Here is a 112,396-nt window from a genome sequence, read left to right on the forward strand (position 1 = left end):
GGTCCAGCCGGTCAGGGCGAGGGCGGCGGCGACGCTGGTCACGGTGACGTGGATGCGCACGGTGGCCGGGCTGAAGGCGATCGTGAGCAGCGGCAGGAGGGCGCCGACGACGAACGAGACCATCGACGCGCCGGCGGCCTGCCAGGGGTTGGTGAGGTCGGTGGGGTCGATGCCGAGCTCGGCGTCCGCATGGGCGGCGAGCGCGTCGTGGGCGGTCAGCTCGCGCGCCACGTCCTCGGCGAGGTCGCGGCTCATCCCCTTGCCCTCGTAGAGCCGGGTCAGCTCCTCGAGCTCGCCGACCGGGTCCTCGCGCAGCTCCTGCCGCTCCAGCTTGATGAGCGCCCGCTCGGAGTCACGCTGCGTGCTCACGGAGACGTACTCGCCGGCGGCCATCGACATCGCGCCCGCGGCGAGCGCGGCGATGCCGGAGAGGACGATCGAGCCCTTGTCGCTCGTCGCGCTCGCGAACCCGACGACGACGCCCGCCGTCGAGACGATGCCGTCGTTGGCGCCGAGGACTCCCGCGCGGAGCCAGTTGAGGCGGGCCCCAACGCTCTCGTCGTGTGGTTCGTCGTGCCCGTGCGCGTCACGGCGGAGGTCGACCGGCGTCGGGTCGTCGGCGAGGGCGTGCACGAGGTCGGCTGCCTCGTCGTCGGAGGCGCGGATGTCGGCCATGGGTGCTCCGATCCAGCGGGGACGTCGGCTCGCTCCGATCGTGGCACCTGCCGCGGACCGTGTCATCGAAGGCAAGGCTCACCTGAGGGCCGTCGGAACCGAAACGCGACGACATGCGAGCGCAATGCCGCCCGATGCGCGAGGATCGGAACATGCCGGACATTCGGGGCGACGGCGGGCGGGGCGAGAGTGACCTCTTCCGCTGGATGGCTGCTGCCTCACCGGACGGCCTCTGGGTGTTCGACGGGGAGGGGCGCACGACCTTCGCCAACCCCCGGATGGCCGAGATGCTGGGCCGCGACCCGGCCGACATGGTCGGGTTCTCGGTGTTCGACGCGTTCGACGTCGTCGGCAAGGAGCAGGTCCGCCAGCACCTCGAGGAGCTTGCGACGAAGGGCGAGCCGGGCGACGACATCGAGTGCAGCCTGCTGGATGCCGAGGGCCACCGCTTCTGGGCGCTGGTGTCGCACACCCCGCTCGTCGACGAGTCCGGGGTGCGCCGCGGCTGGTTGCACCGGGTCACTGAGCCCAGCGCCGAGCGCCAGCTGCTCGACCAGCTGGCCGAGGCGCAGGCGATCGCCAAGATCGGCAGCTGGGAGTGGGACGTCGACCATGACCGCGTCTCGTGGTCCGACGAGCTGTACCGCATCTACGGGATCGACCGCAGCGGGCTGGAGCCGACCTTCCAGGGCTTCATCTCCGGTATCCACCCCGACGACCGGGCGTACGTCGCCGAGACGGTCGGGGCGGCGCTCGCGTCCGGGGACTCGTTCGAGTTCGACGCACGCGTCCCGCGCCCCAACGGTGAGATCGTCTGGATCCGCGGACGCGGGCTCGTCACGCGCGACCCCGACGGTCGGGCGATCCGCATGGGCGGCACGGCCCACGACATCACCGAGAAGAAGGACGCCGAGCAGGCCCTCGGGCTCGTCACCGCCATGGCCACGGCGGCGAACGAGGCGGCGACCCTCAGCGAGGCGCTGCCCGCAGTCCTCGTCGAGGTCGCCCGTCACACCACCTGGCGCCCCGTGCTGGCGACCGTGGTCGATGCGACCGGCGCCCTCGGTGAGCCGATCGTGCCCCAGGTCGGCACCGAGGCGAGTGTCGTCCCGGTCGAGGAGGGCCTGGTCTTCGCGTCGCAGGCCGTCGAGTCGCGCGAGGTCGTGGCGGCGCTCTCGGACGCCGGCTCGACCGTCGTGGCGGTCCCGGTCCTCAACGAAGGGCGGGTCGCATGCGCCGTGGTCCTCGACATGCGCAGCGACGCACCCCCCGTGGCCTCCGACGCCGTCACCATCAAGCAGGTCACCGCGCTCTTCGCGCGCGTCGCCGACCGCGAGTGGACGGCCGAGCGCCTCGCGCAGGCCCGTGACGCGGCGATGGAGGCGTCGCGCGCGAAGTCGGAGTTCCTCGCGACGATGAGCCACGAGATCCGCACGCCGCTCAACGGCGTCATCGGCCTCGCCGAGCTGCTCCGTCGCACCGAGCTGACGCCGCACCAGCGTCGCCTCTCCGACGGCATCGACCAGGCGGGCCGCGTGCTGCTCGAGCTCGTCAACGACATCCTCGACCTTTCCAAGATCGAGGCCGGCCGTCTCGACCTCGAGTCGGTCGACTTCGACCCCGCCGCGGTGCTCGAGCGCGGTGTCGCGCTGCTCGCCGAGCGGGCCAGGGCCAAGGCGCTCGACCTCACCGTCACCCACGGGCCCGACGTGCCGTACATGGTCTCGGGCGACCCGGTGCGGTTCGGGCAGGTCGTGGCCAACCTGACGAGCAACGCGGTGAAGTTCACCGACTCGGGCAGCGTGGGCGTGCACTTGGCGCTCGACCACGTCACCGACGACGGACCGGTGCTGCGGGTCGAGGTCACCGACACCGGCGCGGGCATCGCGCCCGAGGTGCGCTCGCGACTCTTCGAGTCCTTCTCGCAGGGCGACTCGTCGACCACCCGCGAGTACGGCGGCACCGGGCTCGGTCTCGCCATCAGCAGGCAGATCGTCGAGGCGTTCGGGGGTCGGATCGGCGTGGAGAGCGAGCCCGCGAAGGGCAGCACCTTCTGGTTCACGGCGGGGTTCGCGCCGGCCTCGGGGCGCAGCATCGGGCGGTCGGCATCGCAGGTGGCGGCGGTCTCGGGCCTGCGCGCCCTCGTCGTCGGCGCCAACATCACGCACCGAGCGCGCGTGGAGGAGCAGCTGGCCGCGTGGGGCATGTCGGTCACGTCCGCGGCGTCGGGCATCGAGGGACTCGCCCAGCTCGACCGTGCCGACCGAGCAGGGGTGCCTCTCGACGTGGTCGTGCTCGACGACCCGGGCTCGGGCGGCGGTGGCCTCCAGCTGACGCGGATGATCCGCGCGGACGAGCGCTTCGCGGAGGTGCGCATCGTGCTCGTGTGCGCGCACGTGCCACCTCCCGATGCCGCGACGCTCGCGGAGGCCGGCGTCGACGCCAGCCTCAGTGCTCCGGTCATGCCGTCCGCGCTGTTCGACGCCATGGCGGAGGTCGCAGGTGGACACCTGCTCGACGGGGACCCGTCGGCCGCGCGGCCGGACGCGGCGCGAGCCGGCTCGGGCGGCAACCTGGGCACGGTGCTCGTCGTCGAGGACAACGAGGTCAACCAGCTCGTGGCCCAGGGCATCCTCGAGGGCCTCGGCTACTCCGTGACCGTCGCAGCGAACGGTGTCGAAGGCGTTGCCGCGCACCTGGCCGGCGCCGGCGACCTCGTCGCCGTGCTCATGGACTGCCAGATGCCGCAGATGGACGGCTACGAGGCGACGCGCACGATCCGGGCGCAGGAGGAGCCGGGACGCCGGATCCCCGTCATCGCGATGACGGCCTCGGCCATCGCCGGCGAGCGTGAGCGCTGCCTGCAGGCCGGCATGGACGACTTCCTGACCAAGCCGATCGACGTCGCGCTCCTGGCCTCGACCCTGCAGCGGTGGACGGGCTCCGGGGCGGCACCGACGTCTCGCGTCGCGGCCGGGAGTGCTGCGGAGGCCGCCGTCCGGGGCGACGACGACGTGCTGGACGACGGGCGGCTCGAGGAGCTGCGCGACCTCGAACCGGGTGACCCGTCGATGCTGCTCCGTTTCATCGACCGGTTCGGCGACGGGGCGCGCCGGCGCCTCGCCGACCTGCTCGACGCACACAGGCAGGGCGATGCCGAGTCGCAGGGGCGGATCGCCCACGGGCTCAAGGGATCCGCCTCCAACCTCGGAGCTTCGGTGCTCGCCGGTGTGTGCAAGCAGATCGAGGACCTCGGGTCGGACGGGCAGCTGGCGGACGACGAGCTCGTCGCCCGCGTCGCGGATGAGGTCGAACGCGCCGTCAAGGCCCTCGAGGAGTACGCCGCCCGGCTCCGCGGCGACTCTCGCTGACCTCGGCCCCCGGCGGGTTCAGCCAGGTGTCGCGCTCAGGTCGTCTTCGTGGTGCCGGTCGACGAGCCGGTGTCGCTCTGCCCCGAGCCGCCGTCGTCTCCGGACCGCGGTGATGTGCCGCCGCCGGAGAACGGGTCGATGCCCTGGTTCAGCTGTTGGAGCAGGTCCTGCGGGTCCAGCTGGCTGAGCTGGTTCGGGTCGATGCCACCCAAGCCGCCGCCCGGCACACCGTTCTGGAGGTTGGGCAGCTGACCGCCGTTCTGACCCTGCTGGTTCGGCAGCTGCTGGCCGTTCTGGTTCTGTTGGCGGCCGGGGAACTGGAACATGCGGCCGTTCCCGCGGACGCCCGTGTCGCTGCCGGTCGACCCGGCGGGCATCGCGGCGGCGGCACCGATGGCGCCGGCCGACGCGAGCACGATCGTCAGGCCCGCGGTCACGGCTGTCTTCTTGGCGCTCCAGCGCATGCCGTCGCCCGTCGCGTTCTGCTCGCGCGCGGGCAGGCCGGTCGGTGAGACCGGCACGGCCGGCCCGGCGATCGGTGCCACAGCGGCCGACGACTCAGCCGTGGGCGTCGGACCTGGCGTCGCGGCATACGCGTAGGGCGTGGCCGGAGGGGTCACCGGAGGCTCGGACGTCGCCGCGGAGGTCGGCAACGTCTGCGTCTCGTCTGGGACGGCGGGCCTGGCCGGCGCGCCGGGGTCGAACTGCGGGAGGCCCGACCGCGGCTGCTCTGCGGGGCCCGGGTGCGTGGACTCGTTGCTCATGACAGCAACGGTCGAGTCGCTCCCTGTGTGAGCGCTGTGGCGGACCCGTCGGACTGCTGGGACTTGCGGACAGACGGTCCACAGGAATCGCACAGGGATGTGCTGGTCATCGCACAGGGCCGCAGGCTTCACTGGATGACATGAGCGAGAAGACCACGTCCGCCGCGGCCCGCCTCCAGCGACTCGACGGCTCCCCGGTGCGGGTGCTGGTCGTCGACGACGAGGCCAACCTCACCGAGCTGCTCGGCATGGCCCTGCGCTACGAGGGCTGGGAGGTGCGGTCGGCCGGCACCGGCATGGAGGCCGTCCGCGCGGCTCGCGAGTTCGACCCCGACGCGGTCGTCCTCGACATGATGCTCCCCGACTTCGACGGCCTCGAGGTGCTGCGGCGGATGCGCGCCGACAACGCCAACGTGCCCGTCCTCTTCCTCACGGCCAAGGACGCCGTCGAGGACCGCGTCTCGGGCCTGACCGCCGGCGGCGACGACTACGTCACGAAGCCCTTCTCGCTCGAGGAGGTCGTCGCCCGGGTGCGCGCCCTCATGCGCCGCACGACGATCGCCGTCTCGTCCTCGGACTCGGTCCTGGTCGTCGGCGACCTCACCCTCGACGAGGACAGCCACGAGGTGATGCGTGGCGGTGTCGAGATCCACCTCACCGCAACGGAGTTCGAGCTCCTGCGCTACCTCATGCGCAACCCGAAGCGCGTGCTGTCGAAGGCGCAGATCCTCGACCGTGTCTGGAACTACGACTTCGGCGGCCAGGCCAACGTCGTCGAGCTCTACATCTCCTACCTGCGCAAGAAGATCGACGCGGGCCGCGAGCCGATGATCCACACCATGCGAGGAGCCGGCTATGTCCTCAAGCCGGCCGCCTGAGACGACGGGCGTCGACCGGCCGGGCCCCGACGACCTGCCCGACGCCGAGGGGGCGCCCGCGCCCGATCTCGTGCCGGAGCCGGTGGGTCTCGGCGACGAGAGCGGCTCGAGAGTCCCTGCCGCCGCCGGCGACCCGGACACCCAGGACGTCACCTCGCCGCGGCCCACCGTGCGACAGCGTCTCTCCGACGCGCAGGACCGCGTCCAGCCGTGGTCGGCCTGGACGCTGCGAGCCAAGCTCGTCGCGTCGATGCTCGCGCTCTTCACGGTGCTCAGCATGATGACTGCGGTCTTCACCGTCACCGCCCTGAACCAGGCCCTGATCGGTCAGGTCGACAAGCAGCTCACCGACACCCTCAACAGGGGAGGCGGCGCCCGTCCAGGTCCTGACGGTCCGGGAGGCGGACCCGGCGCGGATCGAATCGAGATCTTCCTGACCAGCGACGGCGAAGCCGGCTACGTGTACTCCGCTGGAGAGCGGGCGGTGCTCACGGCCGAGGACGTCAGCCTGGCGAAGGCCGCCGGCATCGGGTCGACGCCTCGTACCCTCGACTTCGGTGGCGACATCGGGCGCTATCGCGTGGTCGCCGGCGTCAAGACCATCACCAACCTCGCGACCGGCGACCGGGTCCCGGGAACGTACATCGCGGGCATCTCGACGGCGTCGACGGACGTCATCGTCGCCCGGATGGTCCTCATCGCCGTGGCCACGGTCGGCGCCGGCATCGTCCTCGTCGCCGTCCTCGGCACCTGGCTCGTGCGCCGCAACCTCGAGCCGCTGCGACGGGTGGCCGCCACCGCCACCAAGGTGTCGCAGATGCCGCTGCACTCGGGCAAGGTCGCGCTCGCCGAGCGCGTCGACAGCGCTGACACGGACAGGCGCACCGAGGTGGGCCAGGTGGGCGCTGCGTTCAACGAGATGCTCGACCACGTCGACCAGGCCCTCAACGCCCGCCACCAGAGCGAGCAGCGGGTGCGCCAGTTCGTCGCCGACGCGTCGCACGAGCTGCGGACCCCGCTGGCCTCCATCAAGGGGTATGCGGAGCTGTCGCGTCGCGAGCCCAACGCCGTGCCCCCGACGGTGACCCATGCGATGGGCCGCATCGAGTCCGAGGCGAACCGGATGAGCTCGCTCGTCGAGGACCTCCTGCTCCTCGCGCGCCTCGACGCCGGCCGACCGCTCGACGCCGCACCGGTCGACATGTCGATGCTCGTCATCAACGCCGTCAGCGACGCACACGCGGCCTCGCCCGGGCACCGATGGGACCTCGACCTGCCGCCCGAGCCGGTCGAGGTGACGGGCGATGCGGCGCGCCTGCACCAGGTCGTCGCCAACCTGCTCGCGAACGCCCGCACCCACACGCCCGACGGCACGCGCGTGACGACGTCGGTGCAGCCGGAGGGCGAATGGGTCCGGGTGGCCGTGCACGACGACGGGCCCGGCGTCCCGGACACCCTGCAGCCCAACGTCTTCGAGCGGTTCGCCCGAGGCGACGACGCCCGCAACCGGGCCGGTGGCAGCACGGGCCTTGGCCTGTCGATCGTCGCCGCCGTGAGCAAGGCCCACGGGGGGCGCGTCGAGCTCGACAGCAAGCCCGGCGACACGACGTTCTCGCTGCTGCTGCCGGCTGCCACGTAGACCCACCAGCACCCGCCGCCTTTCCCACAGCGCGCCAACTCAGCCCCCGCTGAGTTGGCGCGCACTCATCACCGTGCCAAAGTCCGGTCATAGGGAGTGCACAGACCCGAGCCCGACCGTTGGGGCATGGACACGATGACCCTCACCACCACGGGCACGGCGGGCAGTACCGCACCGGCGCCCTCGGGGCCGGCCGACCCGCGCCCCCAGTCCCTCTCGACGCCCGCCACCCGCACGGGTCGTCCCGGTCGGCTCCAGCGCCTGTGGCGCGGCGCCGACGCGGACCCGTCCTGGGCGCGTCCGGCCATGTTCGGCCTGCTCCTCGCGACCCTCGTCCTCTACACGTGGAACCTCACGGCGAGCGGCTACGCGAACTCGTTCTACTCCGCCGCGGTCCAGGCCGGCAGCGACAGCTGGAAGGCGTTCTTCTTCGGCAGCTCCGACGCCGCGAGCTCGATCACCGTCGACAAGCCACCGGCATCCCTGTGGGTCATGGCCCTGTCGGTGCGGGTGCTGGGGCTCAGCTCGTTCGCGATCCTCCTGCCGCAGGCGCTCATGGGCGTCGCGACCGTCGGCGTCGTCTTCACGACCGTCAAGCGCCACTTCGGCGCGGCGGCCGGCCTCATCGGCGGCGCCGTCGTCGCGCTGACCCCGGTCGCGGCGCTGATGTTCACCTTCAACAACCCGGATGCCCTGCTGACGCTCCTCATGGCGCTCGGCGCGTGGGCCACGATGAAGGCCATCGAGCAGGCGTCGCCCAAGTGGATGATGATCGTCGGCGTCTTCATCGGCCTGGGCTTCCTCACGAAGACCCTGCAGGTGCTGCTCGTCGTGCCGTTCTTCGGCCTGGCGTACCTCGTGGCGGCGCCGACGACCCTGCGCAGGCGCATGGTCCACTCGGTCCTCGCCGTCGGTGCCATGGTGCTGTCGGCCGGCTGGTGGGTCGCGATCGTCGAGCTCATCCCGGCCTCCGCCCGCCCGTACATCGGTGGCAGCCAGACGAACTCGTTCCTCGAGCTCACGTTCGGCTACAACGGCCTCGGCCGTCTCAACGGCGACGAGACCGGCTCGGTCGGTGGCGGCGGTGCCGGCGGTGGCGGCGGTGGGGGCGGCAACTGGGGCGCGACCGGTCTCTTCCGGATGTTCTCCACGAGCGTCGGCGACCAGGTCTCGTGGCTCATCCCGACCGCCCTGATCCTGCTCGCCGCGGGCCTGTGGATGCGGGGCCGCCGCCCACGCACCGACCTGCGTCGTGCGGCCTACCTCGTCTGGGGCGGCTGGCTCGTCGTCACGATGCTCGTCTTCTCGTTCATGGCCGGCATCTTCCACGAGTACTACACGGTGGCCCTCGCGCCGGCGATCGGGGCGCTCGTCGGCATGGGTGCCGTCGAGGCCTGGGAGCGGCGCTCGGGAGCCGTCGGCACGGTCGTCCTGGCCGCCGCGACGGCTGCCGCGGCGACCTGGAGCTTCATCCTCCTCTCGCGCACGACGGCCTACGGTGACTGGCTGCGCGTCTCGGTGCTCGCGGTGGGCATGGCCGCGGCCCTGCTGATCCTCGCGACCCGCTGGTTGCACGCGCGGGCCGTCCCACTCGTCGTCGCGGGCGCGCTCGTCGCCGGCCTCGCCGGCCCCGGTGCGTATGCCGTGTCGACCACCGCGCAGGGCCACACGGGCTCGATCGTGACGGCCGGCCCCGCGGGCACGAGCCGCGGTCCCGGCGGGATGCGCGGCGGGATGCCGACCCAGCTGCAGGCGCCGAACGGCACGACCCAGCAGGGCGCACCGCAGATCGGCGGCGGTGGCGGCATGGGTGGCCTGCTCGACGCCTCGACTCCGAGCACCGCCGTCGTCGCGGCCCTGTCGGCGAACGCCGACCAGTACACGTGGGTCGCCGCAGCCGTCGGGTCCCAGACCGCGGCCGGTCTCCAGCTCGGCACGCAGCTGCCGATCATGGCGATCGGCGGGTTCAACGGATCCGACCCGAGCCCGACGCTCGCGCAGTTCCAGCAGTACGTCGCCAACGGGCAGATCCACTACTTCGCCAGTGGCGGAAGGGGATTCGGCAACCAGAACGGCGGCAGCAGCGCATCGTCCGAGATCAGCTCGTGGGTGCAGCAGAACTTCTCCCAGGTGTCGATCGACGGCTCGACGTTCTACGACCTGACCCAGCCGCTGCAGGGATGACGACCATGACCACCCGACGAATCCGTTTGTCCCAGCAGGTCATCCGCTTCGCGGGCGTCGGGGTCCTGTCGACCGCCCTGCACCTCGGCCTCTTCGCGGCCCTGGTGCGGGGCGGGATGGGTTCCCAGGTCGCCAACGGCGTCGCGCTCGTCATCGCCACGGTCTTCAACACCGGCCTCAACCGGGCATGGACGTTCGGGGTGACGGGCCGGCGGGGGCTTGCCGCCCACCACGGCCAGGCCCTCGTCATCTTCGCCATCACGTATGCCGCCACGACCCTCGCGCTGGGACTGCTCGGTGTGCTCGCCCCCGGGGCAGGCACTCTCGTGCAGACGACCGTGGTCGCGGTGGCCAACGCGCTCTCCACGGCCTTGCGGTTCGTCACGATGCAGCGCTGGATCTTCCGTCCTGCGCAGCCTGACGAGGCGCTCACCGAGCCGGCGGGCCGTCACGACACGGCATACGTGGGAGGGAGCTGACGTGGTCAGTCGCGGTCACCGTCGGCCGCGCACGCCTTCCACCACGGCTCCTGGTGGGAGGTCACGACCTCGTCGACGTCGTTGCCGCTCAGGTCTATCCGCGTGCCGACCTTCGGCGCGACCAGGCGCACGCCGCGCTCGGCCGCGGCGCGGCGCGCCCACCGGATCGGTTCGCTCCACCAGTGGGTGGCGAGGTTGAAGGTCGCCCAGTGGATCGGCAGCAGGACCGAGTCGGTCTCTCCCTTGTTGACGTCGAGGTGGGCCTCGATGGCCTGCTCGGGGTTGAGGTGGATGTCGGGCCAGTGGACGCTGTACGCGCCGATCGGGATGATCGTCAGGTCGAAGGGGCCGAGGTCGGCGCCGATGTCGGCGTAGCGGTGCGTGGGCCCGGAGTCACCGCCGAAGAAGACGGCGTGGTGCGGACCGCGCAGCGCCCAGGCGGCCCACAGCGTCTGGTTGCGCACGAAGCCTCGACCGGAGAAGTGCCGGGCCTCGCAGCAGGTGATCCGGATGCCCGCGACCTCGGTCTCCTCGCGCCAGTCGAGCGTCGTGACGCGAGCCGCCGGCACCCCCCAGGCGCGCAGGTGCTCGTCGACGCCGAGCGGCACGACGTAGTGCGGCCGGTGGCTGCGCTCGAGCTGCTTGATCGACGGCTCGTCGAGGTGGTCGTAGTGGTCGTGGCTGATGACCACGGCGTCCAGGCGCGGGATCTCGGCGATGCCGCCCGGGACCGGGTGCATCCGCTTGGGACCCACGAGCATCGAGGGTGACACGCGGTCGCCGAACACCGGGTCGAGCAGGAACCGGCGCCCGTCGAGCTCGACGACGCTCGTCGCGTGGCCGTACCACGTGACGGCGAGTTCGGCGGGCTCCGCCGGGTGCCGGGGCGTCACGAGCGGCACGGCGCCGCCGGGCTTCCCGCGGCCGCGCTCACGCACCATCGTGGCCAGCACGCTGCCAGGCCCCTCGGCCTCGGCCGTGACGACCACGTGCGTCGGCTCGTGCGAGCGGAACTCACCGTCGCGGTAGTTCGGCGACGCAGCGACCCGGCGGCGCACCGCCCCGGTCGTCGCACCCATCCGTCGGAGGATCGGTAGCTGCACGGCATTTCTCCTGCTCTGCTCGTCACGGGCCGGCCCAGCGGTTGCAGGGCTGCCGTCATTCTCGTCCAGCGTCGCGCGGCCCGCCCGAGTTCCCGGGGTGCGTCGAGGTGACGGTCCTGTGAACGTCAGTCGCGGTCTTCCGGGGCCGCGCACGCCTCCCACCACAGGTGGGCGTGCGCGGCCGCGACCGTGGCGGCGTCACCGGCGGCGGCGTCGAGCCGCTCACCGACCCGAGGGAACGCGACGGGGACCTGCGCCTCGGCCGCGGCGCGGCGCAGGCGGCGTACGGGCTCGGCCCACCAGTGCATCGAGAGGTTGAACGTGGCCCAGTGGACGGGGACGAGCAGCGACTCCCGGGCCGCGGTCTGCACGGTCCGCGTGGTCGACGTCGGCTCACCCTCCTCGTACGTGCCACCGGGGGTGTCGATGCGCTGGTCGCCGGCGATGAACCCGTCGGCGACGCCCGCCTGGTCGGCGGTGGCGCCCTCGGCGTCGGTGCCGACGCGGTTGACGTCACGGTGCGCGGCGAGTGCCTGTTCGGGGTCCATGTGGATGTCGGGCCAGAAGGGGTCGTAGGCGCCGACCGGCATGAGCGTCAGGTCGAACGGGCCGAGGTCGGCGCCGATGGCGGCGAAGCGCTTGGACGTGCCGGAGTCGCCCGCGTAGTACGCGCTGTGCCGTGGACCGCGTAGCGCCCAGCCGGCCCAGAGCGTCTGGCTGTCGACGAGGCCGCGACCGGAGTTGTGACGGGCCTCTGTGCAGGTCAGGCGGATGCCGGCGACCTCGGTCTCGCCGCGCCAGTCGAGGGCGGTGATGCGGTCCTCGGGCACGCCCCAGGCGAGCAGGTGGGCGTTGACGCCGAGCGGCACGACGTAGTGCGGACGGTGCGTCTCCTCCAGCCGGACGACCGACGGCTGGTCGAGGTGGTCGTAGTGGTCGTGGCTGACGAGGACGGCGTCGATGCTCGGCAGCTGCGCGATCGATCCTGGAACCGGGTGCATCCGCCTCGGACCGGCGTGGCGGATCGGTGAGACGCGCTCGCTGAACACGGGGTCGATGAGGAAGCGTGCGCCGTCGATCTCGAGCACGCTCGTCGCGTGGCCGTACCACGTGACGGCCAGCTCGCCCGGCTGCTGGGGCGGGTCGGCGGGCACGACCGGCACGGTGCCGACGGGCTGCCCGCGGCCGCTGACCCGGATCGCGGCGATGAGCGCGCTGGTCTGGGCACGCACCCGCGGACGCAGGGACGGCTCCTCTCCCTCGAAGCGACGGTGCGTGAAGTTCGGCGAGTCCTTGACGAGGGGCAGGATCGCCGCGGGCGAGGCGCCCATCCGGTTCATCACCCGCACGAACTGGCGGGCGCGGGTGCGCGAGGACACCCGCTCGATGACGCGTGACAGCGCGCGGACGGACGGGCGGTCGGAGGTTCCCAGGCTGCGCATCGGGGACCCTTTCGCGAGGGTGAGGGGTTGTCGGGAAACGTACCCAGCGACGCGGCGCCGCCGTCATGGTGTTGACGTGACACCACAGTGGTGTCATAGTGATGCACATGGACATCACGGAGTACGTCGACGCACTGCGTCGCGATCTCGCCCAGGCGGCCAGGGCGATGGGTCCCGAGACCGAGCAGGCCGCCGAGAGGATCGGCTTCGCGCTCGACTCCTCGGCCCGTCTCGCGCTCATGGATGCGCTGTCGCAGGCTGCAGCCGAGATCACCAACGAGCTCGAGGGCACCTCGGTCGAGGTCCGCCTGCAGGGCCGCGAGCCCGTCTTCGTCGTCGTGGGGGGCGGCCCCTCGGCCGTCGCCGACGACACACAGGCCATCGACGCGGCTGACACCAATGCGGTGTCATCCGACGACGAGGGTCCCGAGACGGCACGCATCACGCTCCGCCTGCCCGAGGCCCTCAAGGCCCGCGCGGAGGAGCTCGCCACCGGCCGCGGCCAGTCGCTCAACACGTGGATCGTCAACGCCGTCCGCGCGGCCACGGCGTCAGGCGTCACCGTCAACATCGGGGCGCAGCTCGGGCCGCAGTTCGGCCCCGGGGCCCCGGGTCGCAACCGCTCCTCCAACAAGCGTGTGCAGGGCTGGGTCCGCTGACGCGGCGACCCGGCGCAGGCATCCAGACCAACCACGACAGCAAGGTGATCGACATGGACAACCAGTACGAGCGCAACTTCGAGACGACAGGCCCGGTCAACCTCAAGGTCGAGCTGCTCGCGGGTGACGTCAAGCTCACCGCGACCGACACGACCGCCACGTCCGTGCGGCTCGTCCCGCGGGGACGGGGCGGTGAAGAGCTCGCCGAGCGCTTCACGGTCGAGGCACGAGGCAACGACGTCGTCGTCATCGCACCCAAGAAGGAGAGCCTCTTCGGCTTCAGCAAGGGCTCGGTCGACGTCGAGGTGGACCTGCCCGTGGGCAGCACCGTCGACGTCAGGACCGGATCCGGTGACGTCACGGCCTCCGGGCTGCTCGGCGACGTCCGGGCCGCCACCGGGTCGGGTGACCTCACCTTCCACGAGGTCGGCGAGGCTGACCTCAAGTCGGGCTCGGGTGACATCACCCTCCAGTCGACGACCGGCGACGCCGACATCAAGACGGGGTCGGGTGACGTCACCGTCGGCACGGCCGGGGGCCGGCTCGACCTCGTGTCGGGCAGCGGCGACATCAACCTGCGTCGGTCGGACGCGCCGGTCAAGGCCAAGACGGGGTCCGGCGACCTGCGCATCGGCGCCTCCACCGGCGACCTCGACCTCATGACGGGCACCGGCGACGTCACGCTCGCGGGCGTGCACGGCGGCGAGGTGCGGGCCAAGACCGGCACCGGAGACGTCAGCATCGGCGTCGCCAACGGCGTCGCGGCCTACCTCGACCTCAACACCGTCACCGGCGATGTCGGTATCGCCCTCGAGGAGGCGTCCGGCCCCGGCGACTCCGAGGCCCGGGCCAAGCTGGTGGTCCACTCCGGCAGCGGCGACATCCGGGTCAAGCGGGCGCAGGTGAGCCTCTCATGAGCACCGGGACCCTGAGCTTCACACCGCAGGAGGCACTGGCGCGCGAGCTGATCCTCGAGCGCTCGGCCGCCCGGCACCACGCGCCCAGGCAGGCGCCTCGCACCCGCCGGCACGTCCGCGCAGCCCTCCTGCTGCGCAGCCTCGCCGAGCGCCTCGACCCCTCGGCTGGGACGGCGGGCCGCCCCAGCCGACGGGCCCCGGTGCCCCACGCCCGAAGCCCGCGGCCGTGGTCGGCGGCGCCTCGTCGCACGCCGCACCGGCACACCTGACCGCTCCCGCACCGGAGCCCGCCGTCCTCCCTCGGTGGGCTCTGGTGCGTCGCGGGGAGTATGCCGTCCGGCGCGCGCCGGCGTGCGACGATCGGGTGATGTACGTCCCCCGACCGAACGCCATGGCCGAGCCCGAGGTCCGTGACTTCCTCGACGCACATCCGGCCGCCCACCTCGTCACCGTCGGTGCGGACGGGCGGCCCGACGCGACCCTGCTCCCGATCCTCGTCGACGGCGACCGGATCCTCGGGCACCTCGCACGGGCGAACGAGCAGTGGATGCGCATCGCAGCCGGATCGCCGGGTCTCGTCGTCGTCAGTGCGGCCGACGCGTACGTCTCTCCCGGCTGGTACGCCACGAAGGCGGAGCACGGCCGCGTCGTCCCCACGTGGAACTACTCCGAGGTGCACGTGCGGGGCGCCGTCACCGTGCACGACGACCCCGACTGGGTGCTCGACGTCGTCACGCGCCTCACCGAGCGGCACGAGTCGCGGCGCGACCGGCCGTGGGCGGTCACCGACGCCCCAGCGAAGTTCGTCCGCGGCCAGCTGCGTGCCATCGTCGGCATCGAGGTCGTCGTCACCTCGGTCGAGGGCAAGGCCAAGCTGAGCCAGAACCGCTCGGACGCCGACCGCGAAGGCACGATCGAGGGCCTGCGCGCCGAGGCGGAACCGGCGGCACATGCCGTCGCCGACGCCATGGAGCGCGCGCTGCACGGATGACCATCGGGTCGGGCGCGCCTGTGCGACAACGACGCTCGACATGTGTTCCACGCATGCTTCACGCATGACGCGGTCACAGACCCTCCACAGCCCCGGCCTCGACGCTCGAGACATGGACACGACACCTGACCCCCGCCTCGCCCCCTCTACCGTCCGCTCCACCCTCCGGCGCGGGCTCGGCGCCGCCGGTGCGGCGGTCGCCGTCGCCTTCGTCGGCACCACGGCCCTCGGCGCCGGGCAGGCACACGCGGCGGGTGTCGCGGGCGGCCTCACCCCTGCCCCCGCGCCGGCGCCGGCGCAGCACCCGCACCGCCACCACGCAGCCCACCCCGCGAACCTGCCGCCGGCGACGACGACGGCGTACCGCTACTCGTTCCGCGACGGGCTGCTCGTCGAGCTCTGACTCAGCGGGCGGGGTCGAGCCAGGCGTGCACGAGCGACACGACCGACGCGCCCTCCCCGCTGGCGGCAGCCACCCGCTTCATCGACCCCGCCCGGATGTCGCCGGCGGCGTAGACGCCCGGGACGGTCGTCTCGAGGCTCTCGGGCGGCAGGTCGCCCCGCCACCGGTCCTGGGGCACGTCGCGGCCCGTCAACACGAAGCCCCGCTCGTCGCGGGCCACGGCGTCGGGCAGCCAGTCGCAGTAGGGAGCGGCGCCGATGAGCAGGAACAGGCCTCGGCACTCGCGCCGGGTCTCCGTGCCGTCGCGGGTGTCGCGCACCGTGACCCAGCCGAGCCGGCCGTCGTCGCCGGGGCCGCCCTCGATGACCTCTGAGCAGCCCTGGACGGAGATCCTCGGGTTGTACTCGATCTCGCCGATCAGGTAGCTCGACATGGTCTCGGCGAGCTGCTCGCGCCGCACGAGGATGGTCACCGACCGGGCGAAGCGGGCGAGGTGGATGGCGGCCTGCCCGGCGGAGTTGCCGCCACCGACGACGATGACGTCGTAGCCCTCCATCTCTCGGGCGGCCGTCATGGCACTGCCGTAGTGCACGCCGAGCCCCACGAGCTTCTCGATTCCCGGGGCGTCGAGGCGGCGGTACTTGACCCCTGCCGAGACGACGACCGAGCGGGCGCGCACGTCGCCGCCGTCGGTGCACAGCAGGTGTGGGGTCGGCACACCGTCGTCGTCGACGGACCCGGGCTCGAAGGACGTGACCGGCCAGCCCGTGAAGAAGCGGGTGCCGAAGCGGATCGCCTGGTTGCGCGCCCGCTGAGCGAGCCGCATACCGGAGATGCCACGTGGGAAGCCGAGGTAGTTCCGGATCATCGACGACGTGCCGGCCTGGCCTCCGATCGCCTCGGACTCGAGGACGACGGTGCTCAGCCCCTCCGACGAGGCGTAGACCGCGGCCGCGAGCCCGGCGGGCCCGGCGCCGACTATCGCGACGTCGACCACCGTGTCGACGTCGATGTCGGCCGGCTGGCCGTAGATGCGCATCGCGACGTCGCGCACACTGTGGGCCACGCCGACCCGCTTGCCGAGGTCCATGACGAGGGGGTAGTCCGGCTCGCCCCCCTCGGCCGCGTGCAGCTCGATGACGTGTCGGCCCTTGTCGCTGTCGGGTGCGTAGACGCGGTTGGGCATCCCCATGCGGTCGAGGTAGTCGCGGATGCCGAGGGTCAGTGCGTCCTCGACGGGAGAGACGATGGCGACCGCGACGACCTCCGGCTCGGCGACGGTGGAGCCCCAGTCCGAGAGCAGCTCACAGATCGCGGTGTGGAACTCCTCGTCGCGGGCGCCGCGCGGCATCAGCAGGTATGCGTCGTACTTGCCCTTGGCCATGCCACCGCGCAGCCGTTCGGCGTCCTCCCGGAACATCGAGACGTGGGCCGCGATGACGCGGCGCGCCGTCGGCACGGTCCCGCGCCACCAGTGGAATGCCTCGAGCACCTCGGCGTCGGGCAGGCGTGACTCGGTGACGAACATGGCGACCTGACCGCCCTCGGCGATGACGCGCTTCGCGGCCACCTTGGCCTCGTGGGCGGACGTGGCTGTCTGCACGTCGTAGTCGCGGGTGTAGCGGCCGAACTCGTCGGCCAGCTCGGAGCATCGGGTCTCGGACACGAGGATGATCGCCGGCATCACCCGACCGATCCTAGGAGTACGCGGAGGGCGGCGCGTCGGGGTCGTGGTCAGGAACTCTCGAGAGCGGTCGCGGGGCGTTCGCGGAGGGTGAGCCAGAGGCGGTGCGCCGTGATGGCCGCGAGAGCCCAGGCGAGGCCGATGAGCCAGCCGGCGAGCACGTCGGTGAGCCAGTGGTGCCCCAGGAAGACGCGGGAGAGTCCCATCGTGACGACGAAGACGACGCCTGCGGCGATCGCGAGGGTGCGCTGCCAGGCGGCCGTCGACTCGATCAGGACCAGGTAGACGATCACCGTCGTCAGGACGGTCGCGTTGAGGGTGTGGCCGCTCGGGAACGACGGCGAGACCTCGAGCGGCGGCACGGCGAGGGTCGCCGGCGGCCGGGCCCGGTCGACGAAGTCCTTGCCGACGATCGTCATGGCGATGGAGCCGGCGGCCGCGACGACGGTCACGACGACCGGCGTCCAGCGGCGGCGGCGCCACGTGATGACCGCGACCGCGACCCCTGCCAGGATCGGCATGCCGACCGGCCCGCCCACGTCGGTGAAGCTCGTCACGGCCGAGTCGAGCCCTGGCGACCGGAGCGAGACCGCCGCGTCGAGGACCGGCTGGTCCACAGCTGTCACGCCGCTCCGCCCGACCACGCCCTCGTAGACGCTCTCGACGCCCTCGACGAGGGCGACCATGACGACCAGGGCGATGAGGGCGAAGACCACGAAGGCCACATGCGCCGACGACCAGGACGCGACGCGTTCGGCAAGGGGACGGCCGGCCCGGGCCAGGGCGGCGAAGACGCTGAGCAGCCAGCGGCCCAGACGGGTGTGCCACGCGGTGAGGTCGCGTGCGCCGATGGTGTCGTCGGGCGTCTGCGGTCGTCCGGTCTCTGGCATGGCACATCCTTACCCGAGCGGGCGGGCACCTCTTCCTCCGCATGCCTTGACCCAGTCGAACAGGTGTTCGAATGAAGTGGCAGGCGAGCACTGACGAGCAGGCGGACGACGATGACCAGGCCGGCCAGCTCGAACCACGTCACGGGCGCCTCCAGTGCTTCGGATGCCGTTGTCGACGTCGCCGATCTCGCTGACCTCCACCGCGGAGGCTCGGGCGACCCGGGCTCACGGACTCCGCACCTGACGAGCAGGCACCGCCTTCATCGCGGCCTGCACACGCACGGCCACTGGTGGGTCTCCCGCGGCGAGGAGGACACCCGCCGCCCTTCGGAGCGGTCGTGCCGACCCGCCCGGTCGGCCCGACCCGCCCGGTCGGCCCGGTCAGCCTGCGGCCTGCTTCACGAGAGCGGCGATCCGCTTCTCGACGGCCGGCGTCAGCTTCGTCAGGGCGAAGGCCGTCGGCCACATCTCGCCGTCGTCGAGGTTCGCCGGGTCGTTGAAGCCGAGGGTCGCGTACCTCGCCTTGAACTTCGCCGCATCCTGGAAGAAGCAGACGACCTTGCCGTCCTTGGCGTACGCCGGCATGCCGTACCAGAGCCGCGGTGCGAGCTCGGGCGTGCTGTCGGTGATGACCGCGTGCACCTTCTCGGCCATGCTGCGATCGGGCTCGGCCATCTCGGCGATCTTGCCGAGCACGGCCTGCACGTCCTCGGCCGCCTTGTCGGCGCCCTTGCGGCTCTTGGCGGCCTTGACCTCCCGGGCGCGCTCCTTGATGGCGGCGCGCTCCTCGGCTGTGAACGACCCCGCGTCGCCAGTCCTGGCTGTTGCGCGCTTGGCGGTGGGCTTCGTGGTCGCAGTCATCTCTGTCTCCCTGTTGATGGGTCCGCTGTACGAGTCCCATTCTGTAGAGCACCCACATCGCGCCGCTTCTCGAAAACTGATCGATGTTCGTGGCGCGTCGCGCGCGGTCGGTCAGCCGCCGAAGTCCTGGGTCCAGTAGTAGCCGTACGGTCCACCGATGGCCGAGCCGACACCGATGACGGTGTAGCGGCAGTTGAGAATGTTGGCGCGGTGGCCCGGGCTCTTCATCCAGGCCGTCATGACCGCCGACGCGGTCGGGTAGCCGGCGGCGATGTTCTCTCCGATGCGTGAACCGGTGTAGCCCTGGGCGCGGATCCGCTGTGCGAACGTGATGCCGTCGGGAGTCGTGTGCGAGAAGTAGCGGCGCCGGGCCATGTCGATCGAGTGCGCCTGAGCAGCACGCACGAGACGCAGGTCGACCTTGAGCGCGCGGCAGCCGGCCTTCGCGCGCTGGGCGTTGACGAGCTGGATCACCTGCTGCTGCCCTGTCAGGGTGGCGGCGTCGGCACTCTCGCGGGCCGCCGCGACGGGGCTCACGACCAGCAGGGCTGCTGCGCCCGCGACGAGAGCGGTGCGGCGTCGTCGTCGGTCGGGCGTGACGGTCAGGTCCATGGCTGCCTCCGAGCTTCTCGCGTATGGGGTGCCCTCACGGTACGTACGGCAGTGCCCTCATGGGGACGTAACGGACAAAACGCCCTCGGGTGCTTCGTTGTCGGTGACCGTGGCTAGCGTGGGTGCATGACCTTCGACGTCAGGCCGGCGACGCTCGCACGGTTCGACGACGTCGCGACGATGCTCGGTCCGAAGAACCCGACGTCGAACGTCTGCTGGTGCCTCAGCCACCGCGTCGACGCCAGGACCAACAAGGAGCTCGTGGGCCCGGAGCGCGCCGAGTACGTCCGCCGCCTCACCCGCCGGAAGGTCGCCCCCGGAGTGCTTGCCTACGACGGCGACGAGGTCGTCGGCTGGGCGGCCGTCGCGCCGAGGTCGGAGCTGCCGTTCGAACGCTCCACGAAGATTCCCCACGTCGACGACCTGCCGGTGTGGTCGATCTGGTGCATCCGCGTGCGCCCGGGCCACCGGGGGCGGGGCATCGCGCAGCCACTGCTCGAGGGCGCCGTCGAGTACGCCCGCACGAAGGGCGCGCCGGCTGTCGAGGGCTACCCCGTCGACAACCGCGGCGCGAAGGTCGACCTCACGATGGCCTACGTCGGCACCCGGACGCTCTTCGAGCGCGCAGGCTTCCACAAGGTCTCCGACACCGACTCCGTGTCGGGCGGCTTCGCCCGCGTCATCATGCGTCGCGAGCTGTCCTAGGGTCGCGGCATGACGGTCGTTGGCGCTGACGGGCTGGCCCGCCCCACCTGGGCCTCGGTCGACCCGCTCCTCATGGAGTACTACGACACCGAGTGGGGCATGCCGATCCGCGACGAGCGCGGACTGTACGAGCGGATCTGCCTCGAGGGCTTCCAGTCCGGCCTGTCCTGGGCGACGGTCCTGCGCAAGCGGCCGAACTTCCGGGCAGCGTTCGCCGACTTCGACCCCGACGTCGTCGCGACCTACACCGACGCCGACGTCGAACGGCTCCTCGGCGATGCCGGCATCATCCGCCACCGGGGCAAGATCACCGCGACGATCACCAACGCGAGGGCGACCATCGCCTTGCGTGAGGAAGGCGGCCTCGTGGACTTCGTCTGGGGCTTCCAGCCGGCCGACACGCCCCGTCCGCACGACCACTCCCAGGTGCCGACTGTGTCAGACGAGAGCAGGGCGTTGTCAAAGGCCTTGCGCAAGAAGGGCTTTGCCTTCGTCGGGCCGACGACCATGTATGCGTTGATGGAGGCTGTCGGGATCGTCGACACGCACCTCATGGGCAGCCACCGCCGTGGCAGCTCCAGGGTGTGGCCTGCCTGAGCTCAACCGAGGATCGCCCTGGCCGCGTTGTGGCCGGGGATGCCACTGACGCCGCCGCCGCGACGCGCTCCGGCCCCGCCGAGCAGCACGTTGTCGTATGCCGTCTCGACACCCCACGTGCCCACCTCGGAGTCACGCTCCGCCCACGGCCACTGCAGTGACCGGTGGAAGATGTTGCCGCCCGGCAGGCCGACGGACCGCTCGAGGTCGACGGGGCTCTTGACCTCGATGCAGGGGTTGCCCTCCGCGTCACGGGCGAGCACCGACTCGATCGGCTCGTCGAGCACGGAGTCGAGGGAGCGCAACGTCGCCTCGAGGGACTCCTTCGTCGCCGCATCGTTGTCGTCGCGGAAGAGACGCGCGGGCAGGTGCAGGCCGAAGAGCGTCAGGGTCTGCGCATCGGTGGTGGCCAGCTCCGGCCCCAGGATCGAGCGGTCCGACAGCGTGTGGCAGTAGATCTCGCACGGCGGGACGTCAGGGATGTGCCCGGCCCGGGCGGCGGCATACGCCTGCTCGAGCTGCACGTAGCCCTCGTTGACGTGGAAGGTCCCGGCGAACGCGGCGGCCGGGTCGACCGTGGTGTCGCGCAGGAGGGGCAGCCGGGTCAGCAGCATGTTGACCTTGAGCTGCGCACCCTCGACCTGGGGCTCCGTCTCGACGGGGTCGCCACCGGCCGCCGCGAGCAGGCGGTTGAGGACGGTCGGGGCGCACCCGGCGACGATCGACCGACCGATGGCGGTGCCGCTGCCGGCAGTGCCGCCGGCCCAGGCGACCTCGCCGGTCGACGGGTCCACCGACGTCACCTCGGCCCCGGTCTTGATCGTTGTGCCGGCCGAAACGGCTGCCGCCGCAAGGGAGTCCGTCAGCGCGCCCATGCCACCGACCGGCACGTCCCAGTCTCCCGTGCCGCCGCCGATGAGGTGGTAGAGGAAGCAGACGTTCGCCCGCAGGTCCTGGCCGCGGAGTGAGGCGAAGGTGCCGATCAGGGCGTCGGTGGCGATGATGCCGCGCAGCGTGTCGTCGTCGGTCACCGCTTCGATGAGCTCGCCCACGGGGCGGGTGGTGAGGGCGTCGAAGAGCGCGTCGTCGCCGGCCAGGGCGCGCATGTCCTCGAGCGACCGGAGCGGCTCGAGCACCGTCGGGAAGACGCGCTCGGCGACGCCGGCCATCCGCGCGTAGAAGTCGGTCCACCCCGCGTACGCCTCGTCACCCCCGGTCAGCGCGCGAAAGGCGGCCCGCGTCGCAGGCTCGTCGGCGCGGTCGACGAGGAGTCCGCGGCCCGGGTCGGCCGGCACCGGCGTGTACGACGAGTAGCGCCGCCGGATGAGCCGGACGTCGAGGTCGAGGTCGGTGATGACCTGTCGCGGCAGCAGCGACACGAGGTACGAGTAGCGCGACAGGCGTGCCTCGACCCCGGCGAAGGCGCGCGCAGACACGGCAGCACCGCCCACCTGGTCCGAACGCTCGAGGAGCAGGACGCTCCTTCCAGCACGGGCCAGGTAGGCGGCGGCCGTCAGGCCGTTGTGACCGGCCCCGATGATGACGTCGTCGTAGCGCACCCGGTCAGACTAGGTGCCGCGCCCGGGCAATGCCCTTCAGCGATACGCGGCGTCCTGCCTCGCCGAGTACGCGCGGTCGGCCGCGTCGATGCTGGCGCGGCTGCTGAGGTCGACCCCGGCGCGCGCTGCGGCGGCTCGTGCCTCGGGTGTCGTCAGGTCGGGAGCGACGAAGCGCTCGGGCGTGATCGTGCGGTCGGCGGCGGCATACCGCTGGGCGTCGCGGGCCAGCCGACCGGCCGAGGCCACGGCCTTCGCCTCGGCCCTCTTCGCCGACAGCGTCACCGCGACCCCGAAGGCCGGCTTCGTCACGACGGCGTAGCCGTCCCGGTGCCCGGCGACGTTGGGGTGGTAGCTCTCGCTGATCGGGCTGGACAGCCCGTTGATCCACTCCGGGCTGTCGCACACCGCGTGTCCGACGAACCTCGACGTCGGGTTGACGAAGGTGAAGCCCGCGCCCGCGGCGGCCGTCGCCGTGCGCGAGTTGAGCAGGTCGGCGGTCGCGTTGAGGCGGGACTCCTCGGTGGGGGAGAACCAGGTGAACGTGTTGCAGTCCTCGCCGTTGAAGATGCGGGGGTAGCCGACGACGATGACGCGGGCGTTCGGCGCCTTGGCGCGGATCGACGAGTAGAGCGTCGACAGCCGGCCGGGAAGCGTGTAGTTGATGATGCTCTGCGCCTCGTCGACGGCACCGTTGCAGTTGCTCATCCAGCCGGGCTGCGCGCACTCGGTCAGCACGTCGGCGAAGCCGGCGTCGTTGCCGCCGACCGAGATCGTCACGTATGCCGTGGTGCTCGACAGTGCCGACAGCTGGGTGTTCGTGACGTCGGCGACCCTGGCGCCGGAGCACGCGCGGAACGTCAGCGCCAGCCCGAGGGCCGAGGCGTCGAGGGACGGGTACGCGTAGACCGAGCGCTGGCAGGACGTGCCGTCGCTGATGTACGTGCGGGTGCCGGTGCCCGACGAGTACGAGTCGCCGAGGGCGACGTAGCTCGTGTCGGCCGCGACGGCGGGTGCGCCGAGCGCCAGGGCGGCACCGAGGCCGACGAGGGTGGTGAGGCCGGCCCCGAGGGCTCGCCTGCTGATGGACCTGACGGAACTGCTCTTCACGACACACTCCTTTGTGGGTGGAAGGCTGATGCCGAGCACTGCAGCGCGCCGGGGCGAGCTGCACCGGGGCGAGTGGCCCTCTCGTGGTGTGCCGTGGGTCACACGTCCCGTACTGGACAGTAGGCTCACCCGCCGGGCTCCGCGAGCCGAACCCTCCGCGCCGGATGCTGGTCCCGCCAGGGCGCGGGAGCCGCTACTAGGCTGAGGACGGCCGGCCGGAGGGCCGCAACGAGAGGAGGACACGATGGGGTTCCCCGAGAACGTGCTCGCCCGCGGTGAACGCGTCGAGCGCGACCTGCACCCGCACTGGCTGACCGTCGTCGTGCCGACGGTCCTGGGCCTGGTGCTGGCGGCGGCCTGCGTGCTCGCGGCGGTCTTCACGCCCGACGACGAGACGGGCAACCGCATCCAGTGGGTGGCGATCATCGTCCTTCTCGTCATCGCCGTCCCGGCCGTGGTCGTGCCCTACCTGCGCTGGCGCACGACGCACTACGTCATCACGTCGCACCGCGTCATGGTCCGGCGCGGCATCCTGACGAAGAACGGCAAGGACATCACTCTCTCGAAGATCACCGACGTGAGCTTCGAGCAGACCCTGCTCGACCGCATCATCCGTTCTGGGTCGCTCCACATCGAGTCGGCCGGCGACAGCCCCGACGAGAACCTCTCCTACATCCCGCGCAGCAACGAGGTCCAGCAGCTCATCAACCGCCTCGTCGACGAGGACGACCTGCGTCGTCGCCGCCACGGCAGCGGCACCGACGGCGCTGCGGAGGCGTCCTACGACCCGGGGCAGGAGTACGGCGACGACGACCTCGGCGAAGAGACGAGGGCCATCCCGCGCACTCGTCGCGACCCGCGCGACCGCCCCCCGCTCGCCGAGGAACGCCGACGCCGACCGCGCGAGATCCCGGACGAGCAGGCCTGACGCCCATGGCGTGAGACGACCGTGTGGTCGCCGTCACGTCGACTCTCCCACTGGATGCTAGGACGTCCTACAGTCGGAGCATGACCTCGACGACGAGTGCCTCGACGACGTCCACCGATGCCTACCGCGCCGCCCGCGACCGGCTGCTCGAGCTGCGCGGCGACCACGCCCGCGCCGTCGAGGAGTTCAGCTTCCCCGACGTCGGTGACCGCTGGAACTGGGGCGTCGACTGGTTCGACGCCGTCGCCCGCGGCAACGAGCGGACCTGCCTGACGATCGTCGAGCAGGACGAGTCGTCCCGGTCCTGGTCGTTCGACGAGATGGCCCGCCGGTCCGACCAGGTCGCCGCGCGTCTCGCGACCCTCGGTATCGGCCGAGGTGACTCGGTCGTGCTCATGCTCGGCAACCAGGTCGAGCTGTGGGAGTCGATGCTCGCCGTCATCAAGCTCGGCGCCGTCGTCATGCCGACGACCACCGCGGTCGGCCCGGGCGACCTCGTCGACCGCATGGAGCGGGGCGGTGCGCGCGCCGTCATCACGAACGCCGCCGAGGTGCACAAGTTCGACGACGTGCCGGGCGACTACCTCCGGGTCGCGGTCGGCGTCGCGGCCGGTGGGGCCGACCCCGCCGGGACCCCCACGGACGGCTGGGAGGACCACGCGACGGCATACGAGCTCACGGTGGGGCCGACCGAGCACCCCGGCACCCGGCCTGACGACCGGATGTTGCTCTACTTCACCTCGGGCACGACGAGCCGGCCCAAGCTCGTCGAGCACACCCAGCGGTCGTACCCGGTCGGGCACCTCTCGACGATGTACTGGATCGGCCTGCAGCCCGGCGACGTCCACCTCAACATCAGCAGCCCGGGCTGGGCCAAGCACGCGTGGTCCTCGTTCTTCGCGCCGTGGGCGGCCGAGGCGACGGCCTTCGTCTACAACTACAGCCGCTTCGACCCCGCCGCCCTGCTCCGGGTCCTCCGCGAGCACAGCGTCACCTCGCTCTGCGCGCCGCCGACGGTGTGGCGGATGCTCATCAAGAGCGACCTCAGCGGTGGGCCGGGCACGCTGCGCGAGGTGATCGGCGCGGGCGAGCCGCTCAACCCCGAGGTCATCGCGCAGGTCGAGAAGGCGTGGGGCCTGACGATCCGAGACGGCTACGGCCAGACCGAGATGACCGCCGCCGTCGGCAACACCCCCGACTCGGTCGTCAAGCCCGGCTCGATGGGCCGGCCGCTGCCCGGCTGCCCGGTCGTCGTCGTCGACCCGGTCACCAACACCCTCGTCACGGAGCCCGACGCGCAGGGCAACCGCGAGGGCGAGATCTGCCTCGACCTCTCGCAGCACCCCGTCCCGCTGATGACCGGCTACCAGGGCGACGAGCAGCGCAACGCCGACGCGATGGCCGGCGGTTTCTACCACACGGGCGACGTCGCGTCGGTCGACGCAGAGGGCTACATCTCCTTCGTCGGCCGCACCGACGACGTCTTCAAGGCCAGCGACTACAAGATCAGCCCCTTCGAGGTCGAGTCGGTCCTCATCGAGCATCCCGCCGTCGCCGAGGCCGCCGTCGTGCCCTCGCCCGACCCGGTGCGCCTCGCGGTGCCCAAGGCGTACATCGCGCTCGCACCCGGGCACGAGCCCGGCGAGGACGTGGCCCGGTCGATCCTCGCCCACGCCCGCGAGAAGCTCGCGCCGTGGCAACGCGTGCGGCGCATCGAGTTCTACGAGCTGCCCAAGACGATCTCGGGCAAGATCCGCAGGGTCGAGCTGCGCGGCCGCGAGAACGACCTCGACGCGTCCGGCGCCGCCCAGCCCGAGCTCGAGTGGCGCGACGAGCAGTTCCCAGACCTCAAGGGCTGATCGTCGAGCCAGTCGGGTTCGTCGAGCCCGGTGTGGCCTCGGGCGCGACGGGGAGCGCGCGCACCCTCGTCTCGTCGATGCGGCTGCAGATGCGCTTCTCCGGGTCGGGCTGCGTCTCGCCCGGCTGCTGCACGCCCGGCTTCGCCGGCCGGTAGGGGTCGATGCGCGCACCGCTGATGACCTGCACGTTGTCGTATGCCGGGCGTCCCTCGAGCAGGTTGCGGAAGCTGTACCGCGTCAGCGAGGTCAGCTCGCACGACGTGCCGAACTGGGCGATGTCGAAGGAGTACGGCTGGCCGTCGAGCTCCTGGCCGGCGCCCTCCGAGTAGTGCGCGACGACGCCACCGCCGGTGAAGGTGCCGACCTGGATCCGGTTGCCCTCCAGGGCCGGTGTGTGGATGTGCCCGTTGACGAGGATGCGTCCACGCTCGACGGCCTCGGCGGCATACGGCTCGTGCGTGACGACCAGGTCGGGCTCGGGCTCGTCGGCCGCCGCGGCGTTGTAGCGGTCGACCGCGGGCTTCTCCTTCGCGGTGGGGTCGGCGTTGTCGTCGCCGAAGTAGCGCGGGTCGTTGAAGCCGGTGATGCGCAGGCCGTGGAAGCTCAGCTCGCGCAGGGTCCCGGCGGCGTCCTCCAGGAGCACGACGTTGGGGATGCGGTCCATCCGCGCCAGCAGGGCACGGTCGGTGGGCGACGACTGGTCGTGGTTGCCGCTCGTGAAGATGTAGGGCACGCCGAGCTGCTGGATCGAGCGGTAGATGCCCGCAGCGTCGCCCTCCTGCACGCGGCCGAAGTTGACGAGGTCACCGCTGTCGATGACGGCATCGATGCCCTCCTCCTCGATGATCGTGCGCATCAGGGCGTACTGGTTCGCGCCGTGGATGTCGGAGACGAGAAGGAATCGGGCGGACACCGGCTCGTCGACAGTGCCCGCGACGTACTTCTGCTGCAGTGCCTGCGTCACGGCGAGCAGGTTGCGGAAGTACGGCGTCACCTGCGTGGCGCGCGCCTCGACGTCGGCGAGCAGGCCGGCGTTGCGCTGCACGACTCCGAGCACACCGCTCGTGCGGTACTCCGCGAACCGGCTCGGTTGGTAGGTCAGGGCGATGCCACCGAAGGTCGCGACCGTCGCGACGACCATGGCCGACGCGACGAAGAGCACGTGGTGCCGGCGGGTGTTGCGTTGCCGGATGTAGTGCGATGCGAGGGCCAGGAGGACGGCGATGGCGACCGCGCCGAGCGCGAACCGGATGCCGACACCGGTGGCCGCCTGCCCGATGGCCGCCGAGATCTCGTCGTTCGAGGGCTGCAGCGCCTTGATGTCGACGTTCGGTCGCGTGAAGAGGTTGGTGATCTCCTCGCGCACCGCGACCTGGACGTCGAGGCCGGGCGCCACGAGAGGAGAGGCGAACTGGACGTCGACGTCGCCCACGATCGTCGGCGCATGCAGCACGGGGGAGTGGCGCGGTATCGGGTCGAGGCGCAGGACGGCGCGGTACTGCGACGTCTCGGCGACTGCGGGCGCGAGGTTCGTCGCGGCGACGCCGCCCAGGTAGCAGGCCGCCAGGACGGCGATCCACTTGAGCACGTGGGACCCTCGGCGCAGCCAGGGGCCGTCGCCGGTCAGCAGGTGGCCCAGCCGTCGCATCACTTCACCCTAGCCAAACCCGGACATGTCACCTGCTCTGCACCACGCGTTCACGTCACCGTGCTGCCATAGGAGCTCGGACCGCGAGGCAGCGAGGAGGAGTCGTGGGGTCCTTTCGCCGTAAGGCCGTCGTCGGCACGCTGCTCATCGCGTATGCCGTCCTGCTCGCCCTCGGACCGCGTGTCCTCGGCGGGGCGGCGGGGGTCGTCATCCTCGTGCCGAGCTTCGTCGTCGGCTTCGCGTGGCTGCTGCTCCTCGTCGCCCCGTGGGCCGCCCAGGGCCGACCCGGTCGAGCGACGCGACGCGCACCCGTGCGGCAACCGCGACCGTAGGGCCGACCTCAGCGCTGGGGCTCGACGACGACCTTGAGGCTCTTCGGGTCGTGGGCGAGGGCGTCGAGCGCGGCAGCGTAGTCGGCGAGCGGGAACCGGTGCGTGATGAGGCCCTCCGTGCCGACGCGCCCCGAGCGCAGCATCGCGAGAGAGCGGTCCATGCAGTTGACCTGGGCGAACGAGCCCTTGACGGTGAGCTGACGACGGAACACGTCGTAGGGGCTCAGCGCGATCCGGGCGTCCTCGTCGCACATGCCGTAGACGAAGACGGTGCCGTTCGTGGCGGTGAGGGAAGGCAGCGTCTCGACGACCGGCGCCGCGCCGGTCACGTCGATCGCGACGTCGAAGCCCTGCGGCTGGAGCGCGGAAAGGGTGCGCGCCGTCTCGGCCGCGTCACGGGTGACGCGCACGACCCGGTCCGCGCCGAACGTGCGGGCCAGCTCGAGCTTGAACTCGGTCGGCGCGGCCACCGTGACGCGACCGGCGCCGCCGTGCACGAGCAGCTGCGTCAGCAGCAGTCCCGTCGTGCCCGAGCCGACGACGAGCACGTCGGCGCCCGGCCGAAGGCCCAGCACGTCCATGCCGTGCACGGCGCAGGCGAGGGGCTCGGCGACCACGGCCACGTCGAGCGGCAGGTCGTCGGCGGCATACACCTTGTGGGCGGGCGAGACCAGGGCCTCGGCGAACCCGCCAGGGGCGTTGACGCCGAGCGAGTGGAAGTGCTCGCAGAAGAGCGCGTCACCGCGGGAGCACGGACCGCACCGGCCGCACGCCGAGGCGTTGTCGACGACGACCCGCTCGCCGACGCTGACGTGTGCGACGCCCGCGCCGACCTCGCGCACCGTGCCGACCGCCTCGTGCCCCGGCGTCAGCGGGAAGGAGGCGAAGAACCCGCCCTCGTGCAGGTGCAGGTCGGTGCCGCACACGCCTGCGAGCTGGACATCGACCACGACCTCACCCGCGCCGGCACCCGGCGTGGGCACCTCGCGGACCTCGAAACGACGGGCCTCGTCGTAGACGACGGCGCGCATCTGTGCTGCCCGGTTGCGTTGTGGCTCAGAGGTACTGGCCGGTCGGACCGGCCTCGCCGGGGGCATGCTGGCCCGGGTGCGCGCCCGGCGGTGTGCCGTAGGACGAGCCGGGGCCGGGAGGCAGGGCCCGCATCTGCTGGAGCTGCTGCTGCGCTGCCATCTGCTGGGCGACCAGTGCCGTCTGGATGCCGTGGAACAGGCCCTCGAGCCAGCCGACGAGCTGGGCCTGCGCGATGCGCAGCTCGGCATCGCTCGGCGACTCGTCGCGGAACGGGAGCGCGATGCGGTCGAGCTCGTCGACGAGCTCGGGCGCGAGGCCGTCCTTGAGCTCCTCGAGGGAACGGTGGTGCACGTCGGCGAGGCGTCGGCGCCCGGCCTCGTCGAGCGGCGCGTTGCGCACCTCCTCGAGCAGCTGCTTGATCATCGAGCCGATGCGCATGACCTTCGCCGGCTCCTCGACGAGGTCGGCCGGGTTGGTGGGCTCGCGGCGGCCGTCCGCATCGAGCTCGTCGACGTCGCGACTGTCGCCGTTCGGCGCCGTCGCGACACCCATCCCGTCCGGCGTCACGACCACGATGCGGGGGTCGTCGCGCGTCCCGTCGTCGGTGCCCTGGCCCTGTCGGCTCGCGTCGTCACTCATGCGCCCCATCCTGCCTCACCCCGTCGTGTGCCGTGCAGGCCCGTCACCGGAACCGCAGCGACCCCGCAGCGATGGCGCAGCGGCACTTCCTAGGTTCGGCAGCGAGCCGCCGCACCGGCGACCACCAGTCAGGAGGACTCCCGTGAACACCATGTCCCGTCGGACCGTCGTCCGCTCCGCCATCGCCTCGAGCCTGCTGGCGGTCACCGCCTTCGGCGTCGCGCCGGCGACGTCGGCGCAGGCCGCCCCCAACGACCCGATCTCGCGGGCCGCCGTCATCGACCGGGCCCAGAACTGGATGGACCGCAACATCCAGTACAGCCAGTCCGGCACGGCCACCGGGCCGGACGGCGTCTACTCGTGGCGCCGCGACTGCTCGGGCTTCGTCTCGATGGCCCTCAAGCTCGGTCCCACCGGCCTCAGCGCCCCGAACACGAACGCCCTCGCGACGTCGACCTACAGCTTCGGCATCTCGCGGGCCAACCTGAGGGCGGGCGACTTCCTCGTCGACCCGGGCAACCACACCGTCCTCTTCCACAAGTGGGCCAACGCCGACCACACGCAGTTCTGGCTCTACGAGGAGTCGAACCCGACGGACGACATGAACCACCGCATCGCCAACCTCAGCAGCTACTCCGGCTACCTCGCCCGCCGCGCGAACAACATCCGCGACTGAGCGCACCCAGAGACACGCCACCGCGGGTCGTCCTACAGGGGGACGACCCGCGGCGGCGTCATCCGTCCGTGGCGGACCGGTCAGCGCGACCCGGCCGTGGCGAACCACGGGTGGTGCAGGTCGTGGTAGCTGACGTCGCTCATCAGCCCCATCATCTCGTCCATCTCCGCCTGGGTCTCGGGCGGCGGGCTCTTCTTCTCGCCCTCGCGCGCATCGGCCTCCGTGCGGAACGCCATCGTCTGGGTGAAGAAGCCGTCGGCGTCGACCGCGATGGTGCCGCCGATGATGTCAGGCCGTGCGTCGTGGAGGGTGTCCATCGGTCCCTCCATCATGTGGCGGAACCGCTCGGGGTCGCTGAGGCGGCCCTGGATGACCTGGACGAAGCCCGCGTCGTCGCTGCCACCGTCGAGCATCATCGTCACGTCGTCGCAGTCGTGGAAGGTGGCCTCGCCGTCGAAGAGCTTCTCCGTCTCGGCCCACCACGCACTCTGCTCGGGACGGTTGGAGTTGCGCTCGGCCGACTCGCGCGAGTCGAAGCGGACCACGCCGACGAACTCGTCGTCGTCGGTGATGCCGTACGTGCCGCCGAGCCAGCCGATGGCGCCCGGCTCGAGCTCCTCGCTCCACCGGTCCATCTGCCGGTGGATGGCGTCGGCGTCGTGGCACCGACCCTGGATGACCTGGATGAACACCATGAACCTCCCGTTTCAGATCGGGGGCCGCTTCGAACCGAAGTGGTCCATTGACCGACGGTACGCCCGTGGGCGGTCACGCGTCACCAGACGAGTCGGACACAGGTCCGATCGTCAGGTCGGGCAGCGATGCCGCCCCTTCAGGTGGTGAGCAGGATCTTGCCGATGTGTCCGGACGCCTCCATCTCCCGGTGTGCCTCGGCCGCGTGCTCGAGCGGGTGACGCGAGTGGATCACCGGCCGCACGTCGCCCGACTCGATGAGCGGCCACACGTGCTCGCGCACCGCGGCGACGATGGCCGCCTTCTCCGTCGCCGGCCGCGAGCGCAGGCTCGTCGCGATGACGGCGCCCCGCTTGGCGAGGAGCTTGCCCAGGTCGAGCTCGCCGCGGCGCCCGCCCATGAGCCCGATGGTCACGAGGCGGCCGTTGGTCGCGAGGACGTCGACGTTGCGGCCGAGGTACTTCGCGCCCATGTTGTCGAGGATGACATCGGCGCCGTGCCCGCCCGTCAGCTCCCGGACCCGCTCGACGAAGTCCTCGTCCTTGTAGTTGACGAGGTGCTCCGCGCCGAGCTCACGGCAGACGTCGAGCTTCGCCTGGCTGCCGGCCGTCACGGCGACGTGGGCGCCGACGGCCTTGGCCAGCTGGATCGCCATCGTGCCGATGCCCGACGAGCCGCCGTGCACGAGGAGCACCTGGCCCGGCTGGATGTTCGCGACGAGGAAGACGTTGGACCAGACGGTGCACGTCACCTCGGGCAGGCCGGCGGCGTCCTCGAGCGACACTCCGCGTGGCACGGGGAGCAGCTGCTCTGCGGGCACGGCGACGCGCTCCGCGTAGCCACCGCCCTCGAGGAGCGCACACACCTCGTCACCGACGTGCCAGCCGTCGACGCCCTCGCCGAGGGCCGCGACCCGGCCGCTCACCTCGAGGCCGGGGTACTCGGACGCGCCGGGAGGCGGCGCGTAGTGGCCGAGTCGCTGCATGACGTCGGCGCGGTTGACGCCGGCGGCCACGACGTCGAGCAGGACCTCGCCCGGGGCCACCTCCGGGTCCGGCACCTCGTCGAGGACGAGGCTGTCGGCGTCTCCGGGCTCGGGGATCGTGATGGCGCGCATGGGGTGACCCTATTGACCCGTGCCCCGGCGCCGCACGAGCGCCCCGCCGTCCGCGCCGCCCACCGAGGTGACGTGCCACACGTGGCCCGCGCCCACGACCCGTCCACCCGGCCCGAGCGTCGTGCTCTCGTCGATGGCCACGCCGTGCGGCACGAGGCCCGCCTCGACCGCGGCGACGAGCCGTGAGACGTTGCCCCACTGGGCGGCGTGCACGTCGACGGCGCCCGCGACGAGCCCGATGCCCTCGACGACGGTGACGTCGTCGAGCTCCTCGTTGCTGTCCTCGGGGCAGACCGGGACGCCGTCGACCCGCCACCCGCCGATGACGGCGTGCGAGGCAGCGATGGCCGCGCCCGCAGAGAACCCGGCATAGGGCATACCGCCGGTCACGAGGGAACGGATGCGGTCGTACGCGGGGGAGAGCGACGCGTGGTACTCCGGCGTCGGCCCGCCGCCGACGAAGAGGGCGTCGACGCCCGCGAGCGCCGTCACGTCGAAGGGCGTCCCCTCGGCGACGCGTTCGACGACGAGCTCGTGGCCGCCGACGAGCTCGTGGCCGCCGACGAGCCCGAGAGTGTGCAGGTAGCGGTCGTGGTACTCGAGCGACTCGGGGTCGGTGCCCATGACGACGAGCAGGATGCGTGGGGTCCCGCCCGCCGCGCGCGCCGCGGCCTCGACGAAACCGCCGTAGACCAAGGGCGCGAGCGCGTCGTCCCAGCCGCCGCCGACGAGGAAGGTTTCCATGCCCGCACCCTAGGAGAGCGGAGGCCTCAGCGACGGGAGGCGGGCGAGCTGCTGGGGCTGAGCCGTCGGGCTACGTCGACGGCGGCCACGCGGGCCCGGGCCACGAGGTCGCTCACGTGCTCGTCGGTGGCTTCACCGGTGCGCAGCGTCAGGGCGACGGCCGCGAGCGGGCGTCCGCCGCGGTCGAGGACCGGCACCGCGACCGACGAGAGGTCGGCCGTGACGGTCCCCTCCTCGCGGGCGTGCCCGTCGGTGCGGGTGCGCGCGAGGAGGCTGCGCAGCTCGGCCAGTGACCGCGGCCCGCCACCGACTCGCTGCACGAAGGAGTCGCGGTCGGGGTAGAGCGCCCTCACCTGCGTGGCCGGCAGCGCGGAGAGCATCGCCAGTCCGCTCGCGGTCAGGTGAGCGGGCAGCCGGACGCCGACGTCGGTCACGAGCATGGGCTGGCCGGGCGCACGCTCCTCGAGGAGGTAGATGACGTCGCGGCCGTCGAGGGTCGCGAAGTGGGCGTTGCGCCCGCACTGGTCGACGAGCCGGCGCATCGCCGCGCGCGCGACGCGGGCCAGGGGCGCCTGCCGCTGGTACGCCGACCCCAGCTCGTATGCCGCCTGGCCGAGCCCGAAGCGCCGCTCCTCGACGTAGTGGGTGACGTAGCCGCGGCTGTGCAGCACCTTGAGCAGGTGGTAGACCGAGCTGCGGGGCAGGCCGAGGTCCCGTGCGATCGAGGCGGCGGGCACCGGCTCGGCGTGCCGCGAGAGGTGCTCGAGGACGTCGAGCGCGTTGGCGGCGGCCGGCGCGTTGGACATGCGCGTCCACCTCCTGCCCGCGATCGACGACGTCTCGCATCCGAGACAATTGTGCTCCTCCGTGGGCTCTCGCGCCACCGTTACGGCGGTTCGATGGGACCCATGGACGCAGCCCTTCCCACCGTCACCGGCACCGTCACCGTCGGGACCGGTCCCCTCACGCTCGACGACGTCGTCGCCGTCGCCCGGCACGACGCCCGCGTCGAGCTGGCGCCCGAGGCCGAGGCTGAGATCTCACGCAGCCGTGCCGTCGTCGAGGCGCTCGCCGACGACAACGTGGCGCACTACGGCGTCTCCACCGGTTTCGGCGCGCTCGCCACCCGCCACATCCCGACCGAGCTGCGTGCCCAGCTGCAGCGCTCGCTCGTGCGCTCGCACGCCGCCGGCGCCGGTCCCGAGGTCGAGCGCGAGGTCGTGCGGGCCCTCATGCTGCTGCGCCTGTCGACGCTCGCCACCGGCCGCACCGGCGTGCGCCTCGAGGTCGCCCGGGCGTATGCCGCCGTGCTGAGCGCCGGCATCACGCCGGTCGTGCACGAGTACGGGTCGCTCGGCTGCTCCGGCGACCTGGCCCCGCTGGCGCACTGCGCGCTGGCGGTCATGGGCGAGGGCCCGGTGCGCCTCGCCGACGGCACCCTCACGGATGCGGCAACAGCCTTGCGCGACAACGGGATCCAGCCCGTCGTCCTAGCAGAGAAGGAGGGCCTCGCCCTCATCAACGGCACCGACGGCATGCTCGGCATGCTCGTCCTCGCGATCCACGACCTGCGCCACCTGCTCACGGTCGCCGACGTCAGCGCCGCGATGAGCGTCGAGGGCCTGCTCGGCACCGACGACGTCTTCGCCGCGGACCTGCAGCAGCTGCGACCCCAGCCCGGCCAGGCCGCGTCGGCCGCGAACATCCGTGCCGTCATGGCGAACTCACCGATCCGCGAGTCCCACCGCACCGAGGAGTGCACCCGCGTCCAGGACGCGTACTCCCTGCGGTGCGCGCCGCAGGTGCACGGCGGCGCACGTGACACCGTCGACCACGCCGCCCGTGTCGCCGCAGCCGAGCTGGCCTCGGCCGTCGACAACCCCGTCGTCACGCCCGACGGCCGGGTCGAGTCCAACGGCAACTTCCACGGCGCGCCGGTCGCCTACGTCCTCGACTTCCTCGCGATCGTCGCCGCCGACGTCGCGTCGATGGCCGAGCGACGCACCGACCGCTTCCTCGACCAGGCCCGCAACCACGGCCTGCCACCGTTCCTCGCCCACGACCCCGGCGTCGACTCGGGTCTCATGATCGCGCAGTACACGCAGGCCGCGATGGTCTCGGAGATGAAGCGCCTCGCCGTCCCCGCCTCGGTCGACTCGATCCCGAGCTCGGCGATGCAGGAGGACCACGTGTCGATGGGCTGGTCCGGTGCGCGCAAGCTGCGCCGCTCCGTCGACGCCCTCGGCCGGGTGCTCGCCATCGAGCTGCTGACGGCGGCACGCGGCATCCGCCTGCGCGCACCCCTCGAGCCCGGCGCCGCCGCGGCCGCCGTCATCGCCGCGCTCGACGCCCGCACCGACGCCCACCCCGGACCCGACCGCTTCCTGGCCCCCGACATCGAGGGCGCCCATGCCGCCGTCCTCGACGGCGACGTCCGCGCCGCCGCGGAGTCGGCCACGGGCCCGCTCAGCTGACCCACCCGGCACGCGACCCGGCATACGACCCCGCATACGACCCGGCACACGAACCGGCATACGACAAGGAGATCCCCATGGAAGGTGCACGTCCCGTCCGCGCGGCGCGCGGCACGCAGCTGACCGCGCAGTCGTGGGCCACGGAGGCCCCCCTCCGCATGCTCATGAACAACCTCGACCCCGAGGTCGCCGAGCGCCCCGACGACCTCGTCGTCTACGGCGGCACCGGACGCGCGGCGCGCGACTGGAAGTCCTTCGACGCCATGGTGCGCACGCTCACGACGCTCAAGCAGGACGAGACGATGCTCGTCCAGTCGGGCCGCCCCGTCGGCGTCATGCAGACCCACGAGTGGGCACCGCGCGTGCTCATCGCCAACTCCAACCTCGTCGGCGACTGGGCGACGTGGCCCGAGTTCCGCCGGCTCGAGCACCTCGGCCTCACGATGTACGGCCAGATGACCGCCGGCTCGTGGATCTACATCGGCACGCAGGGCATCGTCCAGGGCACGTACGAGACCTTCGCCGCCGTCGCCGAGAAGAAGTTCGGTGGCACGCTCGCCGGCACGCTGACCCTGACCGGTGGCTGCGGCGGCATGGGCGGCGCGCAGCCGCTCGCCGTCACGCTCAACGACGGTGCCTGCCTCATCGTCGACGTCGACCCGGCCCGCCTGCAGCGCCGCGTGGAGCACCGCTACCTCGACGAGGTCGCGAAGGACCTCGACGACGCCATCGAGAAGGCCCTCGCGGCCAAGCGCGAGCGTCGTGGCTGGTCGGTCGGCGTCGTCGGCAACGCGGCCGAGGTCTTCCCCGAGCTGCTCCGTCGCGGCGTCGAGATCGACATCGTCACCGACCAGACCTCGGCCCACGACCCGCTCTCCTACCTCCCGGAGGGTGTAGCGCTCGAGGACTGGGCCGAGTACGCCGACAAGAAGCCCGAGGACTTCACCGACCGTGCGCGGGCCTCGATGGCCAAGCACGTCAAGGCGATGGTCGAGTTCCAGGACGCCGGCGCCGAGGTCTTCGACTACGGCAACTCGATCCGCGACGAGGCCCGCCAGGGCGGCTACGACCGCGCGTTCGAGTTCCCCGGCTTCGTACCTGCCTACATCCGGCCGCTGTTCTGCGAGGGCAAGGGCCCGTTCCGCTGGGCCGCCCTCTCCGGCGACCCGAAGGACATCGCCGCCACCGACAAGGCCGTGCTGGACCTCTTCCCCGACAACGACCGCCTGCACAAGTGGATCCGCGGCGCGCAGGAGCGAATCGCCTTCCAGGGCCTGCCCGCCCGCATCTGCTGGCTCGGCTACGGTGAGCGCGACAAGGCCGGTCTGGCGTTCAACGAGCTCGTGCGCACCGGTGAGGTGAGTGCCCCGATCGTCATCGGCCGCGACCACCTCGACAGCGGTTCTGTCGCGAGCCCCTACCGGGAGACCGAGGCCATGGCCGACGGCTCGGACGCGATCGCCGACTGGCCGCTGCTCAACGCGCTGGTCAACACGAGCTCGGGCGCGAGCTGGGTCTCGATCCACCACGGCGGCGGCGTCGGCATCGGCCGCAGCCTGCACGCCGGCCAGGTGTCGCTCGCCGACGGCACGGACCTCGCGGCGCAGAAGCTGGCCCGCGTGCTGACGAACGACCCGGGCATGGGCGTCATCCGGCACGTCGACGCCGGCTACGACATCGCCGACCGCGTCGCGCGCGAGCGCGGTGTCCGCATCCCCATGCAGGAGGGCTGAGCAGCCCCGATGTCAGCGCTTGCGCACCTCCTCGTCGGAGATGTCGGCGACGGTCGCGTCGAAGAGCCGGATGACGTCGTCACCGTTCACGGTGAGGCCGACCCCGTGGTCGCCGCCGCCGAGGGAGATCCGACGCCCGACGAGGTGGCTGTCCGCGATGACCGGCAGCCGCGTGGTCGAGCCGAACGGCGTGATCGTGCCGCGCTCGTAACCCGTCACGGCCTTCGCGGCCTCGGCGTCGGGCATCGAGATGCGGTTCGTGCCGAGCAGCGCGCGCACCTTGGCCCACGAGAAGGTGCGGTCACCGGGCACGAGGACGAAGACGTGGTCGTCCTCGGCCCGGCGCACCACGAGGGTCTTGATGAGGTCACGTGGCTCGATGCCCCGAGCGGCTGCCGCCTCCTCGAGGCTCCCGACGCGTCCGTGCCGGGTCACCGTGTGCTCGATCCCGGCCGCGAGAACCGCGGCGACCGCCCGCGTGCGGACCGGCGGCGTCGAGCTGGAGTCACTACGCTCGGCTGTGTCATCGCGGTCAGGGTCAGCGGCAGCGGCGTGGTCGGAATCCATGTGAGGAAGCCTAGTGACGAGTCCGGACGCGACATCCGGACTCGAGGTTCGCAACGCGAGGGATGGTGATCGAGGTGACGACGAGCTTCGACCGGATGTGGGCTGATCTCGAGCCCCTCGGTCGTGACCGGGAGACGGGCGGCTACCGCCGCTACGCGTGGACCAGGACCGACGCCGAGCTGCGCGAGTGGTTCGCCGGGGAGTGCGCGGCCCGGGGCCTCGACGTCGTCGAGGACCGTGCCGGCAACCAGTGGGCGTGGTGGGGAGACCCCGACACGACCCCGGGCGTCGTCATCGGCTCGCACCTCGACTCCGTGCCCGACGGCGGTGCTTTCGACGGGCCGCTCGGCGTCGTCAGTGCCCTCGCGACCGTCGACGCGCTGCGCGAGGCCGGGTTCGAGCCCGACGTGCCGCTCGGCGTCGTGAACTTCGTCGACGAGGAGGGCGCCCGCTTCGGCATCGCGTGTGCCGGGTCCCGCATCATCACCGGCGCACTCGACGGCGACCGCGCCCGGTCCCTCTCCGACGGCGACGGCGTCTCGATGGCCGAGGCCTGGACGCGAGCCGGCCGCGACGCCGCGTCGCTCGGCCGCGACGACGAGACCGTGCGCCGCATCGGGCAGTTCGTCGAGCTGCACGTCGAGCAGGGCAAGGCGCTGGCGATCGCCCCCGACGGAGGCGACGACCTCTCCGACCCGACGCGCGCCGTCGCCATCGGCACCGACATCTGGCCGCACGGCCGCTGGCGCATCGACCTGCCGGGGGAGGCCAACCACGCCGGCACCACCCGCATCGAGGACCGCCACGACGCGATGATCGGGCTCGCCGGCGTCATCCAGACCGCCCGGTCGTATGCCGTCGCGCTGGGCTGCGTCGCCACCGTCGGCAAGGTGGACGTCGTCCCGGGCGGCGTCAACGCGATCGCGAGCCACGTGACGGCCTGGCTCGACGCACGCGGTCGCAGCGAGCACGTGGTGCACGCCGCCGTCGACGCGGTGGCCGCCGAGGCCGGCCGTCACGGCGCGACCACCACGCCAGAGTCGTGGACGCCGACCACGACGTTCGACCCGGCGCTCGTCAGCCGGCTGCACGGCATACTCCCCGACGCGCCGCTCCTCGGGACGGGCGCCGGCCACGACGCCGGCATCCTCGCGACGCACGGCGTGCCCAGCGCCATGCTCTTCGTCCGAAATCCCACAGGTGTGTCGCACTCACCCGCCGAGTCGGCGGGCATGGACGACTGCCACCATGGGGTCACGGCACTCACCGCCGTCGTGACCGAGCTGTGCACACGGAAGGACACCGACTCGATGGGCGAGGCCCGATGACTGCGTTCTGGTGTGAGAGTGCTTGGCTGACAGGCGGACTCGCGCGACGTGTACGTCTCGTGACCCAGGAGGGCCTGATCAAGGAGGTCCTCGTCGACGCCGACCCGCAGCCCGACGACGTCCGTCTCGCCGGCGTGACGCTGCCGGGCATGGCCAATGCGCACAGCCACGCCTTCCACCGCGCACTCCGTGGTCGCGTCAACGGTGGGGGTGGCAACTTCTGGAGCTGGCGCGAGCAGATGTATGCCGCCGCGGAGCAGCTCAACCCCGACACGTACTTCGCGCTCGCACGAGCGGTCTTCGCCGAGATGGTGCAGGCCGGCATCACCGTCGTGGGGGAGTTCCACTACGTCCACCACCGACCGGGCGGCCACCCCTACGGCGACCCGAACGCGATGGGTCTCGCCGTGCGGCAGGCCGCCGACGAGGCGGGCATCCGGATGACGCTGCTCGACACGTGCTACCTCGAGGGCGGCCTCAACGGCGGCGGACACGTCGAGCTCCACCCGGGCCAGCGCCGCTTCAGCGACGGCACGGTCGACGCGTGGGCCGAGCGCATGTCGGCACGGCGGCCGTCGACCGACCGGGTGCGCCTCGGCGCGGCGATCCACTCCGTGCGCGCCGTCCGACGCGAGGACCTGCCCCGCGTCGTCGAGGCAGCGGGCGACCTGCCGCTGCACGTGCACCTGTCGGAACAGCACGGTGAGAACCTCGCGTGCCAGATGTTCTACGGCCGCACGCCGACGCAGCTGCTCGACGAGGCCGGGGCCCTCGGCGCGCACGCGACGGCCGTCCACGCCACGCACATGGACGAGGGCGACATCGACCTGCTCGGCGGCACCGGCACCGGAGCGTGCTTCTGCCCGACGACCGAGCGCGACCTCGCCGACGGCATCGGCCCCGCCCGCGCACTGCACGACGCGGGTAGCCCGATCTCGCTCGGGTCCGACCAGCACGTCGTCATCGACCCCTTCGAGGAGCTGCGCGGCCTGGAGATGCACGAGCGGCTCGTCACCAACGAGCGCGACCGGTTCTCGGCCAACGACCTGCTCCTGGCCGCCTCGTTCAACGGCTACCGGTCCCTCGGCTGGTCCGACGGGGGCCACCTGAGCAAGGGCGCCCTGGCCGACTTCGTCACGGTGCGCACCGACACGGTCAACACCGCCGGTGCCGCGCACGACCAGATCATCTACGCGTGCGTCGCCTCCGACGTGTCGACGGTCGTCGTCGGCGGTGACGTCGTCGTCAGTGACGGGCGCCACCGGATGGGTGACGTCGGCCGGCTGCTCGCCGGGGCGATCGACCGGGTCGCGGGTGGGGTCCCGGCGTGAGCCTGCTGCTCACGGGGATCGCCGAGCTGACGACGAACGACCCTGCCCGTGCCGACGGCCACACCGACCCCGGTGACGGGCTGCTCGGCATCGTCCGTGACGCCGCACTGGTCGTGTCGGCAGACGGTGTCATCGAGTGGGTGGGGCCCGTCGCAGAGGCGCCCGACGCCGACGACCGCCGCGACCTCGGGGGGCGCGCGGTCATCCCGGGCTTCGTCGACTCCCACACGCACCTCGTCTTCGCCGGTGACCGCTCGGCCGAGTTCGCGGCCCGGATGACGGGCACGCCCTACGACGGCGGCGGCATCGCCGTCTCCGTGGCGGCCACGCGGGCAGCGAGCGACGACGAGCTCCGTGCCCTCGTGGCCGCCCGCGTCGCCGAGATGCGGGCCCAGGGCACGACGACCGTCGAGATCAAGAGCGGCTACGGCCTGACCCTGGAGGACGAGCTGCGGTCACTCCGGATCGCGCGTGAGCTGACACCGCACACGACGTTCCTCGGCGCCCACGTCGTGCCACGGGAGTACGCGTCGGACCGTGCGGCCTACGTCGACCTCGTCACCGGACCCATGCTGGCGGCGGTCGCCGCCGACGGCGCGACGAGTCTCGCGGAGAGCATCGACGTCTTCTGCGAGCCGCACTCGGCGCACGCCTTCGACGGTGACGAGGCACGCGCCGTCCTCGAGGCGGGGCGCGCCGCCGGGCTCGCGCTCAGGGTCCACGGCAACCAGCTCGGCCACGGGCCGGGCGTCCGGCTCGCGTGCGAGCTCGGCGCGCGCAGCGTCGACCACTGCACGTTCCTCGACGACGCCGACGTCGAGGCCCTCGCGGCCGCGCGCGGCACGACAGTCGCGACCCTGCTACCCGGCGTGGAGTTCTCGACCCGCTCGCCCTACCCCGACGCCCGCCACCTCATCGACGCCGGTGTCGACGTCGCGATCGCCTCGGACTGCAACCCCGGCACCTGCTACTCGTCGTCGATCCCCTTCGCCGTCGCGCTCGCCGTGCGCGAGATGGGCATGACACCGGCCGAGGCGCTGCACGCAGCCACGGCCGTCTCGGCGCGCTCGCTCGGCCTGGACCGGCGGATCGCGCCCGGTCAGCCGGCGCAGCTCGCCGTGATCGACGCACCGAGCCACCTGCACCTCGCCTACCGGGCCGGGGTGCCGATCGTGCGCGCGCTCGACGTCTAGGAGGTCGTGTCCTCCGCCGGGTGCTCGCAGCGCAGCACCGAGCCGGGGCCGGGATGGATGATCCCGGTGTGGCCGTCGGACCACTCCACGACATAGGGCGGCCCGCCGTCGGCGCCCTTCACCTCGCGGATCGTGCCCTCACGCGTGCTCTGGCCGACGTGCTCCGCCGCCATCGTGATGCGGTCACCCACCCGTGCCTCCATGGCACACCTCCTCGCGTTCGCGGTCCCTCCCAGCACACCACCTGAGGCACCCTCGCGGGAAGCCCCCCGCGAGGAGTGCCCGTGCGACCTGGGTCTGACGACCCCGGTCGGCCGCCCTCGTAGGCTCGGCCCGTGAGCGAGGGCAACGTCTACGACTGGCTGCAGCGCCGGCCGCTGCTGCTCGATGTCCCGCTCGCGGTCGGCCTCGCCCTGCTCGGCCTCGTCATCCTCGGCGAGGGCCAGGGGGCCGGCTGGGCCGTCGTCGGTCTCTCCAACCTCGCGCTCGTCTGGCGTCGCTCGCGGCCCGCGACGGCCTTCGCGGCCGTGAGCGTCGCCCTGGCCGTCCGCGTCCTGCCCACGAGCAACCTGCTGCCGGGCGACATCGCCTTCCTCGTCGCCCTCTACTCGCTCGCCGCCTACGACCGGCGCCGCCCGGTTCGCCTCGCCGGGCTCGGCGTCGCGGCCCTCGGCTCCGGCATCGCCGCATTCCACTTCACGGCGGTCGAGGGCTCCTCACCGGGCAGCGGAGCCGTCGTCTTCACCTTCGTCGCGTGCGCCGCCGCGTCGCTCTCGGCGTGGACTCTCGGCGACCTCAAGCGCGCCCGGCTCCAACGTCTCGCCGACCTCCAGGACCGAGCCGACCGGATCGAGCGCGAAAGGGAGCAGGAGCTGCGCCTCGCCGCCCAGCAGGAACGCGCGGCCATCGCGCGCGAGATGCACGACGTCGTCGCACACGCCCTGTCGGTCATCGTCGTGCAGGCCGACGGCGCCGCGTATGCCGCCGAGCGCAGCCCCGAGGGTGCGCTCGCCCGGTCGGTCGGTGCCCTCGAGACCATCGGCTCGACGGCCCGTGACGCCCTGACCGAGACCCGCCGTCTCGTCGGGGTGCTACGTGACCCCGAGTCGGGTGCCGAGCTCGCCCCGACCGGCGGCGTCGACCAGCTCGGCGACCTCGTCGCCGGGGTCAGGGCGGCCGGTGTGCCGGTGTCCCTCACCGTGCGAGGTGCGGAGCGGGGCCGGCCCATGGGGCTCGACCTCGCGGCATACCGCGTCGTCCAGGAGTCGCTGACCAACGTGATCAAGCACGCCGGTCCGGGGGCCAGGGCCGTCGTCGACGTCGAGCAGGGAGCCGGCCTGCTCCGTATCCGCGTCACCGACGACGGTGTCGGTGCGCGCAGCCGCGACGACGGGCACGGCCACGGCCTGCACGGCATGCGAGAGCGTGTCGCCGTGCACGGTGGCACCCTGACAGCGGGACCCGGGGCCGGCGGCGGCTTCGAGGTGCTCGCGACGATGCCGACGGAGGAGCAGCGGTGACCGACCAGCCGGGCCACGTCCCGACCCGGGTGATGATCGTCGACGACCAGGCGCTCGTGCGCGCGGGCTTCCGCATGGTGCTCGACGCCGAGCCCGACATCGACGTCGTCGCCGAGTGCGCCGACGGGCAGGCCGCCCTCGACGCGCTCCCCGGCCGCGACGTCGACGTGGTGCTCATGGACATCCGGATGCCGCGGCTCGACGGCATCGAGGCGACGCGCCGGATCGTCGACCGCGGCGAGACACCGAAGGTCCTCGTCCTGACGACCTTCGACCTCGACGAGTACGTCTACGCGGCGCTGCGTGCAGGCGCAGCGGGGTTCCTGCTCAAGGACGCCGGGCCTTCCGAGCTGCTCACGGCGATCCGCGCGGTGCACACCGGTGACGCGGTCGTGGCGCCGGGCCCGACGCGGCGGCTGCTCGACCGCTTCCTGCCGGTCCTGTCCGCCCCGGCTGGGCCGCGCGGACGGGAGCGGCTCGACGTGCTGACCGAGCGCGAGCGTGAGGTGCTCGAGGCCGTCGGCAAGGGCCTGAACAACACCGAGATCGCCACGGCGTTCTTCGTCGCCGAGGCGACGGTGAAGACCCACATCCGGCGGATCCTCGCCAAGCTGGGACTGCGCGACCGCGTGCAGATGGTCGTGCTCGCGTACGAGACGGGGCTGGTCCGCGTCGGCGACGCCTGAACGCCCGTGCAGGACTTTCGACCCCTTGCCGAGGCGGGACGTCCGGGGTGCAATCGAGGCAGGTCGTGCAACGGCCGACGACCCGAGGGAGGCTCCGTGAGCACGATGCAGGCGTGGGTCGTCGACGAGCCGGGACCGCTCCGCAGGCACCCCCTCGTGCGGGCGGAGCTGCCGATCCCCGAGCCCGGGCCCGGCGAGGTGCTCGTCCGCGTCCGGGCCTGCGGGGTGTGCCGCACCGACCTGCATGTCGCCACTGGCGACCTGCCTCGGCATCGGCACCGGGTCGTGCCCGGCCACGAGGTGGTGGGCGAGGTCGCGCTCCTCGGTGAGGGTGCGCACCGGTTCGTCCCCGGCGACCGGGTCGGCGTCGCCTGGCTGCGGGCCACGTGCGGCTCCTGCCGGTGGTGTCGCTCGGGACGCGAGAACCTCTGCCCCGCCTCGCGTCACACGGGTTGGGACGCCGACGGCGGCTACGCCCCGTGGACGGTCGCGCCGGAGGCGTTCGCGTACCGGTTGCCCGCCTCGTTCGACGACGTCGAGGCGGCGCCGCTGCTGTGCGCCGGCATCATCGGCTACCGGTCGCTGCGCCGCGCGGAGCTGCCGCCGGGAGGCAGGCTGGGCATCTACGGCTTCGGCGCGAGCGCCCACCTGACCGCACAGGTCGCCGTCGCGCAGGGTGCCGAGGTGCACGTCCTGACGCGGGGCGCCGGAGCCCGTGCACTGGCCGAGGAGCTGGGCGCGGCCTCAGTGGGCGGGCCGCATGACGCGCCGCCCTTCCCGCTGGACGCAGCCATCCTCTTCGCGCCCGCCGGTGAGCTCGTGCCCGTCGCCCTCGAGGCCCTCTCCCCCGGTGGCACGCTGGCGCTCGCCGGCATCCACCTCAGCGACGTACCGGTCCTCGACTACCAGCGTCACCTCTTCCGTGAGCGGACCCTGCGCAGCGTCACGAGCAACACGAGGCAGGACGGAGAGGAGTTCCTTCTACTGGCCGAGCGGCTGGGGGTCCGGGTGGCGACGACCCCGGTGGCCCTGGCCGAGGCGGACCGCGCGCTGGAGGACCTCGAGGCGGGTCGCGTGCGCGGCGCCGCCGTGCTGGTGCCGGACGGTCTTCCGTGAGCCGCGCAGCGGCCAGTGAGCAGCCGCGAGGCCCTATCGGGACCCGGTGGCCTTGTCGATGGCCTTCTGCATGGCCTTCTCCGCCTTGTGCTTGCCCTTGGCGAGCTTCTTCGCCGTCTTCTTGTCGGAGGGCTTGACCTGCTCGTCCTCGAGCGCCTTGGGCAGGTGCCCCGTCGAACGGCGGTAGTACGTCGCGGCACCGCGCTCGGCGGCGACGCGCGCGGCAGCCACCGCCATCGACGACAGCGCCGTGAAGAGGACGACGTCCCGCGTCCGCTCGCGCTCGTAGTCACCCTTGACGGGCACGTTGCGGCCGGTGGCCAGCTTCCAGCCCTTCTGCGCCGCGTCGGTGGCGACCTTCGTGGCGAGCAACGTCGTGCCGACGCTGAGGACCTTCCAGACCGGCCCCCCGACGGGGGTGCGCTGCGTGCCGGTGGCCGCGGCCTTCGCCTTTGCCGCTGCCTTCTTCGAGTCCTTGGAGCCCATGCGGTGACTGTACCCACGCGGCGCGGAGTAGAGTCACCCCCGACAACTGAACAGCACCACCACCCATCACGACAGGGGAGCGCGATACGCGCTGAGAGTGCGGCAGCCCGGACGGGCCGAGCCGCAGACCCTCGAACCTGCTCCGGTTAGCACCGGCGAAGGAAGTCGGTAGTTCTCAGGTCACCCGGCGGCACACGTCAGCGACGTGTCCGTCCTGGTGCCCTCCCCCAGGTATCCATCTGCATCCACTGGAACCCGGGAGTCCCAACATGTCCAGCACCATCACCGCGAGCGGGCCACTGACCCGCTGGCGCACCATCGACCTGCTCACCTGCGCCTTCCTCGGGGTCGCCTTCGGCGTCGCCTACTGGGCGTGGGGTCTCGTCTACGCCGCACCGTCGAACGCCGTGTCCGCTGCCTTCCCGCCCCTCGGGGCGCTCTTCAACTGGCCGTGGCTCGTCGCCGGCATCGTCGGCATCCTCATCATCCGCCGACCCGGCGCCGCCGTCTTCACCGAGCTCCTCGCGGCGATCGTGTCGGCCCTCATCGGCACGCAGTGGGGCGTGACGACGCTCGTGTCCGGGCTCGTCCAGGGCCTCGGTGTCGAGCTCGGTTTCGCCGCCTTCGCGTATGCCGTGTACCACTGGGGGCCGCTGCTGCTCGGCGGGTTCCTCGGCGGCGCGTTCGAGGCCGTCTACGAGTGGTACTCCTACTGGACCGACTGGGGCTGGAGCTACAAGATCACCTACCTGTTGCTGCTCGGTGCGTGCGTCGCGGTGCTCGGCTCTGTCGTGGCCGTCGCGCTGACGAAGGGGCTGGCACTCGTCGGCGCACTCAACCCGTTCCCGCCGGGCCAGGAGGTCCGCGAGCGGCGGGCCGTCTGACCCCGGTCACGGCGGGACGTGCCGGTGCGACCACGGGCCGAGGACCTCGACGCGGGGGCGCCGTCAGCGGTGACCCGCGGCGCGGGAGTGTGCGTCGCGGACCTGACGTGGCGACCGTTCGGTCGCGCGCGTCCGGTCCTCGACCGCCTCGACCTGACGATCGAGCCCGGTGAGCGGGTCCTGCTCGCCGGGCCGAGCGGGTCGGGCAAGTCGACCCTGCTCCGTGCCGTGGCGGGCTTGCTGCTGACGGCGGACTCGGGTGACCTGTCCGGCTCGGTCACCGTGGGCGGCCAGGCGCCGCAAGCGGTTCCGGGATCGGTGGGGCTGGTGCTCCAGGACCCGGGCGCGGGCGTCGTGGCGTCGAGCATCGGGCGTGACGTGGCGTTCGGGCTCGAGAACGTCTCCATCCCGGTGGCCGAGATGCCGGCACGTGTGGACGCGGCGCTGCGCGAGGTCGGCCTCACCATGCCCGCCGACTCCGCGCCGGCGACCTTGAGCGGTGGCGAGGCCCAGCGCCTCGCACTCGCCGGGGCGCTCGTCATGGAGCCGTCGGTGCTGCTCCTCGACGAGCCGACCGCCATGCTCGACGCCGGGACGTCGGCGGAGGTGCGGTCGGTGGTGGGCGAGGTCGTCAAGCGGCGCAACCTGACCCTCGTCGTCGTCGAGCACCGCCTCGACGGCTGGCTCGACCTCGTCGACCGGCTCGTCGTGCTCGACGCATCCGGCGCGGTCGTCGCCGACGGGGAACCGGGCCACGTGCTGGCGGAGCACGGGGAACGGCTTGCCGCACAAGGCATCTGGGTGCCGGGCGTGCCGGATCCCGAGCCTCTCGCGGTCGACCTCGAGCCGCTCGCTCAGGCCGCTGCTGGTCGGCTGCCCGACGGCCGGCTCGTCGCCGCCGCCTCCCGCGTCCGGGTCGAGCACCGCAGCCGGCGGCTGGGTGAGCGGTCCCGCACCACGCTCGCCGTCGACGGAGCCGACCTCGACGCGAGAGCCGGCCGCACGGTGGCCCTCGTCGGGCCGAGCGGCGCCGGCAAGTCCTCGCTCATGGCAGCGCTCGGCGGGCTCGTCGAGCCGGCGGGGGGCAGTGTCGATGTCGCCCTGCCCCTGACCCCCGCCGAGGCAGGCGACCGCGCCGCGGCCCGTGACCGGCTCGCGCCGCCGCACGAGTGGTCCTCGCCAGACCTCGCCCGCGTCGTCGCGTGGGTGCCGCAACGCGCCGCCACGGCGATCGTCGGCCGCACGGTGCGCGACGACGTCCTGACCACGCCTCTCGCGCTCGGGCTCGACCCGGAGGCTGCGGGCCGCCGCGTCGACGCCGTCCTGGCCGCCCTCGGCCTCACCCACCTCGCCGGTGCCGACCCGCGCCAGCTGTCGGGCGGCGAGCAGCGCCGGCTCGCCATGGCGTCGGCCGTCGCCCACGGCCCCGCCCTCGTGCTCGCCGACGAGCCGACCGTCGGCCAGGACCGGCTCACCTGGGCCGCGGTGACAGGCGTTCTCGCGGCGGCCCGGCAGGAGGGCGCGGCCGTCGTCGTCACCACGCACGACCCGGGCGTCGTCGCCGACGCGGACCGCGTCCTCACGCTGAAGGCACCCGTCCAGCCCGCGCCCGACCCCGAGCCGGAACGGCGGCCGCTGCTCGCGCGCGTCGGCCCCCTCGCCCTCCTCATCGCGGCCCTCTGCGTGCTGCCGCTCCCGGCGCTGCTCGACACGTGGCGTCAAGGCCTGGCCGTCCTCGGCGTCGAGGTCCTGCTCTGCGTCGTGGGCCTGCTCGCCCCTGGTCGCGGACGTGCACCCGAGGGGAGGGGTCGCGGCGTGCTGGCGCGGCTGGCGCCCGCCGCGCTCGCCCTCGTCGGCGTCGGCTGGTCGGCCTGGCTGCTCGGGGGCCGCGACCTCGAGGTCGCCTCCGGGGCCGCCCTGCGCGTGCTCTGCCTCCTCGTGCCGTCGGCGTTCGTCGTCGGGTTCCTCGACCCCGAGCGACTCGGCGACCACCTCGCGCAGCGGCTTCGCCTGCCGCCCCGCCCCGTCGTCGCCGCCACCGCCGCGCTCCAGCGGGTGCAGGCGTTCGACACGCTGTGGCGCGAGCTCATGACCACCCGACGCGTCCGCGGCGTCCGAGCCGACCGGGGGCCGGTAGAGCGGGGCCGCGAGGCCGTCGTCGTCACCGGTGGGCTGCTCATCGGGGCACTCGGCCAGGCCGCGACGCTCGCGCTCGCGATGGATGCCCGGGGCTTCGCCGAGGCCCGGCGGCGCACGTGGGCGGGCCCGGCGCCGTGGCGGGGCACCGACACGCTGGCTCTCGCTGCCGGGCTGCTCGTCATCGTCGCGGGAGTCGCGGCCCGGCTGCTGCTTCCCTGACGGGCTCGCGGGGCACAATGGGCCCGCGCACACCTCGCGACAGGAAGGGGCCGCTCGTGCCCAACGCAGGCCGACCCGGCCCCACCCACCACGACCCGACTGCCCGTCCCGCCCGCCGGGCACCCCGGTCGCATGCCGTCGCCCTCGGCCTCGTCGCCCTGCTCGGTGCGTGCGGGCAGCCCACCCCCTCGTCACCCGACGAATCGATCGGGCCGACGGTCAGCGTCCCCGTGCAGCCGACGATCACGGCCGAGACGCCGAACGACGATGCGGTCGACCCCTCCGAGACGACCGCCCCCGGCGACGGCGGCCTCTTCGACGCCTCGTCGAGCCTCACTCAGGTCACGTGCGCGCCGACCCGTGAGTCGTGGAGCTTCAGCGGCACGCTCACCAACTCCGACTCGGAGGAGCACACGTTCACGGTCGGTGTCTTCATCGTCAAGCGGTCCGACGGCTCCGACGTCGCCGGCAAGGAGGTCGACGTCAAGCTGGCCGCGGGGGCGACCGCGCCCGTCTCGATCAAGAACTTCCACACCGGGCCCAAGGCCGGGGTCGAGTGCCTGAGCGGCGTCACGGTCAAGGGACTCTGAGCGTGCGGCTCTTCCTCGTGCGCCACGGACAGACCCACGCCAACGTCGCGCGCCAGCTCGACACGGCGGTGCCCGGGCTCGACCTCACCGACGAGGGCCGCGCCCAGGCCCGGGCCCTCGCCGACCGGCTCGGCGGCGAGGACCTCGGCGCCATCTACACCTCCGACCTCGTGCGCACCCAGCAGACAGCGGCGCCGCTCGCCGAGCTGCTCGGCCTCGAGCTCGTCGTCCTGCCCGGCCTGCGCGAGATCCAGGCCGGCGACTGGGAGATGTCCACCGAGTGGCAGCCCTACATCGACGCCGTCATCCGCTGGCGCGACGACCCGCACCACGCGATCCCCGGCGGTGACACCGGGGCCCGCTTCATGCAGCGCTACGACGCCGCGATCGCCCGGATCGCCGCCGACGGCCACGAGTCGGCCGTCGCGGTGAGCCACGGCGCAGCCATGCGCGTCTGGTGCTCCACGTCGCTGGGCCTGTCCGCCGACTTCTTCGACGAGCGGCGCGTCGACAACACGCACGTCGTGACCATGGAGGGCGACCCCGACACCGGTTGGCGCCTGCTCGCCTGGGGAGACGAGCCGGTCACGCATGGCTGAGCCGGGCGCCGACGCCCGCAGGTGGCGCTGGGCCGGCTGCGCCGCCGGCGTCGGGCTCGCGGCCGCCTCATGGGGCGCCGGCGCCCTCCCACGACCCAACACCGGGGTGCTGTGGCCGGGGGTCGCGCTGTGGACGCCCAAGGGTGGGTCGCCCCTGTTGGCAACGCTGTCGCTGCTGGGAATGGCCCTGCTCGTCGTCTCCTGGTGGAGGCTGCGCCGGGCGCCGGTGTCGGTGGGCTGGTGGTGGGCGACCGTCGCACTGTGGTTCGCGCCGCTCGTCGTCGCCATGCCCCTCTACAGCCGAGACCTCTACTCGTATGCCGCCCAGGGCCTGCTCTGGGACCAGGGGCTCAGCCCCTACGACCATGTCGTGCGGGAGCTCGACTCGCCGTGGCGCACCTCGACCGCACCGACCTGGCTCGACAGCCCGACGCCGTACGGCCCGCTCTGGCTGCTGCTCGCCCGAGCGGTGGCCTCGGTGTCGGGCGAGCTGTGGGTGGCGCTCCTGCTCCTGCGTCTGCTCGCCGTCGTCGGGCTCGTCGTCGTCGCGTGGGCCGTCCCCGACATCGCACGCCGCCTCGGCTGGAACCCCGTCGGCGCCACGTGGCTCGGCGTCGCCACCCCGCTCGTCGGGGCGCATCTCGTCGGCGGCGCGCACAACGACGCCCTCATGGTCGCCGCCGTCCTCGGTGGTCTCGCACTCGCGTTGCGCGGCCGGTTCACGGCCGCGTGCGTCGTCGTCGCACTCGGGGCGATGGTCAAGGTGACGGCTGTCGTCGCCCTGCCGTTCGTCGCCGTCCTCTGGGCCCGCCACGTCGCGTCCGGGCGGGCGTCGGCGACGAGCGAGACGGCATACCCGAGCGGTGCCGACGGCGTCGGCGGCTGGCCGGGCGTCATCCGGTCCGGACTGCTCACCCTCGTGGTCGCGGGCGTGCCCATGGCGCTCGGCGGCGTCGTGACGGGGCTCGGGTTCTCGTGGCTGAACCCCAGCGGGACGCCAGGCAGGAACGAGCAGTGGACGTCGCTTCCGACCGCGATCGGGGTCGCGGTCGGCGCCGTGGGGCACCTGCTCGGTCATGACGACTGGCGCGAGACCGGCATCGACGCGTCGCGGGCGGTCGCCCTCGTCGTGATGGCCCTGCTCCTCGTGCTCGTCTGGCTGGCCTCCGTCAAGCCGGGCGACGGCGACGACCGGCGGCGTGCCGTGCGCGGGCTCGCCTGGGCGATGCTCGCCGTCGTCGTGCTCGCCCCCGTCTTCCTGCCGTGGTACCTCCTGTGGATGCTGCCCGTCTTCGCCGTCTCCCTCGGCGACGAGTGGGCGCCGCGGCTCGAACGTCCGCTCGCGGTGGTCGCGACCATGGTGTGCTTCGCAACCCTGCCCGAGGGCTACAGCCTCGGCCTCACGACGACCGTCGTCGGGGTGCCTTTCGCGCTCGTCGTCGCCGTGCTCCTCCTGCGACGCGGTCTGCGCACTGCGCGAGGCCTCGACGGTCGTCACCTGCTCGACCCGGGGCGGCCGCTCTTCACGCGGGTCCGTTCCCCGGTGCCAGACCAGTCGCCGGAGTAGTCACGGATCGGAGACAGTTGCGGCGGGCGCTTCCGGGGCGCGTCGCGGTGTCCCACACTGTCCCGGTGACAGACTCCGGCTTCGCCGACGAGGCCCCCGGGCGACCAGCCCGCGCGCGGTCCCGTGCGGCCGGCCGGGCCGGCGACACCACCGCCCGCCGGTCACGCCGCCCGTCCGCGGCCCTGATCGCCTTCCTCCTGCTCGTCCTGGGGCTCGTCGGCTTCGCAGGCTGGGCCTGGTCGTCACGGCTGCACGCCGACGACCTTGCGGCCTACACGGCGCTCGCCGGCGAGATCGAGGTGCTCGACCGCAGCCTGACCCCGCTCGGGCACAGCGCGATCCCGCCGTGCCGCGACTCCGCCGACGGACGCGTCACCCGCACCTACCCGGCATCGACGGGACCGCAGGCCGCTGAGCTGGTCGGCTACCTCACGCAGAAGGGCTGGACGCGGGGGCCGGCCGCCCCGCCCGCCCTCGCCCACCTCACGAGGACCGAGTCCGAGCACCTGCTGACGATCGACGTCGTGGCGCGGAGCGAGAGCTCCCTCGTCGAGTCGCTCGTCGCGCACAGCCCGGCCAGCGCCTTCGGCTGCCTCGGCCGCTGACCCGGCCACCCGGCATACCGCTCGGCTCGCGAACGTGACCGACGCGACGGCCACATGCTGGGAATGTCGCGGTTTCCGGCTCACGCCGGTGGGACGCTGGACCACATGCGCCGGGTGACCCAGAGCAAGAAGCTGCAGAACGTCTGTTACGAGATCCGCGGCCCGGTGCTCGCCGAGGCCAAGCGGCTCGAGGAGGAGGGGCACCGGATCCTCAAGCTCAACATCGGCAACCCGGCTCCGTTCGGTTTCGAGGCGCCCGAGGACATCCTCGTCGACGTCATCCAGGAGCTGCCTACGGCCCAGGGCTACAGCGACAGCAAGGGCATCCTCCCGGCCCGTCGCGCCATCGCCCAGCACTACGAGGTGCGCGACTTCCCGCGGGTCGACATCGAGGACATCTACCTCGGCAACGGCGTCAGCGAGCTCATCGTCATGGCGATGCAGGGCCTGCTCGACAACGGCGACGAGGTGCTCATCCCCGCCCCGGACTACCCGCTGTGGACCGCCGCCGCGAGCCTCGCCGGCGGCAACCCCGTCCACTACGTCTGCGACGAGAAGGCCGGCTGGGCGCCCGACATCGACGACATCCGCAGCAAGGTCACCGACCGCACCCGCGCCATCGTCGTCATCAACCCCAACAACCCGACCGGCGCCGTCTACCCGCGCGAGGTGCTCGAGGCGATCGCGCAGGTCGCCCGCGAGCACGAGCTGATCATCATGGCCGACGAGATCTACGACAAGATCCTCTACGACGGCGCCACGCACACGTCCGTCGCGGCCCTCGCCCCCGACCTGCTGTGCCTGACCTTCAACGGCCTCTCCAAGGCATACCGCGTGGCCGGTTTCCGCTCCGGCTGGCTCGCCGTCACCGGGCCCAAGGAGCACGCGCGCAACTACCTCGAGGGCCTCGACATCCTCGCCAACATGCGCCTGTGCGCCAACGTGCCCGCACAGCACGCGATCCAGGTGGCGCTCGGCGGCTACCAGTCGATCAACGAGCTGATCCTGCCCGGCGGTCGGCTGCTCGAGCAGCGAAACGTCGCGTGGGAGCTGCTCAACGCGATCCCCGGCGTCTCGGTGACCAAGCCCCAGGGCGCGCTCTACCTCTTCCCGCGCCTGGACCCGAAGGTGCACGACATCCGCGACGACGAGCGGTTCGCCCTCGACCTGCTGCGGGAGCAGAAGATGCTCATCGTGCAGGGCACCGGCTTCAACTGGTCGACGCCCGACCACTTCAGACTGGTCTTCCTGCCCCGTGTCGAGGACCTCGAGGACGCCGTCGGCCGGCTCGAGAAGTTCCTCTCGACGTACTCCCAGTAGCGCGCCGCCGCCACGATCCCGCCACGGCTGGATCGTGGCGGCATTCGTCTGCGATCCACCGCAACCATCCACCCACGGGTGGATCCATGCGGAAGTCAGTAGCCGAAGACGTGGTCATCGACAGCGCGGACCTCACGTGCCTCCGGTTCGCTCAGGACAGCGCGCACGTGCCTCGCGTAGCTGCCCACCTGGCGGAGCTTCGCAGCTGCGCGCTCGAGAAGCTGGCACCGGCGCACACACCGCGACGATCCACCCACGGGTGGATCCTCGCGGCAGACGGGCTCTGCTGGCCACAACCATCCACCCACGGGTGGATCGTCGGGTCAGCGGGAGGTGGCCCACCACTTGAGGAGCAGGCCGAGGACGACCGCCCACGCGGCGGTGACCAGCAGACTGAGCGCCGCGGCCAGCAGGGCGGGCCTGCGACCGCCCGGCTCGCGGCGTCCGAGGCTGAGGCCGGCGAGCGCGAGCCCGAGCAGCTGTGGGAGGAAGACGAACCCGAAGACGACGCCGGCCAACGAGGCCACCAGCGCTCCGCGGGCGAGTGGGGCGGCGGCGGCCAGCCGCGCCGACGCGGCATCGCGGGGACGATCGGGCTCGCTCACGCGTTCAGCGTAACGATGCAGCCGATCTCGTATGCCGCCCGCCGCGCCCGGCGACGCCCGCTCGCCGTCGCCGCGGCTGCCCTCCTCGTCGCCATGTCGCTCGCCGGGTGCGGTGGCGCCGACCCCACGCTCGCCGACCTGCCGTCCGACGTCGCGAGCGCTCGGCCCACGATCTCGGCGGAGGAGGCGCAGTTCGTCCTCGCCGCGGAGAAGCTCGGGGCGAAGGTCACGGGCGCGACCGTCGCCGACGACATCGAGACCGGGACGACGACCTGCTGGGCCCTCGAGAACGGCGGCGTCCAGCTACGCCAGATCGCGGTCGACGACGCTGAGAGGCCGCTCGGCAACACCGGCGACGCGCTGCGCACGAAGCAGCTCATGGCCGCAGGCGTCCAGGCCTTCTGCCCCGACCACGACGACCAGGTGGGCCAGCTCGACCTGCCGTGACGGCAGACGGCATTCGGTCGAGGTGGCCTGTCGGGGCAGGGCGCGGCGGAATACCTCGACCCGCGGGGTCGGTTGGCATCGACGTGACCACCGCCCCGAGAGCCCAGCTGAACATCCTCGACCTCGTGCCCGTCGTCGACGGCGGCAGTGCGACCGACGCCATCGCCTCGACCGTCGACATCGCGAAGCACGCGGAGAAGTGGGGTTACGGCCGCTACTGGATGGCCGAGCACCACAACATGCGCGGCGTCGCGTCGAGCTCGACGGCGGTGCTCATCGGTCACGTCGCCGACCACACCGAGAAGATCCGCGTCGGTGCGGGCGGCATCATGCTGCCGAACCACGCCCCCTACGTCGTGGCCGAGCAGTTCGGCACCCTCGCGACGATCCACCCCGGCCGCATCGACCTCGGTCTGGGGCGCGCACCCGGCACCGACCCGTTCACGACCCGTGCGCTGCGCCGCAACGAGGCGGCGGCGACGAACTTCGCCGGCGAGGTCGAGGAGCTCATCGGCTACCTCGGCGACCCCGACCCCGACGCGAAGGTGCGCGCCATCCCGGGCGAGGGCACGCACGTGCCGGTCTGGATCCTCGGCTCGAGCCACGGCGGCGCCCAGGTCGCGGCCGCGCTCGGGCTGCCCTACTCCTTCGCGTCACACTTCGCGCCCGCCGCGCTGATGAGCGCCCTCGAGGTCTACCGGAGTCGCTTCACCCCGTCGACTCAGCAGGGCGGTCTGGACGCGCCGCGCACGATGGCCGGCGTCAACGTCATGGTCGCCGACACGACGGCCGAGGCGGAGCGCCTCTTCACGAGCGTGCTGCAGCGCTTCCACGGCATCGTCACGGGGCGGCGTACGGCCCTGCCTCGACCGGAGGGTGCCATCGCCGACCTCATGTCGCAGTGGTCGCCGGCTGAGCGCCAGGCCGTCTCCGAGATGACCCGCGTCTCGCTCGTCGGCACACCCGACGAGGTCCGCGAGGGCCTCACCGGGTTCGTCGAGGCGACGGGCGTCGACGAGGTCATCGTCACGTGCGGCGCCCACGACCACGAGGCGCGGCTGCGTTCGTACGAGCTGCTCGCCGACGCGTGGTCCTGACCCGCGACCTGACCCGATCCCCCACCACCGACTCTGGAAGGCTGCACCCCATGAGCACCGACGCGTCCGATCTTCGCCAGATCACCCTGACCCGTGACAGCCAGGGCCGCTACACGGCCCGCAACCGTCGCGGCGGGTCCGTCACGGTCAGCTCCGGCACCGACGAGCTGTCGCCCGTCGAGCTGCTCCTCGCCGGCATCGCCGCGTGCACGGCCGTCGACGTCGACACCGTGACGACGCGCCGCGCAGAGCCCGACAGCTTCGAGGTGGTCGTGACCGCCGACAAGGTCAAGGACGAGCACGGCAACCACCTGCAGGACATCAACGTCAGCTTCCGGGTGCGATTCCCCGACGGCGAGGGCGGCGACGCCGCACGCCAGATGCTGCCCAAGCTCGTCAAGCGCTCGCACGACGAGTGGTGCACCGTCAGCCGCACCGTCGAGCTGGGCACGAAGGTCACCGCGACCGTCGACTAGGACGTCCGGCCACACTCAGTGGTAGACGACGACCTTGTCGCCGATCCGGACCTTGAAGTACAGGGCCTTCACCTGGGCGTAGTCGGCGATGTTGACGCACCCGTGGCTCGCGGTCGCGTAGCCGAGCCGCGCGAAGTTCGACGAGTAGTGCACGGCCTGCCCGCCGGAGAAGAACATCGAGTAGGGCATCGGCGTGAAGTACAGGTTGCTGACGACGTACTCGTACTTCTTGAACACCGAGAACGTGCCTTCACGCGTCTCGAGGCCGGGCATGCCGAAACGGGCCCACATGACCATCAGGGGCCTGCCGTCGACGACCCACGTCAGGGTGCGGGTGCGCTTGTCGACGCACATGACGCGACCGGTGCGGCAGCGTGGGTCGAGCGAGCCGATCGACGGCAGGAGCGGCCGCAGGCCGGCGTAGTAGCGGTGGCTGTCGAACGATCCGGGCACGTAGGTGACGGCCAGGATCCGCGTCCACGTGCGCTGGTCGACGAGGCCGGACTGCGGGAGGTTCTGGAGGCGCTGGAACGTCAGCACCTTCTGGCCGAGCGTCCAGCCGTAGACGCCGGAGAACGCATACGGCCACAGGCCCTTGGTCGCGAGGCGGCGCTGGAGCTCGCGGATGTTGGCGACGGGCGAGCTCGGGCTGAGCACCGTCGCTGTCCGCGTCAGCGCGACGAGCCGGCCCCAGGTGCGCTGGTCGAGCACGCCGGACTGCGGGAGGTTCTGGTCGCGCTGGAAGGTCAGCACGCGCTGGCCGAGCGTCCACCCGTAGACGCCGGAGATGGCGTACGTCCAGTAGGCGGCCTTGACGATGCGTAGCCGCACCTGGAGGTCCTTGACGGCCCAGCCTGACGCGCCCTCCCGGAGCCGGGTCGTCGTCGCGGTGAGGGCCACGAGCCGGTTCCACGTGCGCTGGTCGACGACGCCGGACTGCGGGAGGTTCTGGTCGCGCTGGAAGGTCAGCACGCGCTGGCCGAGCGTCCACCCGTAGACGCCGGAGATGGCGTACGTCCAGTAGGCGGCCTTGACGAGGCGCAGCCGCACCTGAAGGTCCTTGACCTTCCAGCCCGACGAGCCGGCGGCGATGACGAGGGCGGATGCCGTCTGCTTCGTCAGGAGCGAACGCGCGGTCTCCGTCAGCTGGCTGCCATCGCCGGGCAGGCTGTTGGCAGAGAGGAATCCGGCGAGCGCCGAGGCGACGCCCGAGTCGTAGACGCCGTCGATCGTGCCCGAGGGGTGACCGAGCACGGCGAGGCGCGACTGAAGGTCCTTGACCGCCCAGCCCGTGTCGCCTGCGCTCAGGACGACGGGGCTGGTCGGCGGGGGAGTGGTGATCGGCACGGTGGTCGTGGTCGTCGTGCTGGTCGTCGTGCTCGGCGTCGACGTCGTCGTGGACGTGTCGGTGGACGTCGAGGTCCCCGAGTCCGTGGCGCCCGCGGAGCTCGTCGTGGTCGTCGGTGTCGGAGTGCCCGTCGCGTCGTCGGCCTGCGCTGCCGGCGCCGTCGCGACGAGTGCCGCGATCGTCAACACCGCGGCGAGCGCGTTGACGGTGCGCTGCCGGTCCCTGCCGATGGTGCTCATCGTGTCCCCTGCTGTCCTGTCCGCATGGCGGCGGCTTCGAGTCGGCGCGGTCGCGCGCCTCATTGTGGCAGGCGCGAGCCCGATGGGGCGCGGCGTGCGACACATCTTTGACGCGCTGCCTCCCGAAAGGGTTGTCAGCCCGTGACGGATCCGTCTGACAGCCCGAGCCCGAGGTCGACCATCGACACCAGCCGCGGGGCGAGCTCGGCGACGGCGCCGGGCGGCAGGTCGCGCAGCGGCCCGTCGAGGGCGAGCATGGCCAGGCCGTGGACGGCGGACCACGCGAGCAGCTCGGCGCCGGGACGCTGCTCGGCCGCCATGACGCCGGCGTCGACCATCGCGTCGAGTGCTTCGGAGAGCAGCTGGAACGGGGTGCGGCCGCTCGCCCCGGCCGCGTCGGGGGACGCAGCCCGGCTGAGGTCGACCGGCACCGCGAACGCCGCCCGGAAGAGCCCGGGCTCGTCCATCGCGAAGCGGAGGTAGCCGACGCCGACGGCGCGGAAGCGGGCCCGCGCCAGGGGGCCCGGGTCCAGGTCGTCCGGGACGGCGTCCATCGTCGCGCTGATGACGTCGGCCGCTCTCGCCTGGGCTCGGGAGACGACCTCGCCGAGCAGGGCATCGCGGTCGGTGAAGTGGCGGTACGCCGCGTTGGCCGAGACGCCGACGCGACGGGTGGCCTCCCGGAGCACGACCTTGTCGGGGCCGCCCTCACGGGCGAGGTCGGTGCCGGCATCGAGGAGCGCGCGCCTCAGGTCGCCGTGGTGGTAGGTGGTCCGCTGGGGTGGCGCGGCGTCGCGGTCTGGCGCCGGGGCGGCGTCGAAGGCGGCGGACGGGCTCACAGGCCCATCATGCTCCGGCCGGCGCCGTCGGGTCCCACCCGACCGCCGCGCGTGGAACGCGCTGTCGCGCCGGCCGCGACCTCAGAAACCGAACCGTCTCGCGGTCGAGCGCACCGCCTCGGCGGACGTCCGCAGACCCGCCAGCTCGTCGACGGTCATCGGCACCTCGACCCGGTCGCCGACGCCACCCGCGTGGACGATCGCCGGCACGGACAGGCAGACGTCGCTGATGCCGAGGTAGTCCTCGAGGAGCGAGGAGACCGGCAGGATGCGGCGCTCGTCGTTGAGCACGGCCTCGATGATGCGGGTCGCGGCGAGCCCGATCGCGTAGTTCGTCGCGCCCTTGCCCTCGATGACGCGGTAGGCCGACTGCACGACGTCGGTGGCGATGCGCGAACGGGTCGGCGCGTCGAGCGCGGTGCCACCGTCCGGCGAGCGCCACCGGAGCAGCGGCACCGAGCCGATCGTCGCGGACGACCAGAGCGGCAGCTCCGAGTCGCCGTGCTCACCGACGACGTACGCGTGCACGCTCTGCGCGGCCACACCGGTGTGCTCGGCGAGCAGGAAACGCAGCCGCGACGAGTCCAGGACGGTGCCCGAGCCGAAGAGCCGCTCGGGCGGCAGTCCGGACACCTGGAGCGCGGCGTACGTCACGACGTCGACGGGGTTGGTCACCATGACGTGGACGGCGTCCGGCGCGACCTCGACGAGGCCCGGCAGGATCGAACGGACGATGCCGATCGTCGACTCGGCGAGGTCGAGCCGCGACTGCCCGGGCTTCTGCTTCGCCCCGGCCGTGAAGACCACGACGTCGGAGTCGGCGAGCACCTCGATGTCGTCGGAGCCGTCGACGTGGGCCATCGGCACGAACTGGATGCCGTGGCTCAGGTCGAGCGCCTCGGCGCGCACCTTGGCGGTGTCCACGTCGAAGAGGGCGACGGTCTGCGCCACGCCCCGCATCAACGCGGCATACGCGAGGGTTGCGCCCACGGCGCCCGCCCCGACGATGCCCACCTTCGTCCGGCGCCGCCGGGGACCTGCCTGGCCCGTCCTGGTTGCGCGGGCCGTGCCGCCTGTGCCGTCGCTCTCGCTCAACGTGTCCTCCTCGGCGTCCGATGGCCGTCGCGGCAAGGCTAGCCGCGCCCCGCCGGCCGGGAGGCGGCCGGCCGCCCGTCATCGCGCGCGGCGCCGGTGCGGCGCCGGTGCGACGCCGACGGGCTAGGGAACCGGGCCGGTCGAGAGGCGACGCAGGCCGGCGACGACGTGCGGCAGGTCGTCGCCGGCAGCACGGAAGAAGGCGGCGTCGCAGGCCTCGACCGCGACCACGGCCCGGTTCGCCGCGTCGACCCCGGCCGGCGTGACGACGAGGTCGCGCGCCCGGGCGTCAGCGGGGTGCACCCGCCGCTCGACCAGGCCCTTGCCCTCGAGAGTGCGCAGCACCTGCGAGGTCATCATGACGTCGGTCTGGGCATGCGCCGCGAGGTCGCGCTGGGTCACCGGCTCGTCACGGCCCTGCCGCAGCCACGTCAGCGACGCGAGCAGGACGAACTGCGTGTGCGTCAGGTCGTGCGGTGCCAGCGCCTCGCGCACGGCCGCCTGCCACCGGTTGCCGGCGCGCCACAGCAGCAGGCCGGGGCGGTCGTCGGCGTCGGCGAACCGCGTCTCGAGGCGGCTCATGCAGACAGCGCCGTGGGGTCGGTCATCGTGCTCGATGAGGTGGAAGTCCGCCTCGTCGAGGGGCAGCAGCCCGCGGCGCAGGGCATACCCCCAGCTCGGAGTACTGGTCAGCAGGAGCCGGGCCCGCAGGTCGGCGAGCGCCACGGGCCGGGCCGGTGCCCACTCGACCCGGCGCCGGTGGGGCCGGAAGTCGCCCTCGTCGGCCTGCCAGATCTCGTCGTCCGTGATGCCCAGCTCGACCCCGCGCCGCACGTGCTGGGCCGAGACCACGCCGAGCCAGTACCTCACCGGTCCGCCGTCTGGCTCACGGGCGTCGCCGCCGGTGCGGTGAGGAGCGTGACGAGCTGCGCGAGGTCCTCCTCGATGCCGTCTCGGGTCGCTGCCGGGCCCAGGATGCGTGACCACACCGCGGCGAGCGGGCCCTGGATCGTCACCGTCACCGTGACCCGGGAACCGGCGGCGACCGGCTGCGCCGCGTGCCTGAAGGTGAGGCGGGCACCGACGAGGTGGGTCGTGTCGGCGAAGGTGCGGTCCTGCTCGAGCTCGGCGACGGTGAACCGGGAGCGCGGCCCGCCCTTGGGTTTGAGGTGTCCCTGTGCCCCGACCGCGAGCGGCTGATCGAGCCGCACCCACTCGAGGTCGTGGCTCCACTCGGGGTGCGTGTCGGGGTCGGCCCACCGGGCCCAGAGCCGCGAGGGTTCGACGGGGACGTCCGTGGTGAGCGCCGGCCGGTCGAAGAGCCCGCGCAGGCACGCCGAACATCCCCGTGGAAGACGTCGCCCGCGCGTCCGAGGCCTACGGAATCCGTGGTATTTGGAAGGTGATTCCAACCAAAGAGGTGGCCTTCGGGGCCCTTGCGCATCCCGTCGGAGGTGGCATGATCCCGCCATGCCCATGAGCGGTTACCGCGGCCTCAGCCTCTGGCACGACACGATCGACGACATCACCCCGCGGCCGTCGCTGGGCACCGACCTCGACGTCGACGTCGCGGTGGTCGGGGCCGGCTACACGGGCCTCTGGACGGCATACCACCTCGTCGCGGCCGACCCCGCCCTTCGCGTGGCCGTCATCGAGAAGGAGGTCGCGGGGTTCGGCGCCTCGGGCCGCAACGGCGGCTGGTGCTCGGCCCTCTTTCCCACGTCGCTGACGCGGATGGCCGCCGAGCGGGGCCGCGACGCCGCGGTGCGGATGCAGCGCCGGCTGCACGACACGGTCGCCGAGATCGGCCGGGTCACGGCCGAGGAGGGCATCGACTGCCACTTCGACCAGGGCGGCTACCTCTCCGTCGCGCGCAACCCGGCCCAGCTCGAACGCGTCCGCGAGGAGGTCGCCGACTACCGCGCGTGGGGTTTCGGCGGGGACGACCACCGGCTGCTCGACGCCCACGAGGTGACCGAGATGGCGTCGGTGAGCGAGGCGCTCGGGGGCTCGTGGACGCCCCACTGCGCGGCGATCCACCCGGCCCGGCTCGTCCGCGGCCTCGCCGAGGCCGTCGAGCGCCGCGGGGTCGTGATCCACGAGCGCACCCCAGCCGTCGACGTGCGCAGTCGCCGCGTCGTGACCCCGCACGGAACGGTGCGCGCCGAGCACGTCGTCCTCGCGACCGAGGGTTACACGCCGACCGTCGCGGGCCGCCGCCGCGCCATCGCGCCTGTCTACTCCCTCATGACCGCCACGGAGCCGCTGCCCGACGAGGTGTGGGCGCAGATCGGGCTCGAGAACCGCACCACCTTCGCCGACAACCGGCACCTGACGATCTACGGCCAGCGCACGCGTGACGGCCGGATCGCCTTCGGCGGCAGGGGTGCTCCCTACCACTACGCCTCCAAGGTGTCGCCGCTCTACGACCGCGACGAGCGGGTGCACGCCAGCCTGCGCCGCATCCTCGTCGAGCTCTTCCCGGTCCTTGCCGGCGTCACGTTCACGCACGCGTGGGGTGGCAACCTCGGCGTCCCACGCGACTGGTTCCCGTCGGTGCGCCACGACCGCCACACCGGTCTCGCGTTCGCGGGCGGATACGTCGGCGACGGCGTCGCGACGTCGGCGCTCGCCGGCCGCACTCTCGCCGCGATGATCAGCGGCGACGACCCTGACGGCCTCGCGTCACTGCCGTGGGCCGGGCGCACCTCGCGCGACTGGGAGCCGGAGCCGCTGCGCTGGCTGGGCGTCAACGCGGTCACGGCGCTCATGACCTCGGCCGACTGGTCCGAACGGCGGACCGGACGACCGTCTCGTGCGGCCTCGGTCTTCTGGACTGCCTTGGGGCAGTAGGCGGCTCAGCGAACGTCGGCCGTGTAGGCGCCGTCGCGGAGCACGGGCACGACGTCCGACGCGTCGAGCTCGGCGGCGACGGCGACGTCATCCGACCAGCCCTGCTCGATCAGCTCGCGGCCGCTCGCGCAGTCGTCCAGGGCCTCGGCCACGCGGTCCTCCACGGCGAGCCAGGCCGTGCCGGCGGCCTCGGCCTCGGGGCTGAGCAGCAGGGGTCCGGCCCGGTGCTCGAGCCGCGACGCGACGGCGGCGACGACCGCGCCGGCGCCCCAGAGGTCCTCGACGGCGGGACGGAGCGACCCGTCGGGCCAGCGCTCCCCGGCGGGGACGACGACGACGGCCGGCTGCGCCGGCGTGCCGCGTACGGACTGGAGCCAGTCGACCACCCATGCGGACACGGCCGAGCGGTTGCGGAGCGACGCGGCCACGACCTGCGCGCCGGCCCCGGCGAGCAGGGCGCTGACGGTCGACCCGTTGGGCGACGGCAGCACGAGGTCGGTGAGCCCCCGCGCCGCCCGGATCGAGGCCGGTGACAGGCTCACCCCGCCGTCGGTCCCCGACGCCGACCGCGACTGCGACCGCGGCACCGCCAGGGTGGCGCCCCGCTCCTGCGCGAAACCCCGCGCCGAGTCGTCCCGCCACCGGTACGGGTGAACCGTCACGCCGGCGTCCGCCGCGACGGAGACGCACGTGGTGAAGCTGAGGACGTCGACGACGACCGCGCACACGGGCGAGCCGGCGCCGACGGCATGCGTCGTCAGGGCCTCGGCCGCTACCGGGCCCCAGTCGAGGCGGACGACGTGCCGGTCCTGCGAGTGCCACGGCTGCATGACGCGCACCCTACGCGCCGCTCAGCCGCCCAACGCCAGGGTCCAGTACGTGCCGTAGGTGCCGCCCGTCGCGTAGCCGACGCCGAGGTCGCGGTAGGTGCAGCCGAGGATGTCGGCGCGGTGGTCGGCACTGCCCATCCAGCTCTTCATGACCGCCTTGGCCGTCGTCTGCCCTGCGGCGATGTTCTCCGCGATGGCGTCGCCCGCGTAGCCGGCGGCGCGGATGCGGTCCGCGAAGGTGGTGCCGTCGGGGCCGGTGTGGGAGAAGTAGCCCCGCGCGGCCATGTCGTCGCTGTGCCGCTGGGCCGCTCGCGTCAGCGCCGGGTCGGACGCGACGGGCCCGCACCCGGCGCGGGCCCGCTCGACGTTGACGAGGGCCACGACCTGCCGGCTGACGCCGGCACGCGGCGGGGGAGCCGGCTTGGCCGGCGCGGTCGGCGCGAGTGACGCCGACGGCGTACCCGTGGGGCCCGAGGCGACGGTGACCGTGGCACGGGGCGACGGGCCCGTCGGCGGGGTCGTGATCGCGGCGGACCTCGTGGTCGTCGCGGGAGGCGTGGTCGGGGACGTCGTGGACGTGCGGCCCGGCTCGCTGACGTCACTGCTGAGGGTCACCGACGGGGTCATCGACGGGGTTGCCGGCTGGGTCGGGCCGATCCTGGCGTCACCGGCGGACCGCAGGACCGCGATGCCGCCGGCCACGAGCAGCGCCGACGCGGTCACCGTCAGGACCGCGGCACGCCGCGACCCGATGACCGCGGGGTCGGTGTGCCGTCCCATGTGCGCCTTTCGTCGACCGGCGAGCCGTACCTTACGCGCCCGCCGCGCCGGGGTGGAGGATGGCGGCTGTCCGCTGACGCGCGTCGAGCTCGCGGACCAGCCGGGCTGGAGCCGTGCGGCGGTACGACGCGTCGACGAGCTCGGCGACCTCGCCCCAGTCCACGGCATCCGGCATGCCGCAGGCCCGCAGGTCGAGCCCGACCCAGCCGGAGGGGCCCAGGTATGCCGGCTCGAAGAACCGGTCGTCGTCGAGCAGCGCCGGGCGGTCGTCGGCGTCCGGCAGGACGAGCACCGACTGGCGGTACGGCTCGGGGTCGTGGTCGCCCTTGACCGTCCCGCCGTAGGTCACGAAGACCTTCGTCGTGAAGAACGTCGGCCGGCCGTGCGACACCTTCTCGTCGGCCCCCGGCATGCGGAGGCAGAGCTCGCGGACGCGGGCGAGGTAGGGGTCGGCGGCGTCGAACATCAGCGGGTGGGCCATGCGCACCACGGTAGGCGCGGCTCAGGCGCTGCAGACGCCTCCGCACCCGCCGGCTCCGCACCCACCACCGCACCCGCCTCCGGCGGAGACCGGCTCGGGCACCTCGTGCCGGGTCGACCACGCGGTCTCGAGGGCCTGGGTGAAGACCTCGACGGGCTGGGCCCCCGACACCCCGTACTTGCGGTCGAAGACGAAGAAGGGCACCGACTCGATGCCGAGCATCCTGGCCGTCGCCTCGTCGCTGCGCACGTGGTTGCCGTAGTCGTCCGAGTCGAGCACGTCGCGCACGACGTCCGCGCCGAGACCGATCTCGGTGGCGAGCCGCACGAGGACCTCACGGTCGCCGACTGCCAGGCCATCGGTGAAGTAGGCGCGCATGAGGCGCTCGTGGGTCGCGTCGGCGAGGCCGTGCTCGGCCGCGAGGTGCACGACTCGGTGCGCGTCGAACGTGTTGCCGTACCGGGCCTGCTCCCAGTTGAACTCGAGCCCCAGCTCCGCGGCGGACTGCGCCATCGTGCGGTGCTGCGCGATCGCCTGCTCCCGGGTCGAGCCGTACTTGCGCGCGACGAGGTCGACGAGCGGGATGTCCGACACCGCATCGGCGCCGCGGTCCAGCTCGAAGCTGTGCCACGTCACCTCGACCTCGTCGGCGTGCTCGAACTGCGCGACCGCGGCCTCGAGGCGGCGCTTGCCGATGTAGCAGAACGGGCACACGATGTCGGACCAGATGTCGATCTTCACGGTCGTGCAACCTACCTCGGCGGGCCGCTGTTCCCCGCATCGAGCGAGGCGTCGGTCACCCTGCTGGTGACCGCGTATGCCGTTCAGCCGGCGCGGGCGACCCGGCGCAGGATCGCTGCGGCCGACTCGGCGTCGCGGGTCTCGGGCAGCCAGTGCCCTGCGTCGAGCTCCACGAACTCGTAGTCGCCCGTCACGTGCTCACGCGTGAGCTCGGCCGCCGTGCGCCCGAGGAACGGGTCGCGCGAGCCCCAGACATAGGTCGCCGGCACCCGGACGCGGTGGGCCTGGACGCCGGAGTGCGGGGCGGCGCGGTACCAGTTGACCGGGCCGGCGAGCGCGTCCGGGTTGGCCAGCTTGGCGGCATACCTGCGGCGGTCCTCGGCCGGCAGGCCGCAGCGGGCCATGAGCGAGTGGAAGCCGGCCGACACGGCCTGCTCGGGCAGCCAGGGCACCTGGAAGGCCGCCATGTACCAGGACTTGCGCTTCTGCTCGATGGTGGTCCTCCAGGCACGCGACATCGCGGCCGGGTGGGGCGTCGAGAGCACGGTGAGCGAGGCGATGCGCGTGGGGTGGTTGCCGGCGACGAGCCAGGCCAGGGCGCCGCCCCAGTCGTGGCCGACGAGGTGCACGCGCTCACGTCCCGACGCCTCGACGAGGGCCAGGACGTCCGCGACGAGCTCGTCGAGGCGGTAGGCGTCACGGTCCTCCGGGCGTGCCGCGGGGGAGTAGCCGCGCTGGTCGGGGGCGAGCGTGCGTAGGCCCACCGCGTGGAGGCGGGAGGCGACGCGGTCCCAGCTCGTGCGATCGGTGGGGAAGCCGTGGAGCAGGATGACGACGTCGCCGCCGATCGGGCCGGCGTCGGTCACGTCGAACCGGAGCCCGTCGCGGCTGAAGGTCGTGATCCGTTCGTCGATGCTGCGCACGTCCCCATCCTGCCCGGCCCGGCCGGCGTGGCACTCAGGGCCATCCAGTAGGGGCAAAACCCGAGGCGGCCGGTCACCGGCGCGACCTACTGTTGGGGCATGCCCGACGCGCCCGCCCCGCGCACGCCGCGCGACGCCGGCCGGCCGTGGTGGCACCTCTCGCGCACCGGACTGTTCTTCGGCGCGGCCTACTTCCTCACGTCGATGGCGCCGAGCCTGCTGCCGCGCACCTGGTACTACCAGGGCCTGATCAGCGGCCTCTGCGCTGCGGCCGGATACGGGCTGGGGGTCGTCATCGCGTGGGTCGTGCGCTCGGTCGCCCGGCTCATCGACCTGCGGGTCACCGTCAGCGGCGAGGCCCGGCACTGGCTGCTCGTCGCCGCGCCGGTCTTCGGCGCCGTCGCGGTGCTCGGCCTGACCGTCGCGAACGTGCGGGCCCAGGCCCGCACGGCGGCATTCGTTCGGCTCACCCCGCTCGACCCGCTCGACTGGGCGATGGCGCTCGCGGTGGCCACCCTCATCGCCGTCCTCTTCCTCGCGGTCGCTCGGGGGCTGCGGAGTGCGACGTACCAGCTCGCCGAGGCCGCCGGGCACGTGCTGCCCAAGACCATCGCGACCCTCATCGCCGTCGTCGTCGTGGCCCTCGCCACCGCGTGGATCACCGACAGCGTCCTCTTCCACCGCGGCATGCAGGCGTTCGCAGGCGTGGCGGCACAGGTCAACACGACGCCATCCGGTCGCGCCGCGCCCACGTCACCGCTGCGCTCGGGAGGGCCGGGGTCGCTCGAGTCCTACGGCAGCCTCGGCTTCCAGGGCCAGATGTTCGTCACGAGCGCCCCGACCCCGGCCGAGATCACCGCCGCGACGGGGCGTGGCGCGATCGAGCCGATCCGGGTCTACGCGGGACGCACGTCCGACCGCAGCGTCGCCGACGTGGCCGACGCCGTCGTCGCCGAGCTCCAGCGCACCAAGGCGTTCAACCGCCGCGTCCTCGCGGTCTTCACGACGACCGGCACCGGATGGGTCGACGACTGGTCCGCCCAGTCCATCGAGTACCTCGCCAACGGCGACAGCGCCATCGCGGCGATGCAGTACTCCTACCTGCCCAGCGCCATGTCGATGATGACCGACCGCGACACCCCGCGCGAGGCCGGCAAGGCGCTCTTCGACAAGGTGTATGCCGTGTGGCGCGCCATGCCGGAGGACGACCGTCCGCAGCTCGTGGTCGGCGGCGAGTCGCTCGGTTCGTACGGCGGCCACGCGGCCTTCGCGGACGCGGACGACATGATCGCCCGGGCCGGCGGCGGCGTCTGGGTCGGCACGCCCAGCTTCACCGACATCGCGGCGACGCTGACCGCCCAGCGCAACGAGGGGTCCCCGGAGATCGTCCCGGTGGTCGACGACGGCATCCACATCCGGTTCGCGGCGAGCGGCGACGAGCTGGCCCACGACTACTACGGGCGCGACTACAGCACGTGGGAGTTCCCACGCTTCGTCTACGCCCAGCACCCGTCCGACCCCGTCGTCTGGTGGAACCCCGCGCTGCTCGGCGCCGAACCGGACTGGCTGCGCGAGCCGAGGGGCCGGGACGTCAACCCCGACGTCACGTGGATCCCCTTCGTCACGTTCTGGCAGCTCACCACCGACATGGCCGTGGGCCACGACCCGCCCGACGGCTATGGCCACCGCTACGGGCCCGAGCTGGTGCCGGCCTGGGGGTCGGTCCTGGGCGGCTCGCCCACCGACGACTACTCGAGGATCGTCGCGGGCATCGAGGGCACCGTCAGCCGCGTCGAGTGAGCGTCAGCCCTCCACGGTCAGTCCGCCTCGGCGCGGCCGAACCTCGCGACGTAGTGCCACACCCTCTTGAGCGCCTGCTCGTCGTGTCGACCCGCGCGTGACGCCGCGCCGATCAGCTGTGGGGTGACGACGCCGCCGACCGCCAGCGACTCGCCGAGCGCGACGAACTCCGGCCCGCGGTAGTCCGGGTGGGCGCGGAGCACGTCCACGTCGAGCCGGTAACCGGGGTGCCACTCGACCGGCACGCCGAGGCGGTCGGCGTCGGCCTCGACGTCGGTGCCGCGGTAGCCGGGGTCGAGGACGACGGCCTCGACGTCACGGGCCAGCTCGACCACGCCGTGCACGTGAGCCTCGACGTAGTCGTCGAGCAGGTCGTGGCCTGCGGCATCAGCGAGCTCGGCGAGCGCGAAGGCCGTGCGCACGCCGAAGTGCTCGGGCTCGAGCACGCTGTCCGGGAAGCAGAACGTCGTCCGGTCGAGGACGTGCGCGGCGAGACGGACGTGGGCCGAACCGAAGCGCGGAGCGCCGCCGTAGGGCCGGCCGTGCAGGTCGAGCGCGCCGTACTTCGGGCGGAGCGCCGGCCCGGCGTCGTCGTAGGCGCGGCCGAAGATCCGGCTCTCCCACCGCCAGCGGTCCCCGCCCGGGTGGGCGGTCAGCCCGCCGTTGCTCGTGCCGGTCTCGAACTGGGACCGGTAGACGCCGTCGCGGGCCAGGACGGCGAGGATCGGCTCCCCGCGCACGAGCCGGTCGGGATGGAAGTTCAGGGTGACGCGCAGTGACGGGTCGAGCGTCGAGCCCCACGCGAGGCCGCGCACGTGGGCGATCGCGCGCCGGACGGCATCCGGCTGCGGTGCTTCCTCCGTCCCGGTCAACGAACCCACAGCGTCAGGGTGACACACGACGGATCCGCTGACGCGGGGCCCGCCGACGGACGTCGTCGGCGGGCCCACGGCACCTCGCGGGTCAGCTGGAGAAGAACAGGCCGGCCATGCCCTTCTTGCGGTAGTGCTTGCCGCCACGGTTGCCCCACGCCGGGCCGCCGTACTGCTGGGGCGGCGGCTGCGCGGCGAAGCGGATCTCGAGCTGGCTCAGGTGCTCGAACTCGCCGAAGTCCAGGAAGATGCCGCGGCACTGGTCGCACTGCTCGATGTGGACACCGTTGCGGTCGTAGGTGCGCATGGTGCCCCGGCACTTCGGGCAGACGAAGCCCTGCGGCTGGTACGCGGCACCGGTCGAGTCCTGGTGCGGGAAAGGAGGCGGTTGCTGGCTCATGGCCCCCATCCTCACATCCGCGCGCAGGCCTCCAACAGGGCATCGGCTGGGTCCCCGCTGTGAGCCGGCTGGACGGTCAGGGCCCGGACGGTCGCAACGAAGACGGCGCAGCGGGCCGGCAGGTCGAGGTGCGGCCAGGGGTCGCCGTGCGCCGGAACGGCCGGACCGCCGGCCTCGCGGTACGCGTGCAGGAACGTCTCCCAGGCCGCGTCGTCGAGCACTCCCGCGGCCCAGAACCCCGCCGGCCGGGAGAGGTCCCAGGCCGGGTCCCCGACGCCGAGGTCGTCGACATCGAGCAGCCGCAGCCCGTCGCGCGTGCGTGCCAGCTGCCCGAGGTGCCAGTCCCCGTGGACGACGGTCGGGCGCACCGGCCCGGTCATCGCATCGGCCAGCAACCGGCCACCGAGGTCGACGAGGGCCGGGCGGGCCGGGTGGTCGAGCGCGCGCATCCGGGTGAGCGCACGCTCGACGCGCGCCGGACCACCCTGTGCAGGAAGGGGTTTCGTCAGCGCGCCGTCGGGCTCGGCGCCGTGCAGAGCGGCCAGCAGGCGGCCGGCCTCCGCCCACGGGTGGTCGTCCGCGCCCTCGACCAGCACCTCCACGCGCGGCCAGACCGAGGCCAGCCGGCCGTCCGGCGCGGGGAGCGGCCGGCGTTCCACGGGCTGCACCCACATCGGCGCGAGGGCGGGCAGCGCCACGGCGTCGAGGCGCGCGGTCAGCGCGGCCGCATCCGTCCTCGGGTGGTGCAGCTTGACGACGACGTCGCCGGCGAGCGCGAGCTCGGCCCCGGACGGCGTCGCACGGCGGACGAGGGCCTCCTGCGACGTGAGGCCGGCCCGGGCGGGTGCACCTCCGGGCGCCGCCGTCTCGACGAGCGCCGTCAGCCACGAGGCGAGGCGGTCGTCGGTCACGGCCCGATTGTCACCCGGGGACCTGTGGGCGCGCTGCCAGCCGGAAGCGGTAGGACTGGGGGATGGGCACGATGATCGACCTACCCGACCACGACCTCACCGCCTACCGGGCCGAGCCGAGCGGGCCGCCGCGCGGGGCGGTCGTGGTCATCCAGGAGATCTGGGGCCTGGCCGACCACATCAAGGACGTCGCCGACCGGGTGGCCGCGCAGGGCTACCTCGCCGTGGCCCCGGACCTGCTGGCCCACGTCGGGCTCACGCCCGAGGTGGGCGCCGAGATCTTCGCCCTGGTGCACAGCGCCGACGAGCGGGAGCGCCTTGCCGCCCAGCCGCGGATGCGGGCGGCGACGACACCCGCGCGACAGCCGGGTTTCGCGGCCTGGGCCGTGCCGGCCCTGGTCGGCGTCGTCGACGCAGTCGTCGACGAGCCGGGCATCGAGGGGCGCGTCGCCGTCATGGGCTTCTGCTTCGGCGGGACGTACGCGTACGCCCTCGCGGCCGCCGACCCGCGAGTGCGCGGGGCCGTTCCCTTCTACGGCCACTTCCCCGAGCACGCCGACCCGGCCACGATCACCTGCCCGGTCCTCGCCTTCTACGGCGAGGACGACCGCGGCATCACCGACGGTGTGCCCGACCTCGAGGCCCGGATGGCGGCCGCCGGAGTGGACTTCACCGCGAGGGTCTACCACGGGGTCGGTCACGCGTTCTTCAACGACACCGCACCCTCGAGGTACAACGCCGACGTGGCCGCGGACGCCTGGGACCGGACTCTCGCGTTCCTCGACGCGCACCTGGGCCGGTGACGGTGCACAGGAGTTCCACGGCGCTTACGTCCCCCGCACGTGCCCGGGTGGGTAATCCTGAGCCATGACCCGATCCACTGCGCGATCCGTGCCGCGAAGCCCGCTCGTCCTCGGCCCGATGCTGCGCTACGTCGGGGAGACCGACGCGACGGTGTGGGTCGAGACGTCCGGCGCTGCGGTCGTCACCGTCGAGGCTGACGGCCGCGAGTGGTGCGCCCCGACGTTCTCGGTCAAGGGCCACCACTACGCCCTCGTCGTCGTCGACGGGCTCGAGCCGGGCGGCGAGTGGGAGTATGCCGTCCGGGTCGGGGCCGAGCGCGCGTGGCCGGAGCCCGACAGCATGTTCCCGCCGCCGCGCATCCGCACCATCGACCGCGCCCGACCGACGCGGTTGCTCTTCGGCTCGTGCCGCACGACCGCCCCGCACGACCGGGAAGGCCACCGCACCCACGGGGTCGACGCCGTGCGCACGCTGGCACTCGCGTTGGGCCGTGACGAGGAGGCGTGGCCCGACCTCGTCGCCTTCCTGGGCGACCAGGTCTACGCCGACGAGACCTCCGAGGCGATGCGGGAGTTCATCGCGTCGCGCCGATCCCTCGACGAGGCGCCGGGACAGGAGATCAAGGACTACGAGGAGTACGCGCACCTCTACTGGCTCGCCTGGCACGACGACGCGAACCGCTGGCTGCTCTCGACCGTGCCCAGCTGCATGATCTTCGACGACCACGACATCCGCGACGACTGGAACACCTCGTGGCGGTGGCACCAGGAGATCAACCGGACCCCGTGGTGGCACGAGCGGCTCATGGGCGGGCTTGCGAGCTACTGGGTCTACCAGCACATCGGCAACCTCTCGCCCGGCCTGCTCGCCGAAGACGAGATCTACGCGAAGGTCCTTGCGGCCGAAGGTGACCCGACCACCCGCTCGTCTGCCGAGGCCGAGGTCGAGGCCAGCGAGCTCGACCTGACCGAGGCCGTCTTCGACCTGGCGCGCCGTGTCGACCGCCACCCCGAGGTCTACCGATGGAGCTTCCGACGCGACCTCGGCGACAGCCGCCTCGTCGTCGTCGACTCTCGGGCGGCCCGCGTCCTCGAACCGGAGCGCCGCTCGATGCTGGACCCGGACGAGATGAGCTGGCTCTCCGAGCAGCTGACCGGTGACGTCGAGCACCTGCTCGTCGGCACGTCCCTGCCGTTCCTGCTCCCGCCGGGCCTGCACGACCTCGAGGCGATCGACGAGGTGCTCGCGACGGGCGCCCACGGCCGACTCGTCGCTCAGGGTGCCGAGAAGGTGCGCCGGACTGTCGACCTCGAGCACTGGGCGGCGTTCAACGGCGGGTTCGCCGAGGTCTTCGAGCTGGTCATGGAGGTGGCGCGTGGTGGGCGCGGCGAGGCGCCGGCAAGCGTCGTCTTCCTCTCGGGAGACGTGCACAACTCGTACGTCGCCGAGGTCCTCGAGGCACGCACCCGCTACGGCGCGAGGTCGCGCGTCCTGCAGGCCGTGTGCTCACCCATCCGCAACCCGATGCCGCGGGGGCTTCGCGTCATGATGTCGCTCTTCGCGAGAGGTCTCGTCCGGCCGATGCGTGCGGTCGCCGGCAGCTCGAAGCGCGTCCCCGACCCCGCCTACCCGTGGCGGGTCACCGACGGGCCGTGGTTCGACAACTGCCTCGCCGAGCTGACCGTCCAGGGACGAGACCTCGCGATCGTGTGGCGGGGCGGCGAGGTCCGCGACGGTGACGACGCCCACCCCGTCCTGACGACCGTCGCCAGCGTGCGCCTCCCCGGGGGCGCGTGACCGTGGACGAGGTCGAGCGCCGGATCGCCATCGCGCGCAAGGCGGTCCGGGCGTACGCCGCCAACGACCGTGTCGTCGCCGCGCTCGTCGGCGGGTCGGTGGGCCGGGGTTGGGCCGACGCCCACTCCGACATCGAGCTCGACGTGTACTGGGCCGGTGCGCCCACGGTCGCCGAGCGTGAGGCAGCCGTCGAGGGCGCCGGGGCCATCCGCGTCTACGCCGAGGAGGACGACAACGAGTGGGCCGACGGGCTGCTCGTCGACGGCGTGAAGATCGACGTCAGCGGCTTCGTCACTGCCACGATCGACGGCTACCTCGACCGCGTGCTCGAGGGCGACACCGAGGCGGAGCTGCAGGTGCGCGTCACCGCCCTGCGCGACGGCATACCGCTGCACGGCCACGACGTCATCGACGCGTGGCGCACCCGGTGCCACGACTACCCCGAGGCGCTTGCGGTCGCCATGGTGCTCACGGGCCTCGACCTGCGCTCGCGGGAGCGGTTAGAGATGCTCGCGGCGCGCGACGACGTGCTGCTGCTCCACCGTGACCTCGTCGACGACGTCCAGGGCGTGCTCGACGCGCTCTTCGGCATCAACCGCGTGTGGATCCCGCACCCGTTCCACAAGTGGCTCGACCACGAGGAGCGGTTGCTGCCCCGGCGACCCGACCGGCTCGCCGAGCGCATCCGGTCGCTGCTCGTCGCGCCACCACGCGAGGCCGTGGCGACGCTCGTCGGCCTCGTCGACGAGACGTACGAGCTGGCCCGGTCGCACGTGCCCGACGCCGACGTGGCGCCGCTGCGAGAAGCCTTCGAGCTGCGCCGCGTCAGCTGACCGGGCCTACGCTCGGCAGGTGACCACGATCCCGGAAGGGTTGCGCACCCTCGTCGACAGCGGACCCCTCGCCCACGTCTCCACCGTCAACGCCGACGGCAGCCCGCAGGTGACCGTCGTGTGGGTCGGCCGCGACGGCGACCGGCTCTACACGGGCCACCTCCACGAGACGGTCAAGGTGCGCAACATGCGCCGCGACCCGCGTGCCGTCATCTCCCTCGAGGGGCCGCGTGTGCCGGGGCGTTTCCTCGACGAGTACGCGGTGCTCCGCGTTCGCGCCACGGTGACCGAGGGCGGTGCCTGGGAGGCGCTCGACGGCCTCGCGAAGACGTACGTCGGGCGCGATGTCACCTTCCCGGCGCCGCGCACCGACGGCGGGTTCGTCGTCTGGTACGACGTCGAGCGCATCGGCGGCACCGGTCCCTGGACCTGATCGCGTTCCCAGCACGTTCCCCGCTGTCCACGCACGCACGGTGACGTATTTCCCCGACGCCGCCCGCCTCTGGAGAACATACTGATGGTCAGGCCGTGTCCAGCGCGGCCGCGCGGTCACGCATCGGAGGTGCGTCATGTCCGCTGGGGCGGTGGGGTCGGTGTACGAGCGGTTGCTCACAGCGACGGGGAGCGGTGCCGCTCTCGAGTCCACGGGCAGTCTGTCGGCGCCGGTCGTGGACCCCGACCTGCAGGTGCGGCGGCTCATGCAGGACATCGGCTACCTCGAGGACCGGCTCGGCGAGCACGCCGACCCGGAGGCCCTGCGGCAGCTGACCGCGGGCGCACGGCACGGCCTGCGCGAGGTCGTCGACCGCGGCGACCGGGCCCGGCTGGGCCGGGACGAGCTGGCCGGGCTCGAGGCGGTCGTCCACAGCGACGGGTCCCGTCCGGTCCTCTTCGTCGAGGACGACTTCGTCGACCTGCTGGCGCCGGCGGCTCGGGACTGCGCGGCGACGCTCGCGCGGGTGGAGTCCGAGGTCCGCACGGCATGCCAGGCGGCAGGCCGGGTGGACGACCCGGGTGCAACCCTGGGCTACCAAGGGACGGCCTGGGCGGTCGGCGATGGCTTGGTCGTCACGAACTACCATGTGCTGCAGGCGATCTCACTGCATCCGGCCCGATCTGACGGCAGCTTCACGGGCGACCTGAAGCCCGGTGTGACGGTGGACTTCGGTGCCGAGATCGGGGCCCAGCCGGGCGGTCGGCGGTTCCCGGTTCGTCGTGTCGTGGCCGTCGGTCCAGCAGGGGACCCCAGCCACGCCCATCCCTCGCTGCGCGGCGTCAACTTCGACGGCCTGGACCTCGCGGTCCTCGAGCTCGAGGAGGTTGCGGGCCAGTCGTTCCCCACGCCGGTCGAGGTTGCGAGAGGCGACGACCCGGTCACGCGGGGGGCACTCGCCTCGCGCGGCCGGCTGGTCTACGTCGTCGGGTTCCCGGGCAGCGCCCGCTCGACCACCCCCGATGTCTTCGCCGCCCTCTTCGCCGGTGTCAAGGGCGTCAAGCGGTTGACACCCGGCCTGCTGACCTACGGCCGGGGAGACGTGGCCGACGACGGGCGGCGGTGGGTCATCGGCCACGACGCCAGCACCCTCGGGGGCAGCTCCGGCTCCATGGTGGTCGATCTCGAGGCAGGCGGACGGCTCGTGCTCGGGATCCACTTCGCCGGCGACCCCGGCCGCGTCAACTGGGCGCACTCCCTCGAGGGTGCGACGCCGCAGCTGGTCGACGCCGTGCCGGGGTGGTGAGGGCCATGACCGACTGGGACGCCCGAGTGCTCGCCCTCGCCGCCTCCGTGGTGGCCGACATCCCACGCATCCGGGTCGTCCTCGACCAGCTCGGCATCCGCAACGCCGACTACGAGGATCCCGAGGACTACGTGGCGAGCGCGTTCGTCAACGCGGCCGGGCGGGGAAAGGTGCTGGCCTTCCAGGCGGCCCTCGTGAAGGAGGGTCTCGTCAGGCAGGGGCCCGCCGGAGAGGCGGCCGCGATCGAGCAGGGCGTCTTCGACCGGCTCGCCGCCCTGCAGACGTTCTCGTCGGCGGTCTACGCCCCGACGGACGCGCGGGTGGCGGCGCGTCGCATGCTCCTGGCCTGTGACCTCGTGTGCCGGGTCGACGTCGACGAGAAGCAGGCCGGCACCGGCGTCCTCGTGGCGCCGACGTTGGTGGCCACGGCCGCCCACGTGGTCCAGGACCTGGTCGACCTGAGCGACCCGACCGCACCTGTCGCGCAGGTCGACTCCACGAGCCGGGTGACAGTGACGTTCGGTGACGTGGCCGACCTGCTCGACGACGACGAGAAGCCGACTCGCCTTCCCGGCAGGCCGGTTCCGCTCAGCACCCGATGGCTCGCCTACTTCAGCCCACCCGCACCGAACGAGCTGGGGGCCGGGACGTTCGTCCTCGACAGCGTCGAGGGCATCGGGGCCGAGGGCCCGTGGGACGTCGCGATCCTGCGGCTGGCCGAACGGCAGCCGTTCCACCCGACGGCGCCGCGGAAGCGCCTGCCACGCAAGCCCTTCCAGGTGCACGTGCTCCACCACCCGAGCGACGGACGAGGGCAGGGGCTGCCGATGCTGTGGTCGATCGGGCGGGTCGACCGCCGGCTCGGGGATCCCCCGCTGCGGCTGCTCCACTCCGCCAACACGAGCGGCGGCTCGTCGGGAGCGCCCGTCTTCGACTCCGAGTTCAGGGTGGTCGGCCTCCACCAGGCAGGCGGCCTGTCGGCCGTCGTGCGCGAGGACGAGGCGAACAACAGGGCAGTCCCGGTCGTGCCGTGGGTCCCGCGGCTCGCCGCCCTCGAGCTGCCCGAGACCGCGCCCCCCGTGCCCACCGTCGAGCTCCTCGACGAGGCCGGTGCAGCCGTGACGCGAGTCGTCATCGGACGTGCCGCCACTCGTGAGCGCATCTGGCGCGGAATGGGCCCCGGGGCGACAGCGCAGGACCGGCTGCTGGCCGTGCTGGCGCCGGCGCCCGGTCTGGGTCTGCGCTTCACCAAACACCTCGTGCACGCCCTCGTCACCCCCTTCGGGGGCGCGTACGCAGCCCTCGACCTGGCCAACGCACAAGGGGACGACGCGGAGACCTTCGCGGCCAAGGTGGCCGGCGCGTTCGCCGCTGCGGTGCGCGCGCCCGGATCCATGGGTCTGACGACCCGCCAACGCGACACGCGCAACAGGACGGCACCGGCACTGGCCGAGACGCTGAACGGGATCGCCGGCCAGACCGGTGCCTGGCTCGTGCTCGAGGGGTTCCAGAGCAGCGCCTCCCGCCCGTCGGCGGCGGTCATCGACCTCGTGCGCCAGCTCGTGCTCGAGCTGCCGCACGCCGCAGGCGTCCGGCTGGTCCTGGCCGGCTGGCAGGAGTCGCTGCCATCGGGGTTCGAGGCCTGCGTCGAGTACCTCGAGCCGCCGACGGTCGACGACATCGCCCGCACCCTGCTGCCGCCGGAGACCAGCGAGGGCGTCGTCGCGACGCTGCGGCCCTTGGTCGGAGCCGCCCTCGCCGCGTCGCAGGCGACCAAGCCGGGGGCAGGCCCGTACGAGGTGGCCGAGCACGCGCGTGGAGACCTGGCGCTGAAGGTGGGTGCGTTCATCAGCGCGTTGGTGGCTGCGGGGGTGCGGGATGAGTAGCCCGGAGGGTGCCGTGCCGCGGCTGCGTCCGGACGACCCCGCGATCCTGGCCCTCGTCAAGGAGTGGTCGGCTCGACCACCGGCCGAGGTGGCGGCGTTCGCCGACAGCCTGGAGCGCGCTCCGGCGCGTCCCGAGCCTGGGCCCGGCGCGCCGGGCCCCGACGCCCGCTCGCTCGCCCTCGACGAGGTCAGGGCGCTCGCGGCACTGAGCGGTGCGGTGCGTCCGGGCGACCTCGTCCGCGACGAGCCCGACCCGGCGCGTCGCAGCCGGCTGCTCGGGGCACTCGCCGCGGAGTGTGACCGCGCCGTCGTCGACGGGCGGATGACGTGGACGATGCGCTCCATACCGCGCGGCCAGGTCCTGGCCCGGCTGCGGGACGGGCCGGCCGGACTGTCCGCCGCCCTGTCACGAGCGGCGGGCGTCGCGACGGACGCTGCCGGAGAGGTGCTGCGGCGCCTGGTTCCCGGTGTCGTCGGCGGGCTCGGCGGGGCGCTGGACAGCCCGCTCCCGCACCCTGCGGCGCGGGTCCCTGACGACGTCGTGGCGGGCGCATCCAGTGCCGACGTGGCGCAGGCCCTGCTGTGGGTCTCGGATCTCGGCGACGTGCGCGAGGGCATCGCCTGGGCGACGTGCCGAGCCCACGTCGAGTCGATCCGCGACAGCTATGTCGGTCTGCTCGCCCACGGCCTGGTCGGGCGCGAGGCGCAGCGACGCGAGGTGGAGGACTTCCTGCTGGCGCCCCCGGCCGCGGGCTGGCCCTCCGTCCCCGTGCTGACCTTGAGCGGCATCGGGGGCGCGGGCAAGTCGACGTTGCTCGCCGGGGTGTGCACTCCTCGCCTCGACGCGCTGCTCGCGGGCGTGCCGGCGCCGGCCGTGGTCGTCATCGACCTCGACCGGGTCGCCTTCCGGCCCCATGCGGAGGTCGAGCTCGGCTACGAGGTGACCCGCCAGCTGGAGCTCGCCTGGCCCGAGCTCGCACAGGGGCTGGCCGAGGCGCGAGCGGCGGAGACTCAGGCACGGATCGAGCGGCGTGAGCTGGCCTCCGGCGCGAGTCCCGACGCCGAAAGGTCCGTGCGCAGCTACTCCGCCTTCGAGGGACGCGTCCACCCCCTCGTCACGGGCTCGGTCCACGCCTTCGAACCGGTGGTCCTCGTGCTCGACACCTTCGAGGAGTGGCAACGCGCCCGCCCGTTCAGTGGCCCGCGCACCAGCTGGAACGACCCGGAACCCGTCATGGCGGACTGGCTCTTCCGGCTGCGCGACGGCATGGGCCTGTCCGGGCTGCGGGTCATCGTCTCCGGCCGCGCCCGGTTCGCGACCCTTCCCGGCCGTGAGGTGCAGCTGGGCGAGCTCGGGCAGGATGCGGCCGCGGAGCTGCTCCGGCGGCTCGGTGTCGCGGACGACGACGCGCCCCGCCTCGCGGCGCTCGTCGGTGGCAACCCGCTCAGCCTGCACGTCGCCGCCCGGTTCGTCGGCCGGCTGGCCGCCTCGGACCGCGACGCGTTCCTCAGCAGCGACGGCATCGACGCCGCCCTCGACGAGGAGCTGCGCCGCGCCGTGCTCTACGACCGCTTCCTCGAGCACATCGGCGACGAGCGGGTGCAGCAGCTCGCGCACCCCGGGCTCGCGCTCCGCCGGGTCACCCCCCAGCTCGTACGCGACGTGCTGGCCGAACCATGCGGCTTCACCGACATCGGCGAGGAGGAGGCCGACCGCCTCGTCGACCGGCTCGCCGACGAGGTGTGGCTGGTGCGGCGGGCCGAGGACGGCAGCCTGCACCACCAGCCGGAGGTCCGGCGGGCGATGCTGGCCCTCATGTCGGGCGATCCCGACATGCGCGACCGGGTGCGCGCGATCCACGAGCGGGCAGCCCGCTGGTACAACCCGGTGCCGGACCTCATGGAGGAGGCGACGCCCGAGGTGGTCGAGGCGTTCTACCACCGGATGATGCTCGCCACCGGGGATCCGCCGGTGTTCGAGGGCGAGTGGGAGAGCGCACACGGCCGCGTGCTCGCCGAGCGCAACCACCACGCACGGCTGGCTCGTGAGCTGGGCGAGAGCGTGTCCGAGATGGCCCCGCAGGTCGAGGCCCAGCTGCGTCTGCTCCGTGGCGACCGGCTCACCCCGGAGCACGCGCAGCTGCTCCCCGCGCACCTCTGGTCCGGCTACGTCGCGACGCAGGGAGCTGCGCTGCTCGAGGTGGGGGAGGCCGACGATGCCGTCGACCTGTTCCGGACTCGCGAGTGGGGCCCCGACCCGTCCGTACCGGAGTGGCTGCCTCAGGCGTACTCCGACTCGGCGCAGTGGGCGGCCTACGTCGCGGAGGTCAGTGGTCACCCGACGACGAGCAGGGAGAGCAGGGAGACGAGCACTGACCCGTTCGGTCGTTACGACGTGCTGTGCCGCTTCTTGTCGGACGAGGTCGACGCCCGGGCGGCGCTGCTCGCGATGCCGTCGGCGGGAGGTCCGGAGGTCGAGCAGGCCGTGCTCGGCACCTTCGTGGCAGCCCTGGCTCGTGCTGCCGAGGGCCTCGCCCTCGACGGCCTCGAGCCGCTCCACGCCCCGCCGCCGACCGCGAAGTCGCTCACCACCCGCTACCTCTACCCGGTCGACCAGCTCCGCCAGTACGTCGTCCATCGCCTGACGGGCGCGCCACTCGCCTCGTGGGAGGCCGGCACCATGGTCGTCCGTGACGTGGCCGGCCTGTACGTGCCCGATCCCGACATCATGCTCGCGTTCGCCGCGGTGCTCGGGGACGCCGAACGCGACCTGCTCGAGATCTCGGCCGACCTGCGGTCCCTCGGTGACCGGGCCCGGCGCGCCCGCCCCGGGAACGCGCGAGGGCCCCGGACGCACGACGTGCTCGGCGAGCGGGCCACCGACGTCACCACCCGGCTGCGGGGCGAGCTACGTCTCACGGACGGGCCGCTGAGTCCTGCGGCCCTGCTCGCCCTGCGCGGTGACAACCCGGAGCTGCGACCCGCCGTGCGCCACGAGCTCGTGGCCGCGGCCCCGGACGACACCTGGCTCAAGCACCTGGGCGAGCTCGCGACGAGCCTGCTGCCGGTACCCCCGCTCGACCTGCGCCCGGACGCGATGCCGCTGATGTCCGAGCCGACCGCCCGGACGGCCGTCGTGACCCTCGTCGAGTACGTCGACAGGTCCAGGGTCACCCGCGAGTTCCTGCATGCCGCGCGGGAGGCTCACCCACGACCGACCGAGCTCGACCGGATCGCCGGCGCGTTCGACCGGTGGGACGACGCGCATGTGGCGCTGCTGGCCGAGGTGGGCCGCCGGAGCAGAGCCTGACGCCGAGTCCGGGTGTCGGACGCGCCCGCCGGCGGGAACAATCCCCGCTCCCACGAAGTTGAGTGTGGTGAACGCAAGATTTGCGAGTCCGGTTTTGACAATGACGGCTGACCGGGAGCAGATTGAGCGAGGACCTGTTCACCAGACCACCAGCAAGACCACGAACTTCCAAGGAGTCACCCATGGCACGTGCGGTCGGAATTGACCTCGGTACCACCAACTCGGCCGTCTCCGTCCTCGAGGGCGGCGAGCCGAGCATCATCGCGAACGCCGAGGGCGGGCGTACGACGCCGTCCGTCGTCGCGTTCTCCAAGAACGGCGAGGTGCTGGTCGGCGAGGTCGCCAAGCGCCAGGCCGTCACCAACGTCGACCGGACGATCCGCTCGGTCAAGCGCCACATGGGCACTGACTGGAAGACGCCGGAGATCGACGGCAAGACCTACACGGCGCAGGAGATCAGCGCCCGCATCCTGCAGAAGCTGAAGCGCGACGCCGAGGCCTACCTCGGTGAGACGGTCACCGACGCCGTCATCACCGTCCCAGCGTACTTCGAGGACCACCAGCGTCAGGCCACGAAGGAAGCCGGTGAGATCGCCGGCCTCAACGTCCTGCGCATCGTCAACGAGCCCACCGCGGCCGCCCTCGCGTACGGCCTCGACAAGGGCAAGGAGGACGAGCTCATCCTCGTCTTCGACCTCGGTGGCGGCACCTTCGACGTGTCCCTCCTCGAGGTCGGCAAGGACGCCGAGGACGGCTTCGCCACGATCCAGGTCCGGGCGACCAACGGCGACAACCACCTCGGTGGTGACGACTGGGACGAGGTCATCGTCCAGCACCTCATCACGCAGGTGAAGAACAAGACGGGCCAGGACCTGTCCAAGGACAAGATCGCGATGCAGCGCCTCCGTGACGAGGCCGAGCGCGCCAAGAAGGAGCTGTCGACCGCGACGTCGACCAACATCTCGGCCCAGTACATCTCGATGACCCCCGACGGCCCGATCCACCTCGACGAGACGCTGACGCGCGCCCAGTTCGAGCAGATGACCAAGTCGCTGCTCGACCGGACGAAGGCGCCGTTCAACAAGGTCATCGAGGACGCCGGCATCAAGGTGAGCGAGATCGACCACGTGGTGCTGGTGGGCGGCTCGACGCGCATGCCCGCCGTGGCCAACCTCGTCAAGGAGCTTGCCGGCAAGGAGCCCAACAAGGGCGTCAACCCCGACGAGGTCGTCGCCGTGGGCGCGTCCCTCCAGGCCGGCGTCCTCAAGGGCGAGCGCAAGGACGTCCTGCTCATCGACGTCACGCCGCTCTCTCTCGGCATCGAGACCAAGGGTGGCCTGTTCACCAAGCTCATCGACCGCAACACCGCGATCCCGACCAAGCGCTCGGAGATCTTCAGCACCGCCGACGACAACCAGCCGTCGGTCCTCATCCAGGTCTTCCAGGGTGAGCGCGAGATCGCCCAGCACAACAAGTCGCTCGGCACCTTCGAGCTCACCGGCATCGCGCCGGCCCCGCGCGGCGTGCCGAAGATCGAGGTCACCTTCGACATCGACGCCAACGGCATCGTCAACGTCTCCGCCAAGGACCAGGGCACCGGCAAGGAGCAGAAGATGACGATCACCGGCGGCTCGGCCCTCTCCAAGGAGGAGATCGACCGCATGGTCAAGGACGCCGAGGCGCACGCCGACGAGGACCGCAAGCGTCGCGAGGAGGCCGAGGTCAAGAACCAGGCCGAGCAGCTCGTCTTCTCGACCGAGACATTCCTCAAGGAGTCGGGCGACAAGGTGCCGGCCGACGTGAAGACGCCGGTAGAGGAGTCGCTCGCCGATCTGAAGGCGGCGATCGCCGAGGGCTCCGAGGCTACCGCCGACGACGTCAAGGCCAAGGTCGAGGACCTCAACACGAAGTCCCAGGCCATGGGTCAGGCCGTGTACGCGTCCGAGCAGGCCAACGCCAGTGCGGCCGGTTCGGCTGGCGCAGAGGACGGTTCGCCGCACGCAGGTGAGTCCGCGGGCGCGTCCGGTGCGGCCGATGACGACGTCGTCGACGCCGAGGTCGTCGACGACGACGAGGTCAAGGACGCCAAGTGACCGACTCCCCGAGCAACGTCTCGTCCGGCGAGCAGCCCGACGTGACCGCCACGGGTGCGCCGGGGGCCGGCAGCGGCGACGCTGCCGGCGCCCCGCCGCGGGGCGGCGGCGAGCCGCACGGCAGGCAGCGCCACTCGTTCTACGAGGGCGGTCCCGGTGCGTCGTCGGAGCCGGGCGGCGAGGACGAGTTCGACCACCCGTCTGCCGTGTCCGGGGGCGACGAGCCGCCGGGCGACGAGTCAGAGGGCGCGGCCCTCGCGGAGGAGGACACCATGGCCGCTTCGCTGCTCGCCGACCTCCAGCGCCTGCAGGCGGAGTACGTCAACTACAAGAAGCGGGTCGACCGCGACCGCGACGTCATCCGTACGACGGCCGTCGGGAGCGTCGTCGAGTCGCTGCTGCCGGTCCTCGACGACATCCACATGGCGCGCCAGGCGGGAGACCTCTCCGAGGGCCCGTTCGCCGCGATCGCCGACAAGATCGAGTCGATCCTCGGCAGGTACGGCGTCGAACGGCTCGGCGAGGCCGGCCAGGAGTTCGACCCCAACGTGCACGAGGCCCTCATGCACATCGAGGCCGAGCTGCCCGAGGGCGCCTCGGGCACGACAGTCGTCCAGGTGCTCCAGCCGGGCTACCGCATCGGTGACCGGCTGGTCCGTGCCGCACGGGTCTCGGTTGCCGACCCCGCCTGACACGTCCGTCGCCGGGCTGCACCCGCAGCCCGGCGGCATACCTGATGATGGGAGCAGAGTGACGAAGGAGGTGCGCCATGGCTAGTCAGGACTGGTTCGAGAAGGACTTCTACGCGATCCTCGGCGTGCCCCAGGACGCCGACGCCGCGACGATCAAGAAGACGTACCGCAGGCTCGCCCGCACGATGCACCCGGACCACAACGTCGGCGACAGCGCGGCGGAGGACCGCTTCAAGGAGATCGGCGAGGCGTATGCCGTCCTGTCCGATCCCGAGCAGCGGCGCGAGTACGACGCGATCCGCGCGATGTCGCACGGTGGCGCCCGCTTCACGGCGGGTGGTCCCGGGGGTCCCGGCGCCGGGTTCGAGGACATCTTCTCCGCGTTCGGCGGTGCGGGCGGCCCGGGAGGGCAGCGCGTCCCCTTCGGCGCGGGCGGCGGTCAGCCGAACCTCGAGGACATCCTCGGGCAGATGTTCGGCGGTGCCGGCCCCGGTGGGGCACCCGGCGGTTTCGGCGGCTACGGCGCCCCGGCCGGCCCGCGACCGGGCGTCGATGTCCAGGCGAGCACGAGCATCGGCTTCCGCGACGCCGTCGAGGGCTCGACCGTCACGCTCAGCTCGCCCGACCTCGGCCGCATCAACGTCCGCATCCCCGCCGGCGTCAAGGACGGTCAGCGGATCCGCCTGCGTGGCAAGGGCCGTCGGGGCGACCCCGGCGCCCAGGCCGGTGACCTCATCCTCACCGTCTCGGTCGACAAGCACCCCGTCTTCGGGCGCGAGGGCGACAACCTGACCCTCGACCTGCCGGTGACGTTCGCGGAGGCCGCGCTCGGGGCGACGGTCGCGGTCCCCACCCTCGACGGCGGGTCCGTCAAGGTCAAGGTCGCCCCCGGTACTCCGAGCGGGCGAGTCCTGCGGCTCAAGGGCCGGGGCGTCAAGCGCGGCACGACGACGGGTGACCTGCTCGCCCGCGTCCAGGTCGTCGTTCCGCAGAGGCTGACCGACGAGGCCCGCGAGGCGATCGAGGCCATGGCGGCAGCCGAGGACGGGCGCGACCCGCGGGCGGACCTCTTCCAGAGGGCCCGGACCTGACGAGAGGACGGTGGTCCCCATGGCACGCAAGAGTGCTCGCCCCGGCGGTCACGACGACGACGCTCCCCTCTTCGTCATCTCGGTAGCGGCCGAGCTCGCCGGCATGCACGCGCAGACGTTGCGCCAGTACGACCGGCTCGGCCTCGTGTCCCCGTCGCGCACGCGCGGAGGGGGCCGGCGATACAGCACGCGCGACGTCGCGCTGCTCCGTGAGGTGCAGCGACTCTCGCAGGAAGGGGTCTCGCTCGCCGGGATCCAGCGCATCCTCGACCTGGAGAACCACGTGTCGGCGCTCCAGACCCGGGTCCAGGAGCTGACCGCCGAGCTGTCGGTGGCGCAGGCCGCGCTGTCGGCCGGGGCGCGGGTCTTCGCGGTCGGCCCGCGGGGCGAGGTCGTCACCGTGCGGCCCGGGCAGAGGCCGCCACGGTCACCCTCGTCCCAGGCGCTCGTGGTCTGGCGTCCGGAGCGCTAGCTTCCGCGCCCCGGCAGGCCGGGTCGTGTGCAAGACTGTGCCAGCCTCGAGCCAAGGGGCAGTTGTCGCAGTTCGTCTCCGCGGAGGTCCGCCGTTGTCCACAGTCCGGAAGGTCGTGTGACCCCGCACCAACCCGAGAGCGACCTCTCGCGTGTCATCCCGACGGACGCAGCACTCGCCGGCGCGCTGTCCGTCCGGAGCGAGATGCAGGAGCTCTTCGGGAGCACGGACTGGTCCGCGACGACGCTCGGTCCGCTCGACACGTGGCCCGCCACGTTGAGCACCGTCGTCGACGTGTGCCTGGCCTCGCGTTTCCCCATGCTCGTGTGCTGGGGGAGCGAGCTGGCCATGATCTACAACGACGGCTACCGCGCGCTGCTCGGCGCCAACAAGCATCCGGCGGCCTGGGGCAGGCCGGTGCAGGAGGTGTGGCCCGAGGTCTGGGACGTCATCGGGCCGATGTTGGACCGTGTGGTGGCCGGCGGGCCGGCGACGTGGGTCGAGGACGAGCTGCTCGTCGTCGACCGCAACGGCTTCCTCGAGGAGGCCTTCTTCACGTGGTCGCACGGCGCGATCCGCGACGCTGACGGCATCGTGCGCGGCGTGCTCACCGTCGCGACCGAGACGACGGTCAAGGTGCTCGCCGAACGCCGGGCCAGGGCCTCGGCCGAGCTCGTCGACACCCTCGCCGACGCGGACGGTCCCGAGGACGTCCGACGCCGCACCCTCGACGTGCTCCGCGCCCACACCGAGGACCTCCTGGAGGCCGACTTCGTGTGGGCGGGGCCGGGCGGTGCTCCCGCGGAGAAGGACGGCGTCCACGTGGTGCCGGTCCTCGGGCCGAGACGTGGCGAGCCGAGCGCTCGCCTCGTCCTGACCGAGAACCCGCGCCGGCCCTGGGACTCCGCGCTCCAGGCGCATGCCGAGCTGTGCGCCTCGCACGTCGCCTCGGTCCTCAGCGGGCTGCGTCACCTGCGCCACGAACGGCACCGGGCGAGGTCGCTCGTCGAGCTCGACGTCGCCAAGGCCGACTTCTTCGCCAACGTCAGCCATGAGCTGCGCACGCCGCTCACGCTCATCGCCGGCCCGGTGCACGACGCCCTCCTCGACCCCACCCTCGACGCGGAGCAGCGCCAGCGCTTCGAGCTCATCGGTCGCAACACCGAACGGCTCTCCAGCCTTGTCGACCGCATCCTCGACCTCACGCGCGCGGAGGCCGGTGCGATCGAGGCGCACCGCGTCCGGGCCGACGTCGAGGAGCTCACGAGCGGGGTCGCCGCGAACTTCCGTCCAGCCATCGAGCGGATGGGCCTCGCCTTCGAGGTCGAGTGCGACGACATCGACCGCGAGGCCTACGTCGACGTGGACATGTTCGAGCGGATCGTGCTCAACCTCCTCTCGAACGCGCTCAAGTTCACGCCGCGCGGCCGCATCGCGCTGCGGCTCACCACCGACGCAGAGGGCTATGCGGTGTCCGTGACCGACACCGGAATCGGCATCGCCGAACCCGACCTCGACCGCGTCTTCGACCGCTTCCGCCAGCTCGACCGCCGTGACGAGCGCCGGTCCCGCGAGGGCGCCGGCATCGGCCTCGCGCTCGTCAAGCAGCTCGTCGACCTCCAGGACGGGACGATCACGGTGACCTCGAAGGAGGGGAGCGGCAGCACCTTCACGGTCCACCTGCCGTGGGGGTCGCCCAGCGACGACACGGCGCAGCGCCCCTCGATCACGCCGCGGACCGTCGAGTCGTTCCTCAGCGAGGCACGCACGTGGGTCGTGCCCGACGAGCCCGAGGTCGGCGCCGACGAGCCGGCCCCCATCTCGACGCCGGCAACCGACACCGCGCTGGACACCGTGGTCGAGGCGGCAGACGGCGTGCGGCCCACGCTGCTGATCGTCGAGGACAACCACGACATGCGCGACTACGTCGCGCGGCACTTCGTCGTCGACTACGACGTCGCCTCGGTCCGCGACGGGGTGGAGGCGCTCGAGTGGATGCGCTCGCAGCGCCCGTCGATTGTTTTGGCGGACGTCATGATGCCGCGCATGGACGGCCTCACCCTGGTCCGCGAGATCCGCAGCGACCCCGACCTGCGCGACCTGCCGGTCGTGCTGCTGTCGGCGAGGGCGGGCGTCGAGGCGAGCACGACCGGCCTCGTCGAGGGCGCCGACGACTACGTCATCAAGCCGTTCGAGCCCGAGGAACTGCGGGCGCGGCTCGCCGCCAACCTGGTCCGGTCCCGGTCCCGTTCGCGAGACGCCTCGTGGCTGCGGGCGATCGTCGGCGCGATCCAGGAGCCGTTCGTCGTCAGCGACGCCGAGGGGCGCGTCCTCGAGATGAACGCCGCCTTCACGAGGGCGTTCGGGTGGTCCCTCGACGGCGGCCCGTACGAACCGCCGTACCCGTGGTGGATCCCGGCCGAGCAGTGCCCCGAGGAGCGTCGGGCGCACGAGGAACGACTGGAGCTCCTGCGCGCCGGCCAGCCGGTCGTCGAGGGCCGCTACCGCGTCCTGCGTCGGGGCGGTGGCGAGGCGTGGGTGCACGCCCGCGCCGCGAGCGTCAGCGGCACGGCCGAGCACCCGGCTTTCGTCATCGTCGTCGTCACCGACGAGACACGAGAGCGCGAGTCGCGGATGCGCCGCGAGCTCGCCGCACGGATCGCCGTCGACCTCGCGGCCGCCGACGAGCTCGCCCAGGCACTCGCGACGGCCGTCACGGGCTTCACGGTGCTCTTCGACGGCGAGGTGACGCTGCGGGTCGCGCCCGAGAAGGGCGACGTCGTGCTCCTCTCGCCCCGCGGTCACGTCGCCCCGTCGGACCTCGACGCCTCGGTCCGCCGCGGCCTCGAGTCGACGCCGCACAACCACGACGCGCTCGCGGGGCAGAAGCGTGAGGGCCTGCTGCTCCTTCCGAGCGCCCAGCAGTCCGACTGCCGCGCGTGGGTGCAGTTCGACGAACCGCGCCTCGTCTCGAGCGACGAGCTGATCGTCGGCGACCTGCTCGCCCAGACGCTCGGCCAGGCCGTCGACCGCGTGGTCGCCCAGCGCGCCCACTCCGAGAAGGAGCAGCAGCTCCAGCAGGCCATCGAGAGCCACCGACTCATCGGCCACGCCGTCGGTGTCCTCATCGAACGACACCGGGTCACGGCGAAACAGGGGTTCGAGATGCTGCGGCAGGCCTCGCTCAACCGCAACATCAAGCTGCGCGAGATCGCGGCCAGGGTCGTCGAGAGCGGCCAGGACCCAGACCACGCCTGAGCCGGGTTTTGTCGGAGCCCGGGACCGGATGTAAGACTGTGCTGCCTCCAAGTTCGCGGGCCTTCCCACGCGTACCCCTGGAGGCCCTCGTGAGCGTCCCGCCCCCGTCGCGCCCGGCGACCGGCGCTGCCGAGCGGATCATCGCAGCGGCTCGGCAGATGGTGCGGTCGGAGGACCTCGAGGAGATGCTCTCGGTCGCTGCTGCTGCCCTCGGTGACGCGCTCGGCGGCGAGGTCGTGCTGCGCGTGACGACGAGCCAGCACGACCTGTACGCGAGCGCGTCCGGCATCGTCCCGGGGTCCGCCCTGACGCCTGCGGCCCACGCAGCCTTGGCGCTCGACCACCTGGATGGCGGGGTGCTCATCGCGTCTGGCGGCGAGCACGCACAGTGCCGGGTCTGGGTCGAGGCCCGACAGCTCGTGGGGGAGGACGCGGTGCAGCGCACCGTCGGTGAGCTGCTGCTCCACTCCCTGGCCCAGTCGGTCGACCGCATCGTCATGGTCGACCGGTTCCGCCAGAACGAGGCCCACCTCGAGCTCGCGGTCGAGAGCCACCGCCTCGTCGGGCAGGCCATGGGCATCCTCATCGAGCGCCACCGGATGACCTCGGAAGAGGCGTTCGGGGCGCTCCGGCGGGCGTCCCAGCACCACAACGTCAAGCTGCGCGAGATCGCCCGGCGCGTCGTCGAGACCGGCTCCGAGCCGGATGAGGCCGTCTGACGCGAGGGTCCACGGTCCGGCCGGCCGTGAGCCGCCACGGCGTCTCCGGCCCGCCTACGCTGGCCCTGTGAGCCCCGGCCCCGTCGTCGAGCACCTGATCGTCCTGCCCGACCGTGACGACGCCGAGCAGCTCGCCGACGCGCTCGAGGCCGAAGGGCTGACGGAGGTGCGAGTCGTGCGAGAGGCGCTCGCCGGTGAGGACGACTCCGACGACCACGAGTGGGCGGTCTACGTGCGCACCCCCGACGACCCGGCATACGCCGCTCGGTTCATGCAGCTGGCCGCGGCGCACGACGGCTGGTACGACCCCGACCCGTACGACTGAGGAGGGTCCGTGGCCCGCCGGTCGGCACGCTGGCCCAGCGCAAGAAGTTGAGTGGAATACACTCAACTTCACACCGGTTGTCACCACTGACCGAGTCCCCGTACCAGGAGAACGCATGGACCTTCACCTGACCAACAAGGCTCAGGAGGCCTTCGCCCAGGCCGCGACGACGGCCACCGGCAAGCACCACCCGAACATCGAGCCGGCTCACCTGCTGCTCGCGTTGGCAGCCCAGAGCGGCACCACCACCCCAGCCCTGCTCACGGCCGGGGGGTCGAGCGTCGAGGCTGCGACCACCGCTGCGGAACGGGCCATGGCCGCTATGCCGCAGGTGACCGGAGGCGTCCAGCAGCCGCAGCTCTCGCCCCAAGGGCTGCGCGTCGTCCAGCAGGCCCAGCAGTACATGACGGCCATGGGCGACTCCTTCGTCTCCACCGACCACCTGCTCCTCGCCCTGGCCCGCACCGGGCAGTTCGGCATCGACGCCGACGCTGTCGAGAAGGCGATCCCTGAGCTGCGCGGCGGGCGTCCTGTCACGTCCGACAACCCCGAGGGCACGTTCGAGGCGCTCGCCAAGTACGGCACCGACCTCACGGCCCGGGCGCGCGACGGCAAACTCGACCCCGTCATCGGCCGCGACGCCGAGATCCGCCGCGTCGTGCAGGTGCTGAGCCGCCGCACGAAGAACAACCCTGTCCTCATCGGTGAGCCCGGCGTCGGCAAGACCGCCGTCGTCGAGGGCCTGGCCCAGCGCATCGTCGAGGGAGACGTGCCCGAGAGCCTGCGCGACAAGACGCTCTACAACCTCGACCTCGCGGCCATGGTCGCGGGCGCCAAGTATCGGGGCGAGTTCGAGGAACGGCTCAAGGCCGTGCTGGACGAGATCACGTCGAGCGACGGGCAGATCATCACCTTCATCGACGAGCTCCACACCGTGGTCGGGGCCGGCGCCGGCGGCGAGGGCGCGATGGACGCCGGCAACATGCTCAAGCCCATGCTCGCCCGCGGCGAGCTGCGCCTCGTCGGGGCGACGACGCTCGACGAGTACCGCAAGCACATCGAGAAGGACGCTGCCCTCGAGCGGCGCTTCCAGCAGGTCTTCGTCGGTGAGCCCTCGGTCGAGGACACCATCGCGATCCTCCGCGGCCTCAAGGAGCGCTACGAAGGCCACCACAAGGTGACGATCGCCGACTCGGCGCTCGTGGCAGCCGCCTCCCTGTCCGACCGCTACATCAGCGGCCGCCAGCTGCCCGACAAGGCCATCGACCTCATCGACGAGGCGGCCTCGCGCCTGCGCATGGAGATCGACTCGAGCCCCGTCGAGATCGACGAGCTGCGCCGTGCCGTCGACCGGCTCAAGATGGAGGAGTTCGCGCTCGAGCAGGAGACCGACGAGGCATCGCGCGAACGGCTCGAGCGACTGCGCAAGGACCTCGCCGACCGCAGTGAAGAGCTCGCGGCGCTCAACGCCAGGTGGGAGGCGGAGAAGTCCGGCCTGAACGCCGTCGGTGACCTCAAGGCCCGCATCGACGACCTGCGCACGCAGGCCGACCGCCTCCAGCGCGAGGGCGACCTCGGCGCCGCCTCGAAGATCCTCTACGGCGACATCCCGACACTGGAGAAGGAGCTCGCGTCGGCCCAGGAGCGCGAGGCCGCGGCGACGGCCACCGACGAGGCCCCCATGGTCAAGGAGGAGGTCGGTGCCGACGACATCGCCGACGTCATCTCCGCCTGGACAGGCATCCCGGCGGGCCGTCTCCTCGAGGGCGAGTCCGAGAAGCTGCTGCACATGGAGCAGCACATCGGTGCGCGCCTCATCGGTCAGACGGACGCCGTCCGGGCCGTGTCGGATGCCGTCCGGCGCACGCGTGCCGGCGTCTCCGACCCCGACCGGCCGACCGGCTCGTTCCTCTTCCTCGGCCCGACGGGCGTCGGCAAGACCGAGCTCGCCAAGAGCCTGGCCGACTTCCTCTTCGACGACGAGCGCGCCATGGTGCGCATCGACATGTCGGAGTACTCCGAGCGGCACTCGGTGGCCCGGCTCATCGGTGCGCCCCCGGGCTACGTCGGCTATGAGGAGGGCGGGCAGCTCACCGAGGCGGTCCGTCGCCGGCCGTACTCCGTGATCCTGCTCGACGAGGTCGAGAAGGCGCACCCCGAGACGTTCGACATCCTGCTGCAGGTGCTCGACGACGGCCGGCTCACCGACGGTCAGGGCCGCACGGTCGACTTCCGCAACGTGATCCTCGTGCTCACGTCCAACCTCGGGTCGCAGTTCCTGACGGACCCGACGCTGAGTCCCGAGGCGCGGCGCGAGTCGGTCATGGGCGTGGTGCGTTCGGCCTTCAAGCCCGAGTTCCTCAACCGGCTCGACGAGGTCGTCGTCTTCGACGCCCTGAGCCGCGACGACCTCGCGCACATCGTCGACCTCCAGGTCCGCGCGTTCGCCTCGAGGCTGTCGGACCGGCGCATCACGCTCGCCGTCACGGACGCGGCCCGCCAGTGGCTCGCCGGCCGCGGCTACGACCCGGCGTACGGCGCGCGTCCGCTGCGCCGGCTCGTCCAGCGCGAGATCGGCGACCGGCTGGCGCGGGGCCTGTTGTCGGGCGAGGTGCGCGACGGGTCGACCGTGACCGTGGGCGTCGACGACACGGGTGAGGAGCTCGTCCTCGGCTGACGGGGGTTCAGCGCGTGAAGACCTCTGCGTCCCAGCCGAACTCACGGGCGGCCGCGACGTTCTCGTCGCGGTCGTCCGTGAACCACACGTCCGACCGCGCGACGGGGCGCCCGAGGTCGTGCTCGATCGCGGCGTGGGCGGCGGCATACGCCTCGGGGTCGGGCTTCGCGACGCCGAAGTCGGCGCTGTTGAGCAGCCCGTCGAAGAGACGCGTGATGCCGAGCTGCTCCAGCTCCTGCGGCACCTGGTCGGTGCCGTTCGTGAAGACGTACGTGCGGTGACCGTCGGCGCGCAACGTCTCGAGCCGCTCGACGGTCTCCTCGATGACGGAGCCGCGGTGCGCCCGCCACTGTTCCATGTGCTCCCGGACACGGTCGGGCTCGGGCACGACCTCCTCCAGCGCGGTGCAGATCGCGGCGTACCACTCGGCGAAGGTCTGCCGGCCGGTGACCGTCGGCACCAGCAGCTCGCTGCGGAACGCCGTGGCCGACACGTGCCCCGCGGGCAGCCCGAGAGCGGCTTCGATGGCCGGGCTCGCGTCGCCCGTCGCGAAGTCGCGGACGACGCCGTCGAGGTCGAAGACGTATGCCGTGTGGTCCCTCACGCCGTCGAGTCGCGTCCGCGCTCCTCGGTGGGCGGCCGGTGCTCCACGCGGTCGTCGCGGCCGTCGCGGTCGAGGTCAAGAGGGTCGCCATGGTCGGCCCGTTCATCGAGCTCGTCGCGGCGGGAGGCGCCCGTCTCGGCGGGTCGCTCGACATCGGCCACCGACCGGCCCTCGCGCTCACGCCACTCGGACTCTCGACGGTCGAGCTCGGCCTCGCGCTTGTCGAGCCCCTCGTGGCGAGCGGCGAGCTGGTCCTCCCGACGGCGCAGGTCCTCGTCACGCAGACCTGCGTCGTCGAGCCGGCGCTCGTGGTCGCGGCGGATGTCCTCGGCCTTGTCCTCGAGCTCGGTGACGCGGGCCTCGCCCTTCTCCTCGCGGCGCTGGCGTACCCGACGGCGGGCCGCAGCCGAGAGCAGGGCCCAGCCGAGGGCGAACAGGAGCACGGTGACGGCGCCGTAGAGCATCAGCTCCAGGGGCGTCGCGTTGCGCGAGAAGCCGAGCGCGGTCACGGCGACCGTCCCGGCCCCACCGCGGGTCGCGAGGTAGGCGACGACGCCGGCACCGGCGCCGAGCAGCAGCAGGATGACTCCGAGCAGGGCCATGGGTTGGTGCTCCTTCGTCAGGTGGCAGGGTTGTCCCGCCAACGGTCCCGACCATAGCCATACCCACAATCCCCGGCGCCCCGAAGCGGCGCCCCGAGGCGGCACCCCCGCTCGGTTAGCCTGACCCCCATGCGCATCTCGGGAAAGCTCGCCGCCGCCGCCCTCTCCGCGCTGTGCGTCATCACGGTGGCGTCCTGTTCCGGCGACCCCGAGGGGTCCACCCCGAGCCAGACGCAGCTGTCTCCCGCGCAGCGCCTCGCAGCCGCAAGGGCGGCGGTCGACGCCGCGCCGTCGGTCCACCTGAAGCTGGTGAGCGCCAACGTGCCCCGGGATGCGAGCGGCGTCGTGTCGGCCGACGGCTGGGGCAAGCACCCGCCGGCGTTCAAGGGCACCTTCAAGGTCACGCTCAAGGGCGTGCAGGCCGATGCCGAGATCACGTCGGTCGACGGCGAGGTCTACGCGAAGCTGCCGCTCTTCCCGGGGACCAACAGGATCGACCCCAAGGCCTTCGGGCTGCCCGACCCAGCCGTCCTGTTCTCGACCGACAAGGGGCTGACGTCGCTGCTCACCGCGACCGCCTCGCCCACCGCGGGCGAGCAGGTGCGGCAGGGGCCCGAGGTGCTCTCGACCATCAAGGGCAGCCTCCCGGGCAAGGCCGTCACCGACCTCTTCCTCATCGGCGACAGCAGCGGCACCTTCACCGTCACGTACGGTCTCACCGACGCCCAGCAGCTGCGCCAGGTCGTGATCACCGGGCCTTTCTTCGGTGCGGGCACGACGTCGACGTACACCTTGACGCTCGACCAGTACGGCCAGCCCGTCACGATCACCAAGCCCTGACGTCACGGTGACCGAGACCGCGGCCGCACCGGCACCCCACCGCCTCGCCCTGCTCACGGCAGCCTCGGCCGCCGTGGCCCTCGCGGCCGCCGACACCTACGTCGTCGTGCTCGCCCTGACCGACATGATGGCGGGCGTCGGCATCGGCATCGACGCGCTCCAGCGGGCGACACCGATCATCTCCGGCTTCCTCCTCGGCTACATCGCCGTCCTGCCGCTCATCGGTCGCCTCTCCGACCTGCTCGACCGTCGCCGCATCCTGCTCGGCTGCCTCGTCGTGTTCGTCGTCGGCTCGGCGGTCACGGCGCTCGCGGTGGAGATGTCGGTCCTCGTCTCGGGCCGCGTGCTCCAGGGCATCGGCGGCGGCGGACTCGTACCGGCGACGCTGGCGCTCGTGGCCGACCTGTGGCCGGTCGACCGTCGCGGCACGCCGCTCGGCGTCGTCGGTGCCGTGCAGGAGCTCGGCTCGGTGCTCGGGCCGGTGCTCGGCGCGATCGTGCTCGTCTGGTCGGGGTGGCGGACGATCTTCTGGCTCAACGCAGTTGCCGCACTCGTCCTGTATGCCGTCATCCACCTCCTCGGGCCACGCCGGACCGCGCGCCTGCCGGTCGACGACACCCCGCCGGCGCCGAGCGCCCGTCGACGGGCTGTCACGACGGCAGCTGCGATCCTGGCCGTGCTCGGGGCCGGCGTCACGGGACTCGCGCTCGCGGCGCCGCAGTCACTCGTCACCGACGTCACGCTGGGGGCGCCCTTCGTCCCGTTCGCCGGCGAGTCCCGGGTCATGACGCCGATCGGCGTCGTGGGCCTGGGTCTGCTCGCCCTGCTGGCCGCCGCCACGGCTGGGCGCTGGTGGGCGGTGCTGCGGCGTGCGGACCTCTTCGGCGCGCTGCTCGTCGCGGTTGCGCTCGGCAGCCTCGTCCTGACGTTCGCGTCGTCCGATCCCGAGAAGGAGGTGGTCGGGCCGCTCGGCTACAGCCTGTTGCCGGTCGGCGCACTTGCCCTCCTCGTGCTGGCGTGGTGGCACCGCCGCGCTGCCGACCCGCTGATCCCGCGCGGCGTCGTCGGGGCCCGTGGGCTGCGGTCCCTCCTCGTCAGCCTCCTCGTGGGCACGGCCCTCGTCGCGGTCGTCGTCGATGTGCCGCTTCTCGCCCGGCTCACCGACACCTACGACGAGACGGGCGCCGCGCTCGTCCTGGTCCGCTTCCTGCTCGCCGTCCCGGTGGGTGCGCTCGTCGGCGGGTGGTCGCTGCGGTCGCTCGGCAACGGACTCGTCTCCGGCGTCGGCCTGCTCGTCGCCGGAGGTGGTCTCCTCGTCATGTCGCGGTGGACGCTCGAGACGATCTCCGACACGGTGCCCGCGACGGTGGTCCTCGTCGTGGTCGGGCTCGGCATGGGCCTGGCCCTCGCGCCGGTCAACGACGCCGCTCTCGCCGACTCCCCGGCCGACGCGCACGGCGTCGCGAGTGCCCTCGTCGTCGTGGCCCGAATGGTCGGCATGGTCGTCGGGCTGGCCCTGCTCACCTCGATCGGTCTCAGCCGCTACTTCGAGGCGGTGCGTCGTCTGCCGGACCCGCTCGACACCGACGCGCTCATCGGCGCCGGCGTCGTCCAGGTGCAGACGGTGTTCCTCGGCGGCGGGGTCGCAGCCCTCGTCGGTGCCGCCGTCGCGTTCACCCTCGGGACGCGTCGGCGGGCGACCACGCGCACCACGGCCGACGCGGAGGTTCCGCGCTTCGTCGGCCTCTGACCGTCAGGCCCGAGTCCGCGACGCCGCTGCGCCTCTCCTGCCTCGTCACGGCTCGACCTGGAAGACGACCGGCGCGTGGTCCGAGGCTCCCTTGCCCTTGCGCTCCTCGCGGTCGATGGCCGCGCCGACGACGCGCGACGCGAGGGCGGGGGAACACAGTGCGAAGTCGATGCGCATGCCCTGACGCTTCTGGAAGCGCAGCTGCGTGTAGTCCCAGTACGTGAAGGTGCCCGGCTCACTGGTGTGCGGCCGGACGACGTCGCTGAAGCCGGCGTCGACGACGGCCTGGAACGCCGCGCGCTCCGCGGGTGACGTGTGGGTCCTGCCCTCGTAGTAGGCGACGCTCCACACGTCGGCGTCGGTGGGGGCGATGTTCCAGTCGCCGAGGAGGGCGATCTGCGCGTCGGGGTCGGCTGCGAGCCAGCCGCGCCCGGTGGCGGCGAGCGCCTCGAGCCAGCTCAGCTTGTAGCCGAGGTGCGGGTCGCCCAGCGCACGGCCGTTGGGGATGTACACGGACCAGATGCGCACGCCGTTGCAGACGGCCCCGAGGGCGCGGGCCTCGGGCGCCACCGGCTCGCCCCAACCGGGCATGCCGTCGAAGCCGACCCGGACGTCCTCGAGACCGACCCGCGACACGATCGCGACGCCGTTCCACTGGTTCAGGCCGTGGTGGGCCACCTCGTAGCCGAGCGCCGCGAAACGGTCGAAGGGGAACTGGTCCTCACGTGCCTTCGTCTCCTGGATCGCGAGCACGTCGACGTCGCTGCGGCCGAGCCAGGCCTCGACGCGGTCGATGCGGGACCGGATGGAGTTGACGTTCCAGGTGGCGATGCGCACAGTCGGTCACCCTAGACCGCGGCGCCGACTCCGGGTGCCTAGGGTGAGGCGCATGAGTGCAGACCGGACGACGCGACCCACGGCCCTCGTCACTGGTGCGAGCGCCGGCATCGGCCACGAGTTCTCGCGGCAGCTTGCCGCGCGCGGTCACGACGTCGTGCTCGTCGCCCGTGACCGCGCACGTCTGGAGGCCGTCGCAGCGGAGCTGCAGAGCAGGTATGCCGTCTCCGCCGAGGTGCTCGCCGCCGACCTCTCGGACCGGTCGGCCCTGCAGCTCGTGGCCGACCGCGTCGCTGACCCGGAGCGCCCCGTCGACGTCCTCGTCAACAATGCCGGCTACGGCCAGCGGCGCAGCTTCCTGCGCAACGACCTCGCCGATGAAGAGGCCGCGTTCGACGTGCTGACCCGGGCCGTGCTCGTCCTCTCGCACGTGGCCGGGGTCGCGATGCGCGAGCGCGGAAGGGGCGCCATCATCAACGTCTCGTCGGTCGCCGGCTTCATCGCCTCCGGCAGCTACTCCGCCGCGAAGGCGTGGGTGACGACGTTCAGCGAGGGCCTCGCGAGCGAGCTCGCCGGGTCGGGTGTCACCGTCACGGCTCTCTGCCCGGGTTTCACGAACACGGAGTTCCAGGAGCGGGCGGGCATCAGCAAGCCTGGCCCCGGCTTCATGTGGCTCGACCCCACGAGGCTCGTCTCGGACTGCCTGGACGACGTCGGCAAGGGCCGGGTGGTGTCGGTGCCGGGCATGCAGTACAAGGCGATCGTGGGGCTGCTCCGGGTGGTGCCGCGCTCGGTCGTCCGGCGTCGCGCCCGTCTCGTCCGCCGCTGACCGCGGGGGCCGGTGCCCGAGGCGCTCTACGATGGAGCCTCGTGACCGCTACTGACATCGCCGCCGCCCGTGCCCGCCTGCTCGAGATCATCAAGGAGAGGGCGATCGTGCACGGTCGCGTGACCCTGAGCTCCGGCAAGGAGGCCGACTACTACGTCGACCTGCGCCGCATCTCCCTCGACGGTGAGGCCGCGCCGCTCGTCGGGGTCGTCATGCGCGACCTGACCAAGGACCTGGAGTATGCCGCCGTCGGTGGCCTCACGCTCGGCGCCGACCCGGTCGCGACCTCCATGCTGCACGCGGCCGCGGCCGCCGGTGAGCGCCTCGACGCCTTCGTCGTGCGCAAGGCCGGCAAGGCGCACGGGCTACAGCAGCGCATCGAGGGCCCGTCGATCGCCGGCCGCCAGGTCCTCGTCGTGGAGGACACGACGACGACCGGCGCCTCCCCGCTCGAGGCCGTCCACGCCGTGCGCGAGGACGGGGCCACGCCCGTCGCCGTCGCGACGATCGCCGATCGCGCCACCGGGGCCGGCGAGAAGATCGCCGCCGAGGGCGTCGAGTACCGCTACGTCTACTCGCTCGAGGAGCTCGGGCTCGCCTGAGCACCCGCAGCGAGGCGTCCGACGGGCGCGTCGAAGCCGCGGCGCAGGGCCTCGACCGACGACGGCGGTGTGATCACGGTCGCCGTGCCGCGCGTCGGCGTCGGCAGGGGCGACACGGCATACGTGTTGTCGGGACGCCACGGCAGAAGGCCGTCGGGGGTCACGACGGCAGGCCCGGTGTCGAGCAGCACGTACGTGCCGTCCGGGAGGCCGCCCCACGCGTACGCGTGCAGCCGGCGGGTGCGCCGGGCCGGGTCCCAGCGCTCCTCGTGCAGGCACCGGTCGAGCCCGGGCGCCGACAGGTGGTCGACGCCGTGGGCCGCCGCGACGAGGTCACGGAAGCGGGTGAAGTCCGCACGCCGGCACTCGGCGCAGGGGCGGTGGCCGGCCGCGAGCGCGACCGGCTCGTCGAGGAAGAAGAGCGGTGTGTAGTGGCCGGCGTCCCACTGTGCGGCGCGGCGGCCACGGAACTCGAGTACGCACGTGATCCACGCGCGGCCGACGTGGTGCCGGCGCACGTCGCGCGTGCCGTCACCGTCGTGCAGGCGGCCGCGGTTGCCCATGAGCTCACCGCGGCCGGTCGCCGCGACCACGTCGCCGAGGGGGCTCACGCGGTTGCGGGCGGGGCTGCTCACTCGAGCAGCTCGAGGGCGAACTCGGCGGGGTCGCCCTCGTCGAGGCCCTCGGCCCGGCGGACCGCCTTCTTGACCGGAAGCACGTAGGCGCCGCGCGTCGAGTCGGGGAAGACGGACGTCATCCAGGTCGTCGCGCCGACGGTGGCTCGCACCCGGACCGAGCCGAAGCCGCGCGGTGGGCGCGGGACCTCCCGGATGCGCGCCGACGCGTCCGGGTCGACGGTCACGAAGAACCAGCCGGACTGCGCCTCCCACCGCCAGAGATCGGCCGTGAACCGCAGAGTCCTCATACCGTCACGCTACGACGGTGCACCGACGGTGCAGCACTAGGATCGGCACACTGACCGCCCTGATCTCGGGAGAACCCCATGCTCATCGTCTGGATCCTGCTCGGCCTCGTCGTGCTCCTCGCCGTCGTGGGCGTCGTCATGTACAACGGGCTCATCGGCCTGCGCAACAAGGTCGAGGAGGGCTGGCGCCAGATCGACGTCGAGCTGAAGCGACGCCACGACCTCATCCCCAACCTCGTCGAGACGGTCAAGGGGTACGCCGCCCACGAGCGCGGCACGCTCGAGGAGGTCATGCAGGCCCGGTCCGCCGCGATGTCCGGCGCGGCCACGCCCGCCGCCGCCGCGCAGGCCGAGGGCCAGCTGAGCCAGGCACTCGGTCGTCTCCTTGCCGTCGCCGAGGCGTACCCCGACCTCAAGGCCAACCAGAACTTCCTCGCCCTGCAGTCCGAGCTGACGAGCACCGAGGACCGCATCGCGAGCTCGCGCCGCTACTACAACGCGCTCGTGCGCGACCTCAACACCAAGGTCGAGAGCGTGCCGTCGAACATCGTCGCCAACATCGCCGGCGTGAAGCGCGCCGAGTACTTCGAGACCCCGGCGACCGAGGCCATCGTGCCCAGCGTCTCGTTCGGCGGGCAGGGCGTCGGCGGCGCGACCCCGCCGCCCGGCGTCTCCGCGTCGACGCAGCCCGGCGCCCTCGGAGGTCCCTCGACCCAGCCCGGAGCCGCGCCGGGCGCACTACCGCAGGCCCAGGCGCCCGGCGGCGCCCAGCCAGATCCGACGACCGACTCGGGCACCCCCCAGGCCTGACCCGTCCGAGCAGGGGACAGTCATGGCGAAGCGCTTCTCCGTTCCCGGTCGCGACGAGATCGCGAGCCGCCTTCCCCTCGAGCGGATCCCGGTCCTCGGTCCGCTGGTCCCGCACCTCCCGCACCTGCCGGGCAAGATCCCGATCAAGGTCCCGATCAAGCTGCCGCCGTGGCTGTTCCGTGACATCGCGTACTTCTCCTACGCCGTCCCTGACCCCGGGCCGGTCGACGGGGAGACCACGAGCCAGGAGGACATCTTCCGGGTCTCTGCGTGGTCTGGTCTGGTCCGCCGGGTCACCGACGACCGTTCGTCGCCGGCGTTCAAGAGCGACCGTGACCCGGCGTGGTCGCCGTCGCGCGGATCGCTGGCGATCCACACCGCGAGCGACGCGGACCCCGACTCGCACCTCGCCGTCATCGACGCGGCCACCGGGGCCGTGACGCACACCCTCGGCCCGGGCCACAGCCCGGAGTGGCTCGACGCCTCGACCCTGCTCTACCTCGGCATCGTCGACGGCGGCACCGACGACGCCCGCACCGACGTCTTCTGCGTCGACATCGCCACGAGTGCCGTCACCCGCATCACCGACGTGGGAACCGGAGGAGACATCGGCACGCTGTCGTGGCACCCGACCGCGGGCCTGGCGATGGGCGTCGTCGAGCTCTCACCGACCGAGCGCTCGTCGGTCGCCGTCGTGCCGGCCGCCGCCGTCGGGGCCGTGCGGGCCGGTGGAGCGCCCGTCGCCCGGTCGGCGTTCACGTACGTCACCCCGGCCGCGACGCGCGCCTCGGCGCCCTCGTGGTCGCCCACCGCCGACCGCATCGCCCTCTCGACGTGGGCCGACGGATCGGCTTCGCGCGTCGGGATCCTCACCGTCGCCACCGGTGTGATCACGCCCGTGCCGGGCCCGACGCCGGCCACGCTGACCGACTTCGGTGCGGTGTTCTCGCGCGACGGCGGGATGCTCGCGTTCACGCGTGGCGACGAGGACGCGTGGAGCGAGATCTGGCTCTACACCATCGCGTCGGGACACCTGCGCCAGCTCACCGACGACGGGCAGACACGGTTCAAGGGCGGCCTCGACTGGTGAGCCCTCACCCCTTGACGTAGGAGAACTTCTCGCAGACCAGACCGTCACGCAGGCGCATGACGTCGACACCGCGTACGTGCCCCGGCGACTCGCCGCCCCAGTCGAAGCGCCACCGCAGGACGGCACGGTCACCCGTGACGAAGGACTCCTCCTCGCTGAACCGCGGGTCCGGCGTCTGACCGAAGAGCTGCTCCCACACGGCCCGTACGGCTGCGGCGCCCTCGTGGCGCTCGCCGTCGGGTGCCGGTCCGGTCGACTCGAAGACGCAGTCCTCGGTCATGCAGGCCATGATGGCGTCGACGTCGCCGCGCCCGAACGCGGCGTTGAAGCCGGCGAAGCCCGCGTGCGCCGGTCCCCATGCCGCGTCGCGCCCGAAGCGTGCGAGCAGGTCGTCCTGCGGGTCGCCGGTCAGGCGTGTCCGCGCAGCGATCGCACCACCCGAGCGGTACGCCTCCTCCGTCGCGTCGAACCACGCGCCCACCTCGGTGAGCAGCTCGGCATCCAGCGCGCGCTCGCGGCCGGTCGCGACGGCGAGGTCCCACCCGTGGACCAGGTGGTCGGCCATCAGCTGGCGCACGTACTCGTCCATCGACTCCTCGCCGTAGGACAGCTGCACCGTGCCGTGCGACGGCAGGGCGCGCTCGACGGTGGCCAGCGCCTCGGCGGCAGCCGACGAGGCCGCGCTGCGCGGGTGCTCGCCGAGCAGGTCGCCGTCGAGACGGTCACCGACCTCGGCGATGGTCCGACCGTCCATGAGCGGCGACGTCCAGAGGTCCTCGCCGACGACATGGTTGACCAGGTCGCGCACGCTCCACTCGGTGCACGGGGTGGGCAGCCCCCACTGCTCGTCGGTGACGGCCGCAACCTGGGCCATCCACCACTCCACGCTGCGCCGGTAGAGCGCGGCGAGGTCGGTCGCACCGGTCCGCGGGTGCGCGAGCGTCGTGTCCATGGCGTCTCCCATCGTCGGTGACCACCAGTGTGCTCCGGTGCAGCGGCGGCGTCAGGGCATCGCGCGAGACAGTCGCCGGGCGGTCAGGGCGTGCGGTCGCCGTCCGTCGAACGGTCGGCGAGATCGCCCGCGGCCTCGCCCACCTCGGCCGCGATGGCCCTCGCCTCGCGGCGGTGCTTGAGGTACTCGTAGACCATCGGCAGCACCGACACGGCGACGATGAGCACGATGGCGATCTCGAGCTTGTCGGCGAGGCCCGGGAACGACTTGCCGAGGAAGTAGCCGACGAGCGTCAGGCCGGCTGCCCACAGGACGGCGCCCACGGCGCTCCACGTGAAGAAGCGCCGCCGGTCCATGCGGCTCACACCGGCGACGACGGTGATGAAGGTGCGCACGATCGGCACGAAGCGGCCGATGACGAGCGCCTTGTTGCCGTGCTTGTCGAAGAACGCGGTCGTCTGGTCGAAGTACCTCTTCTTGAGCACCCGCCCGTCGCGTTCGTAGAGCGGTGTCCCGATGGCGCGGCCGATCTCGTAGCCGACGACGTTGCCGAGGAAGGCCGCGGCGCACAGGGCGATGATCGCGACGCCGAGGTTGACGTGCACCTGGCCGGTGGCGATGAACAGTCCCACGGCGAAGAGCAGCGAGTCACCCGGCAGGATCGGGAAGAGCAGCCCGCACTCGATGAAGACGATGCAGAGGGCGATCCAGAAGAATGCCCCGCCGTACTGCTGGAGGAGGTACTCCGGGTCCATCCACTTGGGGCCCAGGGCCGGAGCGACAGCGGCTGCGAGTGCGTGCATGCGTCACAGGGTATGCCGTGTGGCCGCGGCCACCTGGGTCCCCGCTGTCCACGCCGTGTGGGTCTCGGACCGGTCTCGAAGCCGTATCGATGACGTGTCGTCCCTTCCGCCCGTGCGCGGGGCCGGATCACGATGGGCTTGGGAGCGAAGGAGGAGGTCGGTCGCGACGGTGGTCGGTCCGCCCTCCTCCTGAACCCGGCCGGGAGCGCCGCAAGGCGCGGAGGGCCGGGCCGCGACCGCATCGCGGACCTCGTCGGAGGGCCCACCCCGCGCTCGTAGACTCGGCGCGTCGAACCGTCGCCCGTCCGAGGAGCCCGTCATGCCCCGTCCCCGTCTCGCAGCCGCGCTCGCCGCCGCGATCTGCGCCGCCGCGCTCGCCGCCTGCGGCTCCTCGACCCCGCAGTCCTCCGGCGGAGCCAGCACCGGAACGGCGGGCGCCGACGCGTGTGCCAAGGACTCCCTGAAGCTCGTCACCGCCGGCAAGCTCACCGTCGGCACCGACAAGCCGGCCTACGAGCCGTGGTTCAGCGGCGACGACCCGAGCAATGGCAAGGGCTACGAGTCGGCCGTCGCCTACGCCATCGCGGAGAAGATGGGTTTCGCGAAGACCGACGTGACGTGGACTGTCGTGCCGTTCAACACCGCGATCTCCCCCGCGCCGAAGAGCTTCGACTTCGACGTCAACCAGATCTCGATCTCCGAGGACCGCAAGAAGGCCGTCGACTTCAGCTCCGGCTACTACGACGTGCGTCAGGCCGTCGTCTCCTACAAGGGCAGCCCGATCGACGGGAGGACGACCGTCGCGGACCTCAAGGGCGCCGACCTCGGCGCGCAGGTCGGCACGACGTCGCTCAAGGCCGTCCAGGACCAGATCCAGCCGACCAACGACCCGAAAGTCTTCGACACCAACGACATTGCCGTCCAGGCCCTGAAGAACAAGCAGATCGACGGCATCGTCGTGGACGTGCCGACGGCATTCTACATGACCGCCGCCCAGCTCGACGACGGCGTCATCGTCGGCCAGCTGCCGGCAGCGGGCACGCCGGAGCAGTTCGGTGCCGTCCTCGACAAGGGGTCGGCCCTGACGCCGTGCGTCACCAAGGCCGTCGACGCGCTGCGCACCGACGGCACCCTCGAGAAGCTGCAGCAGCAGTACCTCGCCAACGCGGGCGCGCCCGAGCTGAAGTGACGACACCAGCCGGTATGCCGTCGGGCGCGTGGGCCCCGTCGCCCGTCGAGCTCGAGCGCCGGGCCTACCGACGCTCGCGGACGGCCCGGTCCGCAGCGGTCTCCGCCGTCAGCACGGTCGTCGTGCTCGGCATCCTCGCCTGGCTCATCACGCACTCGGAGGGCTGGCCCCGCGTCCAGGAGACCTTCTTCAGCTGGGACAAGGCGGTCCACTCGTTCCCGGCCGTGCTGAAGGGCCTGTGGCTCAACATCCGCCTCATGCTGATCTGCGGCGTCTCGATCCTCGCGCTCGGACTGACGCTCGCGATCATGCGCACCCTGCGGGGCCCCATCTTCTTCCCGCTGCGCCTGCTCTCGACCGTCTACGTCGACCTGTTCCGCGGGCTGCCGCTGCTCCTCCTGCTGCTGCTGCTCGGCCTCGGGGTGCCGGCACTCCGCCTGGCCAACGTGCCCACAGAGCTCGCCTTCTGGGGCGCCGTCGCCATCGTCCTGTCCTACTCGGCCTACGTCGCCGAGGTCTTCCGGGCGGGCATCGAGTCGGTGCACCCGTCGCAGCGTGCGGCGTCGCGGGCGCTGGGCCTCTCCAACGGGCAGACGCTGCGTCACGTGGTGCTGCCGCAGGCGGTGCGTCGCGTGACGCCACCGCTCATGAACGACTTCGTCTCGCTGCAGAAGGACTCGGGCCTCATCGCAGTGCTCGGTGCGACCGACGCGATCCGCGCGGCCCAGATCGAGACGGCGAGCGACTTCAACTACACGCCGTACGTCGTCGCCGGCGTCCTCTTCCTCTGCCTGACGATCCCGATGGCGCGGCTGACCGACCACGTCGCGCGCAAGCAGGGCTGGCACGGGGCCGGGGGTCCGCTGTGACCCCCCGGCCGGCGCACGAGGCGCCCCTGCTGTCGGTGCGTGGCCTACGCAAGAGCTTCGGCGACGCCGTCGTGCTCGACGACGTCCACCTCGACGTGCAGCCGGGCGAGTGTGTGGTGCTCATCGGCGCGTCCGGCTCCGGCAAGTCGACGCTGCTGCGGTGCGTCAACCTCCTCGAGCAGGTCGACGACGGTGTCATCACGCTCGCCGGTCGCGACATCACCGACCCACGCGTCGACGCCGACGAGGTGCGCGCCCGCATGGGCATCGTCTTCCAGGCCTACAACCTCTTCCCGCACCTCACGGTGCTCGACAACGTGACCCTCGCCCCGCGGCGCGTTCACAAGGTCCCACGGGCGGAGGCGGAGAGTCGTGCCCTGGCGATGCTCGAGCGGGTCGGCCTCGCGGACAGGGCGCGGGCACGGCCCGACGACCTCTCCGGTGGGCAGCAGCAGCGGGTCGCCATCGCCCGGGCCATGGTCAACTCGCCGCAGCTGCTGCTGCTCGACGAGGTGACGAGCGCCCTCGATCCCGAGCTCGTCGGCGAGGTGCTGGACCTGCTGCGCGACCTCCGGGAGGAGGGGATGACGATGATCCTGTCCACCCACGAGATGGGGTTCGCGCGCAACGTCGCCGACACGGTCTGCTTCCTCGACGGCGGCCGCGTGCTCGAGCAGGGTCCGCCGTCCGAGGTGCTCGGGTCGCCGCGCGAGCCACGCACTCGCCAGTTCCTCTCGCGTCTCGTCTCATGAGCAGCGACACCGAGATCGGCGTCGGGCCGTGGGAGGGTCCGTGGCCCGAGGGCGAGCACTACGACCCCGACCTGCTGGCGCACGGTGACCGGCGCAACGTCGTCGACGCGTACCGCTACTGGCGGCACGACGCGATCGTCGCCGACCTCGACGAGAAGCGGCACGACTTCCACGTCGCAGTCGAGAACTGGGGCCACGACTTCAACATCGGCTCGGTCATCCGCACGGCGAACGCGATGGGCGCTCGGGCGTTCCACATCGTCGGCAAGCGGCGCTGGAACCGCCGCGGCGCGATGGTGACCGACCGCTACCAGCACGAACACCACCACCCGGACGCCGCCGCGCTCGCCGCGTGGGCCCGGGCCGAGGGGCTGGCGCTCGTCGGGGTCGACAACCTGCCGGGGTCGGTGCCGATCGAGACGTATGACCTGCCGCGGCGGTGCGTGCTCGTATTCGGCCAGGAGGGGCCGGGGCTCTCGGAGCCGATGCGGGCCGAGTGCGAGGCGGTGCTGCACATCGAGCAGTTCGGTTCGACCCGGTCGATCAACGCGGGAGCGGCGGCGGCTGTCGCGATGCACGCGTGGGTGCGCCGTCACGTCTTCGACCAGCACGTCTGAAGTGCGGGCTGCAGGACATGTCACGTACGGGGGTCGCGGCCGCGCCAGCGCAACGGCTCCTCGGCGTACTCCTCGACGACGTGCGCGGCGACCCCGACCGAGCGGGCCACCTGGAAGACGACCTCGCCCGACTCGGCGGGCAGGCGCAGGGCGTGCAGCACCGCGGCGCTGGCGAGGTCGATGTTGGGCAGCGCGCCCGTGCGGTCGGCGACGAGTGCGGCCAGCGCCTCGACCCGGCGGCGAAGCAGGGTCGTGCCTCGCCGTCGCCACAGGGCGTCCAGGACCACGTCGGCGCGTGGGTCGCCGTCCGAGTACAGGAAGTGCCCGAATCCGGCCACCACTGCGCGCTCGCGCAGGGAGCGCGCCACGAGCACGGTGGGGTCGACGCCCTCGACGAGCAGGCCGTGTGCGGCGATGGGCGCCGCGCCGTGGAGCGGCCCGGCCATGGCGGCGTAAGCGGCGCAGAGGCAGTCGTGCAGGCCGGCACGGGTCGAGGCGGCCACCCTGGCCGCGACCGTCGAGGCGGTGAGCCCGTGGTCGAGCAGCGCGACGAGCAGGACGCGGAGCACGGCGACGTCGGCCCTCGACCCCGGATCGCCGCCCAGCGCGGCCAAGGTGAGCGCCGCGAGGTCGATCGGGGCGCGGGTGGAGGGCACCGGTCGTCCCGCGACGAGGCCCACGGCGGCACGTAGCGTCGGCAGCGTGGAGTCCCGCACGCGCACGGGGTCCGTGTCGGAGGCGAACGGGTCCGCGGCGGCTAGCAGCTGGACCGCGATCGGCACACGGCGCTCGAGCGGAAGCGCCGTGAGGTCCACTCCAGAAGGCGAAGGGACGGCCGGAACGGCTTTCGCGCCAAGTGAACCCAGCACGACACCCGCTGCTTGGTCGAGCGATCCAAGCGTGACGACCTCGGAGAGCGGCACCCCCCGGAAGAACAGCTGGCCGTCGGCCTGGCTGCTGACAGAGGTGGCGATGCTCCGGAAGCGCAGTAGCGGCTGGGGCCCACCCGGTGCGTGGGTCGCCGACGCCATCGCATCGACCTGCGCGCGGTCGAAGAGGCTCTCCTGCTGGCCGGGACGCCGTTCGCTCCGCAGGAGCCCACGGCTGACATACGCGTAGAGCGTCGCCCGCTTGACCCCGAGGCGTTGCGCAGCCTCGGTCGTGGTGATCCACGCGCCCTCGGTGGGCGTCATCCCGCCTCCGTCCTGATCAGGTCGACGTTGACTGGATCAACATTGACGATGTTGATCAACCTATCGGACAGTGACGAGTGAACCCGAGAGGAGCACACATGTCCACCCACCCCGCAGACCCGAGCCCCGCCGGCACGAACGGCACCACCGGCACGTCCGGCACGGGCTTCGTCAATGTCCCCAGGGGCCTGGCCAAGGTCGTCGTCACCGACACCGAGCTCGGCGACGTCCGAGGCGACGAGGGCTTCTTCCACTACCGGCAGTACTCAGCCGTCGAGCTGGCCGAGAAGGTGGGCTTCGAGCAGGTCTGGCACCTGCTCTTCCACGGCCACCTGCCCAGCGACGACGAGCTCGCCGCCTTCACCACCGAGGTGGGCCGGCTCAGGGTGATGCCTCGCGCGCTCGCCGACCTGCTTCCCGCCATCTGCGCGACGACGACCGACTCGCTCCAGGTGCTGCGCACGGCGCTGTCCGCGTGGGGCGGCGTCTGCGGCATCCGGCCGCTGTACGACTCCGACGCGGCCGAGGCGCGCGCCGCGGCCATGGCGGCGGTCGCGGTCACACCGACGGTGCTCGCCGCGGCCCACCGCCTCCACCGGGGGCTCGAGCCGATCGCCGCCGACCCGGGCCTGCGTCACGCCGAGGACTACCTGCGCATGGTCACCGGGGAGCTGCCCTCGGCACGCGATGCCCGAGCCGTCGAGCAGTACCTCGTCGCGACGATGGACCACGGCTTCAACGCCTCGACGTTCACGGCCCGCGTCATCGCGAGCACCGGCGCCGACCTCGCCGCGTGCCTCGTCGGTGCCATCGGGTCCTTCTCCGGCCCCAAGCACGGCGGGGCACCGAGCCGGGCGCTCGAGTCGCTCGACGAGATCGGCACGCTCGAACGGGCCGAGCCGTGGGTGCGTGGCCGCATCGAGGCCGGCGACCGGATCATGGGGTTCGGCCACGCCGTCTACCGCACGCGCGACCCGCGGTCCGAGATGCTCAAGGCGGTCGCCCGCCGATGGGACGACCCGCTCGTCGACCTCGCCACCGGTGTCGAGGACGCGATCGAGAAGGCGCTGGCCGAGCTCAAGCCCGGGCGCGAGCTGCACGCCAACGTCGAGTTCTACGCCGGAGTCGTCATGAAGCTCGCAGGTCTCGACCCGTCGATGTTCACGCCGACCTTCTGCGTGGCCCGCGTCGTCGGCTGGACCGCCAACGTCCTCGAGCAGAGCAGAGACCCGAAGATCATCCGGCCTGCGGCCCGCTACGTCGGTCCGCCGCCGCCCCAGCCCGTGCCAAGCGGCACCCGGGCACCGCAGCCGGCCTGACGGCATACGGCAGCTGGCAGGGAGGCGGGCAGAGAGGCGGGCAGGGAGGCGGGCATGGAGCAGGCCCCGACGCATCCGGCAATCGGGGCCCGCTCACCGCGATCAGAGGGAGTGGCTGATCACGCTCAGTTGCCGTAGACGGCCTGGACGCCGGCGCGGTCCGAGGCGGTCATCGACAGGTCATCGGACGTGCCGTTGCACTGCGGGTAGTGCATGATCGACGCCGAGTCGTACGGCGTCAGCGGACGCCAGTTGTTGTCCTCGAAGCACGTGCCTGCCTCGGGGCGCGTGTGCTCGTGGCGGAAGCCGAGGGTGTGGCCGAGCTCGTGCGCCATGATGTTGGACGGCGTCCACGAGCCGGCGCTGTAGAGAGACTTCGCGTTGACGAGGACGTTGCGGCCCGACTTCGACGTGCTCGGGAAGAACGCACGGGCGATGTACTGCGTCGTCTTGGTCGGCTCGACGGAGAAGACGACCGAGCTGTTGCGGGTGTTGCAGCTTCCGTCCTGCGTCGACACGTGGATGAAGTCGATGGCCGACGAGGCCGCCTCCCACTGGCCGGCGCCGTCAGCCATCGCGGACACGACGCGGCTGTAGTCAGCACCGAACTTCGTGCTGACGCAGTAGGTCAGGTTGCCGACGGCGGCCTGGCTCCAGCTGTCGTCGCGGCCGCTCACCTGGTTGATGATGAGCGACTCGGCGTCGACGTGGCGCGGGCCGGTGACCATGATGTCGTAGAACTGACGCAGGCCGCCCTTGCTGCCCTCGGGCTCGTCACCGTTGACGATGTACTGCCCGTCGACGTCCTGGAAGGTGGTAGCGGCGAACTCCTGGAACGTCGGCACGTCACCCTCGACCGGGGCGGCGCTGGCGCTTGTGGCGGCCAGGCCCGCGGCGAAGGTGGCGGCGAGGGCGACGGACAGGGTCCGGAGCTTTGTGAGCTGCATGGATGGTGCTCCTCAGGGGGTTCGGGTCACCGGTTCGGCGGGGTGACTGCTCGAAACCGTAGGTTGGGCGGGGCCGGGCGATGTCGTGGCGTTGGTCAGGACTCGGCAAGCAGTCGTCAAGGATGGGTCGGCATCGCGTAAGGAGGGCCAAGGGCATGACGGGTGAGGTCAGGGGCACATCCTGGAATGCGGCATTCGTCCGTTTCTGGGTCGCCGACGCCGTGTCGAACCTCGGCACCTTCGTCTCGACCCTCGCCCTCCAGCTGCTCCTCATCGAGACGCTCCATGCCGACCAGGTGGCGCTCGGTGTCGTGCGTGCCGCGCAGTGGCTGCCGTACCTGCTCTTCGGCCTCCTCGCGGGCGTCGTCGTCGACCGGGTCCGGCGTCGTCCCTTGCTCATCGCTGCCGACGTGCTGTGCGCGGCACTCCTGGCGGCGGTGGGTCTGCTCGCGTTGACCGGACACCTCACGGTGCCGGTGCTCGCCGGGCTCGTCTTCGTCGTCGGGTCGGCGTCGATGTTCTTCAGCGCCGCCCACCTGTCGCTGCTGCCGACGATCGTCCCGGCGCCGTCGCTGCCCTCCGCGAATGCCCGTCTCTCCCAGACGTATGCGGCGACGCAGTCAATCGGCCCTCTCGTCGGCGGGGCCCTCGTGCGCCTGCTGTCCGCACCGGTGGCGATCCTCGTCGACGCCGCGTCGTATGCCGTGTCGGCGCTGGTGCTCACGACCGTCCGGGTCGAGGAGCGCCGCCCGGAGTCGACCGGTCATGAGCGTGACCGCCACCTCTGGACCGAGCTGCGCGAGGGGGCCCGCTGGGTCTACCGCCACGCGACGCTGGGCCCGTACGCCGTGTCGCTGCACCTGTGGTTCATCGCCAACGCGGTCGTGACGACGGTGCTCGTCCACTACGCCACGACGGAGCTGCAGCTCGACGCGCTCGCCGTCGGACTCGTCCTCGCCGCGGCCGGCGTCACGGGCGTCCTCGGCGCGGGCCTCGCCCCACGGCTGGGGGTCCGCTTCGGCACCGGCCGGGTGATCACGGCGACGGAGTGGGTCAGCCCCGCGGCATACGCCCTGCTCCTGCTCGCACAGCCGGGGCCGTATGCCGTCGTGTGGCCCCTCGTCGCCAACGCGGTCTTCGGTCTCGGCCTGGGGCTCAAGGGCCCGCTCGAGATGAGCTACCGCAACCTCGTGACGCCCGACCGGCTGCGCGGGCGCATGAACGCGACGATTCGGTCGTTCAACTGGGGCTCGATCGCCGTCGCGGCACCACTCGGTGGCTGGGCGGCGGCCACGTGGGGCGACCGCAGCGCGATCCTGGCCGGCGTCGTGGGGCTCGCGGTCTCGGCGCTCGTGCTCTGGTGCTCGCCCTACCGCCGCGTCACGGTGGAGGGCGAGCAACGGGCGTCCATGGTCACTCCGGCGCGGTGAGCGCCTGCCTCCACGACACGCGCCCGCGCGTCTGCATGAGCGACCGGCGGTAGATCCGCTCGCCGAGCACGACCGTCGCGGCCGAGAACGCCGCCATCACGACGAGCGAGAGCACCGGCTCCCACCAGGCTGCGTCGCCGGAGAGGATGCGGCCCGGCATGGACACGACCGACGCGATCGGCACGAACGACGCGACCTTGAGCGCCGTGCCGGTGAGGCCGAAGCTCGCGACGTAGACGAACATGAGCACGGTCGTCATGGGGGCCGTCGTCGACTGGAGGTCCTCGGTGCGGGAGGCGAGCGCGCCCGCGACGGCGTAGAGGCAGGCGAGCGCGAAGAACCCGACGGTGAAGAACAGCACGAACCACACGACGGCGGTCGACAGGCTCGGCAAGAGCGTGGAAAATTCCGTGAACGACACCGCGACCAGGCCGACCGCGGCGAAGAGGACGACCTGGCCGAGGGCGATGACGGAGTTGCCGACGACCTTGCCGGCGAGCAGCTGCCGCAGCGGGATCGCGGTCGCGATGATCTCGACGAGCCGTGACTGCTTCTCCTCGACGACGCTCGCCGCGATCTGCTGACCGAACATCATCGCCGCCATGAAGAACAGCAGCGCGAACGCGAACGTGGCGGCCTTGACGAAGCCGGTGTGCCCGAGCCGCCCGTCGAACCGGTTGGCGGTCAGGGTGGTCCCCTGCTCGACCACCTCGACCGTGGTGCCCGCCGCCGCGGCGTTGCGCTCGAGGGCAGTGCTGCGCAGGGCGCCCTCGACGGCGGTCCGCAGCACGAGGTCGGGGTCGTCGGCCGACGTCAGCGTCCAGCCCGACGCGCCCTCGTGGAGCCACGCGTCGGCGTCGCCGGCGTCGACGAGGGCACGCGCCGCTGCCTCGCCCGGCACTTGCGTGGACACGATGGCGACCTTGTCGTCCGACTCCGTGACCGCAGCTGCGGCGCGCTCGACGAGCTGCCTGCCGTCGGGCCCCTGGACGGCCACGGTGTACGTCGTCGTGCGGCCGCTCTCCCACACCGAGAACGCGCTGAACCCGGCGATGAAGAGCACCGTGATGAGCGTCGAGACGAGGAAGGCGCGGTTGGTGAGGCGCACGACGACCTCGCGCGAGGCCACCACGGCCCACGGGCGACCGGCGTCATCGAACGCGTCGGCGTCGGCGGCCGTGTCGTCGAGGGGTCGCTGCTGGGTGGTGGTCATGCGGTCACCTCGCGGTAGATCTGGGCCAGGCTCGGCCGCTGTGGGGAGAACTCGTGGACCTCGCCGCGGCGCAACGCCTCCTCGAGCAGCCCGCGCTCGGCACCGTGGTCGACGACCTCGAGCAGTGCGCTCCGGCCCTCGACGTCGACGGCGTGGATGCCGGGAACGCCACGGACCCAGCCCGCGTCGCCGGACAGGACGAGGCGGTGCCGCGTGACCGAGTGCGCGCGGAGGTCCTCCGGTGA

The 112,396-nt window shown here is 72.4% G+C and carries 108 protein-coding genes and 1 riboswitch (2 of these 109 running past the window's edge); of the genes, 63 read left to right on the forward strand and 45 right to left on the reverse strand.

All coding sequences use genetic code 11. The annotated features are described in order from the left end of the window. Window positions 1-675 carry the 5' portion of a VIT family protein gene (locus H9I49_RS06005; protein ID WP_188029355.1) on the reverse strand. Its footprint begins 120 nt before the window's first position, so 675 of the gene's 795 nt are visible here — the first part of the coding sequence; the start codon lies at window positions 673-675; its stop codon lies off the left edge, out of view. Between the two features lie 152 nt (window positions 676-827). On the opposite strand from H9I49_RS06005, the gene H9I49_RS06010 reads away from it, so the two are divergent. Further along, on the forward strand, window positions 828-4,046 hold the full coding sequence (locus H9I49_RS06010) for a response regulator (RefSeq protein ID WP_188029356.1): 3,219 nt from the start codon (window positions 828-830) through the stop codon (window positions 4,044-4,046). Between the two features lie 35 nt (window positions 4,047-4,081). Here H9I49_RS06010 and H9I49_RS06015 read toward each other — a convergent pair whose 3' ends face one another. Further along, window positions 4,082-4,810 (reverse strand): hypothetical protein, encoded by a 729-nt coding sequence (locus H9I49_RS06015; RefSeq protein WP_188029357.1) that lies wholly within the window; start codon window positions 4,808-4,810, stop codon window positions 4,082-4,084. 140 nt (window positions 4,811-4,950) lie between these two features. Between H9I49_RS06015 and H9I49_RS06020 the strand changes: the two genes are divergently transcribed. The 4 genes from H9I49_RS06020 (at window position 4,951) to H9I49_RS06035 (ending at window position 9,990) form a co-directional block, all read left to right on the forward strand. Then, the gene (locus H9I49_RS06020; RefSeq protein WP_188029358.1) at window positions 4,951-5,688 is read left to right on the forward strand and encodes a response regulator transcription factor; all 738 of its coding nucleotides are present in this window, start codon (window positions 4,951-4,953) and stop codon (window positions 5,686-5,688) included. Beyond that, the gene (locus H9I49_RS06025; RefSeq protein ID WP_188029359.1) at window positions 5,666-7,327 is read left to right on the forward strand and encodes a HAMP domain-containing sensor histidine kinase; all 1,662 of its coding nucleotides are present in this window, start codon (window positions 5,666-5,668) and stop codon (window positions 7,325-7,327) included. Before H9I49_RS06020 ends, H9I49_RS06025 begins: the two co-directional genes overlap by 23 nt. Before the next feature lie 126 nt (window positions 7,328-7,453). Further along, a complete protein-coding gene (locus H9I49_RS06030; protein ID WP_188029360.1) occupies window positions 7,454-9,511 on the forward strand; it encodes a glycosyltransferase family 39 protein in 2,058 nt (685 codons plus the stop codon). Between the two features lie 5 nt (window positions 9,512-9,516). Further along, window positions 9,517-9,990 carry a GtrA family protein gene (locus H9I49_RS06035; RefSeq protein ID WP_188029361.1) on the forward strand — a complete coding sequence of 158 codons (474 nt, stop codon included), beginning with the start codon at window positions 9,517-9,519 and terminating at the stop codon, window positions 9,988-9,990. Between the two features lie 5 nt (window positions 9,991-9,995). Here H9I49_RS06035 and H9I49_RS06040 read toward each other — a convergent pair whose 3' ends face one another. Both H9I49_RS06040 and H9I49_RS06045 read right to left on the reverse strand, forming a co-directional pair. Further along, window positions 9,996-11,069 carry an MBL fold metallo-hydrolase gene (locus H9I49_RS06040; RefSeq protein ID WP_188029362.1) on the reverse strand — a complete coding sequence of 358 codons (1,074 nt, stop codon included), beginning with the start codon at window positions 11,067-11,069 and terminating at the stop codon, window positions 9,996-9,998. Window positions 11,070-11,218: 149 nt separating this feature from the next. Then, a complete protein-coding gene (locus H9I49_RS06045) occupies window positions 11,219-12,535 on the reverse strand; it encodes an MBL fold metallo-hydrolase (protein ID WP_188029363.1) in 1,317 nt (438 codons plus the stop codon). A 107-nt stretch (window positions 12,536-12,642) separates the two neighbouring features. On the opposite strand from H9I49_RS06045, the gene H9I49_RS06050 reads away from it, so the two are divergent. From H9I49_RS06050 to H9I49_RS06070, 5 genes are all read left to right on the forward strand, one after another. Further along, complete coding sequence (locus H9I49_RS06050) at window positions 12,643-13,194, forward strand: toxin-antitoxin system HicB family antitoxin (RefSeq protein ID WP_188029364.1); 552 nt, start codon at window positions 12,643-12,645, stop codon at window positions 13,192-13,194. Window positions 13,195-13,247: 53 nt separating this feature from the next. Then, window positions 13,248-14,111: a DUF4097 family beta strand repeat-containing protein gene (locus H9I49_RS06055; RefSeq protein WP_188029365.1), complete on the forward strand. Its 864-nt coding sequence runs from the start codon at window positions 13,248-13,250 to the stop codon at window positions 14,109-14,111. Next, window positions 14,108-14,380, forward strand: coding sequence for a hypothetical protein (locus tag H9I49_RS06060; protein ID WP_188029366.1), 273 nt, complete (start codon window positions 14,108-14,110; stop codon window positions 14,378-14,380). Before H9I49_RS06055 ends, H9I49_RS06060 begins: the two co-directional genes overlap by 4 nt. Window positions 14,381-14,478: 98 nt before the next feature. Then, complete coding sequence (locus H9I49_RS06065) at window positions 14,479-15,102, forward strand: FMN-binding negative transcriptional regulator (RefSeq protein ID WP_188029367.1); 624 nt, start codon at window positions 14,479-14,481, stop codon at window positions 15,100-15,102. A gap of 112 nt (window positions 15,103-15,214) precedes the next feature. Then, complete coding sequence (locus H9I49_RS06070) at window positions 15,215-15,505, forward strand: hypothetical protein (protein WP_188029368.1); 291 nt, start codon at window positions 15,215-15,217, stop codon at window positions 15,503-15,505. A 1-nt stretch (window position 15,506) separates the two neighbouring features. Here H9I49_RS06070 and H9I49_RS06075 read toward each other — a convergent pair whose 3' ends face one another. The 4 genes from H9I49_RS06075 to H9I49_RS06090 form a co-directional block, all read right to left on the reverse strand. Further along, complete coding sequence (locus H9I49_RS06075; protein WP_188029643.1) at window positions 15,507-17,189, reverse strand: FAD-dependent oxidoreductase; 1,683 nt, start codon at window positions 17,187-17,189, stop codon at window positions 15,507-15,509. A 50-nt stretch (window positions 17,190-17,239) separates the two neighbouring features. After that, window positions 17,240-18,079 (reverse strand): phosphatase PAP2 family protein, encoded by an 840-nt coding sequence (locus H9I49_RS06080; protein ID WP_188029369.1) that lies wholly within the window; start codon window positions 18,077-18,079, stop codon window positions 17,240-17,242. Between the two features lie 381 nt (window positions 18,080-18,460). Beyond that, window positions 18,461-18,940 (reverse strand): iron chaperone, encoded by a 480-nt coding sequence (locus tag H9I49_RS06085; protein WP_188029370.1) that lies wholly within the window; start codon window positions 18,938-18,940, stop codon window positions 18,461-18,463. 111 nt (window positions 18,941-19,051) lie between these two features. Continuing rightward, window positions 19,052-19,552 carry a CAP domain-containing protein gene (locus H9I49_RS06090; protein ID WP_188029371.1) on the reverse strand — a complete coding sequence of 167 codons (501 nt, stop codon included), beginning with the start codon at window positions 19,550-19,552 and terminating at the stop codon, window positions 19,052-19,054. A gap of 126 nt (window positions 19,553-19,678) precedes the next feature. Here H9I49_RS06090 and H9I49_RS06095 point away from each other — a divergent pair, with 126 nt between their 5' ends. Both H9I49_RS06095 and H9I49_RS06100 read left to right on the forward strand, forming a co-directional pair. Continuing rightward, a complete protein-coding gene (locus H9I49_RS06095; RefSeq protein WP_188029372.1) occupies window positions 19,679-20,257 on the forward strand; it encodes a GNAT family N-acetyltransferase in 579 nt (192 codons plus the stop codon). 9 nt (window positions 20,258-20,266) lie between these two features. Next, window positions 20,267-20,854: a DNA-3-methyladenine glycosylase I gene (locus H9I49_RS06100; RefSeq protein WP_188029373.1), complete on the forward strand. Its 588-nt coding sequence runs from the start codon at window positions 20,267-20,269 to the stop codon at window positions 20,852-20,854. A gap of 2 nt (window positions 20,855-20,856) precedes the next feature. On the opposite strand, the gene H9I49_RS06105 is transcribed toward H9I49_RS06100, so the two are convergent. Continuing rightward, window positions 20,857-22,413, reverse strand: a complete 1,557-nt coding sequence (locus H9I49_RS06105; RefSeq protein WP_188029374.1) for an NAD(P)/FAD-dependent oxidoreductase — start codon at window positions 22,411-22,413, stop codon at window positions 20,857-20,859. A gap of 36 nt (window positions 22,414-22,449) precedes the next feature. Continuing rightward, a complete protein-coding gene (locus tag H9I49_RS06110) occupies window positions 22,450-23,520 on the reverse strand; it encodes an SGNH/GDSL hydrolase family protein (RefSeq protein WP_188029375.1) in 1,071 nt (356 codons plus the stop codon). A 244-nt stretch (window positions 23,521-23,764) separates the two neighbouring features. Between H9I49_RS06110 and H9I49_RS06115 the strand changes: the two genes are divergently transcribed. Both H9I49_RS06115 and H9I49_RS06120 read left to right on the forward strand, forming a co-directional pair. Next, complete coding sequence (locus tag H9I49_RS06115) at window positions 23,765-24,448, forward strand: PH domain-containing protein (protein ID WP_188029376.1); 684 nt, start codon at window positions 23,765-23,767, stop codon at window positions 24,446-24,448. 80 nt (window positions 24,449-24,528) lie between these two features. After that, the gene (locus tag H9I49_RS06120) at window positions 24,529-26,307 is read left to right on the forward strand and encodes an AMP-binding protein (protein ID WP_188029377.1); all 1,779 of its coding nucleotides are present in this window, start codon (window positions 24,529-24,531) and stop codon (window positions 26,305-26,307) included. Here the strand turns inward: H9I49_RS06120 and H9I49_RS06125 are convergent. Continuing rightward, a complete protein-coding gene (locus H9I49_RS06125; RefSeq protein WP_255523614.1) occupies window positions 26,297-27,955 on the reverse strand; it encodes a metallophosphoesterase in 1,659 nt (552 codons plus the stop codon). The genes H9I49_RS06120 and H9I49_RS06125 overlap by 11 nt on opposite strands. A 104-nt stretch (window positions 27,956-28,059) precedes the next feature. On the opposite strand from H9I49_RS06125, the gene H9I49_RS06130 reads away from it, so the two are divergent. After that, window positions 28,060-28,287: a hypothetical protein gene (locus H9I49_RS06130; RefSeq protein WP_188029378.1), complete on the forward strand. Its 228-nt coding sequence runs from the start codon at window positions 28,060-28,062 to the stop codon at window positions 28,285-28,287. 8 nt (window positions 28,288-28,295) lie between these two features. On the opposite strand, the gene H9I49_RS06135 is transcribed toward H9I49_RS06130, so the two are convergent. Together H9I49_RS06135 and H9I49_RS06140 are read right to left on the reverse strand one after the other, a co-directional pair. After that, window positions 28,296-29,318 (reverse strand): alcohol dehydrogenase catalytic domain-containing protein, encoded by a 1,023-nt coding sequence (locus H9I49_RS06135; protein WP_188029379.1) that lies wholly within the window; start codon window positions 29,316-29,318, stop codon window positions 28,296-28,298. A 25-nt stretch (window positions 29,319-29,343) separates the two neighbouring features. Beyond that, window positions 29,344-29,958 (reverse strand): bacterial proteasome activator family protein, encoded by a 615-nt coding sequence (locus H9I49_RS06140; RefSeq protein ID WP_188029380.1) that lies wholly within the window; start codon window positions 29,956-29,958, stop codon window positions 29,344-29,346. Window positions 29,959-30,100: 142 nt separating this feature from the next. Here H9I49_RS06140 and H9I49_RS06145 point away from each other — a divergent pair, with 142 nt between their 5' ends. Next, window positions 30,101-30,634 (forward strand): hypothetical protein, encoded by a 534-nt coding sequence (locus H9I49_RS06145; RefSeq protein WP_188029381.1) that lies wholly within the window; start codon window positions 30,101-30,103, stop codon window positions 30,632-30,634. An 80-nt stretch (window positions 30,635-30,714) separates the two neighbouring features. On the opposite strand, the gene H9I49_RS06150 is transcribed toward H9I49_RS06145, so the two are convergent. From H9I49_RS06150 to H9I49_RS06165, 4 genes are all read right to left on the reverse strand, one after another. Then, window positions 30,715-31,329, reverse strand: coding sequence for a hypothetical protein (locus H9I49_RS06150; RefSeq protein WP_223128260.1), 615 nt, complete (start codon window positions 31,327-31,329; stop codon window positions 30,715-30,717). Between the two features lie 137 nt (window positions 31,330-31,466). Next, the gene (locus tag H9I49_RS06155; RefSeq protein WP_188029382.1) at window positions 31,467-32,444 is read right to left on the reverse strand and encodes an NAD(P)H-quinone oxidoreductase; all 978 of its coding nucleotides are present in this window, start codon (window positions 32,442-32,444) and stop codon (window positions 31,467-31,469) included. A gap of 9 nt (window positions 32,445-32,453) precedes the next feature. Then, entirely contained in the window at window positions 32,454-33,188 is a 735-nt protein-coding gene (locus H9I49_RS06160) for a peptidase S51 (protein ID WP_188029383.1), read from the reverse strand. Between the two features lie 26 nt (window positions 33,189-33,214). Then, window positions 33,215-33,994, reverse strand: a complete 780-nt coding sequence (locus tag H9I49_RS06165; RefSeq protein ID WP_188029384.1) for an IclR family transcriptional regulator — start codon at window positions 33,992-33,994, stop codon at window positions 33,215-33,217. Between the two features lie 102 nt (window positions 33,995-34,096). Here H9I49_RS06165 and hutH point away from each other — a divergent pair, with 102 nt between their 5' ends. Next, on the forward strand, window positions 34,097-35,662 hold the full coding sequence (gene hutH / locus H9I49_RS06170; protein WP_188029385.1) for a histidine ammonia-lyase: 1,566 nt from the start codon (window positions 34,097-34,099) through the stop codon (window positions 35,660-35,662). 77 nt (window positions 35,663-35,739) lie between these two features. Continuing rightward, window positions 35,740-37,395, forward strand: coding sequence for a urocanate hydratase (hutU, locus tag H9I49_RS06175; RefSeq protein ID WP_188029386.1), 1,656 nt, complete (start codon window positions 35,740-35,742; stop codon window positions 37,393-37,395). A 12-nt stretch (window positions 37,396-37,407) separates the two neighbouring features. On the opposite strand, the gene H9I49_RS06180 is transcribed toward hutU, so the two are convergent. Next, window positions 37,408-37,962, reverse strand: a complete 555-nt coding sequence (locus H9I49_RS06180; RefSeq protein WP_223128261.1) for an aminoacyl-tRNA deacylase — start codon at window positions 37,960-37,962, stop codon at window positions 37,408-37,410. A 65-nt stretch (window positions 37,963-38,027) separates the two neighbouring features. Here H9I49_RS06180 and H9I49_RS06185 point away from each other — a divergent pair, with 65 nt between their 5' ends. The 3 genes from H9I49_RS06185 to hutI are packed head-to-tail and all read left to right on the forward strand — an operon-like array spanning window position 38,028 to window position 41,814. Next, window positions 38,028-39,290: an allantoate amidohydrolase gene (locus H9I49_RS06185; RefSeq protein ID WP_370587464.1), complete on the forward strand. Its 1,263-nt coding sequence runs from the start codon at window positions 38,028-38,030 to the stop codon at window positions 39,288-39,290. After that, entirely contained in the window at window positions 39,287-40,621 is a 1,335-nt protein-coding gene (locus tag H9I49_RS06190; RefSeq protein WP_188029388.1) for a formimidoylglutamate deiminase, read from the forward strand. The genes H9I49_RS06185 and H9I49_RS06190 overlap by 4 nt, the downstream gene beginning before the upstream one ends. Continuing rightward, complete coding sequence (hutI, locus tag H9I49_RS06195) at window positions 40,618-41,814, forward strand: imidazolonepropionase (protein ID WP_188029389.1); 1,197 nt, start codon at window positions 40,618-40,620, stop codon at window positions 41,812-41,814. Before H9I49_RS06190 ends, hutI begins: the two co-directional genes overlap by 4 nt. Here the strand turns inward: hutI and H9I49_RS06200 are convergent. After that, window positions 41,811-42,017 carry a DUF1918 domain-containing protein gene (locus H9I49_RS06200; RefSeq protein WP_188029390.1) on the reverse strand — a complete coding sequence of 69 codons (207 nt, stop codon included), beginning with the start codon at window positions 42,015-42,017 and terminating at the stop codon, window positions 41,811-41,813. The genes hutI and H9I49_RS06200 overlap by 4 nt on opposite strands. A gap of 132 nt (window positions 42,018-42,149) precedes the next feature. On the opposite strand from H9I49_RS06200, the gene H9I49_RS24355 reads away from it, so the two are divergent. The 3 genes from H9I49_RS24355 to H9I49_RS06215 all read left to right on the forward strand — a co-directional run bounded on the left by H9I49_RS24355 (window position 42,150) and on the right by H9I49_RS06215 (window position 45,136). Continuing rightward, a complete protein-coding gene (locus tag H9I49_RS24355) occupies window positions 42,150-43,334 on the forward strand; it encodes a sensor histidine kinase (protein WP_188029391.1) in 1,185 nt (394 codons plus the stop codon). A 32-nt stretch (window positions 43,335-43,366) separates the two neighbouring features. Next, entirely contained in the window at window positions 43,367-44,020 is a 654-nt protein-coding gene (locus H9I49_RS06210; protein WP_188029647.1) for a response regulator transcription factor, read from the forward strand. Window positions 44,021-44,125: 105 nt separating this feature from the next. Continuing rightward, on the forward strand, window positions 44,126-45,136 hold the full coding sequence (locus H9I49_RS06215) for a zinc-dependent alcohol dehydrogenase family protein (protein ID WP_188029648.1): 1,011 nt from the start codon (window positions 44,126-44,128) through the stop codon (window positions 45,134-45,136). A 33-nt stretch (window positions 45,137-45,169) separates the two neighbouring features. Here H9I49_RS06215 and H9I49_RS06220 read toward each other — a convergent pair whose 3' ends face one another. Continuing rightward, complete coding sequence (locus H9I49_RS06220; protein ID WP_188029392.1) at window positions 45,170-45,622, reverse strand: DUF4235 domain-containing protein; 453 nt, start codon at window positions 45,620-45,622, stop codon at window positions 45,170-45,172. 63 nt (window positions 45,623-45,685) lie between these two features. After that, a riboswitch (TPP riboswitch) is annotated at window positions 45,686-45,803 on the forward strand. Window positions 45,804-45,891: 88 nt separating this feature from the next. On the opposite strand from H9I49_RS06220, the gene H9I49_RS06225 reads away from it, so the two are divergent. The 7 genes from H9I49_RS06225 to H9I49_RS06255 all read left to right on the forward strand — a co-directional run bounded on the left by H9I49_RS06225 (window position 45,892) and on the right by H9I49_RS06255 (window position 53,545). Further along, window positions 45,892-46,506 (forward strand): ECF transporter S component, encoded by a 615-nt coding sequence (locus H9I49_RS06225; protein WP_188029393.1) that lies wholly within the window; start codon window positions 45,892-45,894, stop codon window positions 46,504-46,506. Window positions 46,507-46,530: 24 nt separating this feature from the next. Further along, entirely contained in the window at window positions 46,531-48,864 is a 2,334-nt protein-coding gene (locus H9I49_RS06230) for an ATP-binding cassette domain-containing protein (RefSeq protein WP_188029394.1), read from the forward strand. A gap of 56 nt (window positions 48,865-48,920) precedes the next feature. Further along, window positions 48,921-49,454, forward strand: a complete 534-nt coding sequence (locus H9I49_RS06235) for a hypothetical protein (RefSeq protein ID WP_188029395.1) — start codon at window positions 48,921-48,923, stop codon at window positions 49,452-49,454. A 2-nt stretch (window positions 49,455-49,456) separates the two neighbouring features. Next, window positions 49,457-50,053: a histidine phosphatase family protein gene (locus tag H9I49_RS06240; RefSeq protein WP_188029396.1), complete on the forward strand. Its 597-nt coding sequence runs from the start codon at window positions 49,457-49,459 to the stop codon at window positions 50,051-50,053. Then, window positions 50,046-51,620, forward strand: a complete 1,575-nt coding sequence (gene mptB, locus H9I49_RS06245) for a polyprenol phosphomannose-dependent alpha 1,6 mannosyltransferase MptB (RefSeq protein ID WP_188029397.1) — start codon at window positions 50,046-50,048, stop codon at window positions 51,618-51,620. Before H9I49_RS06240 ends, mptB begins: the two co-directional genes overlap by 8 nt. A 65-nt stretch (window positions 51,621-51,685) precedes the next feature. Further along, the gene (locus H9I49_RS06250) at window positions 51,686-52,225 is read left to right on the forward strand and encodes a hypothetical protein (RefSeq protein WP_188029398.1); all 540 of its coding nucleotides are present in this window, start codon (window positions 51,686-51,688) and stop codon (window positions 52,223-52,225) included. Window positions 52,226-52,330: 105 nt separating this feature from the next. Further along, a complete protein-coding gene (locus tag H9I49_RS06255; RefSeq protein ID WP_188029399.1) occupies window positions 52,331-53,545 on the forward strand; it encodes a pyridoxal phosphate-dependent aminotransferase in 1,215 nt (404 codons plus the stop codon). Window positions 53,546-53,868: 323 nt separating this feature from the next. Here the strand turns inward: H9I49_RS06255 and H9I49_RS06260 are convergent, their stop codons facing one another. Beyond that, window positions 53,869-54,150 carry a hypothetical protein gene (locus H9I49_RS06260; protein WP_188029400.1) on the reverse strand — a complete coding sequence of 94 codons (282 nt, stop codon included), beginning with the start codon at window positions 54,148-54,150 and terminating at the stop codon, window positions 53,869-53,871. Between the two features lie 15 nt (window positions 54,151-54,165). Here H9I49_RS06260 and H9I49_RS06265 point away from each other — a divergent pair, with 15 nt between their 5' ends. The 3 genes from H9I49_RS06265 (at window position 54,166) to H9I49_RS06275 (ending at window position 56,170) form a co-directional block, all read left to right on the forward strand. Then, window positions 54,166-54,597, forward strand: a complete 432-nt coding sequence (locus H9I49_RS06265; RefSeq protein ID WP_188029401.1) for a DUF732 domain-containing protein — start codon at window positions 54,166-54,168, stop codon at window positions 54,595-54,597. A gap of 83 nt (window positions 54,598-54,680) precedes the next feature. Further along, window positions 54,681-55,694 (forward strand): LLM class flavin-dependent oxidoreductase, encoded by a 1,014-nt coding sequence (locus tag H9I49_RS06270; protein WP_370587449.1) that lies wholly within the window; start codon window positions 54,681-54,683, stop codon window positions 55,692-55,694. 50 nt (window positions 55,695-55,744) lie between these two features. Then, window positions 55,745-56,170, forward strand: a complete 426-nt coding sequence (locus tag H9I49_RS06275) for an OsmC family protein (RefSeq protein WP_188029402.1) — start codon at window positions 55,745-55,747, stop codon at window positions 56,168-56,170. 15 nt (window positions 56,171-56,185) lie between these two features. On the opposite strand, the gene H9I49_RS06280 is transcribed toward H9I49_RS06275, so the two are convergent. The 5 genes from H9I49_RS06280 to H9I49_RS06300 all read right to left on the reverse strand — a co-directional run bounded on the left by H9I49_RS06280 (window position 56,186) and on the right by H9I49_RS06300 (window position 61,169). Beyond that, window positions 56,186-57,757, reverse strand: coding sequence for a peptidoglycan-binding protein (locus tag H9I49_RS06280; protein ID WP_188029403.1), 1,572 nt, complete (start codon window positions 57,755-57,757; stop codon window positions 56,186-56,188). 134 nt (window positions 57,758-57,891) lie between these two features. Next, window positions 57,892-58,596: a TetR/AcrR family transcriptional regulator gene (locus tag H9I49_RS06285; protein ID WP_188029404.1), complete on the reverse strand. Its 705-nt coding sequence runs from the start codon at window positions 58,594-58,596 to the stop codon at window positions 57,892-57,894. A gap of 81 nt (window positions 58,597-58,677) precedes the next feature. Further along, window positions 58,678-59,691, reverse strand: coding sequence for an L-lactate dehydrogenase (locus H9I49_RS06290; protein WP_223128262.1), 1,014 nt, complete (start codon window positions 59,689-59,691; stop codon window positions 58,678-58,680). A gap of 123 nt (window positions 59,692-59,814) precedes the next feature. Further along, a complete protein-coding gene (locus H9I49_RS24360; protein ID WP_370587450.1) occupies window positions 59,815-60,561 on the reverse strand; it encodes a MarR family transcriptional regulator in 747 nt (248 codons plus the stop codon). Beyond that, window positions 60,558-61,169 carry an SRPBCC family protein gene (locus tag H9I49_RS06300; protein WP_370587451.1) on the reverse strand — a complete coding sequence of 204 codons (612 nt, stop codon included), beginning with the start codon at window positions 61,167-61,169 and terminating at the stop codon, window positions 60,558-60,560. The genes H9I49_RS24360 and H9I49_RS06300 overlap by 4 nt, the downstream gene beginning before the upstream one ends. On the opposite strand from H9I49_RS06300, the gene H9I49_RS06305 reads away from it, so the two are divergent. After that, entirely contained in the window at window positions 61,162-62,544 is a 1,383-nt protein-coding gene (locus H9I49_RS06305) for an FAD-binding oxidoreductase (protein WP_223128264.1), read from the forward strand. The genes H9I49_RS06300 and H9I49_RS06305 overlap by 8 nt on opposite strands. 5 nt (window positions 62,545-62,549) lie before the next feature. On the opposite strand, the gene H9I49_RS06310 is transcribed toward H9I49_RS06305, so the two are convergent. The 5 genes from H9I49_RS06310 to H9I49_RS06330 form a co-directional block, all read right to left on the reverse strand. Then, window positions 62,550-63,374, reverse strand: a complete 825-nt coding sequence (locus tag H9I49_RS06310; protein ID WP_188029406.1) for a 2-phosphosulfolactate phosphatase — start codon at window positions 63,372-63,374, stop codon at window positions 62,550-62,552. Window positions 63,375-63,395: 21 nt separating this feature from the next. After that, window positions 63,396-64,154 (reverse strand): CAP domain-containing protein, encoded by a 759-nt coding sequence (locus tag H9I49_RS06315; protein ID WP_188029665.1) that lies wholly within the window; start codon window positions 64,152-64,154, stop codon window positions 63,396-63,398. Between the two features lie 31 nt (window positions 64,155-64,185). Further along, the gene (locus tag H9I49_RS06320) at window positions 64,186-64,635 is read right to left on the reverse strand and encodes an MmcQ/YjbR family DNA-binding protein (RefSeq protein ID WP_188029407.1); all 450 of its coding nucleotides are present in this window, start codon (window positions 64,633-64,635) and stop codon (window positions 64,186-64,188) included. A gap of 21 nt (window positions 64,636-64,656) precedes the next feature. Further along, window positions 64,657-65,376, reverse strand: coding sequence for a DsbA family oxidoreductase (locus H9I49_RS06325; protein ID WP_188029408.1), 720 nt, complete (start codon window positions 65,374-65,376; stop codon window positions 64,657-64,659). A gap of 83 nt (window positions 65,377-65,459) precedes the next feature. Continuing rightward, window positions 65,460-66,299, reverse strand: a complete 840-nt coding sequence (locus H9I49_RS06330; protein ID WP_188029409.1) for an alpha/beta hydrolase — start codon at window positions 66,297-66,299, stop codon at window positions 65,460-65,462. Between the two features lie 99 nt (window positions 66,300-66,398). Between H9I49_RS06330 and H9I49_RS06335 the strand changes: the two genes are divergently transcribed. After that, window positions 66,399-68,099: an alpha/beta-hydrolase family protein gene (locus H9I49_RS06335; protein WP_188029410.1), complete on the forward strand. Its 1,701-nt coding sequence runs from the start codon at window positions 66,399-66,401 to the stop codon at window positions 68,097-68,099. A gap of 17 nt (window positions 68,100-68,116) precedes the next feature. Here H9I49_RS06335 and H9I49_RS06340 read toward each other — a convergent pair whose 3' ends face one another. The 3 genes from H9I49_RS06340 to H9I49_RS06350 form a co-directional block, all read right to left on the reverse strand. Beyond that, the gene (locus H9I49_RS06340) at window positions 68,117-68,980 is read right to left on the reverse strand and encodes a DUF3626 domain-containing protein (protein WP_370587452.1); all 864 of its coding nucleotides are present in this window, start codon (window positions 68,978-68,980) and stop codon (window positions 68,117-68,119) included. 82 nt (window positions 68,981-69,062) lie between these two features. Next, the gene (locus tag H9I49_RS06345) at window positions 69,063-69,371 is read right to left on the reverse strand and encodes a zf-TFIIB domain-containing protein (RefSeq protein WP_188029411.1); all 309 of its coding nucleotides are present in this window, start codon (window positions 69,369-69,371) and stop codon (window positions 69,063-69,065) included. 11 nt (window positions 69,372-69,382) lie between these two features. Next, window positions 69,383-70,282 (reverse strand): phosphotransferase family protein, encoded by a 900-nt coding sequence (locus tag H9I49_RS06350; protein WP_223128265.1) that lies wholly within the window; start codon window positions 70,280-70,282, stop codon window positions 69,383-69,385. A gap of 62 nt (window positions 70,283-70,344) precedes the next feature. On the opposite strand from H9I49_RS06350, the gene H9I49_RS06355 reads away from it, so the two are divergent. From H9I49_RS06355 to clpB, 15 genes are all read left to right on the forward strand, one after another. Beyond that, window positions 70,345-71,085: a dienelactone hydrolase family protein gene (locus H9I49_RS06355; protein WP_188029412.1), complete on the forward strand. Its 741-nt coding sequence runs from the start codon at window positions 70,345-70,347 to the stop codon at window positions 71,083-71,085. A gap of 88 nt (window positions 71,086-71,173) precedes the next feature. Further along, window positions 71,174-72,883 (forward strand): alkaline phosphatase D family protein, encoded by a 1,710-nt coding sequence (locus H9I49_RS06360; protein WP_370587453.1) that lies wholly within the window; start codon window positions 71,174-71,176, stop codon window positions 72,881-72,883. After that, window positions 72,880-73,716 carry a hypothetical protein gene (locus tag H9I49_RS06365; RefSeq protein ID WP_188029414.1) on the forward strand — a complete coding sequence of 279 codons (837 nt, stop codon included), beginning with the start codon at window positions 72,880-72,882 and terminating at the stop codon, window positions 73,714-73,716. Before H9I49_RS06360 ends, H9I49_RS06365 begins: the two co-directional genes overlap by 4 nt. A 19-nt stretch (window positions 73,717-73,735) precedes the next feature. Next, window positions 73,736-74,149 (forward strand): PPOX class F420-dependent oxidoreductase, encoded by a 414-nt coding sequence (locus H9I49_RS06370; protein ID WP_188029415.1) that lies wholly within the window; start codon window positions 73,736-73,738, stop codon window positions 74,147-74,149. Window positions 74,150-74,285: 136 nt separating this feature from the next. Then, window positions 74,286-75,455 carry a serine protease gene (locus tag H9I49_RS24190; protein ID WP_188029416.1) on the forward strand — a complete coding sequence of 390 codons (1,170 nt, stop codon included), beginning with the start codon at window positions 74,286-74,288 and terminating at the stop codon, window positions 75,453-75,455. Window positions 75,456-75,460: 5 nt separating this feature from the next. Beyond that, the gene (locus H9I49_RS06380) at window positions 75,461-77,341 is read left to right on the forward strand and encodes a serine protease (protein WP_188029417.1); all 1,881 of its coding nucleotides are present in this window, start codon (window positions 75,461-75,463) and stop codon (window positions 77,339-77,341) included. Then, window positions 77,334-80,651, forward strand: a complete 3,318-nt coding sequence (locus H9I49_RS06385) for a hypothetical protein (protein ID WP_188029418.1) — start codon at window positions 77,334-77,336, stop codon at window positions 80,649-80,651. Before H9I49_RS06380 ends, H9I49_RS06385 begins: the two co-directional genes overlap by 8 nt. Window positions 80,652-80,833: 182 nt before the next feature. After that, window positions 80,834-82,744, forward strand: a complete 1,911-nt coding sequence (gene dnaK, locus H9I49_RS06390) for a molecular chaperone DnaK (protein ID WP_188029419.1) — start codon at window positions 80,834-80,836, stop codon at window positions 82,742-82,744. Continuing rightward, entirely contained in the window at window positions 82,741-83,436 is a 696-nt protein-coding gene (locus H9I49_RS06395; RefSeq protein ID WP_188029420.1) for a nucleotide exchange factor GrpE, read from the forward strand. The genes dnaK and H9I49_RS06395 overlap by 4 nt, the downstream gene beginning before the upstream one ends. Window positions 83,437-83,513: 77 nt before the next feature. Beyond that, window positions 83,514-84,527 carry a DnaJ C-terminal domain-containing protein gene (locus H9I49_RS06400; RefSeq protein WP_188029421.1) on the forward strand — a complete coding sequence of 338 codons (1,014 nt, stop codon included), beginning with the start codon at window positions 83,514-83,516 and terminating at the stop codon, window positions 84,525-84,527. A gap of 19 nt (window positions 84,528-84,546) precedes the next feature. Beyond that, the gene (locus H9I49_RS06405; protein WP_188029422.1) at window positions 84,547-84,999 is read left to right on the forward strand and encodes a heat shock protein transcriptional repressor HspR; all 453 of its coding nucleotides are present in this window, start codon (window positions 84,547-84,549) and stop codon (window positions 84,997-84,999) included. Between the two features lie 117 nt (window positions 85,000-85,116). After that, window positions 85,117-88,257 carry an ATP-binding protein gene (locus tag H9I49_RS06410; RefSeq protein ID WP_188029423.1) on the forward strand — a complete coding sequence of 1,047 codons (3,141 nt, stop codon included), beginning with the start codon at window positions 85,117-85,119 and terminating at the stop codon, window positions 88,255-88,257. Window positions 88,258-88,346: 89 nt separating this feature from the next. Further along, window positions 88,347-88,976, forward strand: coding sequence for an ANTAR domain-containing protein (locus tag H9I49_RS24365; RefSeq protein ID WP_223128266.1), 630 nt, complete (start codon window positions 88,347-88,349; stop codon window positions 88,974-88,976). A gap of 67 nt (window positions 88,977-89,043) precedes the next feature. Next, entirely contained in the window at window positions 89,044-89,301 is a 258-nt protein-coding gene (locus H9I49_RS06420; protein WP_188029424.1) for a ribonuclease E inhibitor RraB, read from the forward strand. 115 nt (window positions 89,302-89,416) lie between these two features. Beyond that, window positions 89,417-91,978, forward strand: coding sequence for an ATP-dependent chaperone ClpB (gene clpB / locus H9I49_RS06425; protein WP_188029425.1), 2,562 nt, complete (start codon window positions 89,417-89,419; stop codon window positions 91,976-91,978). Between the two features lie 7 nt (window positions 91,979-91,985). Here clpB and H9I49_RS06430 read toward each other — a convergent pair whose 3' ends face one another. Both H9I49_RS06430 and H9I49_RS06435 read right to left on the reverse strand, forming a co-directional pair. Next, window positions 91,986-92,582, reverse strand: a complete 597-nt coding sequence (locus H9I49_RS06430; protein WP_188029426.1) for an HAD family hydrolase — start codon at window positions 92,580-92,582, stop codon at window positions 91,986-91,988. Continuing rightward, window positions 92,579-93,184: a hypothetical protein gene (locus H9I49_RS06435; RefSeq protein ID WP_188029427.1), complete on the reverse strand. Its 606-nt coding sequence runs from the start codon at window positions 93,182-93,184 to the stop codon at window positions 92,579-92,581. Before H9I49_RS06435 ends, H9I49_RS06430 begins: the two co-directional genes overlap by 4 nt. A 129-nt stretch (window positions 93,185-93,313) precedes the next feature. On the opposite strand from H9I49_RS06435, the gene H9I49_RS06440 reads away from it, so the two are divergent. Together H9I49_RS06440 and H9I49_RS06445 are read left to right on the forward strand one after the other, a co-directional pair. After that, window positions 93,314-94,024, forward strand: a complete 711-nt coding sequence (locus tag H9I49_RS06440; RefSeq protein WP_188029428.1) for an LppX_LprAFG lipoprotein — start codon at window positions 93,314-93,316, stop codon at window positions 94,022-94,024. Window positions 94,025-94,031: 7 nt separating this feature from the next. Next, window positions 94,032-95,774, forward strand: coding sequence for an MFS transporter (locus H9I49_RS06445; RefSeq protein WP_188029429.1), 1,743 nt, complete (start codon window positions 94,032-94,034; stop codon window positions 95,772-95,774). Between the two features lie 45 nt (window positions 95,775-95,819). On the opposite strand, the gene H9I49_RS06450 is transcribed toward H9I49_RS06445, so the two are convergent. After that, entirely contained in the window at window positions 95,820-96,611 is a 792-nt protein-coding gene (locus H9I49_RS06450; RefSeq protein ID WP_188029430.1) for an exodeoxyribonuclease III, read from the reverse strand. Between the two features lie 52 nt (window positions 96,612-96,663). Here H9I49_RS06450 and H9I49_RS06455 point away from each other — a divergent pair, with 52 nt between their 5' ends. Together H9I49_RS06455 and pyrE are read left to right on the forward strand one after the other, a co-directional pair. Beyond that, the gene (locus H9I49_RS06455; protein WP_188029431.1) at window positions 96,664-97,440 is read left to right on the forward strand and encodes an SDR family oxidoreductase; all 777 of its coding nucleotides are present in this window, start codon (window positions 96,664-96,666) and stop codon (window positions 97,438-97,440) included. A gap of 41 nt (window positions 97,441-97,481) precedes the next feature. Continuing rightward, window positions 97,482-98,042, forward strand: a complete 561-nt coding sequence (pyrE, locus tag H9I49_RS06460; protein WP_188029432.1) for an orotate phosphoribosyltransferase — start codon at window positions 97,482-97,484, stop codon at window positions 98,040-98,042. On the opposite strand, the gene H9I49_RS06465 is transcribed toward pyrE, so the two are convergent. Then, window positions 98,012-98,677: a hypothetical protein gene (locus H9I49_RS06465; RefSeq protein ID WP_188029433.1), complete on the reverse strand. Its 666-nt coding sequence runs from the start codon at window positions 98,675-98,677 to the stop codon at window positions 98,012-98,014. The two genes, pyrE and H9I49_RS06465, sit on opposite strands and share 31 nt — an antisense overlap. Further along, window positions 98,674-98,967, reverse strand: a complete 294-nt coding sequence (locus H9I49_RS06470) for a DUF1905 domain-containing protein (RefSeq protein ID WP_188029434.1) — start codon at window positions 98,965-98,967, stop codon at window positions 98,674-98,676. Before H9I49_RS06470 ends, H9I49_RS06465 begins: the two co-directional genes overlap by 4 nt. A 78-nt stretch (window positions 98,968-99,045) precedes the next feature. Between H9I49_RS06470 and H9I49_RS06475 the strand changes: the two genes are divergently transcribed. Further along, the gene (locus tag H9I49_RS06475) at window positions 99,046-99,777 is read left to right on the forward strand and encodes a LemA family protein (protein WP_188029435.1); all 732 of its coding nucleotides are present in this window, start codon (window positions 99,046-99,048) and stop codon (window positions 99,775-99,777) included. Between the two features lie 22 nt (window positions 99,778-99,799). Further along, window positions 99,800-100,867: a hypothetical protein gene (locus H9I49_RS06480; protein WP_188029436.1), complete on the forward strand. Its 1,068-nt coding sequence runs from the start codon at window positions 99,800-99,802 to the stop codon at window positions 100,865-100,867. 4 nt (window positions 100,868-100,871) lie between these two features. On the opposite strand, the gene H9I49_RS06485 is transcribed toward H9I49_RS06480, so the two are convergent. Further along, window positions 100,872-101,819 (reverse strand): TIGR03086 family metal-binding protein, encoded by a 948-nt coding sequence (locus tag H9I49_RS06485; RefSeq protein WP_188029437.1) that lies wholly within the window; start codon window positions 101,817-101,819, stop codon window positions 100,872-100,874. 83 nt (window positions 101,820-101,902) lie between these two features. Then, complete coding sequence (locus tag H9I49_RS06490; protein WP_188029438.1) at window positions 101,903-102,622, reverse strand: DedA family protein; 720 nt, start codon at window positions 102,620-102,622, stop codon at window positions 101,903-101,905. 319 nt (window positions 102,623-102,941) lie between these two features. On the opposite strand from H9I49_RS06490, the gene H9I49_RS06495 reads away from it, so the two are divergent. Genes H9I49_RS06495 through H9I49_RS06510 form a run of 4 tightly spaced genes read left to right on the forward strand, consistent with a single transcriptional unit; the run spans window position 102,942 to window position 106,049 of the window. Next, entirely contained in the window at window positions 102,942-103,811 is an 870-nt protein-coding gene (locus H9I49_RS06495; protein ID WP_188029439.1) for an ABC transporter substrate-binding protein, read from the forward strand. Then, a complete protein-coding gene (locus H9I49_RS06500) occupies window positions 103,808-104,680 on the forward strand; it encodes an amino acid ABC transporter permease (RefSeq protein ID WP_370587454.1) in 873 nt (290 codons plus the stop codon). Before H9I49_RS06495 ends, H9I49_RS06500 begins: the two co-directional genes overlap by 4 nt. Next, window positions 104,677-105,432: an amino acid ABC transporter ATP-binding protein gene (locus H9I49_RS06505; protein WP_188029440.1), complete on the forward strand. Its 756-nt coding sequence runs from the start codon at window positions 104,677-104,679 to the stop codon at window positions 105,430-105,432. The genes H9I49_RS06500 and H9I49_RS06505 overlap by 4 nt, the downstream gene beginning before the upstream one ends. Further along, a complete protein-coding gene (locus tag H9I49_RS06510) occupies window positions 105,429-106,049 on the forward strand; it encodes a TrmH family RNA methyltransferase (protein WP_188029441.1) in 621 nt (206 codons plus the stop codon). The genes H9I49_RS06505 and H9I49_RS06510 overlap by 4 nt, the downstream gene beginning before the upstream one ends. 20 nt (window positions 106,050-106,069) lie before the next feature. Here H9I49_RS06510 and H9I49_RS06515 read toward each other — a convergent pair whose 3' ends face one another. Then, the gene (locus H9I49_RS06515) at window positions 106,070-107,242 is read right to left on the reverse strand and encodes a citrate synthase (RefSeq protein ID WP_188029442.1); all 1,173 of its coding nucleotides are present in this window, start codon (window positions 107,240-107,242) and stop codon (window positions 106,070-106,072) included. 98 nt (window positions 107,243-107,340) lie between these two features. Here H9I49_RS06515 and H9I49_RS06520 point away from each other — a divergent pair, with 98 nt between their 5' ends. Further along, the gene (locus H9I49_RS06520) at window positions 107,341-108,561 is read left to right on the forward strand and encodes a citrate synthase (protein ID WP_188029443.1); all 1,221 of its coding nucleotides are present in this window, start codon (window positions 107,341-107,343) and stop codon (window positions 108,559-108,561) included. A 125-nt stretch (window positions 108,562-108,686) separates the two neighbouring features. Here the strand turns inward: H9I49_RS06520 and H9I49_RS06525 are convergent, their stop codons facing one another. After that, window positions 108,687-109,508, reverse strand: a complete 822-nt coding sequence (locus tag H9I49_RS06525; RefSeq protein WP_188029444.1) for a M57 family metalloprotease — start codon at window positions 109,506-109,508, stop codon at window positions 108,687-108,689. A gap of 155 nt (window positions 109,509-109,663) precedes the next feature. Here H9I49_RS06525 and H9I49_RS06530 point away from each other — a divergent pair, with 155 nt between their 5' ends. After that, entirely contained in the window at window positions 109,664-110,938 is a 1,275-nt protein-coding gene (locus H9I49_RS06530; RefSeq protein ID WP_188029445.1) for an MFS transporter, read from the forward strand. On the opposite strand, the gene H9I49_RS06535 is transcribed toward H9I49_RS06530, so the two are convergent. Both H9I49_RS06535 and H9I49_RS06540 read right to left on the reverse strand, forming a co-directional pair. Further along, window positions 110,922-112,151 carry an ABC transporter permease gene (locus tag H9I49_RS06535; RefSeq protein ID WP_188029446.1) on the reverse strand — a complete coding sequence of 410 codons (1,230 nt, stop codon included), beginning with the start codon at window positions 112,149-112,151 and terminating at the stop codon, window positions 110,922-110,924. The two genes, H9I49_RS06530 and H9I49_RS06535, sit on opposite strands and share 17 nt — an antisense overlap. Beyond that, window positions 112,148-112,396: the 3' portion of an ABC transporter ATP-binding protein gene (locus tag H9I49_RS06540; protein ID WP_188029447.1), read on the reverse strand. Its footprint extends 678 nt past the window's final position; only the last 249 of its 927 coding nucleotides appear in the window; its start codon lies off the right edge, out of view; it ends in the stop codon at window positions 112,148-112,150. The genes H9I49_RS06535 and H9I49_RS06540 overlap by 4 nt, the downstream gene beginning before the upstream one ends.

The organism is Terrabacter sp. MAHUQ-38, from assembly GCF_014518425.1.
Classification (GTDB): domain Bacteria; phylum Actinomycetota; class Actinomycetes; order Actinomycetales; family Dermatophilaceae; genus Terrabacter.

What these genes read in the sequence shown, in the direction of transcription:
- H9I49_RS06010 (WP_188029356.1), top strand. Translation starts at nt 828, where the DNA reads ATGCCGGACATTCGGGGCGACGGCGGGCGGGGCGAGAGTGACCTCTTC.
- H9I49_RS06015 (WP_188029357.1), bottom strand. Translation starts at nt 4,810, where the DNA reads ATGAGCAACGAGTCCACGCACCCGGGCCCCGCAGAGCAGCCGCGGTCG.
- H9I49_RS06020 (WP_188029358.1), top strand. Translation starts at nt 4,951, where the DNA reads ATGAGCGAGAAGACCACGTCCGCCGCGGCCCGCCTCCAGCGACTCGAC.
- H9I49_RS06025 (WP_188029359.1), top strand. Translation starts at nt 5,666, where the DNA reads ATGTCCTCAAGCCGGCCGCCTGAGACGACGGGCGTCGACCGGCCGGGC.
- H9I49_RS06030 (WP_188029360.1), top strand. Translation starts at nt 7,454, where the DNA reads ATGGACACGATGACCCTCACCACCACGGGCACGGCGGGCAGTACCGCA.
- H9I49_RS06035 (WP_188029361.1), top strand. Translation starts at nt 9,517, where the DNA reads ATGACCACCCGACGAATCCGTTTGTCCCAGCAGGTCATCCGCTTCGCG.
- H9I49_RS06040 (WP_188029362.1), bottom strand. Translation starts at nt 11,069, where the DNA reads ATGGGTGCGACGACCGGGGCGGTGCGCCGCCGGGTCGCTGCGTCGCCG.
- H9I49_RS06045 (WP_188029363.1), bottom strand. Translation starts at nt 12,535, where the DNA reads ATGCGCAGCCTGGGAACCTCCGACCGCCCGTCCGTCCGCGCGCTGTCA.
- H9I49_RS06050 (WP_188029364.1), top strand. Translation starts at nt 12,643, where the DNA reads ATGGACATCACGGAGTACGTCGACGCACTGCGTCGCGATCTCGCCCAG.
- H9I49_RS06055 (WP_188029365.1), top strand. Translation starts at nt 13,248, where the DNA reads ATGGACAACCAGTACGAGCGCAACTTCGAGACGACAGGCCCGGTCAAC.
- H9I49_RS06060 (WP_188029366.1), top strand. Translation starts at nt 14,108, where the DNA reads ATGAGCACCGGGACCCTGAGCTTCACACCGCAGGAGGCACTGGCGCGC.
- H9I49_RS06065 (WP_188029367.1), top strand. Translation starts at nt 14,479, where the DNA reads ATGTACGTCCCCCGACCGAACGCCATGGCCGAGCCCGAGGTCCGTGAC.
- H9I49_RS06070 (WP_188029368.1), top strand. Translation starts at nt 15,215, where the DNA reads ATGGACACGACACCTGACCCCCGCCTCGCCCCCTCTACCGTCCGCTCC.
- H9I49_RS06075 (WP_188029643.1), bottom strand. Translation starts at nt 17,189, where the DNA reads ATGCCGGCGATCATCCTCGTGTCCGAGACCCGATGCTCCGAGCTGGCC.
- H9I49_RS06080 (WP_188029369.1), bottom strand. Translation starts at nt 18,079, where the DNA reads ATGCCAGAGACCGGACGACCGCAGACGCCCGACGACACCATCGGCGCA.
- H9I49_RS06085 (WP_188029370.1), bottom strand. Translation starts at nt 18,940, where the DNA reads ATGACTGCGACCACGAAGCCCACCGCCAAGCGCGCAACAGCCAGGACT.
- H9I49_RS06090 (WP_188029371.1), bottom strand. Translation starts at nt 19,552, where the DNA reads ATGGACCTGACCGTCACGCCCGACCGACGACGACGCCGCACCGCTCTC.
- H9I49_RS06095 (WP_188029372.1), top strand. Translation starts at nt 19,679, where the DNA reads ATGACCTTCGACGTCAGGCCGGCGACGCTCGCACGGTTCGACGACGTC.
- H9I49_RS06100 (WP_188029373.1), top strand. Translation starts at nt 20,267, where the DNA reads ATGACGGTCGTTGGCGCTGACGGGCTGGCCCGCCCCACCTGGGCCTCG.
- H9I49_RS06115 (WP_188029376.1), top strand. Translation starts at nt 23,765, where the DNA reads ATGGGGTTCCCCGAGAACGTGCTCGCCCGCGGTGAACGCGTCGAGCGC.
- H9I49_RS06120 (WP_188029377.1), top strand. Translation starts at nt 24,529, where the DNA reads ATGACCTCGACGACGAGTGCCTCGACGACGTCCACCGATGCCTACCGC.
- H9I49_RS06125 (WP_255523614.1), bottom strand. Translation starts at nt 27,955, where the DNA reads ATGCGACGGCTGGGCCACCTGCTGACCGGCGACGGCCCCTGGCTGCGC.
- H9I49_RS06135 (WP_188029379.1), bottom strand. Translation starts at nt 29,318, where the DNA reads ATGCGCGCCGTCGTCTACGACGAGGCCCGTCGTTTCGAGGTCCGCGAG.
- H9I49_RS06140 (WP_188029380.1), bottom strand. Translation starts at nt 29,958, where the DNA reads ATGAGTGACGACGCGAGCCGACAGGGCCAGGGCACCGACGACGGGACG.
- H9I49_RS06150 (WP_223128260.1), bottom strand. Translation starts at nt 31,329, where the DNA reads ATGGTGTTCATCCAGGTCATCCAGGGTCGGTGCCACGACGCCGACGCC.
- H9I49_RS06155 (WP_188029382.1), bottom strand. Translation starts at nt 32,444, where the DNA reads ATGCGCGCCATCACGATCCCCGAGCCCGGAGACGCCGACAGCCTCGTC.
- H9I49_RS06160 (WP_188029383.1), bottom strand. Translation starts at nt 33,188, where the DNA reads ATGGAAACCTTCCTCGTCGGCGGCGGCTGGGACGACGCGCTCGCGCCC.
- H9I49_RS06165 (WP_188029384.1), bottom strand. Translation starts at nt 33,994, where the DNA reads ATGTCCAACGCGCCGGCCGCCGCCAACGCGCTCGACGTCCTCGAGCAC.
- hutH (WP_188029385.1), top strand. Translation starts at nt 34,097, where the DNA reads ATGGACGCAGCCCTTCCCACCGTCACCGGCACCGTCACCGTCGGGACC.
- hutU (WP_188029386.1), top strand. Translation starts at nt 35,740, where the DNA reads ATGGAAGGTGCACGTCCCGTCCGCGCGGCGCGCGGCACGCAGCTGACC.
- H9I49_RS06180 (WP_223128261.1), bottom strand. Translation starts at nt 37,962, where the DNA reads ATGGATTCCGACCACGCCGCTGCCGCTGACCCTGACCGCGATGACACA.
- H9I49_RS06190 (WP_188029388.1), top strand. Translation starts at nt 39,287, where the DNA reads ATGACTGCGTTCTGGTGTGAGAGTGCTTGGCTGACAGGCGGACTCGCG.
- H9I49_RS06200 (WP_188029390.1), bottom strand. Translation starts at nt 42,017, where the DNA reads ATGGAGGCACGGGTGGGTGACCGCATCACGATGGCGGCGGAGCACGTC.
- H9I49_RS06210 (WP_188029647.1), top strand. Translation starts at nt 43,367, where the DNA reads ATGATCGTCGACGACCAGGCGCTCGTGCGCGCGGGCTTCCGCATGGTG.
- H9I49_RS06215 (WP_188029648.1), top strand. Translation starts at nt 44,126, where the DNA reads ATGCAGGCGTGGGTCGTCGACGAGCCGGGACCGCTCCGCAGGCACCCC.
- H9I49_RS06220 (WP_188029392.1), bottom strand. Translation starts at nt 45,622, where the DNA reads ATGGGCTCCAAGGACTCGAAGAAGGCAGCGGCAAAGGCGAAGGCCGCG.
- H9I49_RS06225 (WP_188029393.1), top strand. Translation starts at nt 45,892, where the DNA reads ATGTCCAGCACCATCACCGCGAGCGGGCCACTGACCCGCTGGCGCACC.
- mptB (WP_188029397.1), top strand. Translation starts at nt 50,046, where the DNA reads ATGGCTGAGCCGGGCGCCGACGCCCGCAGGTGGCGCTGGGCCGGCTGC.
- H9I49_RS06255 (WP_188029399.1), top strand. Translation starts at nt 52,331, where the DNA reads ATGCGCCGGGTGACCCAGAGCAAGAAGCTGCAGAACGTCTGTTACGAG.
- H9I49_RS06265 (WP_188029401.1), top strand. Translation starts at nt 54,166, where the DNA reads ATGCAGCCGATCTCGTATGCCGCCCGCCGCGCCCGGCGACGCCCGCTC.
- H9I49_RS06275 (WP_188029402.1), top strand. Translation starts at nt 55,745, where the DNA reads ATGAGCACCGACGCGTCCGATCTTCGCCAGATCACCCTGACCCGTGAC.
- H9I49_RS06280 (WP_188029403.1), bottom strand. Translation starts at nt 57,757, where the DNA reads ATGAGCACCATCGGCAGGGACCGGCAGCGCACCGTCAACGCGCTCGCC.
- H9I49_RS06305 (WP_223128264.1), top strand. Translation starts at nt 61,162, where the DNA reads ATGCCCATGAGCGGTTACCGCGGCCTCAGCCTCTGGCACGACACGATC.
- H9I49_RS06300 (WP_370587451.1), bottom strand. Translation starts at nt 61,169, where the DNA reads ATGGGCATGGCGGGATCATGCCACCTCCGACGGGATGCGCAAGGGCCC.
- H9I49_RS06310 (WP_188029406.1), bottom strand. Translation starts at nt 63,374, where the DNA reads ATGCAGCCGTGGCACTCGCAGGACCGGCACGTCGTCCGCCTCGACTGG.
- H9I49_RS06315 (WP_188029665.1), bottom strand. Translation starts at nt 64,154, where the DNA reads ATGGGACGGCACACCGACCCCGCGGTCATCGGGTCGCGGCGTGCCGCG.
- H9I49_RS06320 (WP_188029407.1), bottom strand. Translation starts at nt 64,635, where the DNA reads ATGGCCCACCCGCTGATGTTCGACGCCGCCGACCCCTACCTCGCCCGC.
- H9I49_RS06335 (WP_188029410.1), top strand. Translation starts at nt 66,399, where the DNA reads ATGCCCGACGCGCCCGCCCCGCGCACGCCGCGCGACGCCGGCCGGCCG.
- H9I49_RS06345 (WP_188029411.1), bottom strand. Translation starts at nt 69,371, where the DNA reads ATGAGCCAGCAACCGCCTCCTTTCCCGCACCAGGACTCGACCGGTGCC.
- H9I49_RS06355 (WP_188029412.1), top strand. Translation starts at nt 70,345, where the DNA reads ATGGGCACGATGATCGACCTACCCGACCACGACCTCACCGCCTACCGG.
- H9I49_RS24190 (WP_188029416.1), top strand. Translation starts at nt 74,286, where the DNA reads ATGTCCGCTGGGGCGGTGGGGTCGGTGTACGAGCGGTTGCTCACAGCG.
- H9I49_RS06380 (WP_188029417.1), top strand. Translation starts at nt 75,461, where the DNA reads ATGACCGACTGGGACGCCCGAGTGCTCGCCCTCGCCGCCTCCGTGGTG.
- H9I49_RS06385 (WP_188029418.1), top strand. Translation starts at nt 77,334, where the DNA reads ATGAGTAGCCCGGAGGGTGCCGTGCCGCGGCTGCGTCCGGACGACCCC.
- dnaK (WP_188029419.1), top strand. Translation starts at nt 80,834, where the DNA reads ATGGCACGTGCGGTCGGAATTGACCTCGGTACCACCAACTCGGCCGTC.
- H9I49_RS06400 (WP_188029421.1), top strand. Translation starts at nt 83,514, where the DNA reads ATGGCTAGTCAGGACTGGTTCGAGAAGGACTTCTACGCGATCCTCGGC.
- H9I49_RS06405 (WP_188029422.1), top strand. Translation starts at nt 84,547, where the DNA reads ATGGCACGCAAGAGTGCTCGCCCCGGCGGTCACGACGACGACGCTCCC.
- clpB (WP_188029425.1), top strand. Translation starts at nt 89,417, where the DNA reads ATGGACCTTCACCTGACCAACAAGGCTCAGGAGGCCTTCGCCCAGGCC.
- H9I49_RS06435 (WP_188029427.1), bottom strand. Translation starts at nt 93,184, where the DNA reads ATGGCCCTGCTCGGAGTCATCCTGCTGCTGCTCGGCGCCGGTGCCGGC.
- H9I49_RS06440 (WP_188029428.1), top strand. Translation starts at nt 93,314, where the DNA reads ATGCGCATCTCGGGAAAGCTCGCCGCCGCCGCCCTCTCCGCGCTGTGC.
- H9I49_RS06455 (WP_188029431.1), top strand. Translation starts at nt 96,664, where the DNA reads ATGAGTGCAGACCGGACGACGCGACCCACGGCCCTCGTCACTGGTGCG.
- H9I49_RS06470 (WP_188029434.1), bottom strand. Translation starts at nt 98,967, where the DNA reads ATGAGGACTCTGCGGTTCACGGCCGATCTCTGGCGGTGGGAGGCGCAG.
- H9I49_RS06475 (WP_188029435.1), top strand. Translation starts at nt 99,046, where the DNA reads ATGCTCATCGTCTGGATCCTGCTCGGCCTCGTCGTGCTCCTCGCCGTC.
- H9I49_RS06480 (WP_188029436.1), top strand. Translation starts at nt 99,800, where the DNA reads ATGGCGAAGCGCTTCTCCGTTCCCGGTCGCGACGAGATCGCGAGCCGC.
- H9I49_RS06485 (WP_188029437.1), bottom strand. Translation starts at nt 101,819, where the DNA reads ATGGACACGACGCTCGCGCACCCGCGGACCGGTGCGACCGACCTCGCC.
- H9I49_RS06490 (WP_188029438.1), bottom strand. Translation starts at nt 102,622, where the DNA reads ATGCACGCACTCGCAGCCGCTGTCGCTCCGGCCCTGGGCCCCAAGTGG.
- H9I49_RS06495 (WP_188029439.1), top strand. Translation starts at nt 102,942, where the DNA reads ATGCCCCGTCCCCGTCTCGCAGCCGCGCTCGCCGCCGCGATCTGCGCC.
- H9I49_RS06510 (WP_188029441.1), top strand. Translation starts at nt 105,429, where the DNA reads ATGAGCAGCGACACCGAGATCGGCGTCGGGCCGTGGGAGGGTCCGTGG.
- H9I49_RS06515 (WP_188029442.1), bottom strand. Translation starts at nt 107,242, where the DNA reads ATGACGCCCACCGAGGGCGCGTGGATCACCACGACCGAGGCTGCGCAA.
- H9I49_RS06520 (WP_188029443.1), top strand. Translation starts at nt 107,341, where the DNA reads ATGTCCACCCACCCCGCAGACCCGAGCCCCGCCGGCACGAACGGCACC.
- H9I49_RS06525 (WP_188029444.1), bottom strand. Translation starts at nt 109,508, where the DNA reads ATGCAGCTCACAAAGCTCCGGACCCTGTCCGTCGCCCTCGCCGCCACC.
- H9I49_RS06530 (WP_188029445.1), top strand. Translation starts at nt 109,664, where the DNA reads ATGACGGGTGAGGTCAGGGGCACATCCTGGAATGCGGCATTCGTCCGT.
- H9I49_RS06535 (WP_188029446.1), bottom strand. Translation starts at nt 112,151, where the DNA reads ATGACCACCACCCAGCAGCGACCCCTCGACGACACGGCCGCCGACGCC.